Genomic DNA, 104,319 nt, shown 5'->3' on the forward strand with positions numbered 1-104,319 from the left:
GGCCCACCGGGCCCGCGGGGCGCCCCCCCGCGGCCGCCCCCCCGCCCCCCGCTCACGGCACCGGTACCGCCCAAGGGAGCATGATCCAGACGGTTTTGCCGCCGTCGGGGGTGGGGGTCACCGAGAGCCGTCCGCCGGACTCCGCGGCGAGGTGGCGGATGATGACCATGCCGCGCCCGTTGTCCTGCTGGACGGCGGCCGGCAGCCGCTGGGGCCGGCGCGGGTGGCTGTCGGTGACTCCGATCCGCAGGTACTCGGCCCGCTCCAGCAGGACGTCGACCGTGAAGGTCGGCGACAGGCCGAGCGTGTGCAGGACGGCGTTGGTGGCGAGTTCGGAGACGATCAGCCGCACCGCCTCGGCGGCCGGCGCGTCCTCGGGCATCCCCCACTCCGTCAGCAGCGCGCACACGTACCGGCGCGCGGTGGTGACCGAGGCGGGGTTGCTCGGCAGGGTGACGGATGCTTCCTGGAGGTCTGCCATGGCGCTGTCCCTTTCCCGCCGTTCCCCGTGACTCCGTCGTGCGGCCCATCCCGCAGGGAGCCGCGGACGGCTACTTCGCGCCAGAGTGCCACCTATCGTCCCGCTATTGCGGCCGATCCACATCGGTATGCATATATCTGTCGCTCAAAGCGGTGAACTCTGCTACGCGAGAGCCTATTCGGGCGCAGACTGTCGCACTGGTGACGGTCTGAAAATTTCTTTCGGGAGGAGTGGCGCGCGATGCAGCAGATCCCCGCGGTACGACGTCGAAAGCTCGGGGCGGAACTCAGGAGGCAACGCGATCTGGCCGGGATGACGAGCGGTGAAGCGGCCCACAGAGCCGGCTGGCACCAGTCGAAGGTGAGCCGTATCGAGACCGGGCGCAGCAGCGCGCGGCCGGAGGACGTGGCCTGCCTGCTGGACATCTACGGGGTGCGGGACCGCGAACTGCGCGACCTGCTGGCCACTTTGGCCGGTAAGGGCCACCAGCGTGGCTGGTGGCACGACTTCCGGGACGTTCTGCCCGCGGAGTACCGCGACTTCATCAGTCTGGAAACCGGCGCCTGCCGTGCGCGCACCGTGGAGAACAGCGTGGTGCCCGGTCTGCTGCAGACCCCGGCGTACGCCCGCGCACTGACCCGGTCGGTGCTGCCGGAGTTGGACGCGCGGGAGGTCGACGCCCTGGTGGAAGTGCGGATGGCCCGGCAGGCGGTACTGGAGCAGGATCCTCCGCTGGAGCTGCACGCTCTGCTCGACGAGGCGGTGCTGCGGCGCCTCGTCGGCGGCGAGGAGGTCATGGGGGCGCAGTTGCGGCGCCTCGCGGAAGCCGCCGCGCTGCCGCGGATACGGCTGCAGGTTCTGCCCTTCGCGGCGGGTGGCCACATTGGCGTTACCGGATCTTTCGTAATCTTCTCATTTCCGCTCATCGCTGATCTGGACGTAGTTGTTATCGACCATTTGACGAGTAGTCTCTATGTGGATCGACAAGATGATCTCAGGGCCTACAGCGCCGCGTTCGACCGATTGTGCTCCCACGCCCTGACGTACGACGACTCATTGGCGTTCATTTCCGGCATCAGCTCCGGGAACGGCTCCGGGATGGGATCCGGAAACAGCTGAGGCGCGTAAGGAGGCACCATATGTCGGTACTGCCTCGGTACGTTTCTTCCAGTACAGCTCTTTCCGCGACCCGGTGGCAGCGCAGCACCTACAGCACCGCCGCCAACAATTGTGTGGAAACGGCCAGGTTGTCCTGTGGACTGCTGGCCGTGCGCGACTCCAAGAACCCCCGGGGACCGGCGCTGCTGTTCGCGCCGACCACCTGGGACACCTTCGTACGGGCGCTACGCGCGGGTGAGTTCGCCGGACCGATCTGAGTCCCGCGGCGCCGTGCGCACGATCACCTCGACCGCCGCGGCGATCTGCTGATCCGTCAGGTCGCCGCGAGCGGTCAGCCGCAGCCGGGAGATCCCGTCCGGCACCGACGGCGGCCGGAAGCACCCCACCGCCAGGCCCGCGGTCCTGCAGTCCGCCGCCCACTGCAGCGCCTCCCCGGCCGACGGGGCCCGCACCGACACCACGCAGGCGTCGGGACGCGCCGAGCGCAGCCCGGCCGCGGTCAGGGCCTCGTACAGCTGCAGGGCCACCGCACGGGCCCGCTCCGCGCGCTCGGGCTCCGCGCGCAGCAGCCGCAGCGCCCCCAGCGCCGCGCCCGCCGCGGCGGGCGCCAGGCCGGTGTCGAAGATGAAGGTGCGGGCCGCGTTCACCAGGTGCTCGACGACCCGGGCCGGGCCGAGCACCACGCCGCCCTGACTGCCGAGCGACTTCGACAGCGTGGCGGTCACCACCACGTCGGGCGCGCCGGCCAGGCCCGCGGCCCAGGCCGCGCCGCGCCCGCCGTCGCCCAGCACGCCCAGCCCGTGGGCGTCGTCCACCAGCAGGGCCGCGCCGTGCTCGCGGCAGGCGGCGGCCAGCGCGGTGAGCGGCGCCGCGTCGCCGTCGACGGAGAAGACCGAGTCGGAGACGACCACGGCGGCCCCCGCGTGCGCGGCCAGCGCCTTGCGCACCCCTTCGGCGTCGCGGTGCGCCACGATCTCGGTGTCGGCGCGCGACAGCCGGCAGCCGTCGATGAGCGAGGCGTGGTTGGAGCTGTCGGAGACGATGAGCGTGCCGGGCGCGGTCAGCGCGGTGACGGCGGCCAGGTTCGCGGCGTAGCCGGAGGCGAAGACCAGGGCGGCCTCGAACCCGCAGAACGCGGCGAGTTCCGTCTCCAGCCGCGCGTGCAGTTCGGTGGTGCCGGTCACCAGCCGCGAGCCGGTGGAGCCCGCGCCCCACAGCAGGCAGGCGTCGGCCCCGGCCCGGGTCACCCGCGGGTGCCGGGCCAGCCCGAGATAGTCGTTGCCCGCCAGGTCCAGCAGCGCCGACTCGGCCGGCCGCGGTCGCAGGGTGCGGACGAGGCCGCCCTCGCGGCGCCGGGCCGCGTGGGCGTCGATCCAGTCGAACGGGCTGCGGCTCATCGGGGTCCCTGAGGTCGGAGGGGCGGGGCGGGCGGGTGCTGCCGGGGTGGCCGGAGGGGCGGGCGGAGCGGTGCGATCGGGCCTGTCAGCAACGTACTGTCCGGACCGTCCGGACAGGGTGTGGCGATACACACACCTATGGCCACCCCTGTTGTGCGGTCCATCATTGGCTCGCGGCCCCTCCGTGGGCCAGGATCGCCCCTATGGATCTGCTGAACACGCTGGTGGACAAAGGGCTGCGCCGAGAGCTGCCCACCCGGGATGAGGCGCTTGCCGTACTGGCGACCTCCGACGATGACCTGCTCGATGTGGTGACCGCGGCCGGCAAGGTGCGGCGCCAGTGGTTCGGGCGCCGTGTGAAGCTCAATTACCTGGTCAACCTCAAGTCCGGGCTGTGCCCGGAGGACTGCTCGTACTGCTCGCAGCGACTCGGCTCCACGGCCGGGATCCTGAAGTACACCTGGCTCAAGCCGGACGAGGCGGCGGCCGCGGCGACGGCGGGGGTCGCCGGCGGTGCCAAGCGGGTGTGCCTGGTGGCCAGCGGGCGCGGTCCCACCGACCGCGACGTGGACCGGGTCTCCCGGACCATCGAGGCGATCAAGGAGCAGAACGAGGGCGTCGAGGTCTGCGCGTGCCTGGGCCTGCTCTCGGCCGGCCAGGCCGACCGGCTGCGCGAGGCCGGCGCGGACGCCTACAACCACAACCTGAACACCTCCGAGGCGACCTACGGGGGCATCACCACCACGCACACCTACGCGGACCGCGTGGACACCGTGCAGCAGGCCCAGGCGGCCGGGCTGTCGGCGTGCTCCGGGCTGATCGCGGGCATGGGCGAGTCCGACGGCGACCTCGTGGACGTCGTGTTCGCGCTGCGCGAGCTGGACCCCGACTCGGTCCCGGTCAACTTCCTCATCCCGTTCGAGGGCACCCCGCTGGCCGAGGAGTGGAACCTCACCCCGCAGCGCGCCCTGCGCATCCTGGCGATGGTCCGCTTCGTCTGCCCGGACGTGGAGGTCCGCCTCGCCGGCGGCCGCGAGGTGCACCTGCGCTCCCTGCAGCCGCTCGCGCTGCACCTGGTGAACTCGATCTTCCTGGGCGACTACCTGACCAGCGAGGGCCAGGCCGGCCAGGCCGACCTGGACATGATCGCGGACGCGGGCTTCGAGGTGGAGGGAGCGGGCACCGTCACGCTCCCCCAGCACCGCGCGGACGTGGCCGCGGCGGGCGCCGGCTGCGGCTCGCACGCCGAGGCCGGCGGCTGCGGCTCGCACGCGGAGAGCGGCGGCTGCGGTTCACACGCCGACGGGGGCGGCTGCGGTCCCTGCGGCGGCGCCGAGCGGAGCGCGGCCGAGCCCGCGGCGGAGCCCGCCGGCCCGGCGGAGCAGGAGCCGGTCCCGGCCGGTGCCGCCCGCACCGGTCTGGTCGCCGTCCGGCGGCGCGGGGCGGGAACGGACCTGCCGCCCAATGCCTGAGCCCCTCGCCGCGCGGGCGGTTCCCGACGCGCTGACGCCCGACGCGCTGCTGGCCCTGGACCGGCAGCACGTCTGGCATCCGTACGGGCCGATGCCCGGCCGTCAGGAACCGCTGATCGTGGAGTCCGCCGCCGGGGTCCGGCTGCGGCTGGCCGCCCCGGCGGAGGGCAGGACCGAACTGGTCGACGGCATGTCGTCCTGGTGGGCGGCGATCCACGGCTACAACCACCCGGTCCTGAACGAGGCCGCGCGCGGCCAGCTCGACCGCTTCAGCCACGTGATGTTCGGCGGGCTCACCCACGAGCCCGCCGTCCGGCTCGCGGCCCGGCTGGTGGAGATCACCCCGGAGCCGTTGCGCCACGTCTTCCTCACCGACTCCGGCTCGGTGTCGGTCGAGGTGGCGATCAAGATGTGCCTGCAGTACTGGCGTTCGCTGGGCCGGCCGGCCAAGCAGCGGCTGCTGACCTGGCGCGGCGGCTACCACGGGGACACCTGGCAGCCGATGTCGGTGTGCGACCCCGACGGCGGGATGCACGACCTGTGGTCGGGGGCGCTCCCCCGCCAGGTCTTCGCCGACGCGCCGCCGCCCGGGTTCGGCGCCGAGCCCGACCCGCGGTACGCCGCGCACCTGCGCGAGCTGATCGGCCGTCACGCCGACGAGCTCGCGGCGGTGATCGTCGAACCGGTGGTGCAGGGCGCCGGCGGGATGTCCTTCCACTCCCCCGCCTACCTGCGGGTGCTGCGCGAGGCGTGCGACGAGCACGGCGTGCTGCTGGTCTTCGACGAGATCGCCACCGGCTTCGGCCGGACCGGCACCCTCTTCTCCGCGGAGCAGGCCGGGGTCTCCCCGGACGTGATGTGTCTGGGCAAGGCGCTGACCGGCGGCTATCTGACGATGGCGGCGACGCTGTGCACCAGCGCGGTCGCCGACGGCATCTCGCAGGGCGAGGTCCCGGTGCTGGCGCACGGCCCGACGTTCATGGGCAACCCCCTCGCCGCGTCCGTCGCCTGCGCCTCGATCGACCTGCTGCTGTCGCAGGACTGGGCCGGCGAGGTCAAGCGCATCGAGGCCGGGCTGCTCGACGGCCTGGCGCCCGCCGCCGGGTTGCCGGGCGTGCGGGACGTGCGGGTGCTGGGCGCGATCGGCGTCGTCCAGCTCGACCACCAGGTCGACATGGCCGCGGCCACCCGGGCCGCGGTGGGGGCGGGTGTGTGGCTGCGGCCGTTCCGTGATCTGGTGTACACCATGCCGCCCTACGTCACCGGGGACGAGGACGTGGCGCGGATCTGCGCGGCGGTCGTGGCGGCCGTGCGCGCGGGCTGACGAACCGGCGGGCGGCCTCCGGGGGCGGACGGCGCGGAGCGGGTGCGCGCCGTCCGCCCCCCCGGGCCGTCCGGTATCGATACGAGGAGGAAGCGGGCACATGGCGGTACTGGCGGTCACGGGCACGGGCACGGAGATCGGGAAGACGGTGGTGACGGCGGCGGTCGCCGCGGCGGCACTGGCGCAGGGCCTGAGCGTCGCGGTGCTCAAGCCGGCCCAGACGGGCGTGGCGGACGGCGAGCCCGGTGACGCGGCCGAGGTGGCGCGGCTCGCCGGCGGGGTCACCGCGGTCGAACTCGCCCGCTACCCCGAGCCGTTGGCCCCCGCGACCGCGGCCCGGCGGGCGGGCCTGCCCCCGGTGCGCCCGGCGGAGATCGCCGAGGCGGCCGCGAAGCTGTCGGCCGTGCACGACGTGGTGCTGATCGAGGGCGCGGGCGGGCTGCTGGTGCGGTTCGACGAGGAGGGCTCCACGCTGGCCGACGCGGTGAAGCTGCTCGGCGCGGCCGTCCTGGTGGTGGTGCCGGCGGGCCTCGGCACGCTCAACACGGCCACGCTGACGACGGAGGCGCTGGCCGCGCGCGACCTGCGGTGCGCCGGCATGATCATCGGCAGCTGGCCGGCGGAGCCGGACCTGGCGGCCCGCTGCAACCTCGCCGACCTGCCGCAGTCGGCGGGCGTGCCGCTGCTCGGCGCGCTCCCGGCCGGCGCGGGCGCGCTGAGCCCCGAACACTTCCGCGGCGCGGCACCCGGCTGGGTCGCCCCGCAGCTCGGCGGCGTCTGGGACGCCGAGGAGTTCACCCGGACCGTGGGCAGCATCTGACCCCCGCGGCCGGGGCGGGATCCGCGGCCGGGGCCAGGGCCGCGGACGGGGCTAGAGCGTCTCGTCCGCGGGGCCGCCGACGTCCCAGCCGCGCAGCTCCTGCGCTATCCGGCCGACGCCCGCGGAGCCGTCCTTCACCAGCCGGGCCAGGTCGCGGACCTGTTCCGGCGACGTGGTGATCTTGAGCCCGCTGGCGACGAGGTAGGCGTACGCGACCGCCGAGGCGAACATCGCGTTGGACCGCTCCAGGGCGGGGACGTGCACGAGGATCTGCAGCAGTGCGGCGGCGCGGTCGTGCGGGTCCGGGTAGACGGGGGTGCCGAAGATCTCCGCCTGGTGCCGGCTCACCGCCGCGAGCAGCGCGCCCCAGTCGGTGACCTGGGGGTCGCCGGGGGTGTTGTGCTCGGCGACCATGAGCAGCCAGGCCAGGTCGATGCGCAGGCTCAACGGCTGCCTTCGCGCTCCGTGCCGAACTCCTCCGCGAACACCGACTCGTAACTCTTCATGAAGTCGGCGGCGGCTTCGACGAAGGTCCGGCCCCTTTCGCCGGCGTCCTGCTGGACCAGCTCTTCGATGTACCGGTTCACGCTGATGCCCCGGCGCGAAGCCCGGTCCCGGGCCGTCTCGGCGGTGGACTCTTCCACCCGCACGTTCAACTGGGTCTTGGCCATACCTACAAGCTAGCGCCGATCCGCTAGTAGCGGCAAGTGGGCCGACGGGCGGAGCCCGCCGGCCCGCCGGCTACCGCAGCGGCTTGGTCCAGCGCCGCCAGTGCTCCTCGGGGCCGTAGCCGGCCGCCTTCCAGGCGTGGTGCGCCGACTCGTTGCGCTGCAGGACCATCGCGTCCGACCGCCGCCCGCCCAGCGCCGCGAACCGCTCCTCGGTCGCGGCCAGCAGCGCGGCGCCGATCCCCTGCCGCCGGGCAGCGGGGTGCACGGCCAGCCGGTAGACGTGGCACCGCCACCCGTCGAACCCGGCGATCACCGATCCGACGAGCACCCCGTCGCGCTCCGCCAGCAGCAGTGCCTCCGGGTCGCGGGCGATGAGCCGGGCCACGCCCTGCTCGTCGTCACTGATGCTGGCGCCCTCGGCCGCCACCTGCCAGAACCCCAGTACGGCCGGGATGTCCGCGGGGACGGCCGCACGGATGTGGAGATCGCTCACGCCACGCCCAGCCAGCTCTCGGCCCCGAAGGAGCCCTTGATGTCCGAGGCGATGGTCTCGTGGTTCACCAGGAACCCCAGCTCGAAGACGGTGGTCTTCTCCGGCCCCCGGACCCGCATGCGCACCGGGCTGTCGCCCGGGTGGGCGCGCAGGATCCGCTTGAGCTCGTTGATCACCGGCTCGTTGAGCTTGTGCGCCCGCATGAACAGCTGGACGGGAGGCTTGCCGCCGTACTCGGCGGACGAGATGTCCAGCTCCATCAGCTCCTGGCCGGCGATGTTGATCGTGCCGTCCCGGTCGTTGATCCGCCCGGTCACCGCGACGACCGTGTCCGGGATCAGCGCGTGCTGCACGAGCTGGTAGGAGGCGGGGAAGAAGCAGACCTCCATGTTCGCGTCACGGTCGGCGAGGTGCACGATCGCCCACGCGTTGCCCTGCTTGGTCATCCGCCGCTCGACGGTGGTGATCAGCCCCGCGAGCTTCACCACGCCCTGGGTCTGCCCGGAGGCGACCAGGTCGGCGATGGAGGTGTCGCGGTTGCGGGCGAGGATGTGCTCCGCCCCGTCCAGCGGGTGCGCCGAGACGTACAGCCCCAGCATCTCGCGCTCGGTGGACAGCAGCTGCTTGCGCGGCCACTCGTCGTCGCCGATCTTGAAGTCCAGGCCGAAGCCGCCGCCCGCCTCGTCCCCGCTGTCGAGGGCGCCGAAGAGGTCGTCCTGCCCGTACGCCTCGGCCTTCTTGACCGGGATGATCGCGTCGATGGCGTCCTCGTGGACCGCGGACAGGCCCTTGCGGGTGTGTCCGAGCGAGTCGAAGGCGCCGGCCTTGATCAGCGACTCCACGGCCCGCTTGTTGAGCGTGGCGATCTCCGCCTTGTCCAGGAAGTCGCTGAACGCCGTGTACTTGCCCTTGGACTTGCGGGAGGCGACCAGTGACTCGATGACGTTCGTGCCCACGTTGCGCACGGACTTCAGCCCGAACCGGACGTCGTCGCCGACGGCGGTGAAGTCGGCGGTCGACTCGTTCACGTCCGGGGGCAGCACCCGCACGCCCATCTTGCGGGCGTCGGCCAGGTAGATGGCGGCCTTGTCCTTGTCGTCGTCCACCGAGGTGAGCAGCGCCGCCATGTACTCGGCGGGATAGTTCGCCTTGAGGTAGGCGGTCCAGTACGAGACGAGTCCGTAGCCGGCGGTGTGCGACTTGTTGAAGGCGTAGCCGGAGAACGGGAGCATGACGTCCCACAGCGCCTTGATGGACTCCTCGCTGTAGCCGTTGGCCTGCATGCCGCCGTGGAACTTCTCCCACTCGGCCGCCAGCACCTCGGGCTTCTTCTTGCCCATCGCGCGGCGCAGCAGGTCGGCGCCGCCGAGGCTGTAGCCGGCCAGCTCCCGGGCGATGGCCATGATCTGCTCCTGGTACACGAGCAGGTGGAACGTGGTGCCCAGGATCGGTTCGAGCGCCTCGCGCAGCTCGGGGTGGATCGGCTCGATCTCCTGGCGGCCGTTCTTGCGGTGCGCGTAGTTGGTGTGCGCGTTGGCGGCCATCGGGCCCGGCCGGTACAGGGCGAGGACGGCGGCGATGTCCTCGAACCGGGTGGGCTCCATCAGTTTCAGCAGGGCGCGCATGGCGCCGCCGTCGAGCTGGAAGACGCCCAGGGTGTCGCCGCGCGCCAGCAGTTCGTAGGTGGTCTTGTCGTCCAGGGGGATGGTCTCGGACTTGATGTCCACCCCCCGGTTCTCCTTCACGATCTTCAGGGCGTGATGGATGATGCCCAGGTTGCGAAGCCCCAGGAAGTCCATCTTGACCAGCCCCATGTTCTCGCAACTGGGGTAGTCGAAGCCGGTGATGATCACGCCGTCCTTGTCCCGGCGGTGCATCGGGATCAGGTCCAGCAGGGGCGTCTTGGAGAGGATGACCGCCGCCGCGTGCACACCGGTGCCGCGGACCAGGCCCTCGATGCCCTTCGCGGTGTCGATGACGCGCTTGACGTCCGGCTCGTTCTCGTACATCTGCCGGATCTCGCCCGCCTCGCCGTAGCGGGGGTGCGAGGGGTCGAACATGCCGGAGAGCGGGACGCCCTTGCCCATCACGTCGGCGGGCATCGCCTTGGTGATGCGGTCGCCCATCGCGAAGGGGTAGCCCAGGACCCGGGAGGAGTCCTTGACCGCGGCCTTGGCCTTGATGGTGCCGAACGTGTTGACCTGGGCGGTGTACTCCTCCCCGTACTTCTCGGTGACGTAGCGCACCATGCGGTCGCGCTGGCGGTCGTCGAAGTCGAGGTCGACGTCGGGCGGGTTGATGCGCTCGGGGTTGAGGAACCGCTCGAACAGCAGGCCGTGCTCCAGCGGGCACAGCTCGGTGATGCGGGTGGCGTAGGCGACGATGGAGCCGGTCGCGGAGCCACGGCCGGGGCCGACGGGCACGTCGTTGTCCCGGGCGTACTTGCAGATGTCGGCGACGACGAGGAAGTAGCTGGAGAACCCCATCGGACCGATGATCTTCATCTCGGTCTCGAAGCGCTCCATGACCGCGTCCGGGATGGGGTCGCCGTACCGCATCGCCAGCCCGCGCATGCACTCCTTGCGCAGCCACGACTCCTGGTCCTCGCCCTCGGGGACGGAGAACTGCGGCATCTGGTTGACCTCGGCGAAGACCTCGTCGTAGTCCTGGATGCGCTCGGCGATCAGCAGCGTGTTGTCGCACGCCTCGGGGAGCTCGGAGAACAGCTCCCGCATCTCGGCCGCGGTCTTGATGTAGTAGCCGGTCCCGTTGAACCGGAAGCGGCCCGGGTCGTCCTTGTTCTTGCCGACGCCGACGCACAGCAGCGTGTCGTGCGAGTCGGCCTCGCTCTCGTGCACGTAGTGCGAGTCGTTCGTCGCCAGCAGCGGGATGTTCAGCTGCTTGGCGATCTTGAGCAGGTCCTCGCGGACGTTGCGCTCGAGGTCGAGCCCGTGGTCCATCAGCTCCAGGAAGTAGTTCTCCCGTCCGAACATGTCCTGGAAGTCGGAGGCCGCCTGCAGGGCGGCGTCGAACTGGCCGAGCCGGATACGGGTCTGGATCTCGCCCGAGGGGCAGCCCGTGGTCGCGATGATCCCCGCGGCGTGCTGGGAGATCAGTTCGCGGTCCATGCGGGGCTTGCCGTAGAAGCCCTCGAAGCTCGCGAGCGAGGAGAGCCGGAAGAGGTTCCGCAGCCCCTGCGCGTGCTCGGCCCACATCGTCATGTGGGTGAAGCGGCCGCCGCCGCTGACGTCCTTGCTGCCCTCGCCGTCGTCCGAGACGGCCCGCTGCCCGCCGGGGCCCCAGAACTCCGGCTTCCGGTTGCGCCGCGAGGACGGCGCCACGTAGGCCTCGATGCCGATGATCGGCTTGACCGGGCCCTTCTTCGCCACCTGGAAGAACTCGTACGCGCCGAACATGTTGCCGTGGTCCGACATGGCCACGGCCGGCATCCCCTCCTCCTCGATCTTCTTGAAGAGGATGGGCAGCTTCTGCGCGCCGTCGAGGAGCGAGAACTGGGTGTGATTGTGCAGGTGGACAAAGCTGTCGGACACCGGGCAGGCACCTCCGGGGCGGGTCGCGGGAAGCCTCCACCCTATCCCTCGGCACCCCCTCCGGAAGCCTCTCCACAGCCCTTCCGCCATGATCGAAAACGGGGCCGAACAGTGACCTGGGGCGATCACGGAGCGAGTTCGCGCGACACCGCCGGGTGGCCCGCGCGTGGCGCCGCCGGCGACCCGCCGGGCGCGGCGGAGGCCCCGCGCCACGCCGCTCCTTTGCCTTTCCTTTACTATGGGCGAGATCGTTTTCCCCGAACGGACCATCCCCCGAAATCCCCGAAAGGCGTGAGCGTCCCTCCATGGACGAACCTCCCAGTAGCCGGTGCCGTGCGGACCGACCGCCCCTGTCCGATCATGGGACGGAGGTGAACCGATGACCGAAGTGCTCCTGCTGGTGGTCGCCCTGCTGCTCACTCTCGCCTGCGGCGTCTTCGTCGCGGCCGAGTTCTCCCTGACGACGATCGAACGCGGCGAGCTGGAGCGCGCGGAGCGGGACGGCGAGCGCGGCGCGTCCGCGGCACTGCAGGCCGTCCGCACCCTGACGCTCCAGCTGTCCGGCGCGCAGCTGGGGATCACGGTGACCGGCCTGGTGATCGGCATGCTCGCCAAGAGCTCGATCAGCAAGCTGCTCGCCGGCCCGATGCGGGCCGCGGGGCTGCCGGAGTCCGCGGCCTCCTCCGCCGCGCTGGTGCTGGGCACCGCGCTGTCGACCGTGATGCTGATGGTCATCGGCGAGCTCGTCCCGAAGAACTGGGCGATCTCCCGGCCGCTGCCGGTGGCCAAGGCCGTCGCCGCCCCCCAGCGCGCCTTCACCGCCGCGTTCGGCCCGCTGATCCGGCACCTGAACAACACCGCCAACCGGATCCTGCACCGCATGGGCCTGGAGCCCGCGGAGGAGCTGGCCTCCGCGCGCGGTCCGCAGGAGCTGGTGGCGCTGGCCCGGCACTCGGCCAGGGCCGGCACGCTGGAGGCGGACACCGCCGAGCTGTTCGTCCGCACCCTGAACCTGGCGGAGCTGACCGCGGAGAACGTGATGACGCCGCGCGTGCAGGTCACCGCGCTCGACGCGCGCGCCACCGCCGAGGACGTCGCCGAGGCGACCCGCGCCACCGGCCTGTCCCGCTTCCCCGTCTACCGCGGCACCCTCGACTCCGTCATCGGCACCGCGCACATCAAGGACGTGCTGGCCGTCCCCGCCGCGCAGCGCCCGCGCTTCCCGATCGCCTCGCTGCTGCGCGAGCCGCTGCTGGTGCCCGAGTCGCTGACCGTCGACCGGCTGCTGGACCGGCTGGGCGGCAAGCAGTCCATGGCGGTGGTCATCGACGAGTACGGCGGCACGGCCGGCGTGGTCACCCTGGAGGACATCGTCGAGGAGGTCGTCGGCGAGGTCCGCGACGAGCACGACCCGCACGAGCTGTCGGACCTGACCCTCGTCGGTGAGGACGCCGACGGCCGGCGCACCTACGACGCGGACGGCGCGACCCGCACCGACGACCAGCTGGAGGAGATCGGCCTGCACGCCCCCGAGGGCCCCTACGAGACGCTCGCCGGACTCGTCGCCCAGCGCCTGGGCCGGATCCCGGCCGTCGGGGACACCGTCGAACTGGACGGCTGGCGGCTGGAGGTCACCGAGGCGGCCGGCCGCCGGGCCTCGCGCGTGCGGATCACCGCACCGCCCGCCTCCCACCTGCACTCCGCACCGACCGGGGAGAGCGCCCGATGACCGTCCTGCAACTGCTCATCGGCGCCCTGACCCTCGTCGTCAACGCCTTCTTCGTCGGCGCCGAGTTCGCCATGATCTCCGTACGCCGCAGCCAGATCGAAGCGCGCGCCGAGGAGGGCGACCGGCGGGCCGGCGGCGTCATCTGGGGCCTGGAGCACCTGTCGCCGCTGCTGGCCGCGGCACAGCTCGGCATCACCGTCTGCACCCTGGTGCTCGGCATCGTCGCGGAGCCGGCCATCGCGCACCTGCTCGAACCGGTCTTCCACGCCGTCAGCGTCCCCGAGGCGCTCATCCACCCGATCGCCTTCGTGATCGCCCTGGCGGTCGCCACCTACCTGCACATGCTCATCGGCGAGATGGTCCCCAAGAACATCGCGCTGGCGGCACCCGTGCGCAGCGCGCTGGCGCTCGGCCCGCCGCTGGTCGCCTTCACCCGGGCGCTGCGGCCGGTGATCTTCGCCGTCAACGCCTTCGCCAACGCCCTGCTGCGGCTGCTGCGGGTGGAGACCAAGGACGAGGTCGCGGCCGTCTTCTCCGACGCCCAGCTCTCCCGCATGGTGACCGACGCCGGCCAGGCCGGGCTGCTGGACTCCCGCGCCACCGAACGGCTGCAGGACGCCCTGGAGCTGGGCCGCCGGCCCGTCGGCGAGGTGGCGCTGCCCACCGACCGCGTCGTCCGCGCGCCGCTCGGCATCACCCCCGAGGCGCTGGAGCAGCTCTCCGCGCGCTCCGGCTTCTCCCGCTTCCCCGTCGCGGACCCCGACGGCCGGGTGCTGGGGTACCTGCACGTGAAGGACGCCCTGTTCGCCGAGGCGCAGGACCGGCCCTTCCCGCGATCGGCGCTGCGCCCGATCACCACGGTCGGCGCCGGCTCCCCGCTGGACGACGTCCTCACCGCGATGCGCGCCGGCCGGGCGCACCTGGCCTCGGTCGTGGACGAGCAGGGCCGCAGCATCGGCTTCGTCACCATGGCCGACGTCCTCAAGGAACTGGTCGGCCCGGCCGCCACCGGACGGGACGCGGGCGCGGATTCCGCATAAAGAAATGCCCCGGACGCATTGACGTCCGGGGCATTTCTCTGCGTATATTAAGTGTTTCACGTTTCGCGCGGACAACAGCGCGAAGAAATCTTATGTGGACACTGTACCGCGACAGGAGCTGAATTGTCAACCGAGGAATTGCAGGACGAACAGCAATTCATCTCGCGCCTCTACGAGCGCCTCGACGCGCTCCGGGACCAGGCCGAGACCGCGGTGCAAGCGTCCTTCGCCCAGGTGGGCAAAGGATTGCAGGCCCGCCTCGAACGGGATGTGGTGGTCCACGAGCGGACCGACCGGCTCTCCGCGCTCAATTCCGTGGAGTCCGGACTCTGTTTCGGGCGAATCGACTTCGCCGACGGCATACGCCATCACATCGGCCGCATCGGAATCCGTCAGGACGACGAGGACCTGACGCCGCTCCTGGTCGACTGGCGCGCCCCCGTCGCACGTCCTTTCTATCTCGCCACCGGGCATTCCCCGATGGGACTGCGCCGCCGCCGGCACCTCACCACCCTCGGCCGCACCGTCACCGCGCTGCACGACGAGGTCCTGGACCTCACCGACACGGTCCGCACCGGGCACGAGGACCCGCGCGGGGACGCCGTGCTCCTCGCCGCGCTCGGCGCCGCCCGCACCGGCCGGATGGCCGACATCGTGCAGACCATCCAGGCCGAGCAGGACGAGATCATCCGCGCCCCGCACCGGGGCGTGCTCGTCGTCGAGGGCGGCCCCGGCACCGGTAAGACCGCCGTCGCGCTGCACCGCGCGGCCTACCTGCTCTACGCCTACCGCGAGCAGCTCGCCCGCCGCGCGGTGCTGATCGTCGGGCCCAACCCGGCCTTCCTCGGCTACATCGGCGAGGTGCTGCCCTCGCTCGGCGAGACCGGGGTGCTGCTGTCGACCGTGGGCGAGCTCTTCCCCGGCGCCACCGCGACCGGCACGGACAGCCCCGGCGCCGCCGCGGTCAAGGGGCGGGCCGCGATGGCCGACGTCCTGGCCCGCGTGCTGCGCGACCGCCAGACCGTCCCCGACCCGGCCCTGCCCATCCAGCACGAGCGCGAGACGCTGCTGCTGGAGCGGGCCACCGCCGAGGACGCGCGGCACTGCGCCCGCCAGACCCGGCTGCCGCACAACCTGGCCCGCGCGCACTTCGGCCGCTTCGTCCTCGACGCGCTCACCGCGCAGCTCGCCGACCGGCTGGGCACCGACCCGTACGACGGGGAGAACTTCCTCGACGCGGAGGAGATCGAGCAGCTGGGGCGCGAACTCAACGACAACCCCGCGGTGCACGCCGCCATCGACGCGTACTGGCCCTATCTGACCCCGCAGCAGCTGGTCGGCGACTTCCTCGCCGACCCCGTGCAGCTGCCGGAGGCGGAGGCCGCACTGGTCCGCCGCACCGGCGGGGAGTGGACCGTCGGCGACATCCCGCTGCTGGACGAGGCCGCCGAGCTGCTCGGCGAGGACGACCGCGCGGCGCGGGCCGCGGCGGCCCGCGAGCGCGGCGAGCAGGTCGCCTACGCGCAGGGGGTGCTGGAGCTGTCCTACGGCTCGCGGACCTTCGAGTTCGAGGGCGAGGAGTCCGAGGTGCTGACCGCCCACGACCTCATCGACGCCGAGCGCTTCGCCGACCGGCACGAGGAGGCCGACCACCGCAGCGCCGCGGAGCGCGCCGCGGCCGACCGCACCTGGGCCTTCGGCCACATCATCGTGGACGAGGCGCAGGAGCTGTCCGCGATGGCGTGGCGGCTGCTGATGCGCCGCTGCCCCACCCGCTCGCTGACCCTGGTCGGCGACCCCGCCCAGACCGGCGACCCGGCGGGCTGCGACTCGTGGCAGCAGATCCTGGACCCGTACGTCGGCGACCGCTGGAGCCACGTGCGGCTCGGCGTCAACTACCGCACCCCGGCCGAGATCATGGAACTGGCGGCCGGGGTGGCGCGGGCCGCCGATCCGTCCTACGAGGCGCCGCGCTCGGTGCGCTCGACGGGCGTACGGCCCGAGGTGTGCGTCACCGACGACCTCGTCCGGACGGTCTCGGAGGCCGCGGCCCGCGAGACCCCGGACGACGGCCGGCTCGCGGTGATCGCGCCGCGGGCGCTGCACGAGGAACTGGCCGGGAAGCTGCCGGGGGTGACGGCGGGCGAGGAGCCCGACCTGACCCGGTCACCGGTGCTGCTCGACCCCCGGCAGGCCAAGGGGCTCGAGTTCGACTCGGTGATCGTCGTCGAGCCGGCGCTCATCGTCTCCGGCTCGGCACGCGGCGCCAGCGATCTCTACGTCGCCCTGACCCGGGCCACCCGCTCGCTCGCCGTGGTGCACACCGGCCGGCTCCCGGAGGGGTTGCGGGAGTGACCCGGGGGCCGGCGCCGGCCGGCCCCGCGCCCTCGGTCAGCCCAGCGCCTTGAGGAGCTCGGCGGCCAGCGGTGCGGACGAGGCCGGGTTCTGCCCGGTGATCAGGTTGCGGTCCACGACGACGTGCGGCGCCCAGGGCTCGCCCTCCTGGAAGTCCGCGCCGAGTTCCACGAGCCGGTCCTGCAGCAGCCACTTCGCCTTGTCGGCGAAGCCCGCCTGGGCCTCCTCGGCGTTGGTGAACCCGGTCAGCCGGTAGCCGGCGAACGGGGAGGTGCCGTCGGGGCGCGTGGTGGCGAGCAGCGCCGCGGGGGCGTGGCAGACCACGCCGAGCGGCTTGCCGGAGTCGAGGGCCGCGGTCAGCAGCCGGCCGGAGTCGGCGTTGACGGCCAGGTCCTCCATCGGGCCGTGGCCGCCGGGGTAGAAGACCGCCTCGTAGTCGGCCAGCTCGACCTCCTCGAGCTTGAGGGGCTTCTTCAGCTCGCTCATCGCGGACAGGGCGGCGGCGATCGCGTCGGCGGCCTCCTTGCCGCCGTTCACCTCCGGCGCGAGGCTCCCGCGGTCGACCGTGGGGACGACCCCGCCGGGGGTGGCGACCACGACCGTGTGGCCGGCGCCGGTGAGCACGCGGTAGGGGGCCACGGCCTCCTCCGCCCAGAAACCGGTGGGGTGCTGGGTGCCGTCGGCCAGGGTCCAGTGGTCGGCGCCGGTCATCACGAAAAGGATCTCTGCCATGTCACGTCTTTCGGTGGGGGTGTCGGTCCGGCGTCCCGGCGTACGGGGGGCCGCCGTGCGGCGTGCCGTCGTGCGAGGGCGGCGGACCGTCGCGGACCTTTGCGGACCTTGAACGTAAGCCGCCTACCCATCGAAATCCAATAGAATCGCCACCATGACCCATAGGAATCCCGATGGCTCGGAGCCGGCCGTGCCGGGGCCGGGCCCCGCGCCCATGGACCTCACCCTGCTGCGGACGTTCCTGGCCGTGCACCGCGCCGGCTCGTTCACCGCCGGCGCGCGCCTGCTCGGCCTGTCGCAGCCGACGGTGACCGCCCAGGTGCGCACCCTGGAGGACCGGCTGGGCCGTCCGCTCTTCGACCGGCTGCCGCGCGGAGTCGCGCCCACCGCGGTCGCCGACCAGCTGGCGGCCGACGTCGCGGGGCCGCTGGACGCCCTCGCGGCGGTCACCGGCCGGGACCGCGCGGACCTGCGGATACCCGCCGAACCGGTGCACCTGGCCGGCCCCGCCGAGCTGCTGTGCCTGCGGGCGCTGCCCGCCCTGGCCGCGCTGACCGGGGAAGGGGTGCGGCTGCGGGTCACCGCCGGCCTCACGGACGACCTGCTCGACGGGCTGCGCGCCGGCCGCTACGACCTCGTGATCTCGACGGTCCGGCCGCGCGGCCGCAGCGTCGACGCCGTCCCGCTCATGGACGAGGAGTTCGTCCTCGTCGCCGCACCGGCCTGGGCCGCGCGGATCGGCCCCGGCCGGGTCGCCGCCGAGGGGCCCGCCGCGCTGCGCACCGCACCGCTGGTCACCTACGCCGAGGACCTGCCGATCGCGCGCCGCTACTGGCGCCACGTCTTCGGCACCCGGCTGTCCGCCCAGGCCGCGATCACCGTCCCGGACCTGCGGGGCGTGCTGGCCGCGGTCGTCGCCGGCGCCGGGGTGAGCGTCCTGCCGCGCTACCTCTGCGCGGACGAGCTCGCCTCCGGGGCCCTCGTCGCCCTGCTCGACCCCGAGGACCCGCCCATCAACACCGCCTACCTCGCCCAGCGGCCCGGCGCCGCGGAGCTCCCGCACGTCGCCCTGGTCCGCGACCGGCTGCTGCGGGCGGGACGCACCTGGTAGCCGCCCGCCGGGACGGAGCTCAGTCCTTCTGCGGGACGAACGGGGTGCCGGTGCGCGAGGAGACGGCGAGGGTGTGGACCTTGCCGTCGGGACCGATCTCGATGACGGGCACCGCCTTGTTCTCGGCGGACCCGTCGTTGGCGAACGAGATGTACCCGCTCGCCCCCTTCACCGCGTCGACCCCGTGCAGCGTCTGCCAGATCTGGATCATCTGGGAGCCGGTCACCCGGCCGTTGGACTCGGGGAAGGCACCGACCATGCGCGCGCCGTCGACCGCCGCGCCGACCGCGTCGTGCCCCATGATCGCCTGGCCGTCGTCGAGCGCCTCCATGGGGAACGTCGCCCGGAAGTAGCCGCGCCTGCCGAGGATGCCGGCGTCCGTCGTCACCCCGGCCGGATACGCTTCGGGCCGCTTCTGCCAGGCCTCGGGGTGGGCGAGGCCGGTGTACAGCAGCCGGACGGTCCCGCTGCGCAGGGTCTCCTTGATCTCGTCGAAACCGGCGGCCTGCGCGACCTGCGAGGCGTCGTCACCGGACAGCACGATGAGCTTGCGGGCGGAGCACGGCCGGTTCTTGAGCGGCGCCAGGAAGCTGGGCAGGTCCACCCCGCGCCCCGCGAAGTAGATGACGTCGGGGTGGACGGCGCACAGGTTCGCCATCCGGGTCGCGAACGCGGTGGCGACACCCTCCTGGGAGGAGTCGTACTGCTCGACCTGCCCGGTCAGCCGTTCCTTCGGGAAGGCCGACAGGAACGCCTTGCCGAGCGTGCGGCTGTACTGGTCGTCGGGCCGGGCGTCCTGTATCACCGTCACCTTCAGAGCGGCGTACGGCGGCTGCTTGAGGAACGCGGCGGCGGCGACGGCCTCGTCGGTGTTGGTCGGGGCGGTGCGCACCAGCCCGGGGATCGCGGCGAGCGTGTCGGCGGTCAGGACGGATCCGACCGCCGCCAGGTGCAGCCCGCCGGACTCCGTGCTGCCCGTGACCCTCCCTATCATCCGCGCGGTCGCGTCCGTGCTGGTGCCCAGCCCCGCGACGGCCACGATGTGCTGCGGGCCCACACGGTCGCGGATCTCCTCCAGCGTGGCGTCCCGCTGCTCGTCGGTGCTGCCGCAGTTGGCCAGGAGCAGCCGGACGCGGGGCACGTCGCCCGCGCCGAGCGTGTTGTTCTTCTCGTACTGTGCCGCGTACGCGCCCTCGATCTCGTGCCGTACCGAGTCCGGAGTGTTGGTGTCCCCGGGTCCCGGGACCAGGGGCATGAGGTAGACGATGCTCACGAAGGAGCGGCTGTCGTGGTCGACCGCCGCGTTCTGGGTGTGGATCAGGTCGGAGACCGCCGCCAGGTTGTCGGAGAAGTGGAACGAGCCGTCGGTCACGCCGACGCAGCTGCCGTCGGCCCCGACGCGCCGGACGCCGTCGGCGCACGAAGTGTCCTCCGGCCACAGCACCCAGGTGAGCGCGGAGCCGACGAGCGCGAGCACCAGCACGCCCAGCACCACGTTCCACGGCCACCGCATCCACAGATGGCGGCTGGTCACCCAATGGCCCCGGGTCGACATCGCGCGCTCCTTTCGGAAGGGGAACGGACCGGGCCGGCGGCGGCCCGCGGCCCTCAGTCGGTGAAGCGGGCGGCCTCGTCCAGCAGCGTGTCGGTGTCGGCGTCCGCCGCCAGCGCCAGCTGCCGGAACATGGCACTGATCTTGTAGTTGAGTTCGGGCCGGCCCGGCGGCAGCCGGTTGCGGGGGTCGCCGGCCAGCCACAGCGCCGCCGCCAGCTCGGCCAGCGGCCGGCCCGTGACCGGGTCCGCGTACGCGGCCGGCGCGTGCTCGCGGGCCAACTGGCCCGCGTTGTGCGACGGCTGCGCGTCCGTGAGCTGCGTTCGGCGCATCGGGGCCGCGGTGACGTGGTAGAGCTCGCGCAGCCACGGCACCGCGTCCGGGGCGCCGAAGCCGTGCGCGAAGTACGCGACGACCGCGTCGAGTTCGTCGAGCGCGAGTCGGTGGTAGAGCGCGTCCAGCGGGCGCCCGAGGCGCTCGTGCCAGCCGCCGAGGGTGCGGTGCGCCTGCTGCCAGGCGGTCGGGCCGCCGGGCGGCCCCGGCTGTCCGGCGAGCTCCTCCAGCAGCAGCAGGCGCAGCCACGGGTGCAGGACCGGCCGCTGCTCGGCGTCGCCGGCCGCCGCCAGATAACCGGACGGGCCGCGCCCGCCACGGGTGTTGGCGTCCTCCGGGACGGGCGCGAACAGCCACAGCTGGTTGCGCAGTTCGAGCATCACGGTGTCCCGCGCGTGCTCCGACAGGTCGTTGAGCAGCCCGGAGTTGACGGCCGCCGCCGGGGTCCTGGCCGCGGCGACCGGTACGGTCGCCGCCCGCTGGTCGGTGGTCAGCCCCTCCAGCAGGTAGTCGCGCGCGACGGCGCCGAGCGGCGGCCGGCGCCCCGCGACGGCGCCGTCCCCCGGCACCGGGGTGTCCAGCAGGCCGTACAGATCACGGTCGGAGACGCCCGCCGCGAGCAGCCCGCCGATGGCGATGTGGACCTGCTGGACGCTCCAGGGGTGGCCGTAGGTGAGCCGGTGCACCAGCGGGGTGGCGCGGGCCAGCCGCGTGGCGTGCTCGAGGTGGCGTCCGGCCTCGAGCGACACCTCCACCTCGTACAGGTCGCGCAGCCGCACCGGGTACCACCAGTCGGCGGGCGGGGCGTCGGTGCGCGGCCGCCAGTCGGCGTACGAGGCGCGGTCGGCCGGGTGGATGTACGGGTCGCCGGGGCGGCCGTCCGCGGGCCCCGGCACCGCGCGGGTGGTGGCGCTCGTCGCCACGATCAGCAGCGGGTCGTAGCGGCCCGGCTGGGACACCGCGTGCTCGGCGCGCAGCCGGACCAGCAGGTCCAGGAAGCGGGTGCCGTGGCTGTGGTCGATGTTGTCCAGCAGCACCAGGCAGTTGTGGTCCCGCCGCCCGTGCGCGTACGCGGCGCGCAGATCGGCCAGGAACGCCTCGCACAGCCGGCGGTCCACCGCCTCCCGGTGCTCCTCCGCGGTGCTGCGGCTGCGCAGGTTCAGCTCGACCAGCTCGTCCATCGCCGTGGGCGGGCCGAGCGAGCCGTACCAGTGGTACGTCTGGTTGAGGAAGGTGCGGGTCGGCATGTACTCGAAGCCGCGCAGCAGCACGCCGATGATCAGGTCGGTGCCGGGGATCGGCGACAGGCCCAGCGAGTCGACGATCGTGGTGATGCCCTCGCCCGCGTCGACCGCCGCACCGCGGGTGCGGGCCTGGCGCAGCGCCTTGCGCAGCTCCCGGGTGGCCTGCTCGCGGTCGGTCAGCGACAGCTCGGGCTGCACGGCGAGCAGCCCGAGCAGCAGCCGCGGGAAGCGCAGCGGCTTGATCCCGGTGTGCTTGCGCGCCAGCAGGAACGCCAGGTGGACGGCGACCTCGTACGGCCGCTGGGTGTCCGCCGCCGCGAAGTCGATCCGGGCGGCGGGGGCCCCGCGCGTCACGGTCTCGAAGTGGTCGAGCGCGAACGTCTTGCCGCTGCCGGGCCGCCCCAGCAGCGCGATCAGCGGGAGCGCCCTGTCCTGCGCGCGGACCGGCCGTGACCAGCACTCGTGCACCAGGGCGTCGATCTCGCCCAGCCCGGGAGGCGGCGCGTGCACCATGCCCGTCCCCCTCGCGGCGCGTGATCGCGGAGACAGCATCGTGCCACGAAGAGCCCTGCGGGGAGAGGACTTTGGCCGTTCCCGGACACGCCCGGTACCGGACCGGGCACGGCGTGTGCCGCCAACGGCCCGGACACCCGGACACCCGGGTGCGGGCCGGCCTGCGGACCGGCCTGCGGACCGGCCTGCGGACCGGCCTGCGGACCGGCCGAAAAACAAATACGGGAAACTACGGTTGAGGCAGGCATGGAGTGCGTGATCGTGGGCAGACGGGGTGTCGCGGGGACCGCCAACGCGAACGCCAACCACAGGGAGAAGCGACCTCATGGGCGCAGCAGCCAAGGCACAGGCCCTTACGCGCACCGCCGTAGCGCCGGACACGGCACCGGGAACGGTGGCGGAGGCCGGAGCCGAGCTGCCCTGGGTGGAGAACGCGGGCAAGGTCGCCCCCCAGGACGCGCGGGCGCTGTCGAAGATATTCTTCGACCAGCTGCAGTCCCTCGAGGAGGGCACGCCCGACTACCAGTACGCGCGCAACACCCTGATCGAGCTGAACATGGCTCTCGTGAAGTTCGCCGCGCGGCGCTTCCGCAACCGCTCCGAGCCCTTCGAGGACATCGTCCAGGTCGGGACCATCGGGCTGATCAAGGCCATCGACCGGTTCGACCTGTCGCGCGAGGTGGAGTTCCCCACCTTCGCCGTGCCGTACATCGTGGGCGAGATCAAGCGCTTCTTCCGTGACACCAGCTGGGCCGTGCACGTGCCGCGACGGCTGCAGGAGCTGCGGCTGGCGCTGGCGAAGGCGATCGACGACCTCTCCGCGCAGCTGGACCGCTCCCCCACCACCGCCGAGCTGGCCGCCCACCTGGACCTGACGCCCGAAGAGGTCGTCGACGGCCTGATGGCCAGCAACGGCTACACGGCCGGTTCGCTGGACATGCCCGGCTCCGAGGACGACGAGCGGGGCGGCGGCGGCCTCGCCGACCGGATCGGCGACCTGGACCCCGCCATGGCGGGCGTCGAGAACCTGCAGACGCTCAAGCCGCTGCTGGCGCAGCTCAACGAGCGCGACCGCAGCATCCTGCAGATGCGCTTCGGCGAGGAGCTGACCCAGGCCCAGATCGGCGAGGTGCTCGGCGTCTCGCAGATGCACGTCTCGCGGCTGCTCAGCTCCGTGCTGGCCCGGCTGCGCCGGGGGATGCTCGCCGGCACCTGCTGAGCCGGAGGCCCGCCGGGCGGCGCCCCGCCGCCACGGCCGGCCGCATTCACGGCGCCGTCCGCCGGGGGCCGCTCTACAGTGGCCCGATGGGACTCACACACCTCGGCAGGACCCGTGCCGGACGGCGCGTCATATTCCGCGGGTTCCGGTCGGGGCGAGCCGCCGCGGCCCTCGCGATCGCGGTCTCGGGCGTCGCCGGCACGCTGGCCGGCTCCGTGCCCGCCGGCGCCGCCGCCGCTCCCCCGCCCCGCTTCCCGGTGCCCGTCACGGTCGGCTCGGCGCAGCAGGTGATCAGTGTGCAGGCCCGCGGTACGTACGCGACCGTCATCGCCTGGCAGAAGACCGGCAGCATCTGGATCAAGAAGTACGTGACGACCGCCGCGCGGGTGGGCTCGCGCGGCGTCACCAATGGCGCCACCCGCAAGCAGGGCACGTACACGACACCCACCGGCACCTACACCCTCACCCAGGGCTTCGGCGTCGCCGCCAACCCCGGCACCCGGATGCCGTACCACCGGGTCACCGCCGCGGACTGGTGGGTGGAGGACCCGTCCTCCCGCTACTACAACCGCATGCGCACGGCCGCGCAGGGCGGCTTCCCGCTGACGGAGGCCGGCGACCACGGCAGCGAGCACCTGGTCAACTACCCGGTGCAGTACCGCAACGTGCTGGTGATCAACTTCAACATGGCCCCCGCGGTCCCCGGCCGGGGCGCCGGGATCTTCCTGCACGCGCTCGGCCCCAAGGCCGGACCCACCGCGGGCTGCGTCGCCCTCCCGCAGAACGTCCTCACCGATGTGGTGCGGTGGGTGGACCCGGCGCAGCACCCGGTGATCGGGATCGGCTGACCAGCGGCCGCGACGGGCCGACCACTTTTCCTACTCACAGGTATAGGTCGGCCCGCCGGGGGTAAAAGACGCCTCAGTGTTCGGGCCCGCGGGGGCCACCACGGGGGCGGGAGCGACATGATCGGGATCAAGCGCCGGGCGACGGCCATGCCGCCGCCGATCCAGGCCACCGTCCACCACCGCGCGGAGCACTACGACGGCGCCGTCGGCAGTATCGGCGCCGCCCGCCGGCTGGCGGCCGACTTCCTGCACCAGCTCGCCGCCGAGTGGTACGCCCCGGTCAGCGCGGAGCGGATGCAGGACGTCCTGGTGGTGGTCAGCGAGCTGGCCACCAACGCGGAGCGGCACTCGGGCGGCCCCTACCTGGTGGAGCTCGACGGTGACGCCGAATCCGTCCACGTCACCGTCTGGGACAGCGGCAGCACCCTGCCGCGCGTCTACGCCCCCGACCCGCTGCGGATCGGCGGGCACGGCATGGAGATCGTGCTGCGCCTGTGCGACGGCCTGACGATGGAACTCGTCCCGGTGGGCAAGCGCATCCGCGCCCACTTCGACCTCACCCGCCCCACGGTCGCGTAAGCCCCCACCGCGTCACACCCCCGTACGGACACTGCCCGCCGCCGCGCTCGCCGCCGCGGAGTCCTCCGCTGCGGAAGGTCCCCCCGCCGGACCGGGCGCCTGCCAGGCCGCGGCGCACAGGGAGTTCTCCGCCGCTTCGGCGTACAGCGCGGCACCCAGCCAGGCGCGGGCGAAGTGCGTCGTGTCGGCCGGCAGCAGCCGCCCGAACGGGTCGCGGGCGCGTTCGGTCGCCGCCTGCTGCAGTGCGGCCAGCAGGTCGGCGGCGGTGGGCAGGGCGGACCGGCGCAGGTGCTGGGCGTCGGCCACCAGCGATCCCGGGACGGCGAGGAAGCGGCGCCCGGCCGCGACGGCCTGTCCGAGCCGCCGGTGCAGCAGATGGAGCGGGGCCTGCTCCGACGGTCCGCCGCCGGGCGCGGGGCCGCCCGCCGGCACTCCGGTGGCCTCGGCGGGCAGGTCGGCGCGCTGCAGGCGGTCCAGGCCCAGATCCACCCGGCGTCCCGGCTCCGTGGGGTGCTCGATCGCCAGCAGGTGCAGCCGGGGCTGGGGTGCGGGGACGAGCCGGCCGATGATCCGCAGCCGCGCGCTGGGCAGTGCCGCCAGCATCCGGAGGTTGTCCCGGTGGGCCAGCGCCGGGTGGTCGTGGGCGGCGGCCAGGCGCACCACCAGCTCGCCGCAGCCGGCGAGCAGGCAGTCCCCGCCGGTCTCGCGGGCGGCGCCGAGGAGCGTGACGTCCAGGAAGAGCAGATCGGCGCCCGCGGGCGGGGTGTCCGCGCCGGGGGCACGGGCACGCAGGGCGCGCGCGACCTGCTCCGCCGCCGGGACCGCCCACAGCGCCCCGAGGGGCTCCTCCGTCCACGCGGCTCCCGCCGCGCGCACCGCCTTGACCCCGGCGCCCGCGCCGAGCCGGCCCGTCGGCGAGACCGTCGCCCCGGACAGGGCGAGCCCGGCATGGGACAGCTCCCGGTGGGAGAGGGCGGTGTCGCCGAGCCGCACCGTGCGCCCGGCCGCGGCGGTGGCCCGGCCGGGGCCGCCCGGCGCGACGTCCGAGACCGTGTAGAGGCGGCCGTCGGCCGCCGCGGTCCAGGTGACGGCGCCGGCATAGCCGCCCGCGGTGATCAGCGGTTCGGTGAACAGCCCGTACAGCCGCAGCGATCCGTCCGGCACGTAGGCCTGGCGGGCGGTGCCGCGCAGCGCGGCCAGTTCGGAGCCGGCGGCGTCGGGCAGCCGGTGGGCGGTGGCCAGCAGGTCCCGTACGGCCACGGCCAGGTCCGCCAGCCGGTGGGCCGGGTCGGCGGACCGCGCGGCGCGCAGTCCGTTGACGACCGAGACGGCCGCCGCGGCCGGGCGGGGCAGTCCGCCGAGCCGCGCCGCGTGCGCCGCCCGCAGCAACTCGGCCTGCAGCACGGCCCCGGCGCCCTCGATGCCCGCGTCGAGCACGGCGGCTCCGGCGGCCCACAGGGCTCCCGCCGCGGCCCGCTGCTCGGCGGCCGCGGTCTCCTCCGCGGCGCCCGCGACCTCCTCGGCGGCCGGCGCGGGTGCCAGGGCCCCGCCGCCGGCGTCCGGGGGCGCGGGCGCCGGTTCCTCGTCGGCCACGGGGGCGGCGGACGCGACGGCCGCGCGGTGCAGGCAGTCCGGGGCGAGCAGGCAGCCGCAGCGGATCGCGTCCGCCGTGCTCACCACGCCGCCCGGGGCGTGGAGTTCCAGGCTGACCTCGTCGTCGACCGCGATCCGGACGGTGTCGCCGTCGCGGACGGCGGGCCTGGCGGCGATCTTGGTCGCGGCGGCGTCCAGGCGTTTGCGCAGCCGGGGCGAGAGGGCGCCGACGATCCCGGCGGTCACGACGGGTGCGACAGCGGGCAGCTGGTCCTGGCTCATGCGATCTTCTCCCCTACCCAGCGGGCGAGTTCGAGCGGGCTGAGGGCGGCCACCGGCATGCCGGCGGCGACGAGCTGACCGGCGACGCCGGTCGAGTACCGGGGACGTCCGGCGTCGTCCAGGCTCGCGCAGCCGAGCACGTGGCAGCCGGCCCCGACGAGGGAGCGGACCTCGGAGAGCAGTCCGCCCAGCGGATAGCCCTCCTCGAAGTCGCTGATCACGACGACGAGGGTGCGGGACGGCACGGTCACCAGCGTGCGCGCGTGGCGCAGTCCCGCGGCGATGTGGGTGCCGCCGCCGACGCGGACCTCCAGGAGCAGCGACAGGGGGTCGTGCACCTGGTCGGTGAGGTCGATGACCTCGGTGGAGAAGGCCAGGAAGTGGGTGGACAGGGTGGGGACGCCGGCCAGCACGGCGGCGGTGAGGGCCGACCAGATGGTGGACGACTCCATCGAGCCGGAGACGTCGGTGACCAGCACCAGCCGCCAGTCGGCGGCGCGACGGGCGCGGGAGCGGAAGACCGGCCGCTCGGGGATGACCTGGACGCTGCCGTCCGCAGTCCGGCGCGCGGTGGCGAGGTTGGCGTGCAGGGTGCGCGCCAGGTCGAGCCGTCCGCCGGGGCGGCGGCTGGGGCGGGGCAGCGTCATGCCCGTCATGGCGGGCCGCAGGCGGGTCGCCAGTTGGCGGGTGAGCTCCTCGACGAGGCGGCGCACCAGCGGGCGCAGCGCGCCCAGGCGGGCCTCGGGCAGGCCGCCCGCGTGCTGCAGGACCATCTTGAGCAGGTCCACGGAGGGCCGGACGCTGCCCGCGTCGAGCTCGGTCAGGACGTCGCGGCGCCCGGAGGCGGCCGCGGCGGCGAGCACCTCCTCGCGGATGCCGGGGCCGAAGAGCGCGGCCAGTTCCTCGGACCACTCCCGGACCCCGGGGTACGGGGCCTGGCGGCCGCCGCGGTTGCCCCCGGCGCTGCCGGTGAGGTCCCCGCGTGAGCCCTCGCCGCGGCCGCTGCCGTACAGCTCGTCCAGGGCGGTGGCCAACGGCGCCGCCGACGGCGGCAGTTGGTCGGTACGGCGGCCGAGCACGAGCCGCCACCGGTCGGCGGGGGCGAGCACGCGGTCCGCGGCGGCGCGGTCCGCGGGCTCGGTCGGGGTGGTGGATTCGGTGGGGGATGCGGACGGGGCGGTGGATTCGGCCGGGGCTGGTGCGGTGGGGGTGACGGCGGGCAGCAGGCCCAGCCGGGCCAGCGTCTCGCGGGCGGTCAGGTCGGCGCGGGTCCACCGTGCCAGCGCGGCCGGGTCGATGCCGTCCGTGTCGGTGATGTGGCCGGCGTCGTCGCCGAGCCGGGACTCCACCGTCGTCAGCAAGCGGTCGCGGGCGGCCGGGCTGAGGGTGTCGAAGCCGCCGCGCAGCGCGGGCAGCCGGTCCAGGAAGGCGCTGTCGCCCAGTTCCGTGATCCGCTCCAGCAGCGGATCGAGGACGGGGGCCATGGTCTCCAGCAGCGGGCCCGCCGCGGTGAGCAGGCCGGTGAGCCGGCCGGTCAGGGCCGCCCGGGAGGCGGGGTCGGCGGCCGCGTCGACCCAGGACGCGGTGCGGGTGCCGAAGGCGTGCGGGTCCTCGTGCCCGAGCAGCACCCGCACGGCGCCCGCCGCGGCCGACATCAGCGGTGAGCCGTCGGCGGCCAGCCGGGCGAGCGCGTCGGTCAGCCGGATGCCGCCCAGCGCGTCCGCGCGGTGGGCGAGTTCGAGCAGGGCCCGGGCGTCCGCCGGGTCGTCGGAGCCGGTCAGCCCGTCGACCTGGCGGACGGCCGCGGCGGTCAGCAGTTCGTTGACCGCCGCGGCCCGCTCCCCGCGGGCCGCCTCCTCGCGCAGGCCGGCGACGTGCCCGGCCCTGATGCGGTCCAGCAGCGCGAGGGCGGCGAGCAGTTGCGGCAGGGTGCCGGTGGCGGGCACGCCCTGCCCCAGCTCCTCGAGCCGCTCGTCGGCCAGCGCGGGCAGGCCGCACGAGGCCGCCGCGTCCAACCCGTCGATGGTCTGGGCGGCCGTGGGGCCGCCCGCGTCCCGCTCGGCGCGGTGGCGTTCGCGCAGCAGGCCTTCGGCGGCCTGGGCGGGGGTGACGCCCCGGACCCCGGCGGCGGCCAGCATGGCGGCGGTGGCCGGGGTCCAGCGCACCTCCCAGCGGGTGGTGACCGCGTCGCTGCCGCCCGCGCCCGTCACGGCCGTCGCCTCGGCGTAGGGGATGCCGCACACCGTCAGCCGGCGCAGCAGCAGCTCCCGGCGGCGGTCGAGGTCCGAACGCAGCGGGTCCAGCCGCAGGTCGCGCGCGGCGGCGCGGCCCGCGTCGGCGGGACCGGGCAGGCCCAGCCGGTCGACCTCGTCCTCCACGGCCGGGGCCAGGCCGCTGCGCGGCGCGTCCGGCGCGGGCCGGCCGGAGCGGGTGCCGACCAGCACCCGCTCCAGCGCGCGGGCGACGGCGCGCCCCCGCCCCAGGGGCTCGCCCTGGGTCAGGACCGTCTGCACGGCCTCGATGAGCTCCCCGCGGCCGGGCGCGGGCAGGCCGCGCAGGCGGGCGAGGTCGCCCGCCAGCCGGACGATCTCGCGGGCGTCCGCGGGACCCGACGGGTGGTCCTGCGCGCGCAGGGCGGCGCAGATCCTGACGGCGGTCCCCAGCAGTGCCTCGTCGATGGCGGCGGCGCTGCCCGCCGCCCGCAGGACCAGGTCCTGCCACTCGGGGTCGCGGATGCCGGCCGGGTACCCGGACCGCTCGTCCAGCAGCGGGTAGGTGTACGGGATGAGGGAGACCGTCCACGCCGGGCCGGCGTCCGCGGCCACGGCCGGGGGCGGTGGCGGACCGGCCTCCGGGCCCAGCAGCGCCGGGGTGTGGAAGGCGCCGACGACGACCGCAGCCCGGCGGCCGGCGGCCCGCGCGTCGTCGATCCGGGCGCGCATCCACCGCTCCCGGGCCAGGTCCGACGCCGCCACCCCCGCGCCGCGTTCGGCGTCGTGCCGCAGCGCCCAGCCGGTGAGCAGGGCGGCGCGGCGCAGCGCCTCGGGCGTGGAGCCGGGGGCGGCCGCCTCGACCAGGCGGTCCCACAGGTCCTCGCCCGGGCGCCCGGTCAGCCGGGCGTTGAGCGCGTCGCGCAGACCGGGGCCCTCGGCCCCGGAGCCGCCGTTGCCGGACGGCGCGCGGTCCTCGTGCCAGGCCCGGTCGGACAGCGGCAGGTCGCACGCGACGACCGGGACGCCGCGTGCGGCGGCCCAGCGCAGGGCGGCGAGTTCGGGCGAGAAGTCGGCGAACGGGTAGAAGGCGGGCCCGCGCCCGTCCCCGCCGGCGGCGGGGACGGCGGCCAGGGCGACCGGGGCGCGGGTGTCGGCGTGCGACAGCCAGGGCAGCCACTCCTGCATCTCCGCGGGCAGCTCGACGAGCAGCACCTCCGGTGCGGCGGCGTCGAGCAGGGCGGGCATGACGGCGGCCAGCGACGGCGCGTGGTGCCGGACCCCGATGAGGTACGGGACGGTGGGGCCCGTCAGGGCCGCCACCGCCTCGTCCGGGGTCGTCGGCCGCGCGGGCGGGGTCACGGCGTCGGCCGTGGGCGGAACGGTCATGGCGTCAGCTCTCCAGCACCGAGCGCAGGTCCCACAGGGTGCGCCAGGTCGCGGAGCCCTGCTCGGCCCGGCGGCGTACCGCGCCGTCCCAGTACCCCAGCAGCCGGGCGGCGTCCGCCGGGTCGTCCTTGCGGACGACGCCGAGCAGGTGGCCGGGGAGCAGCGAGAGCACGTCGCGGTCGCCGGGGAAGTACGCGGCGGCCAGCGCCAGTGAGCCGGCCACCGACACGGCCTCCGCGGTGCTCATCACCGTCGAGGGCCGTTCGACCTCCCAGCCCTCGGCCGACCGCCCGTCCCGCAGGTCGCGGAAGGCCGTCACGAGGGCTTCGAGGATCGCGTCGTCGACCTGGAAGGGGGCGCCCGCCCGGGTGACGGCCGCGTGGGCCTGGCGGCGCACCAGGGCGGTCTCGGCGTCCAGGTCGCCGATGGGGCCGACCGTCTCGAAGTTGAAGCGCCGCTTGAGGGCGGCGGACATCTCGGAGACGCCCTTGTCGCGGAGGTTGGCGGTCGCGATGAGGGTGAAGCCGGGGGCGGCGTGCGCGAGGGCGTCCTCCCCGCCGGCCAGCTCCGGGACCGCGATGCGCCGTTCCGACAGCAGTGAGACCAGGGCGTCCTGGACCTCCGGCAGGCAGCGGGTGATCTCCTCGACCCGGGCCACCGCGCCGCGCGTCATGGCGGTGAGGACCGGGGACGGCACCAGGGCCTGGCGGGTGGGGCCCTGGGCCAGCAGCAGGGCGTAGTTCCAGCCGTACTTGAGCTGGTCCTCGGTGGTGCCCGCGGTGCCCTGCACCACCAGGCCGCTGGTGCCGCACACGGCGGCCGACAGCAGCTCGGAGAGCATCGACTTGGCGGTGCCGGGCTCGCCGACGAGCAGCAGCCCGCGCTCCCCGGCCAGGGTGACGACGCAGCGCTCCACCAGCGCGCGGTCGCCGACGAACTTCTGCTCGACCGGCAGCCGGCGCGGCACCCCCTCGGGCACGGCGGCGCCGTCGGGCAGGTGCAGGGTCTCGCCGCCGCTGCCCATCACGAAGGTGACGACGGCGCGCGGGGTCAGCCGCCACGAGGGCGGGCGGGGGCCGCTGTCGTAGGCGGCGAGGAAGGCCAGTTCGGTGGCGTGGCGGTCCTCGGGCGGCAGGACCTGGCGGTCGGCCGCGGGGGAGGCGGTCTCGGTACGGAGGTCGGTGGTCATCGGCGGCGGCCCTTCCGGGTGGCACGGGTGGTGAGTTCTTCGAAGGCGGGGGCGTCGCCGTTCTTCACGCGCTCCCAGGCGAGGGCGAACAGGGCGGGGACCGGCAGCCGCGGCAGGGCCCGGACGTAGTCGCCCAGCGGGTAGAGCCCTTCCTTCCAGGTCTCCACCGGCAGGGCGGGCGACTTGAAGTCGTGCCAGCCGCAGGGCAGGAACAGGCTCCGGCCCGCACGGGACCGCTTGGCCTGAAGGACCAGGTCGGTGGCGGCCAGTTCGGCCCGCGCCTTCTTCAGCCGGGCGGGCTTCCACCCGGTCCAGCGGGCGCAGTCCCGGTCCGTCGGGTCGGGCAGGGCCAGCAGTTGCAGGTAGACCGCCGCCGCGTCCTCGCTCAGCGCGTGGGCGGCGGCCACCTCGGTGACCAGCTCCGGCACCGAACGGGTGGGGTCCTGGGCGTACCCGGTGAGGTCGTCGGGGCCCGTGCCGGCGTTGACGGCCTGCTCCAGGTCGCTGCTGAACAGCGAGCGGATCGAGGCGAGGGTGCCGGCCCGCGAGGGGCCGAGCAGCCCTTCGAGCAGTCCGAAGACCGGGTCGTCGGCGCCGGTGAGGCCCGCCGTGCGGACCAGGGTCGTCTCGATGTCGGCGTACCAGGGGCGCAGCACGAGGCTGTCACCGACCCGGGTCAGCCCGTCGGGCCCCGCCCCGCCGCCGGCGGGCAGGCCGTACGCGGTGCGCAGCGCGATGGCGGTCGAGGTGCCCTTCTCCGTCCACTCCACGTCCAGGTCCAGGATGAGTTCGGGGTCGGCCAGGCGCTCGCGCACGGCGGCCAGTCCCGCGGGCAGATGAGCCCGCAGCGGGTGTCCGTACGGCAGGCCGTAGGCCAGTCCGCTGAGTGCGGCGACGGCGTTGGTGAGGTCGCCGCGGCCGGGGACGGCGGAGGGGTCGTCGGGGACGAGGTCGCCGTCCTTGTCGCGCCGCCAGGTGGTGCGGCCCAGCCACGCGGTGCGCGACGGGTTCAGGACGGCCTCCGCGGCGTCCGTGCGGACGCCGGGCAGGACGTCCGCCAGCTCCTCCGGCAGCCGGACCAGCGTCCCCAGGCGCTCGGCCCACACGCGGGCCGCCGCGTCGACGTCCGGTCCCGTCGCCCACAGGTCGGCCGGGTCGGCCGGCAGCAGGGCGTCGAGCAGGGCCAGCCGGTTGTCGCGGCCGAGCGAGTTCAGCCGCTGGTCGGCCCGCTCCGCCTGGCGGGTCTTGAGGCCGAGGGGGGCCAGCGCGGCCGCGTCCGTCTCGCCGGTGGCCGCCGCGAGCAGCATCGCGGCCTGGGCGGGCCCGATGCCGGTGGCGGCGTCGAACGCGACGGCCGCCTCGGGCCGCCACGCGGCGGCGCCCTGCTCACGGGCGAGGCGGATCAGCGGCAGCAGGCGCTCGTGCGGGAACGCCGGGTCGTGCCGCCGCTCCTCGTGCAGGGTGAAGTCGGCGATCTTGTCGAACGTGCCCTCGGGGTCGTGGTCCAGGGCGAGCCAGTGCACCCGGTTGTTGTCCCGGTTGACGCTCTGCCGGCCGAGGATCACCACGGTGCGGCCGGCGCGGCGCAGCACCTGCCCGACCCGTTCGCGCTTCGTGTTCTCCTCGCACAGCACGACGTCGCGCAGGGCGCCCGGCGGGTCCGCCAGCGGGCCGGCGGAGACCGCTTCGAGGAGCGCCAGCAGGGCCTCCCGGTCCACGGCGGAGGTGCTGGGCGAGGCGGCGCGGTACGCCAGGGGGCGCAGCACGTTCAGGAAGGGCAGCCAGATCATCCCGATGCCGGGGACCGTGCGGGGCTCGCCGCTCCAGCCGTCGCCGAGGGCGGGCAGCGGGACCGGCTCGGGCAGCGGCTTGCCGTCGGCGGGCTTGCCCGACAGGACGTGGTTGACCGACAGGATCTGCTGCAGCGCCGTCCACTCCGGGCCCGCGCCCCAGCGCACGTAGCCGCCCGGCGCGGCGATGCCGGCGCCGGCGGACCGCAGCGTCGTGTCGTCGCCGTGCGCCGGCCGGTGCTGGGCGTACATGCCCTCGGTCTGCGGGGTCCTCTCCGGCTTGGGCTGCACCGGGGCGACGAACGCGGCGGTGGCGAGCACGTGGTCGACAGCCACCCGCACCAGGGCGGTCACCCCCGTGAGCAGCCGCGCGTCGGACAGCGCGGGAAGCGCCGCGGCGACGGCCTCGCGGACCACCGCGTCCGCGGACGGCCCGGTGTACGTCTCCTGCGCGGCGACCGCGGCGCGCCGCTGCTGCAGGGCGGTGATCGCCGCGCCGAGCAGGGCCGCGACGGCCGTGTCGGTGACCGCCCGCAGGGCGGCCGAGCCCTGCTCGTCGCGCGGGCGCAGGGCGTGCCAGAACGCCGGCGGCAGGACGTGGGCGGTGCCCGCGGCGTACTCGCCGCCCCGCTCGCCGACGGTGACCGAGCCCAGGACGCCGGCGGTGCCGGACGAGCTGTGCGCCGGGTGGAGCTGAACGGTGTTGCCGACCAGGGCGGCGACCGGGCCCGCTCCCCCGGGCAGCCGCAGGGCGCCCAGCGGTACCGGGTGGCGGCCGGAGCCCGGGGCCACCGGGAGGGTGACGGTGCGCCCGTCAGGCGTGCCGGCGGTGACCCGCAGCTCGTGGTCGCGGCCCTCGGTCCGCACCCAGCGGCCCAGGACGCTGCCGTCGGTGCCGAACGGGGTGCCCTCCAGGCCGGGGAGCAGCGGCAGCACCTCGCAGTCCTGCTGCGCGAGCCGGGCGTCCTCGCGGATCCCGGACTGCAGGAACGCGGGCAGCGAGGCGCGGCCGTGCGTGCCGCCGGCCGGGTCGTACTCGACCCAGACGAGCTCGCGGCCCTGCTTGCCCTGCCGCCAGTACCCGGTGCCGTCGCCGAGCACGGGCCGGGAGGACGGCAGTGCCGTGTCACCGGCGTGCAGCGTCCGGCCGCCGGTGGCGCGGCCGCCGCCGGGCAGCGGCAGCGACGGGGAGCCGGCCGTCTGCGCGCTCCACCAGTACGGCAGTTGCTCGCCGCCGAGCGTGAACACCTCCGAGGGGCGGCTCGACCAGTAGGCGCGCTGCTTGCTGTCCTCGTGCCAGACGACGAGCAGTTCGCCGTCCGTGTAGCGGAAGTGCGGGCGCCGCCACTGGTCGAACTCGACCGGCAGGCGCAGGTCGTGCTCGAGCAGCACCCCTTCGGGGCCGACGACGACGGCCTTGTCGCGGGTCGCGACGATCAGCGCGGGCCATGCCTCGGCGACCATGATCCAGTGGTTGCGGTCCGGGCGGTCGGCCACGTCGAGCCGCTGGTAGACCTCGTCCAGGGCGGGCCAGCCCAGTTCGTCCACGATGCCCGCGCGCAGGGTGGCGGCCAGGATCGGGGCCAGGTCGTGGGCGCCGACCCGGGCGACGGCCGCGGCGTTGACCCGCGCGGCCACCGGGCGGAACGGGACGATGCGGCTGAGCGCAGCGCGCGAGCCGGGCAGGCCGCTCGCGCCGGTGAACTCCTCGGCGCGGTCGCGCAGCCAGTCGTGCAGCACCTCGCCCAGGACCGGGTGGGCGGCGATCGCGTCGAGCGTGGAGTCGCCGGCGCGGTGGTTGTTGAGGCCGCTCAGCGCGTCGTACAGCAGGCCGCGGAAGCGCGGCCGGCCCGCGACGGCCGTCAGATCGCGGCGGCCGGGGACGTCGTCGGAGAGCCAGTTCTCCACCGGGAGGTGGACCGACGCGCCGGGGGCCGGTTCGGTGAGCGGGACGCCCCAGGCCAGGCAGGCGTCGAGCAGGTCCAGGTCGGCGCCCGCGTGCCAGCGCCCCTGGAAGAGGTCGACCGGGCGCCCGTCGGAGCGCAGCCGGGGGGCCATCCGCTCCACCAGGGCGAGCGTCACCGCGCACCGCTGCGAGCTGGACGAGCCGTGCTTGCGGTGCAGGGCCCAGCGGCTGAGCCAGTCCGCCGGATCGACGTCCGCGGTCCCGGTCTCCTCGGTCAGCAGGGTGTCGGCGCCGGTCTCGGCGAGCAGGGCGAGCCAGGACTCGTCGGCGGAGCGGCCGCTCCCGAGGCCGGTCGGCATGATCTCCAGCAGCCGGGCGCGGACGGCCGGTTCGCTGCCGCCGAGCGCGACGAGGGTGGCACGGTAGGCGGTCCAGAACGAGGCGGGGGCGCGCACGATGCTGGGTGAGGCGAGCAGGTCGGCGACGAAGGCGGACTCGGCGGCGGCCCGGTCGAGGCCCGCGGCCTTGATCAGCCCGCGGGCGTCCTGCGGCAGGGCCGCGTACGGCGGCATCCCCGCGGCGCACCGCTCGACGGCCAGCTGCCGGAACTGCGCCCACGCCTCGGCCGGGTCGAGCCGGCGGGAGAGGTCCTGCGCGTGGTCCTTGAGCGCCTTGACGGTCAGCGCGCCGGCGAAGGCGAACTCCAGGAAGACCGCCCGCTGGCGGTCCTCGTCGACCGCGAGGCCGTGCACGCGCTCGGCGGCCCGCGCCTTGCCGAAGAGCGTCGCGGCGTAGGTGGTGTTGTCGTGCTGCAGGAAGACCCGCGCGGCCTGCTCGTAGAACGTCGGCAGGAAGTGCGGTACGGCCCGGCCGAGCCGGGTGGCCAGCGCTTCGAAGCCGTCCTTCGCGGCGCCCGCGCGGGACTTGGCCTGCCGGGCGAGCCGCTCCATGTCCTTGACGAGGGCCAGCGCGTGGTGGCCGTTGGCCGGGTCGTTGACCAGGGCCCAGGCGGGGAAGCCCAGCGTCTCGCGGCGGACCTGCCCCACCTCGGGGGCGTCGGGTTCGCGGACCAGCCCGAGGAAGTCCAGCGCCAGGTCCTCGGCCTCGCCGAGGGTCCCGGCCACCAGGCGCACCACGCGCCGGTCGTCCAGGACCGGGTGCGTGTAGGTGCGGGCGGTGAGTACGTCGGCGTCGTCACGGGTGACGGTGCCGGGGCGCAGGATCGCGCCGGCGTCGAGCAGGGCCGCGGCCCGGGTGGTGTCGTCGGTCTTCATGCCGTCTGCTCCTCGTCCTCGATGTCGCGTCCCGCGTACAGGGCCGCGGCCATCCGCATGCCCTCCGACCAGGCCACCGGCCCGACCTGGCCGGCCGTCAGCGCCCGTCCCCCGCCGTCGGTCCAGGTGAGCGAGCCGGTCTCGGCCTGCTCGTACCCCTCGTAGTCGCCGATCCAGATGCGGGCCTCGACCGTCCTGCCGTCCTCGACCACCGGGCAGACCGCCTGGCCGCCGCGCGCCCGGTAGCCGAGCTGGGTGGCGCGGCCGTGCAGGAACCGCAGTTCCTTGAAGGTGCCGCCCGCGTAGTCGTCCACCGAGGCGGTCTGCCCGTTCAGGCCCGCCGGGCGGTGCCACACCTCGCGGAAGAGCTGCTGCACCTTCTGGTCGACGCCGAGTTCGACCGCGAACTCCCGCAGGTCCGCCAGGTCCTCCAGCAGCACGGGGTGCGGTATGCGGACCAGTTCGGGAGTGATGCGCACGGTGTCGCCGTCCAGGTCCACCAGGCCCAGGCCCCGGACGGGGTCGGCGTCCCGCAGGAATCCGGCGACGTCGCCGTTCTCGCCCGTGACGACGACGTCGCGCAGGGCCGACTGCCAGGCGGTGTCCTGCCAGACCTGGGCGAGGACCGCGGCCGGGACGGGCAGCGAGCGCACCATCCACCGCTCCACGTCGGCGACGCACTGCCGTTCGTGCCGGTCCAGCCACTCCACCAGCTGGCGCAGCCCCACCACCGCCGGATCGTCGGCCAGCTTCGGCGGCACCGTCTTCAACCGGCGCCCCGCCGCGTTGCGGCAGACCACTTTCCCGTCGTCGAGAGCGACTTGGTAGTCGCCGGCCGGAACCCACCCCATGAGCTGTCTCCTTGGTCAGACGGCCTGGTCCGGGGCATGGCGCAGCGCATGGCACAGCAGAGGAACTCCCCCGGTCGCAGCACCGCCGCGATCACGATGGTGCGACTCTAGGGGGCCCCTCGGACAATGCCCCCGGCAGCGTCCGCGACCCTGTGGACAACCGGGCCGTGCGGAGTTCAGACGCCGCCGCCGGCACCCTTCGGGTCGGTGAAGTCCCAGCTGAGCAGCAGGATGGCGAGGTCGTCCAGATGACGTCCCGCGTCCATCTTGCGGGTGACGGTGGTCAGATGGTCCACCAGCGCCTGCCCGGTCGTGCGCGGCGCGCTGTCGATGATCGACAGCAGTCCCTCGGTCCCCAGGCGGTCCCGCCCGGGCCCGGAGTGCCCCTCCACCAGGCCGTCGGTGTGCAGCAACAGCGAGGCGGCGGGCGGCAGTTCGGTGCGCGTGGTGTGCCGGCTGATGCCGCCGGGGCCGATGCCCAGGGCGATGCCCGGCCGGGACGGCAGCGGGCGGGCGCTGCCGTCCCGCAGCAGCAGCGGTTCGTCGTGGCCGGCCAGCGTGACGTCGATCCGGCAGGTGTCCGGGTGCAGCGAGATGGTCGCGACGGTGGCGAACATGGCGGAGTAGGGGCGTTCCGCGACGAGTACCTGCTCCATCAGGGCCAGCAGCCCGGACTCGCGGTGCCCGCCCAGCACGAGCGAGCGCCACGCGATGCGCAGGCACACCCCGATCGCGGCCTCGTCGGGCCCGTGGCCGCTGACGTCGCCGATGACGGCGTGCACGACCCCGTCCGAGGTCTCCACCACGTCGAGGAAGTCGCCGGCCAGCAGGGCGCCCTCGCGGCCCGGCAGGTAGCAGCTGGTGGGGACCACGGCCCGGGTGGTGAGCATCGGGGTGGGCAGCAGGCCCCGCTCCAGCCGGGTGTTCTCCTGCGCCCGCAGATGGTTCTCGCGCAGTTCGGTCGCGGTGCGCTCGGCGTGCTTGCGGTGCACGGCGTAGCGCAGCGCACGATCGAGGAGCTCACCGGTGACGGCACCCTTGACGAGGTAGTCCTGGGCCCCCGCGGCGACGGCTTCCGCGCCCGCGCTGCTCTCGGCCATGCCGGTCAGGACGATGACGGCCGCCGCCGGGCCCGCGGTCAGCACCTGGTGCACGGCGCCGATGCCCGAGGCGTCGGGCAGGTGCAGGTCGAGCAGGATGCAGTCGGGCGTGCGCCCCTTGAGCCGGGCCAGCCCGTCGGCGAGCGTCTGGGCCCACTCCAGGTCGACGCTCAGACCGGTGTCAGCGAGGTACTCCTCGACCAGCATGGCGTCGCCGGCGTCGTCCTCGATGAGCAGGACGGCGTAGCGGCCGGGCGAGCGCTGGGCGGGGACGGCGGGCGGCATCGCCGGCGCGTTCATGACGGGACTTCCTCGGTGTCCGGGGCCGGCTCGGCCTGGGGCAGGGGCGGTCCGGGCAGCGTGAAGGTGATGCGGGCGCCGGGGCTGTGCGCGGGGTCGATGGCGATCGTACCGCCGTGGAATTCCACGATCTTCTTGCACAGCGCCAGGCCGATGCCGTTGCCCGGATAGGCGTCCCGGGTGTGCAGCCGCTGGAAGATCACGAAGACGCGGTCGGCGTACTCGGCCCCGATCCCGATGCCGTTGTCGGCGACCGCGAAGTGCCACAGCCCGTCCTCGAACCGGGCGCTCACCTCGACCCGCGGAGCCCGCTCGGCGGAGCGGAACTTCAGCGCGTTGGATACGAGGTTCTGCAGCAGCATGCCCAGCTGGGTCGCGTCACCGGACACCACGGGCAGCGGATCGTGGGTGATCTTCGCGTCGGCCTCCTCGACGGCGATGCTCAGCGCGTCGGTGGTGCGCGAGAACAGCTCCTCCAGGTCGACCGTCTCGTTGTCGGCGTGCAGCCGCCCCACCCGGGAGAAGGCCAGCAGGTCGTGGATGAGGGTCTGCATCCGGTTGGCGCCGTCGACGGCGAAGTCGATGTACTGCACGGCCCGCTCGTCGAGCTGGTCGGAGTAGCGGCGCTGCAGCAGCTGGCAGAAGCTGGCGACCTTGCGCAGCGGCTCCTGCAGGTCGTGGGAGGCGACGTAGGCGAACTGCTCCAGCTCCGCGTTGGAGCGGCGCAGGTCGGCGGCCTGCTCGTCCAGCCGCTCGCGGGCCGAGTCCGTGAAGGCCAGTTCGTCCGCGAGCCGTCCGCGCATCGCTTCGATGTCCACCGTCAGCCGGCGCAGGTCGGCCGGGCCGCTGGGGGTGATCGGCTGGTCGAAGTTGCCCTTGGCGACGCGCCGGACGCCCTCGGACAGCCGGTCGAGGGGCAGCGTCACCCCGCGCCGCAGCCCCGCGAAGACCAGCGCCGTCAGGGCGAGGATGACCGCGGCGATGAGCGAGAAGATGTAGTTGCGCTGGGTCCGCACGTCGTGCAGTTCGGCGTGCGCCCGGCTCCGGTCCGCCTCCAGGTCCTGCTCCAGGCGGGCGGAGCTCGCGCGGATGGCGTTGAAGTGCTGGCGGCCCTCGTCGGCCCGCTCGGCGGCCAGGGCCACCGGGGCGCCGGCCGGGGCGGAGGCCACCGGCCGGCCGAACCGCGACTGCCAGGTCTCGGCCCGCACGAGCATCTCGTCCAGGTCGGCGGCGGCCTTCGAGTCGTCGGCCAGCAGGGTGCGCAGCAGCGCGACGCTGTCCTTCTGCTGCCGCAGGCCCGAGCGGTAGGGCTCGAGGAAGCCCGGCTCCCCGGTGAGGCCGTAGCCGCGCGCGCCGGTCTCCTGGTTGATCAGGGCGCTCTCCAGCCGTACCGAGGTCACCAGCGCGGGGGTGCTGCCGTCCACCAGCCGGTCCGAGATCGTGGTCGAGCGGGCCAGGACCCACACACCGGCCACCGCGAGCAGGGTCAGGACGGCGAGGGCCGCGCTGACTCCCACGGTCAGCCAGCGGCGCGTCGTCCAGCCCGCCACGCGGCCGCGGAACCGGCCTGCCTCCGCCGCTTCGGAGCGCCGCCCCCCGGGCGGACCCCCGTGGCTGCGCACCTCTGCAAGGCCTGTCACTGCGACTCCTCGATCCCCTCGCCCCGCCGCGGCCGCGACGGGTGCCGTTCTGCCCCCCAGGTACAGACGGGCCATCGTACCCAGTCCGACAACCAAGATTGTCGCCCCGTCGGACCGACCTTAGGGTGGGTCCGGACCACTGGCCCCCCGACCCCGCAGACCTCTCCAGGAGCGCTTTCGTGAACGCCCCCGTCTCTCCCCGCTCCTACAGCATCCTGCTCGTCGAGGACGACGCGGCCGATGCGATGCTCATCGAGGAGGCCCTCTCGGAGAAGGGGCTGACCCGCGAGATCGTCCGTGTCGACGACGGCGTCGCCGCCCTGGAGCACCTGCGGGACCCGGCCACCGAGCGCCCGGACCTCATCGTGCTGGACCTGAACATGCCCCGGATGAACGGCCGCGAGCTGCTGGCCGTCCTCAAGGACGACCCGGCCCTGACCACCATCCCCGTGGTCGTCCTCACCACCTCGTCCACGCCGGACGACATCGCGGACGCCTACCAGCACCACGCCAACGCGTACGTCACCAAGCCGGTCAACCTCGACGAGTTCCTGCAGTCCGTGCGCGGCATCGACGCCTTCTTCCTCGACATCGCCACCCACCTGCCGCGCGACTGACCCCGGGACGGGAGCGCCACCGGCAGCGCACGGCCACGGTCCGACCCGGGCCGGACCGTGGCCGATCACACCCTCATCACATCCTGATCACGCCCTGACCAGGCCATTGGACCTTCCGCCGAAGCTCCGGGCAGGTGCCATGGATATTCGCATGATGAATTGCAAATGCCATGGAATCCGCCCTACGGTGGCGCACATGCAGCCTCCCTGGGCCCGCGCCCGTGCGAAGACTGCCCGCGTGCACTCACCAGGGAGGCCCACCCCCATGTCCTACGTGTCCTGCGCATTCGCCAGGCGCCGCGCCGCCGCCGCGGCCGTCACCGCCGTCCTGTTCGTCCCGCTCGTCGCGGCCTGCGGCAGTGACGACACGAAGGACACCGGAGCCTCGACGGCCCCGGCCACCACCGCCTCGGGTGCTCCCAAGGCGGCTCTGACGGTGCTCGCCGCCTCCTCGCTGACGAACGTGTTCAGGACCGCGGGCGCCGCGTACGAGAAGAGCCACCCGGGCACGACGGTGAAGTTCTCCTTCGCCGGCTCGCAGGAGCTGGCCGCCCAGGTCAAGCAGGGCGCGCCCGCCGACGCGCTGGTCACGGCGGACACCAGGACGATGGACGGCCTGAAGTCCGACACCGGTACCCCGACGATCATCGCCAGGAACCGTCTGGTGATCGCCACCGGCGAGGGCAACCCGCTGAGGATCACCGCGCTCAAGGACCTGGCCGACACCAAGTTCAAGGTCGTGCTGGCCGCGCCCGCCGTGCCCGTCGGCCGCTACAGCAAGCAGGTGCTGGACGCCCAGAAGATCGTCGTCAAGCCGGTCTCGCAGGAGCCGAACGTGCGCGCCGTCCTGAGCAAGGTCGAGCTCGGCGAGGCCGACGCCGGCATCGTCTACGCCACCGACGCCGCGACCGCCACGAGCAAGGTCGACGCCATCGAGATCCCGGACGCGCAGAACGCCGTCGCCTCCTACCCTGCCGCTACCTTGAAGACCACGAAGAACAGCGAGGCCGCCGCCGCGTTCGTGGCCTGGCTGAGCACCCCCGAGGCGCAGCAGATCCTCCGGGCGGCGGGCTTCCAGCAGCCGTAGTCCCCGTACGGAAACGGGAGCCGGCAGCCGTCCCTGCCGGTGGAGGCGGTCCGGATCGGGGAGCGGACAGCCCCCTCCGGACCGCCCCGCCCCGAACCCAGGAACCGCCGATGAGACGCACCCGCCACCGCACCCGCGGTGCGCGCACCCCGCTCGCGCTGGCCCTGCCCGCCCTGCTCGCGATCGCGTTCCTGCTGATGCCGCTGGTCGGCATCCTCTCCCGCACCGCCTGGGGCGACATCGGCACCCACCTGACGGAACCCGACGTCACCACGGCGCTGCGGCTGTCGCTGCTGGTCTCGTTCTGGGCGCTGGGGCTCTCCCTGGTGCTCGGGGTGCCGCTGGCGTGGCTGCTGGCCCGGGTCGACTTCCCCGGCAAGTCGCTGGTGCGCTCCCTGGTGCTGCTGCCGATGGTGCTGCCGCCCACGGTGGGCGGCGTCGCGCTGCTGCTCGGCTTCGGACGGCGCGGGCTGCTCGGGCCGTGGCTGGAGAACACGTTCGGCATCGTGCTGCCGTTCCACACCTCGGGCGCGGTGGTCGCGGCGACCTTCGTGGCGATGCCGTTCCTGGTCATCAGCTTGGAAGGGACCCTGACGGGGCTGCGCCCCGGCTACGAGGAGACCGCCGCCTCGCTGGGAGCGTCCCCGGTGCGGGTCTTCCTCACCGTCACCCTGCCCCTAGTCGCCCCGGGGCTGGTGGCGGGCTCGGCACTGACCTGGGCGCGGGCGCTGGGCGAGTTCGGGGCGACCATCACCTTCGCGGGCAACCTCCCCGGCACCACCCAGACCCTGCCGCTGGAGGTCTACCTGCTCCTGCAGGACTCGCCCGAAGCGGCCACGTCCGTGTCCCTGCTGCTGCTCGCCATCGCGATGGCGGTCCTGATCGCGCTGCGCGGCCGCTGGACCGGCGGCGGAGCGGGCGGCGGAGCCGGCCGGGAGCGCGGCGCCCGGCGGACGGCGGACGACGCCCCGGCGGACCCCGCCCCGCTGCCCGCCCCCGCAGTCACCGACAGCGCCCCCGCACCGGCCGCGGACGACCGCTGGTCGCTGCACACCGACGTCACCGGCTCCACCCGGCTGACCCTGGACGCCGAGCCCGGCACCACCATCGCCGTCGTCGGCCCCAACGGCGCCGGCAAGACGACCCTCCTGCGCGCCCTGCTCGGCCTCACCCCCCGGGCCCACGCCGAACTGCGCCTCGGCGGCACCGACGTGACGGACCTGCCGCCGCACCGGCGCGGCGTGGCCTGGGTCCCGCAGGACGGCGCGCTGTTCCCGCACCTGAGCGCGCTGTCCAACACCGCCTACGGCCTGCGCGCCCAGCGCGTACCGCGCGCCCGGGCGCGCCGCACCGCCCAGCAGTGGCTCGACCGGCTCGGCGTCGGCCACCTCGCCCACCGCAGGCCCGCGCAGCTCTCCGGCGGCCAGGCCCAGCGGGTGGCCCTCGCCCGCGCCCTCGCCGCCCGCCCCCGGCTGCTGCTGCTCGACGAACCGCTGGCCGCCCTCGACCAGACCACCCGCGCGCACGTCCGGCACACGCTGCGCACCCACCTCGACGGCTTCGGCGGGGTCTGCCTGATCGTCACCCACGACCCCGTCGAGGCGGTCGCCCTCGCCGACCGGGTGCTCGTCCTCGAGGACGGGCAGGCGCTGCAGGACGCGTCGCCCGCCGACGTCACCCGCCATCCCCGCTCCCCCTGGGTCGCCCGGATGCTCGGCCGCAACGCGTGGCCCGGCACGGCGACCGCCGGCGGCCTCGCGCTGGCCGGCGGCGGCCGGCTCGTCGTCGCCGACGCCCTCGCCGACGGGGCGCGCGCCCTGGCGATCATCGCGCCGGAGGCGGTCTCCGTGCACCGCGAGAAACCCGCGGGCAGCCCCCGCAACGTCTGGCCCGGCACGATCCGCGAGATCACCTCCGTCGGCAGCCGCCTGCGGCTGCTCGTCACCTCCGAGCAGGCACCCGACCTCGTCGCCGAGATCACCCCGCAGGCCGCCGCCGAACTCGGCCTCACCGACGGCACGCCCGTGTGGACCAGCGTCAAGGCCACCGAGGTCACCCTCGTCACCCTGTGAGCGGCCGGGCGCGCGGCAGCGGCTCGATACACTGCGACGCTGTCCGCGGCGAGGGAAGGGGAACGGCGAACGTGACGCGCCATGTGCTCATCCTGGGCGGCACCACCGAGGCGCGCGCCCTGGCCGCGACCCTGGCCGCCGATCGGGCGCTGCGGGTGACCAGTTCACTGGCGGGACGGGTCGCCGAGCCGCGGCTGCCCGCGGGCGAGGTGCGGATCGGCGGGTTCGGGGGCCCGGACGCGCTGCGGTGCTGGCTGGCCGACCACGCGGTGGACGCGCTGGTCGACGCCACCCATCCGTTCGCCGCCACCATCAGCGCGCACGCCGCGCGGGCGGCGGCCGCCGCCGGCGTCCCGCTGCTCGCGGTGCGGCGGCCCGGCTGGGTGGCGGCCCCGGGCGACCGCTGGCACCCGGCCGACTCCCTGGCCGGGGCCGCCGCGCTGCTCCCGGGCCTCGGCCGGCGGATCTTCCTGACCACGGGCCGGACGGGGCTGGAGGCCTTCGCCGCGACGACCGGCCTGTGGTTCCTGATCCGCTCGGTCGACGCCCCGCGACCGCCCCTGCCCGAGCCGTCGCACGTGCTGCTCGCCAGGGGGCCCTTCACCGTCGAGGGGGAGGCGGAACTGCTGCGCCGGCACCGCGTCGACGTCCTCGTCACCAAGGACAGCGGCGGACCGGCCACGGCGGCCAAGCTCACCGCCGCCCGCGAGGCGGGCGTGCCGGTCGTCGTCGTACGCCGCCCGCCGGTGCCCGGCGGGGTGCCGGTGGTCGCGACCCCCGACGAGGCGGCCGCATGGCTGCGCGCCGCGCCGGCCCGGCTCGACCCTTGACCGGATAAGCCGGATCAGCCGTCGTCGCGGTCGCCGGCGGGGGTGCGGCGCAGCAGATAGGTGTCCATGATCCAGCCCTTGCGGGCGCGGGCCTCGGCGCGCACCTCCTGGATGCGCTCCGCGACGTCGGGCAGCCGCCCCGAGACCAGGATCTCGTCCGGGGTGCCCAGGTACGCGCCCCAGTAGATCGTCACGTCGGCGCCGTCGTCGGGGAGGTGCGCGAAGGCCTGGTGCGCGTCGAGCATGACGACGACGTCGTCGGCGCCCGCGGGGAAGCCCGCGGCCAACTGCCGGCCGGTGGTGATCTGCACGGGCTTCGCGGGCCTGTTCAGCCCGGTGCGGTGCTTGGCGGCCAGCGCCGCGACACTGCTGATGCCGGGGACGACCTCGTAGTCGAACGCGACCGTCCCCCGCCCGAGGACGTCCTCCAGGATGCCCAGCGTGCTGTCGTACAGGGCGGGGTCGCCCCACACCAGGAAGGCGCCGCACTGGTCGTCCGCCAGCTCCGTGGCGATGAACCGCTCGTAGATGTCGGCCCGCCGGTGGCGCCAGTCACCGACCGCCGACGCGTAGACCGGCGACGGCGCCGTGCGGTCCCGGTCGGGGTCGGGAGCGGACACCAGGCGGTGCGGCCGCGTCACGTGCTGCTCGATGATGTCGTGGCGCAACTGCACCAGGTCCGACTTCTCCTCGCCCTTGTCCAGGACGAAGAACACATCGGCCCGGTTGAGCGCCTTGACCGCCTGCAGCGTCAGATGGTCCGGGTCGCCCGCACCGATACCGATGACAAAGATCTTCCTCACGGCGTCGAGTCTGCACCATGCCCCGCGGCCGTGGACGCGGCGGTGTCCCATCTCACCGTCCGGCAGCTGAACACCGCTGACCCCGGCACGCTCTTGGCCTAGGCTGGGCGGTGCAGCTGGTTCGCCCTGTCCGCCAGGCAGGCGCGTCGCAAGAGGGAACCCGGTGGAATTCCGGGACTGCCCCGCAGCGGTGAGTGGGAACGACCGCCGTCATACGCACTGGGACCCGAGACGGGACCTGGGAAGCGACGGCCAGTAGGTGTCTCGTGTCCGTACGAGACGTGCCCGCGAGTCCGAAGACCTGCCACTGCCCGCGCGCCTCGTCGGCGCACGGTGATTCCGGAGACCTCGAGGGCGGGTCGGAGTACACATCAGGCGGGCTCGTGCCGCGTGCGTCGTTCCGGCGCTCGGCGACGGGCGTCCCGTCCGGTCTGTGGTCCCTTCGCGCCGTCGGCTCCCCGGAGTCGTATGGGAGACACTCGCGAAGGAGAGTTCCATGACCGGTTCGACCCGTTCCCCGTCCAGTTCCACGTCCAGTTCCACGACCCGTTCCACGACCGGCTCGCCCGGCACCGCCCGCCCCACCGTGCACGGCTACCCCCGGCAGGGCCGCAACCGCGAGCTGAAGAAGGCGATCGAGGGCTACTGGAAGGGCGCCGTGGGCGCCGACGCCCTGCGGGACGCGGCCGCCGAGCTGCGCCGCACCCACTGGCGGCAGCTCGCCGACGCCGGCATCCAGGAGGTCCCGACCGGCGACTTCTCGTACTACGACCACGTGCTGGACACCAGCGTCATGGTCGGCGCGATCCCCGCGCGGCACCGCGCCGCGGTCGCCGCCGACGCGCTGGACGGCTACTTCGCGATGGCTCGCGGCACGCAGGACGTCGCGCCGCTGGAGATGACGAAGTGGTTCGACACCAACTACCACTACCTGGTGCCCGAGCTGGGCCCGGACACCGTGTTCAGCGCCGACTCCGCCCAGCAGGTCGGCGCGTTGCGGGAGGCGCTCGCGCTCGGCCTCGCCGCGCGCCCGGTGCTCGTCGGCCCGATCACCTACCTGCTGCTCGCCAAGCCCGCCCCGGGCGTCGCGGCGGACTTCGAACCGCTGACGCTCCTCGACCGGCTGCTGCCGGTGTACGCCGAGGTACTGGCCGACCTGCTCGCCGCGGGAGCGGAGTGGGTGCAGCTCGACGAGCCGGCCCTGGTCCAGGACCGCACCCCGGCCGAACTCAACGCCGCCGCGCGCGCCTACCGCGTGCTGGGCGCTCTCACCGACCGGCCCAAGCTGCTGGTCGCGTCGTACTTCGACCGGCTGGGCGAGGCCCTGCCGATCCTGGCCAAGGCGCCCGTCGAGGGCCTCGCGCTGGACTTCACCGGCCCCGCCGCCGCCAACCTCGACGACCTCGCGGCCGTCGGGGGACTGCCCGGCAAGCGCCTGCTGGCGGGCGTCGTCAACGGCCGCAACGTCTGGATCAACGACTACGAGAAGTCGCTGTCCGTCCTGGGCACCCTCCTCGGGCTGGCCGGACACGTCGACGTGGCGTCCTCCTGCTCCCTGCTGCACGTGCCGCTGGACGCCACCGCCGAGCGCGACATCGACCCGCAGATCGCCCGCTGGCTGGCCTTCGCCCGGCAGAAGACCGCCGAGATCGTCACGCTGGCCCGCGGGCTCACCCGGGGCACCGACACCATCGCGGCCGAACTCGCCGCCAACCGCGCCGACCTGGCCTCGCGGGCGGGCTCCGCCCTCACCAACGACCCGGCCGTCCGGGCCCGCGCCGCCGCCGTCACCGACGGCGACGCCCGCCGCTCCCAGCCCTACGCGGAGCGCGCCGCCGCCCAGCGCGCCCTGCTCGCCCTGCCGTTGCTGCCGACGACCACCATCGGCTCGTTCCCGCAGACCACCGAACTGCGCACCGCGCGGGCCGATCTGCGGGCCGGGCGCATCGACACCGCCGCCTACGACGCCCGCATCGAGACCGAGATCCGCGAGGTCCTCTCCTTCCAGGAGAAGGCCGGCATCGACGTCCTGGTGCACGGCGAGCCCGAACGCAACGACATGGTGCAGTACTTCGCCGAGCAGCTGACCGGCTACCTCGCCACCCGGCACGGCTGGGTCCAGTCCTACGGGACCCGCTACGTGCGGCCGCCGATCCTGGCCGGGGACATCTCCCGTCCCGAGCCGATGACCGTCCGCTGGACGCGCTTCGCGCAGTCCCTCACCGACCGCCCGGTCAAGGGCATGCTCACCGGTCCGGTGACCATGCTGGCCTGGTCCTTCGTCCGGGACGACCAGCCGCTGGGCGACACCGCCCGCCAGGTCGCGCTCGCCCTGCGCGACGAGGTGGACGACCTGGAGGCGGCCGGCAGTTCGGTGATCCAGGTGGACGAGCCGGCGCTGCGCGAGACGCTGCCGCTGCGGGCCGACGGCCGCGCCGCGTACCTGGACTGGGCGACGGAGGCCTTCCGCCTCACCGTCTCCGGGGTCCGTCCCGCCACCCAGATCCACACCCACATGTGCTACGCCGAGTTCGGCGACATCTTCCAGGCCATCGACGACCTCGACGCCGACGTCATCAGCCTGGAGGCCGCCCGCTCCCACATGCAGGTCGCGGGCGAGCTGGCCACCGCCGGCTACCCGCGCGAGGTCGGTCCCGGGGTCTACGACATCCACTCCCCCCGCATCCCCGGTGCGGCGGAGGCGGCAGCCCTGCTGCGCAAGGGCCTGGAGGCGATCCCCGCCGAGCGGCTGTGGGTCAACCCGGACTGCGGCCTGAAGACGCGCGGCTGGCCGGAGGCCAGGACCTCGCTGGAGAACCTCGTCGCCGCCGCGCGTGAGGTGCGGAGCACACTGCCGGGCTCGGCTTCCTGACCCGCCCGGGGCCGGGACGGGCACCGCGCAGCCCCGCGCAGGCCCGCCCCGGCCCCGAGCACGGCCCCGGTCACGGCCCCGGTCACGGCCCGGCCGCCGGGCCGGGGGAGACCGCACCCGTTCATCCTTCCGGGCTAAAGGAGCGGTGTTCACCCCGGGCCGCCTCCGGAGGAGCGCTCTGATGGGTGTGCCGCACCGCTCGTGTGCCCGGGCGGCCCGGCTGGACGGTCCGGAAGATCGCCCGTAATGCGAACCTTGTCCGCTGCGGAGATCCTGGAGGTGCTGTCCATCACGCGAGGAGGACCCACATGTCCATGTTGGACAAGATCAAAGGCATGCTCAAGGGCCACGAGGACCAGGCGCGGCAGGGGATCGAGAAGGGCGGCGACTTCATCGACCAGAAGACCCAGGGCAAGTACAGCGGCCAGGTCGACACGGCCCAGCAGAAGCTGAACGAGCAGCTGGGTGGCACTCCTCCGCCCACCGACGAGGCAGGCCGGTAGCCGGCCCGCGCGGCCCGGCCGGCGCGTAGCGCCCACCCCCTGGAGTTCGGCCCGGCGGAACATCGTGATCGCTCCGCCGGGCCTCCGTTCGCCCCACGTCCGGCCCTCGTCGTTACGTCCCTCCGAACCACCGAGGTGCGGTCCCCCGTACGGCGAGCGGCCGCCGGCCCCCGGAAGGTGCCTCCTGTGCGTCACGTTCCCGTACCCGCCCCCCAGCACGTCGGACCGCGCCGGCGGCGCCGGTCGCGCAGCACCCTCTGGGCGGTGGCCGCGGGCCTGCTCGCCGGCGCCGCCGTCGGAGCCGGCGGGAGCCACGGCGCCGTCGCGGCGCCGCGGGCGTACCCGGCCCTGGCCCCGGCGGCGGCCGGCGCGCGGGCCCAGCAGGTGGTGAGCGCCGTCAACGCGCAGCGCGTGAAGCACGGCTGCCGGCGGGTCACGGTGAACGCGAAGCTCACGGCCGCCGCCCAGGGGCACTCCGACGACATGGCCGCGCGCGGCTACTACGAGCACGCGACACCCGACGGCAAGGACCCCGGGGCCCGGCTGACGGCCGCCGGCTACCGGTGGAAGCGGTGGGGCGAGAACATCGGCAAGGGCGCCAAGGACCCCCGAGCGGTCATGGACGCCTGGATGCGCAGCGGAGCCCACCGTTCCAACATCCTGAACTGCACGTTCAAGGAGATAGGCGTGGGCGTGAGCCTGCGCTCGAACGGCCCATGGTGGACGCAGGACTTCGCCGCCCGCTGACCGCGCTCCCGCCCGCGCGACGCCGCCGGTCCGGCCGTTCTCGACGCGCGGCAACGGTGAGGCGTGCATAGCGTGGTCGTGCAGCAGCCCACACGAAGGGACGACGCACCATGAGTGACACCACACCGCGCAACCGGCCCGAGCCCGACCGTTCCGACCCCGGAGGCAAGCAGGGACCGCGCGGCGACGCGGGATCGCGCGGCCGGACCACCATCGCCGACGGCGTGGTGGAGAAGATCGCCGGCATGGCCGCCCGGGACGTCGAGGGCGTGCACGCGATGGGCACCGGCTTCGCCCGGACCTTCGGCGCCGTGCGCGACCGGGTGCCGGGCGGCGGCAAGTCCGTCACCCGCGGCGTGAAGGCGGAGGTCGGTGAGAAGCAGGCCGCCCTCGACCTCGACCTCGTCGTCGAGTACGGCGTGTCCATCGTGGACGTCGCCAACGCGGTGCGCCGCAACGTCGTCGCGGCGGTCGAGCGGATGACCGGGCTCGAGGTCGTCGAGGTCAACATCGCGATCGGTGACGTCAAGCTGCCGGACGAAGAGGACGACGACGAGGACGACCAGCAGCAGCGGGTCCAGTGAGCCGCGAGGCGGCGCGGCAGACGGTGGGCGCACGATGAGCATGGCACTGGTCGGACTGGCCGCGGGCATGGCCCTGGCGTTCGCCGGGTACTTCGGCGGGTTCGGCGCGTTCCTGCTCGTGGCGGCGCTGGGCGCCATCGGCTTCGTGGCGGGCAAGTTCCTGGACGGGGACCTCGACCCGTCCGACTTCCTCCGCGGCCGCGACGACGGCCGGGACCGCTCCCGGCGCTGAGCGCACCGGCCGGCCCGGAACCACCCCGCGGTGGTCCGGACCGGGCCCGGACCGTAAACGCTCTCAAGCGCTGCGGCGGACGTCACGGAACGTGCGCACGCCCGAGCGCCCGGCCCGGTGGCCACCACGCCTTACGACCCCCGCAATGTGCTGGTCACATTGCGGGGGTTGCCTTGTTGACGGTCTCAACCATTCCCGGGGGCGGGGCGCCCGGGATCGCGGCCGGTGACTGCGAGTTCGCGCCAATCGCGTCCGTACTCGCGAGTAATGCTCGCTAGAGGTATAGACCAATGATAAATATGGGGAACGGATCTCACCTGTGCGATCACCATGCGTCACCTCCGATGGGAAGGGATCACCCGCTGTGCCCCGTTCCTCCCGTTCCGCCCCGCCCGCCCTTCCGCTCTACCAGCGGATCGCCGACAAGCTCCAGGCCGAACTCGACAAGGGCCGCATCGCGCCGGGCGACCGGCTGCCCGCCGAGCGCCTGCTCGCCGCCCGCTTCGGCGTCAACCGGCAGACCGTACGCCAGGCCCTGCAACTCCTGCGCGACCGCGGCCTGGTCACCACCGGGCACCGCGGCACCCGGGCGGCGACCGTGCCCGCGGCGCTGCCGCAGCAGGCGATCGACACCGCGGCCGGCACGCCCGCGTCGCTGTCGCACCCCGACGGCGTCCTGCGCACCGCGCCCGCGCCCGTCGACATCTGCTGCCTGCTCGGCCTCACCCCCGGCACCCCCACCCTCGTCCACCAGCGCGTCGAGCAGGCGCCGGGGGACCAGTTGGCCGACGCCACGTCCTACTTCTCACCCATCGCGCTCGCCGAGATACCGCAGCTGGCCGAGCACCGCCGCTCCTCCCCCGAGCCGCACCGCGGCAACCTGCGCGGCCTGTACCAGTGGATGATCGACGCCGATCTGCGCCCCCACCGGCGCGACACCATCGACCTCACCCCGCTCCACAGCCCCCGCCCCGCCGCCGCGGACCAGGCGAAGCTCACGATCCGCCGCACCATCGCCGACCAGCACGGCCGCGTCCTGGAGATCACCGACCTGCAACTGCCGCCCGGCCCGGCGCAACTGGTCTACGACTTCGCCCTGCCCGGCGCCTGACCCCGACGCGCCTGACCGGGGCCCCGCGGATAGGCCGCCGGTGGCGACAGGACTATGGTCGACTTCCCAGAACCGCTACGACGAAGGGGCAGTCGGCGATGGCGCGGGACGAGGCCGTTATCGGCTGCACGGGGGAACTTCTGATCGCCACCCGCGGATCCGCCGGACCCGGCGAGATCCTGGTGCGCGTCCGAGGCGGAACCGAGACCTTCCTCGCCTGGTCCGAAGAGCCCCTGCCGCGCGGAACGACCGTGCTCGTCATCGAGTCCCGCGGAATGCGGCAGGTCGGCGTCATCGAGTGGGCAGATCCCCTGGATGCGTTGGGCGGCGTCAGCGACGCCACCTCTTGAAGGAGTCGACATGTTCGGTTATCGCGTTCCCGCCCCCGATGAGGCGATGCTGATCTCCGGAGGCAGGCGAGGACTGGCCGGTGCGCCGTTCCGCGTGGTGACCGGCCACGGCAAGTTCGTGCTCCCCGTCTTCCGCAAGACCCGCTTCCTGACCCTGGCGATGTGCGAGGCGGAGGTCGCCGAGACCTGCGTGACCCGGCAGGGCATCGCGCTGACGGTCCGGGCGGTGATCGCGTTCAAGGTGGGCAACGACACCGAGAGCATCGTCAACGCCGGACAGCGCTTCCTCTCCGACCAGGACCAGATGTCGGTGCTGACCGGCCGGATCTTCGCCGGCCATCTGCGGTCCATCATCGGCTCGATGACGGTCGAGGAGATCGTCACCGAGCGGCAGAAGCTCGCCACCGAGGTCCTGGAGACCTCCAAGACCGAGATGGCCAAGATCGGCCTGACCGTCGACTCGCTGCAGATCCAGTCGATCGACGACGGCAACACCGGGTACATCGCCGCGATGGCCGCCCCGCACAAGGCCGCCATCCAGCGGCAGGCCCAGATCGCCCAGGCCCAGGCCACCCAGGCCTCGGTCGAGGCGGAGCAGGTCGCCGCCCGCAACCAGGCCGAGTACGCGCGGCAGACCGCCGTGGTCAAGGCCGAGTACTCGGCCCAGGTGGACCGCGCCCAGGCCCAGGCCGCCCAGGCCGGCCCGCTCGCGATGGCCCACGCGCAGCAGGAAGTCCTCATCGCCCAGACCGAACTGGCCCAGCGCCAGGCCGAGTTGCGCCAGCAGCAGCTGCGGGCCGAGATCGTCAAGCCCGCCGAGGCCGAGGCCGAACGCATCAAGGTGCTGGCGATCGCCGACGCCGAGCGGATGAAGATCCAGGCCGAGGCCGCCGCCTCGTACGACCGGGTGGCGCTGGACCGGATGCTCATCGACCAGCTGCCGCTCATCGTCAAGGAGGCCGCGGGCGGCCTCGCGGGAGCCAACGTCAACGTCCTCAACGGCGCCGACGGCCTCAGCGAGATCGCGGCGGGCCTGGTCGGCCAGGGCCTGACCATCCTGGACTCGGTCCGCAAGAACCTCAGCGGCTCCGCCGAGTACCCCCGCCCGGGCCAGGGCGAGGGCCCCCTCGAACTGCGGGGCGCCCTCAAGCCGACGGCGGGCGCCGCGGGCTCTGCGGGCAGTGCCGCGTCGCAGCGCACCGGTAAGAACCCCGGCCAGGACAAGCCGTCCGACGGCCCCATCAGCATCGACTAGCGCGCCCGGATCCCGTGGAGGGGCCGGCGGGCAGGGACGGATCCCCTGCCCGCCGGCCCCTTCCGTGCGTCCGGTCGTCCCCTGCGGCCGTTCCGGCGCCCCGCCGAGGACGGGCGCAGCACGCCGACGGCCCCGCTACGCCACCCGCGCGAACAGGGCGCCCGACGCGGCAGCGGGCCGCCCCGACCGGGAAGGAAGGCCCAGCGGCCCCACCGCCGCCGCGGACGAGTGACCGCACCCGACGCGCCGCACCCGGCACGAAAGGCCCGGCCCATGCTCCGGCCCCCCGGACCCCCGCCCGCCCGCGCACCCCGCCGCCCACGGCACGCCCCGCGGACCCGGACCGCGGTGGTCGTGACCGCCCTGCTCGCCCTGGCGGCGCCCGCGAACAGCGCCGCCGCGGACCCCCGGTCCGCGGACGCGACGCGACTGGCCCCCGGCGTCCGGTACGAGACCTTCTCGGCGCCCGCCTCCCACGGCACCGTCCACGGCCACCTGCTGACGGTCGACCTGGACGACCCCCACGTGCGGGTCGACCTGCTGCGGCCCGCCGCCGACGGCGCCGACACCCGCACGCCGGTGTCCCGGCTGGCCGACGCGCGCGGCGCGGTCGCCGCCGTCAACGGCGACTTCTTCGACATCGTCGAGGAGGAGCACCCGGGCGTACCCGCCACCGGCTCCCCCGTCGGCCCGGCCGTCGCGGACGGACAGCCCCTCAAGGCCGCGGTCCCGGACGGCCAGCGCTTCGGCCCCACCCTGGTCCCGGGAGCCACCGGCGAGGACGTGCTGAGCATCGGCACCGACGGCGCCGCCCGGCTGGACCGCCTGCGCCTGGTGGGCACCGTCGCCGCCACCGCCGGCACCTGGGAGCTGGCGGGCCTCAACCAGTACGCGCTGCCCGTGGGCGGCATCGGCGCCTACACCTCCGACTGGGGCCCCGCCTCCCGCGCCCGCACCGCCTGCGGCACCGACCAGGTGCGCGCCGCCGGATGCGACGCCGACCCGTACGAGGTGACGGTCGACCACGACCGCGTCACCCAGGTCTCCACCACCCCGGGGCAGGGCGCCCTCCCCACCGGAACGGTCGCCCTGATCGGACGCGGCGCGGGCGCCGACGCCCTGCGCCGCCTGCGCCCCGGCGACCCGGTCCGCGTCCGGCACCGCCTGCAAACCGCCGGAAGCGTCCCGCCGGCCTTCGCCATCGGCGGCTACCCCGTGCTGCGCGACGGCATCCCCCTCGACGGTCTCGACGACACCGTCGCCGCCACCCGCACCGCCGCCGGATTCGGCGACCGGGGCCGCCGGCTGTTCCTGCTGTCCCTGGACGGCGCGACCGACAGCGGCAGCGGACTGACCCTCGGCGAACTGGCCCGCCTGCTGCGCACCCTCGGAGCCGACGGCGCCGTCGACCTCGACGGCGGGGGCTCGTCCACCCTGGTCACCCGGCCCCCGGGCGCCGCGCACAGCACCGTCCGCAACCACCCGTCCGGAGCGCCCGAACGCCCGGTGCCGAACGGCATCGGCGTGCTCTCGTCCTGACGCGCTACGCGCCGGGGCGCTCCGGCCCGTGGTGCTCGGGGTTCCCGGGCCCATGGTGCTCGTGATGCTCGGGGTGCTCGGGCCCGTGGTGCGGCGGCGGGGGCGGGATCGAACCCAGACCCGGGACGTCCTCCGGCCACACCAGCAGCACCGGGCAGGGCGCGTGGTCGACGACGAACCGGCCGTCCCGCCCCAGGCTGCGCGGCCCCAACCGCCGCAGGTCCCCGTCCCGCGCGCAGATCAGCAGTTCGGCGCCCTCCGCCGCCCTGACCACCTCGCGCGCCACCCGCCCGTGGACCTGCACCCGGGCCGCGGACCGGCCCAGCCGGTCGGCCGCGGCCTCCAGGAGCTCGGCGCCCGCCTCCGCCGACAGGGCCTCCAGATAGTCACCCGGATCGCGCTCGCGGTGCCCCCGCCCGAGCAGACCGGCGAACGCGCCGTGCGCGGCGGCCTCGGTGTCGTCACCCGTCACGAGCAGCAGGGTGACGTCGGTCCCGTCGGGCACGTGCGACCGGGCGGCGTCCACCGTCGCCCGCCACGCGCCCTCGGTGATCCAGATGATCGCGCTCACGAGTCGTCAGGCCTCCGGTCGTCCAACTCCCGCTCGTCCACGGCCCCACCCACCCTGCCACAACGACCGTCCGCGGCGCGGGAGGGCCGTCCCTTGGCCCGGAGTGACTATGGCGCGGAGTGACTATGGCGCGGAGCCGGGTCGGTGGCGGAGGGTCGGACCATGCCGACGAAGAGGACGCCCTGGCTGCTGCTGGTCCTGCCGATCATCCCGCTGCTGGCCCTGCTGCGCCGCTTCCGCCGCCGGGTCCGACCCGGCGGCGGCCCCGGCGGCGGCCCGCCGCCCGCCGGCGTCCGCGAACCGCGCCGCCCGAGCCCGACGCCGCCCGCCGCGGCGGTCTCCCGCGCGGAACCGGGCGCCTGACACCACCCCGAGGCCGGCCGGGGCCGCGCCCGCGCCCCCGGCCCCGCCCCGCCTCAGAAGGCCCCGTAGTTCACCTGCCAGGTCGGCAGCCCCATCCGCCGCCAGATCGCCACCACACGGTCCCTGTCGTCCAGGCTCACCCGGACGTTGAAGCGGTGGCGGACGTGCGCGTCGAACAGCTCCGCCTTGACCACGTCGTCACGGCGCCCGTCCCCGACCGGCCGCATCCACAGCTCGTCGCAGGGCACGTCATGGGCCGCCAGCCAGGCCTCGGTCTGCGGGCGGAACTCCTCACCACGGCCCGACAGCAGCACGATCCGGTCCCCGTGCGCCGCGCGGAACGCGACCAGCGCGTCACGCACCGAGGAGTTCAGGCCGTCCTGCTCGCAGCGCGTGAAGTCGTACGGGTTGCGGTTCTGGTTCACCGCGAGCGTGCCGTCGATGTCGCACATCACCGCGTCCGGCAGCCGCCCGTCCGGGACGTAGGGCAGCACGACCGGGGTGTCGTTCATCCACTCGTCCGTAAGCCGCCAGCCGCCCCGGGTCGCCTTGGTGTGCTTGTCGGCCAGGATGCGGATGATCTCCTCACCCACCGGTCGGTCGCGGGCCGCGTCACGGCGCAGGCACTCCTCGAGCGGCACGTCGGTGAAGTCGTGCACGACGAAGACCGCGAGCCCCCCGACGGCCGCCTTCAGCCGCTTCGGGATGTGCGGGGTCAGATGGGTGTTGTCGACGACGACGTCGAACCCGGCCGCCACCATCTCCCGCACGGCGGCGTCCTGGATGGCCAGCACGGTCTGCTCGTGCTCGTGCGACCACTGCCGGCCGCCCCCGCTCCCGCCGTCCCCCAGCATCATCCGCAGGTCGTCGAGGTTGACCCGGCGGACGCGGCCCTCGGAGTCGGCACACAGTTTGCGGGCGGCGGTGGTCTTCCCGGAGGCGGGCAGACCGGTCATGACATGCACGGTGGGCATCGGGGTTCAGCCTTCTTCGTCGTTCGCGAAAGGGTCGGAGGGGCCGGGCTTGATCGCCCGCCAGAACTGTAGATCGACGTTCTGCCCGTCGAGCAGCTGGAACATCGTCCCGCGCACCCGGCGGTCGCCGATCCGCTGGGCGGCCCGCGCGAACGCCGCCCGGTCGTCGGCGAACGGCGCGAGCGCCGCGAACTCCTCCCGGGCACTGGCGGCCAGCGCGTCGGCCTGCGCCACCAGGCCGTCCGCGATGCCGCGCACCCAGGCGTCGAACTCGTCCGGGACCTGTTCGAGCAGCGCGTCCAGCGGTCCGGTGCCGGACGCCGCGTAGGCCGCCAGCTCCTCGGGCGAGCAGCCCAGGGTCTGCGTCAGCCGCTTGGGATCGCGGTCGGCGAACCGCTGAATGCCCAGGCTGCGCCAGATGTCCCGCTCGGTGACGCCGGTGATGACCCGGTGCAGCCGCACGTAGTCGGCCGTCTTGGCCTTCGTCCGCACCCCGGACGCGAACCGCAGGACGTACCCCTCGGCATCCGTCCCGGTGACCGTCTGCCCGTCCAGCCGGATGTTGTCCGCCGTCAGCGCGAGCAGCCGGCCCAGCTCGGGCGCCGGCCAGCTGCGCACCACGGACCCCACCGCCCGCCACTCCCCCGCGGCCTCGGTGAGGGCGCGCTCGGTGCCGTCCGGCCCGTAGGCCGCGAGCAGCACGAGGTCACGGCGCTCGCCGTAGTTCACGACGATGCGGTTCTCCGGGTACAGGATCTCGACGAGGTAGGTGCTCCCCGGGTCGAGCGCCCCGGTGTCGGCGGCCCGCAGCCGCCGCGTCGCCCAGGTGGCCTGCTCCGAGGTGAACGACCCCTTGGAGGCGACGTGCCAGCGCGCGTCGTAGTGGAAGACGATGCCGAGGCTGTTGTGCACCAGAACGCCGCGAGCCAAGTAATTGGACGTGCTGGTGGTGATGTCATACCCGATGCGGCCGTGCGGGAAGTTCGCCTTGGTCGCGGCGACGGGCTCAACCCTGAGCACGCGTGCCGTCTTCGGTACGACTACCTCCCTACCAGGGGCCATCTGCGTGTACGGGATGTCGCGCCAGCGCTCGGGGATCTTGTAACGCATGGACGGATGGACATGAGGCGCCACGGCAGCCCACAGCCGATCGATCGACCGATCGCGGCCGGCGTTGACGCGTAGGCACCAGCCCCTGTCCTCATAGACCTTGCAGCGGACCCCGTACATCACTGCCAGGCGATCAGCGAGACGTTGAACGTCCTCCTGTGCGAAGGAGTTGGTGGCCAGGTTCAATCGAGGCTGCTGATTGTGGGAGCCGGTTGAGAGCGATCCGTCATCCATGATCCATTTAGCCACAGCGAAGTCATCGAGCCAGCTCAGATCGGCGGGAACGCGCTTGATCCCGTCCGGGTACCACTCGCGCCGTAGATCTCCGAGAGCGGCATACTCACGGCTTCCTGCCCAAAGCAGGGCACTGCCGTAGCCGGAAGTCGAAGCCACTCGGTTAGTCGCACAATCGCCCAGCGCACTTTGGATGGCCTCAACGTATGCGGAATGCTTGACGGTGTGCGGCTCCTGGTACTTCGCAACGGCTGCCTTAGTGGCAGATGCAACAACACAGCCGTCGCCCAGCATGGACGCCCGAATCAACCGGAGAACCTCGTTGCTGGGCTCCCACGTTTGCGTTACTACCTCGTCGCCGGGCCGTACTTCGCAGGCCAGTCGATAACCCCCGTTGACATGAATTTCGTGGTTCACAGTGACACGCAACCGGTTGGGATGGCCACCCGCGCCCGAGACGCGGGAGACCGGCGCGTCGACCGTGATATCGAGCCAATGGTCCTTGCGACCATTCCGGTGCCAGTCGATGACGACCGCGGGGACGAGGTTGCCCCGCTCGTCCATCCCGACCAAATTGACGGGCAGCCGACGGCGAACAACCTCACCGATGGTGATCGTGCCGCCTCCCCACAGGTTGAGCGCTGTCCTCGTCGGGAAGCAGCCGTCGACTTTGTCATAGACCTCGAACGGCTCGACGGGCAGCGGCGGGGCGTACGGCAGCCCCAGCCCGTGCTCCCCGACATTGAAGAACTTCTCGAACGGCCACGCCACGACCGCCCCGGTCACGTCGTCGGCCACCAGCCCGCGGCAGCGGATGGTGACGTCGCTCCAGGCGCGTTCGTACTGGGCCACCCGCGTGTAGGTGTAGATGGAGAGCGGCAGTTCCGGGTGCTGCCTGCGCGAGACGTGGCCGGACTCGATCGCCGCGCGGAGGTCGGCGGGCTTGACGAGGGTGTCGAGGTCGGTCACGGCTGCTCCTGGTCGGATCTTGGGTGTCTGATGCAGCGTGACCGGCGGCGCTGGATCCCGCGACCCATATACGCACGGGACAGGCACGGGCCGGAGGGCCGGCCGTCCCGCAGGGTATGCCGGTCGGCTCCCTCCGCGGAGCCTGTCCAGCGGTGTGTGACGGGCCCGTCCCGGGCGGGTAGGATCGCCCGCGCCATGCAGATGAATGCCACGTACACCAGTTTTGTCGCGCTCGGCGACTCCTTCACCGAGGGCATGTCGGACGCGCTGCCGGACGGCTCCTACCGCGGCTGGGCCGACCTGGTCGCCGCCCGCCTCGCCGCGCGCACCCCGGGTTTCCGGTACGCCAACCTCGCGGTGCGCGGCAAGCTCATCCGGCAGATCGCGGACGAGCAGGTGGACACCGCCGCCTCGATGCGGGCCGACCTCGTCACGCTGGTCGGCGGCCTCAACGACACCCTGCGGCCCAAGTGCGACGTCGACGCGGTGTGCGCGCTGCTGGAGGAGTCCGTCGAGAAGCTGGCGCCGACCTGCGGCCAGCTGGTCCTGATGCACAGCCCGATCCGCCGGGGGCCGGTCGCTGCCCGCTTCCTGCCGCGCATGGAGCAGCTCTTCGCGTTCCTCGACACGCTCGCGGAGCGGCACGGGGCGATCGTGGTGGACCTGTACGGGTCGGGGGTGCTCGGGGACCCGCAGATGTGGGCGGACGACCGGCTGCACCTGAACGCCGAGGGCCACCGCCGGGTGGCGGAGGCGGTCTGGCAGGCGCTCGGCCACGAGGCGGAGTCCGACTGGCGCGAGCTGCTGGCGCCCGCCGTGCCCCCGGGCTGGGTGACCCGGCGCCGAACCGACATCCGCTTCACCCGGGAACACCTGGTGCCGTGGATCGGCAGGCGCCTGACCGGCCGCTCCTCGGGCGACGGCCTGCCCCCCAAGCGCGGCGAGCTGTCCCCCTTCGAGGACTGACCGCCCGACCCCTCCGGCCGGCCAGTCCTCGTCGGAGGACCGGAAGCGGGTGAAGATCCCCACCCCGTGTGTCGTTATCGGACGGCCTGCCCGCCGCGGCAGCGCCGGCACCTGCACAGCGGCCAGCGGCTGTCGTCCGGGAAGGTGCCCGCGGGTACGACGCGCTGCGGCTGGATGGTCGTACGCTCACCGGTCGGGCTGACGCGGTAGACGCCGATCGTCAGGCCGGGGTGATCGATTGCTCTGGTACGGGTCATGGCTGGTCCCGGGGTCGATGGTTGCCCACACGCGCTCTTCGCTCTCGGTGCGGCCGTGGCCGTAGCCATCGGCATCGGCGAGCGCGGCCAGCACCACGTACCGGCCGGCTGAGCTGATGTCTGCGGGGATGACGACGTCCAGGCGGACGGCGCCGCCGGGAAGCTCGGTGCGCGCAACCTCGTTGCCGCCGGTGGCGGCGGACAAGCGGGCGGCGATGTGCGAAACCCTGGCGCGCACGGGTATCCCCTTCGTGAACGCTTCATCACGATGAGTATTTCTACTTCATTAGCTTGAACCTGATGGAGTAGCTTGTCAATGTCATCAGCAGCCGTAGAGTCCGCCCCCATACGCCGGGGCAGCACGGAGAGCCGTATGCCGCGAGAGGCGCCTTACCTGCACGTCGCTGATGACCTGCGCCGCCGTATCAAGGCAGGCGAATGGGCCGTCGGCGAGAAGCTGCCGTCCCGCGCCCAGCTGGCCGAGCACTACGACACCGGCCGCAACGTCCTGCAGCGCGCCATGGAACGCCTGATCATCGAGGGCGTCCTGGAAGGCCGTGCCGGATCCGGCACCTACGTCCGCCAACCCCGCGAACGCCTGCGCATGGTCCGCTCCCGTCACCGGGAACGCCGCGGAGGTTCGCCCTTCCGCGCCGACATGGAGGAGCAGGGCCGCACCGGGAGTTGGGAGTCACACTCGCAAGCCCGAGTCCCCGCGCCGGAGGGCATCGCACAGCGCTTGGCGATCCAGCCGGGTGACCTCACCGTCCACACCCGGTACGAGTTCCTCGCCGATGGCCTGCCCGTCCAGCTGTCGCACTCGTGGGAGCCCATGGCCGTCACGGACGGAACGCCCATCGTGCTGCCGGAGATGGGGCCGCTCGCCGGGGCCGGCGTCGTGGAACGGATGCGGACCATCGGCGTCGTCATCGAGACCGCCGTCGAGGTACCCCGCCCGGCACGGGCCACGCAGGAGCAGGCGAACCTGCTCGGGATCTCTGTCGGCGACATGCTGCTCGAGATCGAGCGCACGTACTACGACACCGAGGGCCGCCCCGTCGAGACGGCCGACATCACGGTCCCGGACGTGCGCTGGGAAGTCGCCTACGAGATCCCGATCGACCAGCCGTAAGGCGCTTCCGGGCAGCAACGACGTCCACCTCGCCGAGGGACGCACACCGTCCGGGACCGCCAAGGACGCCAGGTAAGCTCTCTGCACGTGACTGCTAAGCCTCGTATCCCGAACGTCCTGGCCGGCCGCTACGCCTCGGCGGAGCTTGCCACCTTGTGGTCCCCCGAGCAGAAGGTGGTGCTGGAGCGCCGCCTGTGGCTCGCTGTCCTGCGGGCGCAGAAGGACCTCGGCATCGAGGTGCCGGAGCAGGCGCTCGTCGATTACGAGCGGGTGCTCGAGCAGGTCGACCTCGCCTCCATCGCCGAGCGCGAGAAGGTCACGCGGCACGACGTGAAGGCCCGCATCGAGGAGTTCAACGCTCTCGCCGGGCACGAGCAGGTCCACAAGGGCATGACGTCGCGCGACCTGACCGAGAACGTCGAGCAGCTGCAGATCCGGCTGTCGCTGGAGCTCGTGCGCGACCGTACGGTGGCGGTGCTGACCCGGCTGGGCAAGCTGTCCGCCGAGTACGCGGAGCTGGTCATGGCCGGGCGGTCGCACAATGTCGCGGCGCAGACCACCACGCTGGGCAAGCGGTTCGCGACGACGGCGGACGAGCTGCTGGTGGCGTTCGAGCGGCTCGAGGACCTGCTGGGCCGCTACCCGCTGCGCGGCATCAAGGGCCCGGTGGGCACCTCGCAGGACATGCTGGACCTGCTGGGCGGCGATGTCGCCAAGCTGGCCGAGCTGGAGGACCGGATCGCCGGTCACCTGGGCTTCTCGCGGGCCTTCACCTCCGTGGGCCAGGTCTACCCGCGCTCGCTGGACTACGACGCGGTGACCGCGCTGGTGCAGCTGGCGGCGGCGCCGTCGTCGCTGGCCAAGACGATCCGGCTGATGGCCGGGCACGAGCTGGTGACCGAGGGCTTCAAGGCGGGCCAGGTCGGCTCGTCGGCGATGCCGCACAAGATGAACACGCGCTCGTGCGAGCGGGTCAACGGTCTCGCGGTCATCCTGCGCGGCTACGCGTCGATGGTCGGCGAGCTGGCGGGCGACCAGTGGAACGAGGGCGACGTGTCCTGCTCGGTGGTGCGCCGGGTCGCGCTGCCGGACGCGTTCTTCGCCTTCGACGGCCTGCTGGAGACGTTCCTGACGGTGCTGGACGAGTTCGGTGCCTTCCCGGCCGTCATCGCCCGCGAGCTGGACCGCTACCTGCCGTTCCTGGCCACCACGAAGGTGCTGATGGGCGCGGTGCGCGCCGGTGTGGGCCGGGAGATCGCGCACGAGGTCATCAAGGAGCACGCGGTGGCCTCCGCGCTGGCGATGCGGGAGAAGGGCGCCGAGCGCAACGAGCTGCTGGACCGGCTCGCCGAGGACGAGCGGATGCCGCTGGACCGGGCGCAGCTGGACGCGCTGATGGCCGACCGGCTGTCGTTCACCGGCGCGGCGGCCGGTCAGGTCGCGGCGGTCGTGGAGCGGATCGCCGAGGTGGCCGAGCGGCACCCGAAGGCGGCCGCGTACGCGCCCGGGGCGATCCTCTGACACCGGAGGAGCTGGAGGCCGCCCGGGACCGCACCGTCGAGGACGTGGTCGCGGGTGGTCTGCGGGTGCTGTTCTGCGGGATCAATCCGGGGCTGCTGTCGGCGGCGACCGGTCACCACTTCGCCCGGCCGGGCAACCGGTTCTGGCCGGTGCTGCACGCCTCGGGCTTCACCCCGCGGCGGCTGCTGCCCGCGGAGCAGCGCGAGCTGCTCACGTACGGGCTGGGCATCACCAATGTCGCGGCGCGGGCCTCGGCGCGGGCGGACGAGCTGAGCGCCGAGGAGATGGTGGAGGGCGGCCGGATCCTGGAGGAGAAGGTGCTGCGGCTGGAGCCGGCGTGGCTGGCGGTGGCCGGGATCACCGCGTACCGGGTGGCGTTCGGGGAGAAGGACGCGCGGATCGGCCCGCAGGAGCGGACCATCGGCCGGACCCGGATCTGGGCGCTGCCGAATCCCAGCGGCCTGAACGCGCACTGGACGGCCGCGGCCATGGCGGAGGAGTTCGGACGGCTGCGGGTGGCCGCCGGGGCCCCGGACGCGACCGCCCGGTAGGGCACTTGGCGGCATCGAGGTGTCCGGCCGGTGGCGGCGCGCGTGGCGCGGGGTGCAACGGCACTCGCCGGGCGGCCGCTGGCCAGGTACGATCCGCCCACATACACGCGCCGGCTGGGAGGACATACGTTGGGGCGGCTCACCGGCGGGGATCCATCCCTGCTGCGACGGATCAATTCCGCGGTGGTCCTCCATGCGCTGCGCGGGTCGCAGACCCCTACCCTGACCGAGCTGGTGCACAGCACCGGCCTGTCCCGGCCGACCGTCGAGGGCGTCATCGAGGGGCTGACGGAGTCCCGCCTGGTGGTGGAGGTTCCCGCCGAGCCCGGTGACGCCCGCAAGCAGGGCCGGCCGGCCCGGCGCTTCCGGTTCCACGCGGAGGCGGGCCATCTGCTGGGCATCGAGATCGGTGCGCACCAGGTGCGGGCGGTGCTGTCCGACCTCAGCGGGCAGCTGCTGGGGTCGCTGGGCCATGACGTGGCGGAGGCGGCGTCCGCGGACGACCGCCTGGAGCGGGTGCGCGGCACGGTCGCCGAGCTGCTGCGCAAGTGCGGGGTGGCGCGCAGCACGCTGTGGGCGGTCGGGGTCGGCAGCCCCGGCATCGTCGAGGCGGACGGCGCGGTGCGGTTGAGCACGGCGCTGCCGGGGTGGACGGGTCTGCCGCTGGGCGAGCGGCTGCAGCGGTCGTTCCGCTGTCCGGTGCTGGTGGAGAACGACGCGAACGTCGCGGCGGTCGCCGAGCACTGGAAGGGCGTCGGCATGGGGACCGACGACATGGTCTTCGTGCTGGCCGGGCTGAGCCCGGGAGCCGGTTCGCTGATCGGCGGCCGGTTGCACCGCGGGTTCGGCGGTGCGGCGGGCGAGATCGGGGCGCTGCACCTGCTGGGGCAGGAGGTGACGCCGGAGCACCTGCTGTCGACGACGGGGACGCCGCTGCACCCGCTGGACGAGTCGGCCGTCGCCCGGGTCTTCGCGCTCGCCAAGGGCGGCGACGTGCAGGCCCAGGAGGCCGTGGAGCGGTATCTGCGGCGGTTGGTGCACGACGTGGCGGCGCTGGTGCTGGCGCTGGATCCGGAGCTGGTGGTGATCGGCGGCTGGGCGGCGGGCCTGGACGGTGTCCTGGAGCCGTTGCGCGACCAGCTGGCCCGGTACTGCCTGCGGCCGCCCGAGGTGACGCTGTCGGCGCTGGGCCAGGAGGCCATCGCCACCGGGGCGCTGCGGCTGGCCCTGGACCACGTCGAGGAGCAGTTGTTCGCCGTCGAGCAGACGTCGCTGCCCCGGCGCTGACCGGCCGCGAGCACGGCGGGGGCGCGGAGCGCGCCCGGGTCCCGGATCACGCCCGGACAGCGGCCCCGGCTCGGACGGCGCGGAGCACCGGTGCCCCTGGGGGCCCGGTGCTCGCGTGGTGGCCGATACGGCGGGTGGTGCTGCGGGTCAGGAGGCCTGGCGGCTTTCCTGCTCCTCGTGGTGGGTGACCTCCACGGCGCCGGAGTCGCCGAAGGTGAGCCGGCAGGTGTCCGCGCGGTAGGTGGAGATCGCGACGGCGGCGACCCGGCCGGCGGCGAAGTAGCGCGTGGTGACGACGAGGACCGGGGCGCCGGGCAGCCGGTCGAGCTGCTTGGCGTCCTCGGCGCGGGCCGAGCCCAGTTCCACGGCGCGGTCCTCGCCCTCGAGGTCCAGGCGCTGCAGCTCGCGCAGCACGGCGGGGGCGTGGCTGGCCGGGGTGAGCAGGCCGGGCAGGGCGGGGACCGAGGCGGCGGGCACGTAGAGCAGTTCGGTGGCGACCGGCTGGCCGTTCATGACGCGCTCGCGCCGGATGGTGTGCACCGGCTGGGCGGCGTCGCCGTCGAGGAGCCGGGCGACGGCGGCCGGGGCGAGGGCCTCGGCGCAGCCGATCGTGCGCCACGCGTCGTTGCCGATGCCGGGCCAGGTGTTCCGGGTCGGGCCGACGGAGACGCCCATACGGGGCGGGGCGACGGTGGTGCCGACGCCGCGGCGGCGCTGCAGCCGGCCTTCCAGCTCGAGCTGCTCCAGGGCCTGGCGCAGGGTGGCCCGGGCGACACCGAAGCGGGCGGCGAGGTCGCGCTCGTTGGGCAGGATCTCGCCCACCGCGAACTCCGAGTCGAGCGCGTCATTGAGCACGGTCTTCAGGTGCCAGTACTTCGGCTCCTGAACCTCCTGCGTCGCCTCGAGCTGCGTGGTCCCCACCCTGTCCTCACAATCGCCGGGCCCTGCGCGGGCCTTGTTCAGCCTTGTTTCGGAACCCCTGTTTATTAAAGGTTCTTGCACTACTAGGGCCGACCATAGGGCGGGCGCTCCCCTTGGTCAAGACCAATCATCACGCGAGGCTCTGACCTGGGATGTCTTGGACGCACGACGTTCACGCGATGTTGTTGCCACGCCACAGGGGAACGGGCGGATCACGCAGGGCCAGCACCGGCAGGGGGGCGGAGGGCGCGGCCGGTGCGGAGAAAAGGCGCCCCGACCGAGACGGGGGCGCCCGGTCGGGGCTGCTGGCCGGGCCGGCGATCAACACCGGCCCGTATGCAGTGAACTCACGGTGCCCCATAGGAGTTCCCCGGCTTCCCCGCTACCCTTCCTGACGTCACGTCTACCAACGGTCAGGAGCACCGCATGCCCCGAACCGCCTCCCTCGCCGAGGTCTCCCCCGCCGGCCTCCCGCCCGTCCTCGTCGCCTACGAGCGGCGCGGCGCGGGAGAGCCGCTGGTCCTCCTGCACGGCATCGGCCACCATCTGCAGGCCTGGGACCCGGTCATCGACCGGCTGGCGGCCGAGCGGGACGTCATCGCGGTGGACCTGCCCGGCTTCGGCCAGTCCCCCGCGCAGCACGCGTCGGTCCCCAGCGACCTGCCGACCGCCGTCGCCGCCCTCGACGCGTTCTTCACCGCGCTCGGGCTCGACCGCCCGCACGTGGCCGGCAACTCCCTGGGCGGGCTCGTGGCCCTGCACCTGGGCCGTGAGCGGCTGGTGCGCAGTGTGACGGCGCTGTCCCCGGCCGGGTTCTGGACCGAGTCCGAACGGCGCTACGCCTTCACGGTGCTGGGGGCGATGCGCCGCGGCGCCCTGCTGCTGCCGCCGGCCACCGTGCAGCGGCTGGCCCGCAGCTCGGCCGGCCGGGCCGCGCTCACCAGCGCGATCTACTCCCGTCCGGGACGGCGCTCGCCGGAGGCGGTGGTGGCCGAGACCCGCGCCCTGCGCGAGGCCGCGGGCTTCGACGCCACGCTGGCGGCCGGCCGGGCCGGCGTCGTCTTCGCCGACGACATCCCCGACCTCCCGGTGACCATCGCCTGGGGCACCCAGGACCGGGTCCTGCTGCGCCGCCAGGGCATCCGCGCCAAGCGCACCATCCCGGGCGCCCGGCTGGTGCGGCTGCCCGGCTGCGGCCACGTGCCGATGAACGACGACCCGGACCTGGTCGCCCGGGTCATCCTCGACGGCTCGCGCTGACCGCCTGACGGGCCCGCTCCGCCCGGCCCGCCGGGCCCGCGCCCCGCTCGCCCGGCGCCCGCCGGGCGAGCAGCCCGGAGCCCACCGCGACCCCCGCCGCCACCAGCAGGCTGCCCGCCAGCCGGCCCGGCCCGAACGAGCCCACCCCGACCAGTGGCGCGGTCAGCGCCGCGGAGACGGGGATCAGCCCGGAGAAGAGCGTGGCGCGCTCGGCGCCGATGCGCTGCATCCCGGCGTACCAGCAGACGAAGCCGATGACGGTGGCCACGACGGCCTGCCAGCCCAGCGCCAGCGTCTCGGCGGTGTCCGGCAGCCGCAGCGCGGCCCGCCCGTCGAGCAGCAGGCCGAGCAGCCCGGCCTCGACGGCGGCGAAGCCGCAGACGCACGTCGACAGCAGCAGCGGCCCGAGCGGGGCGACCAGCGGGACGGCGATCACCGCGAAGGCGACCTCGCCGGCCAGCGCCGCCATCGACCACAGCAGCCCGGCGGTGTCCGAGCCGCCCCAGCCCTGGACGGCGAAGGCGCCGCCCGCGACGAGCAGCGCCCCGGCCAGCACCGCGCGGGCCGGGCGGCGGCCGGACAGCAGCGGGACGAGCACCGCCACCACGATCGGCGCGCAGCCCACCAGCACGCCGGGCACGGCCGGTTGCGCGGTGCGCTCGGCGGCGAGCACCGCGAGGTTGAAGCCGACCATGCCGGTCGCGGCGAGCACCGCCAGTCGCAGCCAGTGCCGTCCGGCGAGCGCGCGCAGCCGCTGGGAGGCGTCCCGCGTGCTGCGGAGCGTGAGCAGGACGAGCAGCCCGAAGGCGATGCCGTAGCGCAGCGCCTGGCCTCCGGCGTGCGGGTAGCCCACGAGGGCGCCGTTGGCGGTGAAGGAGCCGCCGACCAGGACACAGGCGAGGGCGGCCAGGAGCGCGCCACGGCGCTGGAAGGAGTTCATGCCATGACGCTATGAAGGGAACCGGTCCGGTTTAAGGTCCAATCCCATGGCTGCTTCGAGGACCACTTCCGACGACGACCGCGTTCCGGGCGGGACCGCCGCCTGGGAGCTGCTGCTCCCCTCGGCCGCCGCCCCGGCGCGCAGCCGCGGCCGCGCGCTCCAGGCGGCGCTGCGCGACGCGGTGCGCTCGGGCCGGCTGGCGCCGGGCACCCAACTGCCGTCGAGCCGGGAGCTGGCGGCCGACCTGGGGGTGTCGCGCGGGCTGGTGACCGACGCGTACGCGCAGCTGACGGCGGAGGGGTACCTGAGCGGCCGGCAGGGGGCGGGGACGTGGGTGACGAGCGCGTGCGCGGGTCCCCCGGCGCCGGCGCCGGGGCTGTTCGCGGCGGACGACCGCGGCGGCCCGACGGACTTCCGGCCGGGGCTGCCGGACCTCTCGCTCTTCCCGCGCGCCGCCTGGTCGGCCGCCCACCGCCGGGTGCTGACGCGGCTGCCGCACCGGGCGTTCGGCTACCCCGACCCCCGGGGGCTGCCCGAGCTGCGGGCCGCGCTGGCCGACCTGCTGGCCCGCCGCCGCGGGGTCGCGGTGGAGCCCGACCGGATCGTGGTGTGCTCCGGGGTGGCGCAGGCGCACACCCTGATCGGGCTGGTCCTGCGGGACCGCGGCGAGCGCCGGGTGGCGGTGGAGGATCCGGGCAGCCCCGAGCACACGGCGCTGTTCGCGGCGGCCGGTCTGGAGGCCGTGCCGGTCCCGGTGGACCGCGACGGTCTGGACCCGGCGGCCCTGGCCGCCACCGGGGTGCGGGCGACCGTGGTCACCCCGGCCCACCAGTTCCCTTCGGGGGTGGCGTACACCGCCCGGCGGCGCGGCGAACTCACCGACTGGGCGCGGGAGAGCGGCGGGCTGCTGATCGAGGACGACTACGACGGGGACTTCCGCTACGACCGGGCGCCCGTCGGCGCCCTCCAGGGGCTGGCTCCCGACCGGGTCGCCTACACCGGATCCGTCAGCAAGTCGCTGGCCCCCGGGCTGCGGCTGGGCTGGCTGGTCGCGCCGCCCGATCTCGCCGCCGAGGTCGCGACCCGCAAGCGGACGATGGACCTGGGCAACCCCGTCACCGAGCAGGCCGTCCTGGCGGAGTTCGTCACCGGCGGCCACTACGACCGGCAGTTGCGGCGCTGCCAGCGGCTGTACCGCGTCCGCCGCAACACCCTGGTCGAGGCGCTGGAGCGGCGCTTCCCCGGCACGCGGGTCAGCGGGATCGCGGCCGGGCTGCACGTGATCGCGGCCCTGCCCGCCCGCTACGGACCCGAGCCGCGCTTCCTGGCGGCGGCCGCGGCGGCGGGCGTCGCGGTGCGGCCGCTGTCGTCGTACACCGCGCTCGGTGGCACGGCGGACGACGGCCGGGTGCACCTGGTCCTGGGGTACGCGCACCTGTCGCCGGCGGACATCGAACGGTCGGTCCAACTGCTGGCCACAGCCTTTTGATCTCAAATCGGCAACAGCAGGTTTAACTTCTCGACACCCCCTTCTGTCGCAGTCGTCCCGCTTGATAGATATGACGCAGCGCGTTCCTGTCGGTCGATGGGCGCTCCACCCCCTTTCGCCCTTCGTCCTGTTGAGAGGTACGCCCATGCCTCCGCGCCCCCGCGCGGCGGTCCTGCCCCTGGTCGCGGTCTTCGCCGCCGGGTATCTTGCCGCCTATCTGCTGCCCACCCTCGTCGGGCACCTCGGTTCCTCTCCCGGTGGCCTCGGCCTGAGCAGCGCCCGTGCGGGCGCTGTCGGCAGCGCGCTGCTGCTCTCCTCGGCCACCGCGGGGCTGACCCTCGCCTCCCGCGTGCACCGCGTCGGGGCCGTCCGCCTCGCCCGCGCCGGGCTGCTGCTGATGGTGGCGGGCTTCGCGCTCGCCGCCGGCACGTCGCTCGTCCCGCTGGTGGTCGCCGGCTGCGTCGTCGGCGGCTTCGGCTCCGGGACGGCGACGGCGGTGGCCGCCGTCGGGATCGCCGCCCGCCCCGACCCGCACCGCGCCTCGGTGCTGGGGCTGTTGACCACCTCGGCGACCGCCGGCGCGCTGTACCTGGTGCTGCCGCGGCTCGGCGGCGGCCACGCGCTGCCGTTCGCCGCGATCGCCTGCGCCGCCGCGCTGGCGCTGCCCGCGGCCGGGCGGCTGCCCGCCGCGGACCGCGCCGGCACCCCGCGCCCGGACGCCCACCCCGCGGCCCGGCTGCCGCACCGCCGCTCCGGCGCGGTGCTGGCCGGAGCCATGCTGTGCTGGTCGATGGCGCAGAACGCCCTGTGGGGGATGAGCGGACGCATCGGCCTGGACCGGGCCGGGCTCTCCGAGACCGCCCTCGGCCTGGTCTTCGCCGTCGCCCTCGGCGGCGGGCTGGCCGGCGTCGGCGCGGCGGGCGCGCTCGGCTCCCGGCTGGGGCGCGCCGTCCCGATCGGCGCCGGCACCGCGGTCATCGCCACCTGTGTCGCGGTGAGCGCCTCGGCGCACGGCGCCGTGCCGTTCGCGACCGGCGAGGTGCTGTGGAACACCGTCTACCCCGTGGTGCTCTCCTACCTGATCGGCCTGGCCGCCTCCCTCGACGGGCAGGGCCGGTGGGCCGTCCTGGCGGGGTCCGCCTCCAACCTCGGCGTCGCCTGCGGGCCGCTGGCCGGGACGCTGCTCGCCGGCCACGCCGGCTACCCGGCCATGGGCGCCGTGCTGGGGTGCGTGCTGCTGGCCACCGCCGTGCCGCTGACCGCGGTCGCGCTGCACAGCGGCGGGCGCGTCCTGCTGCCCGGCACGATCCGCCGGCGCGGCGGCGCGGCCGCGGCGGCCGTCGCGGGCGCGGCCGGCGCCCCGGCGGGGGCCGTCCCCGAACTGGGCGGCACCGAGCTGGTGGTGACCGACATCGAGGTCGGCCCGGCCCCCACCCCGGAGCTCTCGCTCCTCCCGCCCTCCACCCCGCTGCCGGCCTCGTACCAGGAGCCGGCGGCGGCCCGCCTCACGTCGGTGTAGACCCGCCCGAGCGGCGTGTTCACCGTGCGTTCGACCGGACGGCACCCGGAGCCAGTAGGAACGGGGGCGACCGGGGACGTTCGAGCAGCGGGAGTGGCAGATGTCGCAGGAAACCCAGAACACGCAGCAGGCGCCGGCAGCGGCCGGTGCGGTGGACCGCAGGGCCGTCCTCGGCGGGGGCCTCGCCGCGGCCGGGGCGCTGCTGCTGCCCGCGGTGACGGCGGCGCCCGCGCTGGCGCTGTCGGGCCGGCCGGCCGCGCCGTGGGGGGTGCAGACCGGCGACGTCACCGCCTCGTCGGGCCTGGTGTGGGTGCGCTCCGACCGGCCGGCCCGGATGGTGGTCGAGACGTCGGTCAGCGGTTCCTTCCGCGACGCGCGCCGCTGGCAGGGGCCGCTGCTGGGGCCGGACACCGACTTCACCGGGACCACCTCGCTACGCGGCCTGCCGTCCGGCGAGCAGATCCACTACCGGGTGCTGCTGGCCGACCCGGACGACCACCGCCGCACCGGCGCCCCGGTGGCCGGCAGCTTCCGCACCCCCTCCACGCGGCGCCGCGACGACGTGCGCTTCCTGTGGTCGGGCGACCTCGCCGGGCAGGGCTGGGGCATCAACCCCGACATCGGCGGCTACCGCATCTACGAGGCGATGGGCCGGCTCGACCCGGACTTCTTCCTGTGCAGCGGCGACAACATCTACGCCGACGGCCCGATCGCCCCCACCGCGGCGCTGCCCGACGGCCGGACCTACCGCAACCTCACCACCCCGGAGAAGTCCAAGGTCGCCGAGACCCTCGCGGAGTTCCGCGGCGCCTTCCGCTACAACCTGCTGGACGACAAGCTGCGCGCCTTCAACGCCCGGGTGCCCTCGATCATCCAGTGGGACGACCACGAGGTGCGCAACAACTGGTACCCGGGCGAGCTGCTGGACGACGCGCGGTACGCCGAGAAGAGCGTGGACGTGCTGGCGGCCCGCTCCCGGCGGGCGTTCTCCGAGTACTTCCCGATCTCGACGCTGCGGCCGAACACCGACGGCCGCGTCCAGCGGGTGCAGCACCACGGCCCGCTGCTGGACGTCTTCGTGCTGGACATGCGCACCTACCGCAACGCCAACTCCCCCGACGCCCAGACCCAGGACGAGCAGGGCATCCTCGGCCGGGCGCAGCTGGAGTGGCTCAAGCGGGAGCTGTCGCGCTCCCGCGCGGTGTGGAAGGTGATCGCCGCCGACATGCCGCTGGGCCTGGTGGTGCCGGACACCACGGAGGGCCGGCCGAACTTCGAGGCGGTCGCGCAGGGCGACCCGGGCGCCCCGCTCGGGCGCGAGCTGCAGATCGCCGAGCTGCTGCGGTTCGTCAAGCACCGCCGGATCACCGGGACGGTGTGGCTGACGGCCGACGTGCACCACACCTCCGCGCAGCACTACCAGCCGTCCCGTGCGGCGTTCACGGACTTCGCGCCGTTCTGGGAGTTCGTCTCCGGGCCGCTGAACGCCGGCGCGTTCCCGGCCAGTGCGCTGGACGGCACCTTCGGCCCCGAGCGGGTGTTCGTGAAGGCGCCCGAGCGGGCCAACGTCTCGCCCGCCGAGGGGTACCAGTTCTTCGGGCAGGTCGACATCGACGGGCACTCGGGCGAGCTGACGGTGCGGCTGCGCGAGCAGGACGGCACGGTGCTGTTCACCAAGGTGCTGCAGCCCGGCCGCGTCGGCCAGTAGGGCCTCGTCCGGACCGTGCCGGAGCCCTGCCCCGGCCCTCTCGGGGGCGCGGGCGGGGCCCCGGCCGGCAGGCGGCAAAACCGTTGAAAGGGCAAATCAACCACCAGGAACCACCCTTAACCCACCGGTCATCGAACGTTCGTGATCACGCAACACAGCTTCGACAGGGTGTTCTCATGCCTCAGTTGACTGCGCCGAACCCACGCCCGTCCCACCCCTCCCGCTCCCACCGCCACCACTGGCGGCGCGACCTGGTGGAACTGTCCGCCGTCTTCACGGCGGTGGCCCTGGCCGACCTGGTGGCCAATGTGGTGGTGCACGGCCCGGAGGGGCCCGTCCTGCTGGCCGCCTCGGCGGTCGCCCTGCTGGCCACGGCCGGATTCCACATCTGGTGGGCGCGGCGCCACAGCCATGCTCCCCCCGGACCGGCTCCCGCGGACGGCACGGACGACCCGGGCCCGACGACGCTGTGGCGGCTGCGCACCACGGTGCGGGACACCCCCGGCAGCCTGGGCGCGGTGTGCATGGCACTGGCCGACGCCCAGGTCGACATCCTGACCCTCCAGACGCATCCGCTCGCCGACGGCACGGTCGACGAGTTCCTGCTGCGGGCGCCCGCGGCGCTGCCGGCCGCCGCGCTGGCGCAGGTGGTCGGGGTGGCCGGCGGACGTGACACCTGGACGGAGCGGGCCGACGCCCACGACCTGGTGGACATCCCCACCCGGATGCTGACCCTCGCCACCCGCACCGCCCTGGACGCCGCCGAACTGCCGCTCGCCCTGCGCCGGCTCTTCGGCCGGTGCACCATCCGCTCGGCCCCGGCCGCGAAGGACGGCTCCGCGGCGCCGGAGGACGCGCTGGAGGAGACCGTGATGCGGCTGCGCGACCCGTCGGGCGGCACCATCACCGTGGAGCGGGCCTACCTGCCGTTCACCCCGACCGAGTTCGCCCGGGCGCGCGCCCTGGTGGAGCTCGACGCCCGCCTCGGCGTACGGATCCCGGCGAGCAAGGACGTGCTGACGCTGCCGGAGGGCAACGAGATCACCATCCGCCGGGCGGGGCCCGAGGACCTGCCCGCCGCCCGCGCCCTGCACGACCGCTGCTCCCCGGACACCCTCGCCCAGCGCTACCACGGCCCGGTCCCCGACGCGGACCGCTATCTGCGGCACCTGCTCAGCCCGCGCTTCGGCCGGACGCTGGCCGTCGAGACGGCGTCCGGGCGGCTGGTGGGCCTGGCGCACCTGCTGTGGGACGGCGACGAGAACGAGGTCGCCCTGCTGGTCGAGGACGACTGGCAGCGGCGCGGCATCGGCGCCCAGCTGCTGAGCGCGCTCGTCGGCCACGCCGTCGAGGCGGGCCGCAGCAGCGTCTACGCCGTGACCCGGGCGAACAACACCGGCATGGTGGCGACCATGCGCGGCCTGGGCCTGCCGCTGGACTACCAGGTCGAGGACGGCACGCTGGTGATCACCGCGACGCTGGCGCCGTCGCGCGTGCCGTCCCCGCCGAGGGTCACGAGCCGGAACTGACCGCCCCGGCCAGGGCCGCGGCCCGCAGCGCGCCGTCGAGGTCGTCCCACAGGTCCTCGACGTCCTCCAGGCCGACCGACATCCGCAGCAGCCGGTCGCTGACGCCCGCCGCCCGGCGGTCCCGCTCGTCGACGACGCGGTGGCTGATCGAGGCCGGGTGCTGGATGAGGGTGTCGACGCTGCCGAGGCTGACCGCCGGGGTGATCAGCCGCACCCCGGCGATCACCTCGTGCGGGTCGCCGTGCACCTCGAACGCGACCATGGCGCCGCCGATCCGCGGGTAGTGCACCGCCGCCACCCGCGGGTCGGCCGCCAGCCGCCCGGCGAGCACCTCGGCGCTGCGGGCGGCGGCGCGCATCCGCACCGGCAGCGTCGACAGCCCGCGCAGCAGCAGGTAGCCGGCCAGCGGGTGCAGGACGCCGCCGGTGGCGAAGCGGACCTGGCGCAGCCGCCGGGCGAAGTCCTCGTCGCAGGCCACCACGCCGCCGAGCACGTCGCCGTGGCCGCCGAGGTACTTGGTGGCGCTGTGCAGCACGACGCTCGCGCCGAGTTCGGCCGGGCGCTGCAGCACCGGGGTCGCGAAGGTGTTGTCCGCGAGCAGCGGCACCGTCCCGCAGGCGTGCGCGATCGCGCGCAGGTCCAGCTCGGCCAGGGTGGGGTTGGCGGGGGTCTCGACCAGCACCAGCCCGGTGTCGGGCCGGATCGCGTCGGCGATGCCCGCCGGGTCGACCCAGGTCACCTCGGTGCCCAGCAGCCCGCCGGTCAGCAGGTGGTCGCTGCACCCGTACAGCGGGCGCACCGCGACCACGTGCCGCAGGCCCAGGGAGCCGCGCGCCAGCAGGCAGGCGGTCAGCGCCGCCATCCCGCTGGCGAAGGCGACCGCGTCGTCGGTGCCCTCCAGACGGGCCAGGGCGGTCTCGAAGCGGCTGACGGTCGGGTTGTCCAGGCGCCCGTAGACGGGCGGGCCCTCCAGTCGGGCGCCGGTGGCGGCGAACGCGTCGAGGCGGGCCGCCTCGCCGCGGCTGTCGTACGAGGGGTACGTCGTCGACAGGTCCAGGGGGACGGCGTGCACGCCCAGGGCGGCGAGGTCCTCGCGGCCGGCGTGCACCGCCTCGGTGGCGAGTGAACGCGGCCGGGTCACAGGGTGTTGTTCCATGCCCCGAGCATGAACAATCGACGCCCCGAACCGGCCGATTCCCGTGCTACGTTCGGCCGATGACCGATTCCGTCCCTTTGGATCCGATCGATCTGGAGATTCTCCGGGTCCTGCAGAACGATTCCCGGACCACCAACCGGGACCTCGCGACGGCGGTCGGCGTCGCCCCGTCCACCTGCCTGGACCGTGTGGCGCGGCTGCGCCGCACCGGGGTGATCCTCGGGCACGAACTGCGGCTGGACCCCGCCAAGCTCGGCCGCGGCCTGGAGGCGCTGCTGTCGGTGCAGGTGCGGCCGCACCGCAGGGAGCTGATCGCCCCCTTCGTCACCCGGATCCGCGCCCTGCCCGAGACGCGGGCGCTGTTCCACCTCACCGGCCCCGAGGACTACCTCGTCCACGTCGCCGTGACCGGCACCGCCGACTTGCAGCGGCTGGTGATCGACGAGTTCACCTCGCGCCGCGAGGTCGCCCGGGTGGAGACCCGGCTGATCTTCCAGCAGTGGGACTGCGGCCCGCTGCTGCCGCCCGTACCGGGGGCGTCAGGTACGTAGCCGCGAAGGATGATGACGCGGCGGCCCCGTCCGTACGAGGATGTCCGTATGTCCACGAATACCGACAGCCCGCTGCCCCGCCAGGTGGCCGACGCCTACGTCGACCACCTCATCGAACTCGACCCGATCATGGGTACCTACCTCGGCGTCGCACAGAGCCACTCCTTCCTGCCCGACTTCTCCCCCGCCGGGACGCGTGCCTTCGCCGACCTCGCGCGCACCACGCTGGACCTGCTGACGCAGGCCGAGGCCCGGCCGGGCGCGGACAGCGACGCGGAGCGGCGCTGCGCCCGGCTGCTGCGCGAGCGCCTGACCGCGGAGCTCGCCATGCACGAGGCCGAGGAGGGGCTGCGCGCGGTCAGCAACATCCACTCGCCGCTGCACTCGCTGCGCGAGGTCTTCAGCGTCACCCCCGCCGAGACCACCGAGGACTGGAGCGTCGTCGCCGCCCGGCTGCGCGCCGTCCCGGCCGCCCTGGAGGGATACCGCGCCTCGCTCGCCGAGGGCCTCGACCGCAAGCTGCCGGCCGGCCCGCTCCAGGTGACGACCGTCATCGGCCAGCTGACCGACTGGATCGGCACCGGTGACGGCTACTTCGCCGGCTTCGCCGCGGCCGGCCCCGACGCGCTGCGCGGCGAGCTGGACGCCGCCTCCGCCGGCGCCACCGAAGCCCTGGTCGCGCTGCGCGACTGGCTGCGCGACACGTACGCGCCCGGCGTCGAGGGCGCGCCCGAGACCGTCGGCCGCGAGCGCTACGCCCGCTGGTCGCGGTACTGGAACGGCACCGACCTGGACCTCGACGAGGCCTACGCGTACGGCTGGTCCGAGTACCACCGCATCCACGAGGAGATGAAGACCGAGGCGGCCAAGATCCTGCCGGGCGCGGCCACCCCCTGGGAGGCGCTGGCGCACCTGGAGGAGCACGGCACGCGCATCGAGGGCGTCGAGGAGGTCAGGGCCTGGCTCCAGGCGCTGATGGACGAGGCCATCGAGGCCCTGGACGGCACGCACTTCGAGCTGGCCGACCGCGTCAAGCGCGTCGAGTCGCGGATCGCCCCGCCCGGCGGCGCCGCCGCCCCGTACTACCTGCAGCCGTCGGAGGACTTCTCCCGCCCCGGCACGACGTGGCTGCCGACGATGGGCCAGACCTCCTTCGCCGTCTACGACCTGGTCTCCACCTGGTACCACGAGGGCGTGCCCGGCCACCACCTGCAGCTCGCCCAGTGGACCCACGTCGCCGGCTCCCTGTCCCGCTACCAGGCGACCGTGGGCCTGGTCAGCGCGAACTGCGAGGGCTGGGCGCTGTACGCCGAGCGCCTCATGGACGAGCTGGGGTTCCTCACCGACCCCGAACGGCGGCTCGGCTACCTCGACGCGCAGATGATGCGGTCGAACCGGATCATCGTCGACATCGGCATGCACCTGGGGCTGGAGATCCCCGCGGACTCCCCGTTCCACCCCGGCGAGCGCTGGACGCCGGAGCTGGGCCGCGAGTTCTTCGGCCTGCACAGCGGCCGCCCCGCCGAGTTCGTCGACAGCGAGCTGATCCGCTACCTCGGCATGCCCGGCCAGGCCATCGGCTACAAGCTCGGCGAGCGCGCCTGGCTCACCGGCCGCGAGGCCGCCCGCAAGGCCCACGGCGACGCGTTCGACGCCAAGGCCTGGCACATGGCCGCCCTGTCCCAGGGCTCCCTCGGCCTCGACGACCTGGTCACCGAGTTGTCGGCCCTGTAACCCCGGCGGAACCCGCCCGCGCAAACGTTTCCGTGCGGACGGCGGCCCAGCACCGCAGCCGCCGCCCGCACGGGGACGCCCACACGGGGACAGCCGCCGCCAACTCCCCGCCGACGGGGGCGCGTCGGCCCTCACCGGCGTCCGGATCGGGCCGCGAAAAATCATCTGCGGGCGGCGGGCGGTGCGAGATAGCCTGCACCTCCGCTGCCTTCTTCGACAGGACGGTCCCGCTCCATGACCCTGCGCACCTCCACCGACGCCGGCCGCCAGGTCCTCCAGGACGGGCGGGTGACGTTGCGCGAGCAACTGCCCGCCGACTGCGCGCTGCTGGCGGAGGGCAAGCCCGCCGATCTCGTCTGGATCGACGGGGTGCCCGGCGAGGGCACGGTCGTCGCCGCCGGGATGACGGTCGCGGCGGACACGGCCGGGGTGTTCCAGCCCGGCTGGGGCGTGTTCGCGATCCAGCGGTCCGAGGACGGCGTGGCGGTCGGCGGGATCGGCTTCCACGGTCCGCCCACCGACGGCGTCGCCGAGGTCGGCTACGACCTGTCGGTCTCCGCCCGCGGCGCCGGCTGGGCCACCGACGCGCTGCTGGTGCTGGCGCGGTCCGCGTTCGGCCGGCCCGGCGTCCGCCAACTGCTGGCGACCACCGAGCCGGACAACCTCCCCTCCCAGCGGGTCCTGGAGCGTGCGGGCTTCACCCGCGTCGCGGACCGCGGCGGACTGCGGGCGTTCGAACTGGACGCCCCGGCGGACGCCGGCTAGCCGGGTCCGCGGTCTGCCGACCGGTCGGCGGTCAGCCGAGTCGGGGGATCTCGATCGCGGGGCAGCGGTCCATGACCATCTCCAGCCCGGCCGCCCGCGTCCGCTCGCTCGCGGCCTCGTCGACCACCCCGAGCTGGAACCACACGGCCTTCGCCCCGACCGCCACCGCCTCGTCCGCGACCGCTCCCGCCAGCTCGGAGTTGACGAAGACGTCGACCACGTCAACCGGGAAGGGGATCTCGGCGAGCGAGGCGTACCCGCGCTCGCCGTGCACCGTCTCGGCCTTGGGGTGGACCGGGACGACCCGCTTGCCGAAGCGCTGGAGCACCTCGGCGACCCCGTACGCCGCCCGCGCCTCGTTGTTCGACAGCCCGACCACCGCCCAGGTGTCCCCCAGCCCGGTCAGGATCTTCCGTACCGTCGCCGCATCGCCGTACACGTCGTCCTCCCAGAGGTGTCCGCAGGGGCCCCGGAGGGTGTCCTGCTCGTCGTGCCTGGTCAACGAGTGGGGCCGACCGGCCATTCCCGGCGGGCGGCATAGGGTGGACGGATGGTGGACCGGTATCTGACGGTGGGGCGCGAAGGCGTGCACGAGAGCGAGATCAAGCGCTCGCGCTTCGTCTGCGCGCTCGCGCCCGTCAGCAGCGAGCCGGCCGCGCAGGCGTTCGTCGCGCGGATCCGCAAGGAGCACCCGGGCGCCACCCACAACTGCTTCGCGTACGTCATCGGCGCCGAGGGCCGCGTCCACAAGGCCAGTGACGACGGCGAGCCCGGCGGCACCGCGGGCACCCCCATGCTGCAGGTGCTGCTGCGCCGCGAGGTGCGCGACGTCGTCGCCGTCGTCACCCGCTACTACGGCGGGGTCCAGCTCGGCGCGGGCGGGCTGGTGCGCGCCTACGGCGGCGCGGTGTCCGCCGCGCTCGACGAGCTGGGCACCGTCGAGCGCCGCCGCCTGGCGTTGCTGACGGTCGCGGCCGACCACCAGCGCGCGGGCAAGCTGGAGAACGAGCTGCGGTCGGCCGGGCGGACGGTGCGCGGCGTACGGTACGGCGCCGGCGACGTACGGATCGACGTCGCGCTGCCGGAGTCCGAGGTGGCGGCGTTCCGCTCCTGGGTCGCCGACAGCACGTCCGGGGCCGCCACGGTGGAGGCCGGCGGCACCGAGTTCGTCGACATGTAGACCTCCGGCGAACAGACCTCCGGCGACTCGCTCAGCCCAGTTCGAGGCTGGTGACGCCGAACGTCCCCGCCTGGTCGGTCCGCGGCGTCGGCCCGGTGTACATCCGGGCCGTCTCGAACGACGGCGCCAGGCCGAGCTCCTCCATCAGGCGCACCGCGGGCTTGTTGACGTCGGGCACGTCGATGGAGACCGGGTCGCCGGGCACGGTCGCCGCCAGCGCCCCCACCAGCGCGCTCGCCACCTCCGGCGTGTCCGCGTGGACCGGCCCGATGCGCGACGCGCCGCGGCACTCGCGCAGCACGGCGAACCCCTGGAGCTCCCCGTCGCGCACCGCGGCCAGCGCGGTGCGCTGCGGCGCCGCGATCCAGGTGGCCAGGAAGCCGTCGCGGGGCGCGGGGAAGAACCGGCGGTCGTAGGCGGCGAGCCGGTCGAAGGGCAGGGTGCGGGCGTCGATCAGGGTGACGCCCTCGGGCGTCCCCGCCGCCCCGCCGACCGGGATCCCCTCGTAGCGGATGTTGTTCCACGCGGAGCGGAAGCCGGACTTGCGGTAGTTGTCCTGCTGGGCCACCACCCCGTCGAGCCCGACGTTGCGCCCGGCGAGCCGCTCCATGCCGGCCTGCCAGAGCTGGATGCCGTAGCCCTGGCCGCGCAGCTCCGGCCGGGTGATGTAGAAGCCGAGGAACCCGAAGTCGGTCCCGTACCGGACGACCGACACACAGGCGGCCGGCTCCCCGTCGAGGCGGCCGATCAGGAACCCCTGCGGGTCGGCCGCGAAGAACGCGGCGCCGTCGGTGCGGCCCGGGTTCCACCCCTCCGCGGCGGCCCACTCCGCCATCAGCCCGATGTCGGCGGCACTGGCGACCGTGATCTCGAATGTCGGCACTTCTCACTCCCGGGGCGTCGGCGGCGGGGCGGCCCGTCCGGTACTGATCCGCCCCAGGCGTGATCGTTTCGTAACGGACCGGACGGCGGCAATACCGCGCGCGGTCCGGTCCGGCACGGATGACAAACTGAGGTCCGTGGTGGATGAGGTGCGGCCGGGCGCTAGCGTGGTCGAAGCCGACAGCCGGACCCTTCGCTGCCTCGGTGCCGGTTCTGGGGTGGAGGAGCGTTGAACGTGCAGGTCGGAGCACCGTCGTGAGACTTCTGCACACCTCCGACTGGCATCTGGGGCGCTCGTTCCACCGGGAGAGCCTGCTCGCCGCGCAGTCCGCCTTCCTCGACCACCTCGTCGCCACGGTCCGCGCCGAGGGCGTCGACGCGGTGCTCGTCGCCGGGGACATCTACGACCGGGCGGTGCCGCCGCTGTCCGCCGTCGAGCTCTTCGACGACGCCCTGCACCGGCTCGCCGACCTCGGCGTCCCGACGGTGATGATCTCCGGCAACCACGACTCGGCCCGCCGGCTGGGCGTCGGTGCCGGCCTCATGGGGCGCGCCGGCATCCACCTGCGCACCGACCCGGCCGGCTGCGCGACCCCCGTCGTCCTGCCGGGCCCGGCCGGCGACACCGTGCTGTACGGGCTGCCGTACCTCGAACCGGCTCTGGTCCGCGCGGAGTTCAACGCCGAGCGGGCCGACCACACCGCCGTCCTGGGGGCGGCCATGGACCGGGTGCGCGCCGATCTGGCCACCCGCCCGGCCGGCACCCGCTCGGTGGTGCTGGCCCACGCCTTCGTCACCGGCGGCGCGCCCAGCGACAGCGAGCGCGACATCACCGCCGGCGGGGTGGAGGCCGTGCCCGCCGAGGTCTTCGCGGGCGTGGACTACGTGGCCCTCGGCCACCTGCACGGCTGCCAGACGATCACCGAGCGGGTCCGGTACTCCGGCTCGCCGCTGGCGTACTCCTTCTCCGAGGAGCGGCACCGCAAGACCATGTGGCTGGTCGACCTCGGGCCGGACGGCGCCGTGACCGCCGAGCGCGTCGACTGCCCGGTGCCGCGCCCGATCGCCCGCATCCGCGGCCGGCTCGACGACCTGCTGGCCGATCCGGCGCTGGCGGCCCACGAGGACGCCTGGGTCGAGGCCACCCTCACCGACGCGCTGCGCCCGCCGGAACCGATGGCGGCGCTCGCCAAGCGCTTCCCGCACGTGCTCAGCCTCGCCTTCGACCCCGAGAACACCGGCACCGACCCGGCGGTCTCCTACGCCCAGCGCCTGCGCGGCAGGACCGACCAGCAGATCGCCGAGGACTTCGTGGCCCACGTCCGGGGCTCGGGCCCCGACGGGCGGGAGCGGACGGTACTGCGCGAGGCCCTGGACGCGGTACGCGCGCACCACGCGAGGACGGAAACGTAAGCGATGCGCCTGCACCGGCTCGACCTCACCGCCTTCGGCCCCTTCGCGGGCACCGAGAGCGTCGACTTCGACGACCTCTCCTCGGCCGGGCTGTTCCTGCTGCACGGCGCGACCGGCGCCGGGAAGACCTCCATCCTGGACGGCGTCTGCTTCGCGCTGTACGGCGACGTCCCCGGCAGCCGCCCGGCCAGCCGGCTGCGCAGCGACCACGCCGACCCGCACCTCCGCACCGAGGTCGTCCTCGAACTGCACGTCGGCGGCCGGCACCTGGAGATCACCCGGCGCCCCGAGCAGCAGCGCCCGAAGAAGCGCGGCACGGGGATGACGCCGGAGAAGGCCGTCACGCTGCTGCGGGAGCACACCGGCGGCGAGTGGCGGGCGCTGTCCAAGTCGCACCAGGAGATCGGCGAGGAACTCAAGCAGCTGATCGGGATGAGCCGGGAGCAGTTCTGCCAGGTGGTGCTGCTGCCGCAGGGCGAGTTCGCCAACTTCCTGCGGGCGAGCGCCACCGAGCGCGGGGCCCTGCTGGGCCGGCTCTTCGACACCCGCCGCTTCAAGGCCGTCGAGGAGTGGCTCAAGGAGCGCCGCCGCGGCGCCGAGCAGCGGATCGTCAGCGGTGACCAGGAGCTGGACCACCTCGCCGGGCGCCTCGCGCAGGCGGCGGGCCCGGGCGCCGAGCCGCTGGACGGCTTTCTGCCCGAGGACGCGGCGACGCGCGCACCGGCGGGCCACGGCGACCTGGCCGCACCCGTCCTGCAGTGGGCGGCGGTGCTGCGCTGCACCGCGCGCGAGCGCCACACCATCGCCGTCAGCGCGCTCGAACTGGCGGAACACGCACACCAGCAGGCCCGCGACGCGGCCGACGCCGTCCAGGAGCTGTACGGGCTCCAGCAGCGCCACGCCGCCGCCCGCCGCCGCGCCGACGACATCGCCGGGGCCCGGGCGGAGCGTGCCGAGCAGCGCGCCCGGCTGGAGCGGGCGCACCGCGCCTCCGGTGTCGAATCGGCCCTGGAACTGCGCGAGAAGGCCGCCGCCCAGCACCAGCAGGCGCTCGCCGCCCGCCGCACCGCGCGGGCACAGCTGCCCCCCGAGCTCGCCGAGGCCGCCGCCGAGCAGCTCACCCGGGCGGCCAACCAGCTGCGCGAGGAGCTCGGGTCACTCGCCGAGGCCGGGGAGCTGGAGCAGCGCGCCGCCGAACTGGCTTCCCGGCGCGACCGGCTGGAGGCCGAGGCGCGCGGCGACGACGAGGCCGTGCTGGAGGCCGACGGCTGGCTGGAGGGCTGGGAGGCGGAGCGGCTGCGCCTGCAGCGGCGCGTGGACGACGCCCAGGCCGCCGCGGCCCGCGCCGGAACGCTGGACGCCGAGCGCGACCAGGCCCGCCACCGCCTCGACGCGGCCCGCGAGCGGGACCGCTACGCCCGCGCCGTGACCGTGGCCGAGGACCGGCACCGCGCCGCCCGGGACCGGGCCGCCGACACCCGCGAGGCCTGGCAGGACGCCCGCGAGGCGCGGATCGCGGGCATCGCGGCCGAACTGGCCGCCGCCCTGGTGCCGGGCGAGAGCTGCCGGGTGTGCGGCTCGGCCGAACACCCCGACCCCGCCCGCCCCTCCGCCCGGCAGGTCACCCGCGAGGACGAGAACGCCGCCCATGCCGCCTACCAGAGCGCGTCGGCCGCGCAGAGCGCCGTCCAGGACGAGCTGAGCCGGGCCGCCGCGGGCCGCGACGCGGCGCTGGTGGCGGCCGGCGACACCCCGGTGGACGAGCTGGAAGCCGCGTACACCGCCCTGGAGAGCGCGTACGCGCTCACGGTACGCGCCGCCGCCGACACCCATGCCGCGCGCGAGGCGCTGAGCGAGGCCGAGCGCGAGCGCGACCGTCGCAGCGCGCAGCGCAACGAAGCACTGAACCGGGCCGCGGCGCGCACCTCGCGGCGCGAGGAGCTGGACGAGCAGCACGAGCGGATCTCCGAGCAGTTGCTGCGGGCGCGCGGCGGCTTCGCCACCGTGGCGGCGCGCAGGTCGCAACTGGCCCACCGCGTCGAACTGCTGACCGCGGCCGCGCAGGCCGTCGACCGGGAGCACGACGGGGCCCAGCGGCTGAAGGAGGCCGACGCGGCGCTCGCGGACGCGGCGTTCCGCGCGGGCTTCGACACCCCCGCCGACGCGGCCGGCGCCCTGTACCCGCCCGAGCGGCGGCTGCGGCTGGAGCACCTGGTGGCGCAGTGGCGCGACGAGGAGGCCGCCGTCACCGCCGACCTGGCCGCCCCCGGGCTCGCGGCCGCCGCCGCGCTGCCGCCGGCCGATCCGGCGCGCGCCCGCAGCGCCGTCGACGCCACGACCGCCCGGCTGCGCGAGGCCGCCGCCGTGCACGCCGCCGCGCAGACCCGCTGCGCCGACCTCGACCGGCTCGGGGCGCAGGCCGCCGCGAAGGCCGCGGAACTCGCCCCGGCCCGCGCCGAGTACGCCCGCATCCGGCGGCTGGCGGACCTGTCGGCGGGCACCTCCACCGAGAACCAGCTGAAGATGGAGCTGGAGACCTACGTGCTGGCCGCCCGCCTGGAGCAGGTCGCCGCGGCCGCCAGCGTCCGGCTGCAGCGCATGTCATCGGGCCGCTACACCCTGGTCCACAGCGACGCCAGGACCGGCCGCTCGCGCTCCGGCCTGGGGCTGATGGCCGTCGACGCCTGGACGGGCACCGAGCGCGACACCGCCACCCTGTCGGGCGGCGAGACCTTCTCCGCCTCCCTCGCACTGGCGCTGGGGCTCGCGGACGTGGTCACCGACGAGGCGGGCGGCACCCGGCTGGACACCCTCTTCATCGACGAGGGCTTCGGCAGCCTCGACGAGCAGACCCTGGACGAGGTGCTGGACGTGCTGGACGCGCTGCGGGAACGCGACCGTGCCGTCGGCATCGTCAGCCACGTCGCCGACCTGCGCCACCGCATCCCCGCGCAGCTGCGCGTGATCAAGGGCAAGTCCGGCTCGACCGTCGCCCGGGTCACAACGTGAGCGGGCGCCGGGACAGCGGCGAGGAGTAGACGATGCTGGTGGTGACCGAGCCGAGGCCCGAGATCCGGCCGGCGGTCTCCTCCAGGTGCCGCATCGAACGCGCGGCCACCTTCATCACGAAGCAGTCGTCGCCCGTGACGTGGTGCGCTTCCAGGATCTCCGGCGTCGACGCCAGCAGGTCGTGGAACGGCTTGTAGTTGCCGGTGGGATACCGCAGCCGCACCAGGGCGAGGATCGGCAGGCCGATCCGGTCGTGGTCGATGACCGCCGAGTACCCGGTGATCACCCCGGCCTCCTCCAGCCGCCGCACCCGCTCGGTCACGGCGCTGGGCGACATCGCGACGGCACGGGCCAACTCGGCGTAACTGGCCCGGCCGTCACGCTGCAGGACCTCCAGGATGCGCCAGTCGGTGGCGTCCAGGGATTCGGCGGTGGATTCAACGGTCATGGCCCATCAATAGCAGTGGAACCCCCGGCGGAACAAGCAGAGCGCCGGGAATCCCTCCTTCACGGGGCCGCGCACCCTGCGTAGATTTCCCCCCATGACACAGCTGATCGTTTCCGAGAACCCCGTCCTCCGCGTCCCGCCCGCCGCACCCGCCGCGGCGGCCGCCTACTTCGCCGCCTCCCTCGCCTTCCACGCCGACGTCTCGGACGTCGCGGCCGGCCTGCGGGCGGCGGAACCCGGCTTCGTCGTCGTCGACTCCCGCAGCACCGAGTCCTGGGACCAGGGCCACGTACCGGGAGCGGTCCACCTGCCGACCGCCCAGATCCCGCAGCTCGCCGCCGAGTTCCTGGACCGTGAGGTCCCGGTCGTCGTCTACTGCTGGGGCCCCGGCTGCAACGGCGCCACCCGCGCCGCCCACGCCCTGGCGACCCTCGGCTACCAGGTCAAGGAGATGCTGGGCGGCATGGAGTACTGGATCCGCGAAGGCTTCCCGTACGAAACCCACGAAGGCCCCGCCCAGCAGGACCCGGACCCCCTCACCTCCCCGGTGAACACGGACGACTGCGGCTGCTGACCTCTCGGCGCCGGCTCGGAGACCCGCGTGCGCGGCGTCGCGCCGGGGTGAGGGGCGGCGCCTACGGTGGGTGGGTGAAGAAGGATCGCAGGCCTCCGCCGCCGTTCGGGCTGGATGAGAAGACGTACGGGGAGTTGTGGTTCTACGCGCTGCCGGTGCTCGGCGTCGCGGTGGGGGTGGCGGTGTTCGCGGGGGTGCTCGGGGTGATGCCCGATCACTGGTGGGGGGCCGTGGTGGCCGGGCTGGCCGGGGTCGCGGGCGGGGTGGGTGTGGTGGTGGCCGGGCGGCGGGTGCGGCGGGCGCTGCGCCGGCCGTAGCGGGTCAGGTGCCCAGGCCCTCGAGGACGACCGCGCCCGGGAGGGCGGCGAGGGCCTTGCCCGTCACGATCAGCTTGCCGCGCCGGGCGCCGCTGCCGATCACCAGGTACGGAACCTCGACCACGGCCGCGTCGATGAGCAGCGGCCAGTCGGCGGGCAGGCCGACGGGGGTGATGCCGCCGTACTCCATGCCGGTCGCGCCGGTCGCGGCGTCCATCGCCGCGAACGAGGCCTTGCGCGCCCCGAGATGGCGCCGCACGACGCCGTTGACGTCGACGCGGGTGGTGGAGAGCACGAGGCACGCGGCGAGCGTGACGTCCTGGCCGCGCTTGCCCGCGACGACCACGCAGTTCGCCGAGGCGTCCAGGAGGTCGGCACCGTACGTCTCGACGAAGACGGCGGTGTCGGCCTTCTCGGGGTCCGTGTCCACGTAGAGCATGTCGGCGGTCACCGCGGCGGCCACCGGAGCCGGGAGCAGGTCGAGGCGGTCGGTGGCGGGGTGGGCTTCGTCGAAATTGCCGATGGGTGCGCGCATACCCGAAACGTAACAGGCGCTACCTGGGCGGCGGGACGGCGATCGCGAGCGTCATCTCGGCCGGGACGGGCCCCGCGTTGTGGTAGCCGTGCGGGACGTGGGCGTCGAAGCTCGCGGTGGTCCCGGCGGGGACGCGGTACTCCTGGCCCTCGACGACGAGCGTCAGCTCGCCCGCGTCGACCCGGATCAGTTCGGCGCTGCCGGGCGGGTGGGGGTCGGAGTCGTGGCCCTCGCCGGGCATGAGCCGCCAGGACCACAGTTCGAGCGGGCCGGGCGCCTCGGTGCCGGCCTGGAGCGTGCCGAAACTGCCGCCCGGGGTGCTCCACAGCGGTACGGCACGGTCGGCGGGGACCAGCCGGACCTGGGGGCTGTCGGCGTAGTCCAGCAGGTTGGCGATGCTGATGCCGACGGCGTCGGCGATCCGCACCACGGTGCCGATGCTGGGGTTCGTCCTGGCCTGCTCGATCTGGATGATCATGCCCCGGCTGACGCCCGCGCGGGCGGCGAGGGCGTCCAGGCTGTATCCGCGCTCCTGCCGCAGCCGTTTGACGTTGCGGGCGAGCGACTGGGCGACGATTTCGAGGTCCGGCACGCTTCCATCCAATATTATGAATGACAGAGTTCACTTCATTGCACTACCGTGTGGTGCACCACGACGTTCATCACACTGTACTGCGAAGGAAGTCCCATGACAGCGGTTCTCGCGCTGGCCACCAGCCTGCTCTGGGGGCTCGCCGACTTCGGCGGTGGCCTGCTCACCCGCCGGCTGCCCGCGCTGGTCGTGGTCGTCGCCTCGCAGATCGCCGCCGCCCTCGTGCTCGGCGTCATCGTCGTGGCCACCGGCGCCTGGAGCGAGATCGGCCCGCAGCTCTGGTACGCCGTCGCCGCGGGCGTCGTCGGGCCGATCGCGATGATCTGCTTCTACAAGGCCCTCGCCCAGGGCCCGATGGGCGTGGTCTCGCCGCTGGCCACCATCGGCGTCGTCATCCCGCTCGCCGTCGGGCTGACGCTCGGTGAGCGCCCCGGGCTGCTGCAGTACGGCGGGATCGCCGTGGCCGTCGTCGGCGTCGTCCTGGCCGGCGGGCCGCAGCTGCGCGGCGCGCCCGTGCAGCGCCGGACGGTGCTGCTCACCCTCGTCGCCGCCTTCGGCTTCGGCGCGGTGTTCGCGCTCATCGCCGAGGCGTCCTCGACGATCACCGGGCTGTTCCTCGCGCTCTTCGTCCAGCGGGTGTGCAACTCGCTGGTCGGCGGCGCCGCCCTCGCGGTGGCCGTGCGGCGGGACCCGGACGCCGCCCCGGAGGGCGGCATGGCCGCGGTGTGGTCCGTGATGCCCGCGCTGACCCTGGTCGGCCTCGCGGACGTCGCGGCGAACGGCACGTACTCGCTGGCCGCGCAGAACGGCCCGGTCACCGTCGCCGCGGTGCTCGCCTCGCTCTACCCGGTGGTGACGGCGCTCGCCGCGCGGGGCTTCCTCAAGGAACGGCTGCTCGCGATCCAGGCGGCGGGCGCGGGGCTGGCGATGGCCGGCACGATCCTGCTCGCCGCGGGATAGCGACGGGACGACACCGGACCTACAGCGCGGGATCCGCCGCCCGGTCCGCCTCCACCTCCCCCACCTCCACCTCGGCGAGCGCCATCAGCTGCTCCGGGGTGATCCCCTCGGGTATCGGCACCGGCGGCGGCGTCCGCAGCGGGGGCTGCCAGCCGGCCTCGGGGTCCCAGCGGCGCACGATCCTGGCGGGAGCGCCCGCGACCACCGCGTGGTCGGGCACCTCACCCCGCACCACCGCGCCCGCCGCGACCACCACGTTGCGGCCCAGCCGCGCCCCGGGCAGGATCACCGCTCCCGTGCCCAGCCAGCTGCCGGAACCGATCTCGACCGGCTCCGAGCGCGGCCACTGCTTGCCGACCGGCTCGTGGGGGTCGTCGTAGGAGTGGTTGTCGCTCGTGACGTACACATAGGGCCCGGCGAAGATGTTGTCGCCGAAGACGACGGGCGCCGACGCCACCACATGGCTGCCCCGGCCGAGCACCACGCCGTTGCCGAGCCGCAGGACCGGGTCGGGGCCGAGGTCCAGGTCCGGCATCATGCCCGCGGTGAGGGTCACCTGCTCCCCCACCACGCAGTGCTCCCCGATCTCGATCCACTGCTCGCCGAAGACCGTGCCCAGCGGGAATGCCAGCCGCGAGCCGTCACCGAAACTGCGGAAACGGTACGGGCCGGGGCGCTGCGCGGTCACCGCGCCCGCGTTCTGCACCCACCGCCACCCGCGGTGGACCAGACGCGACGCGGTGCGGCGGCGCCAGGCCGCCGCGGAGGAGAACACGTTCTCGTTCTTCGGCACGGGATCACCGTATACGGTGCCGCGCGGTGGCGAAGTGACGGACGTGACGGCGACGCGGGTCAGGGGAGCCGCGTCGGCGAACGCGACTCCCCTGACCCGAACCCCCGAACCACCCGTAACCCTCAGCGCCCGGCGGAGCCCGTCATCGCCGCGAGCACCGAGCGCCAGTCCTCGCCGGGCCGCTCGTCCAGCGCGGTGGCCAGCCGGCCCGTCACGTAGTGCCAGCGGTGGTCGAGGTCGGGGTGCACCCGCTCGACGGTCCGGATCTCGCCGGCGCTGCCGAGGAGCCGGGTCAGCTCGGCGGCCAGCTCCGGCCAGCCGACGTGCCCGCTCACCGCGTTGGCGACGCCGTGCACCGGGCTGTCCAGGCAGTCGCCGAGCGCACGCGCCAGCGCCGCCGCGTGCACCCAGGGCGCGCCGTACCAGTCGTGCCCGGCGGCGCCCGGACGCGGCAGGTCGATCGGCTCCCCGGCCAGGGCCGCCTGGTAGAGCAGCCCCGTCGCGCCCCAGCGCAGCTGGTCGCGCAGCCGGTCGTGCGGGCCCCACACGAGCGGCGAGCGCACCACGCTCGCACCGCCGCGACCGCCGGTGCCCGCCGCCCGCATCAGCAGCCGCTCGCAGTCGAGCTTCGCCTGCCCGTACGCGCTCAGCGGCCGTTCCGACGCCGCTTCCTCGGCGACTCGCGCACCCGCGGGCCGGCCGTAGGCGTCGACGCTGCTGACGAAGACGAACGGCCCGCGCTTCCAGGCCTCCGCCATCGCGGTCATCGCCGCCACGTCCACCTCGGGTCGGGTGAACGTGCAGGCGGCGTGGATCACCGCGTCCGCCCTCCCGACGGCGTCCCGCAGCCCGTCCAGGTCGGTCAGGTCGCCCTCGACGACCTCCACGCCCTCCCCCGCGACCAGGTGCGCCGACTCGGGCCGGGACAGCGCCAGCACCGGCCGCCCCCGGGCCGCCAGTTCGCGCAGGACGAAGGCGCCGACGCCGCCCGTGCCGCCGGTCACCAGGACCGTGCCCTCCCGCGTGCGCCGCGTACGGGACGCCGGCACCGGCACCCCGGTGACCAGCCGTTCGCGTTCCGCCTCCCGCGCGTCGAGCAGCGCAGCGATCGCCCGCGGGGTGCGGTGCTCCATCACGTCGAGGCCGGTCAGCGGCAGGGCGAGTCCGGTGCGCAGCCGCTCGGCGAGCTGGACGGCGACCAGCGAGTGGCCGCCGAGGACGAAGAAGTCGTCGTCGGGGCCGGGGGTGCGGCCCAGCAGCGCGGCGAACGCCGCCGTCACCGCCTCGGCCCGGACCCCATTCGGCGCAGAGGCCGCGGGGGTCGCGGGGGCGGCGGGAGCCACCGGCCCTGTTGGCGCGCCGGGCAGCCGGGCCGGATCCAGGGCGCCGTCGGCGGTGCGCGGCATCGCGTCCAGCAGCGTCACGGCGGCCGGGACGAGGTCACGGTCCAGGCCCGCCCGCAGATACGAGCGGAGTTCGGCGGGCGAGGGGCCGCCGGTCCCGCGCAGGACGGCGTACGCCAGCAGCGGTCCGCCGGCCGGGGAGGGCACCGCGGCGTCGGCGACCGACGGGTGCGCGCGCAGCAGCCCTTCCGCGGGATGGCCGCCGACAGCACCCGCGGGAGCCGGGGCGACGGGCAGCCGCGACAGCGGCAGCTCCGGGTCCGCGGCGACCGCCGCCAGCAGGTCGGCGAAGCCGTCGGCCAGCCGCTCCCCCGCCGCGTCGTCGAGCGCCGCCCGCCCGTACTGCACCAGACCGGCGGGACGGCCGGTGTCGCGGACGCCGAACGACAGGTCGAACTTGGCCTCCCCCACCGCCACGTCGACCGGCTCCGCCTCCAGGCCGGGCAGCCGCAGCGTGGTGGGCTCGCCCAGGACGTCGGCGGTGACGCGGACCAGCGGGGTGCCGTCGGCGTCCCGGGCCGCGGCGCCCAGCCGCTCCAGGACCAGGTCGAACGGCACGTCACGGCGCTGCTGCGCCTCCAGCAGCGCGTCCCGTACCCGGTCCACCACGACCGCGAACGCCGGGTCGCCGGACAGGTCCACCCGCACGGGCAGGGTGTTGACGCACAGCCCGACGAGGTCGCGCACGGCGGCGCCCTCGCGGTGGGTGCCGGCGCAGCCGATCACCAGGTCGTCCTCGCCGGTGAAGCGGTGCAGGGCGGCGAAGGCGGCGGCGAGGGCCACGGTGAAGAAGGTGGCCCGGCGGCGCAGCCCCAGCTCGCGCAGCGCGGGCAGCACCGCCTCGTCCAGCGGCACGGTGTGCACGGCGGCGGGCCGCGCGGCCAGGTCGGCGGCGCGCGCGGAGCGCGGCAGGCGCGGGGGAAGCGCGCCGGACAGCCGGCGCGCCCAGTGCGCGAGCCCCTCCTCGAGCCGGCCGGCGGCCGCGTGCTCGCGCACCGCGAAGTCCGCGTACTGCGGCGGCCGGGCCGCCTCGTACGGGCTCCCGCCCGCCGCTGCCGCGTACAGCGCGGCCAGCTCGGCGGCCACCGTCCGCAACGAGGCCCCGTCGATGCTGATGTGATGGAACGTCAGCATCACGGTGTGGTCCTGCGGCCCGTGGCGCAGCACCAGGGCGCGCGGCAGGGGGCCGGCGGCCAGGTCGAACGGGCGCCGCGCCTGCTCGGTCAACGCGGTGACGCCGTCGCCGACGGCGTCGAGCACCGGTACGGCGATCGCCTCCGGGGCGGGCAGCGTCTCCTGGTACGGCTCGTCGCCGTGCTGCCCGTAGCGCGTGCGCAGGATGTCGTGGCGGGCGACGAGCGCGGTCAGCGCGGCGCCCAGGGCGGCCACGTCGAGCGGCCCGCGCAGCCGGGTGGCGAACGGCACGCTGTACAGCGCACCGCCCTGGCCGAGCCGGTCCATCAGCCACATGCGGCGCTGGGCGTGGGACAGCGGCACCCGCCCCTGGGCCGGGAGGTCGACGGGCGCCGGACGGGCGCTGTCGCGGGCGCGGGCCCGCGCGCGGCGCAGCAACTCCTCCTGCAGGGCGGCGGAGGCGGGGTCGGTGTCAGTGGCCATCGGTGTCCTCCGACACGTCGGGGTGGAGATCGCTGTGGTTGGCCAGCAGGGCGCGTTCGACGAGCGCGGCGTGCCCGGCCACGGTGGGAGCGGCGAAGAAGTCGGGCAGCGCCAGCGTCACCCCCAGCTCCTCGCGCAGGTCGTCCGTGACGATCAGCGCGAGCAGGGAGTGGCCGCCGTAGGCGATGAAGTCGGCGTCGGCCCGCGCGACCTCGCAGCCCAGGGCGCGGCCCCAGATGTCGGCGACGGCCTGCTGCAGCGGGGTCAGCGGCTCGGTCCGGTCCTCGGTGGCGGTGACACCGCGCAGCTCGGCGAGCGCCCGGCGGTCGACCTTGCCGGACACCGTCAGCGGGAGCCGTTCCACGAACGTCAGCTCGTCCGGGACCAGGTGCGCGGGCAGGTGGGCGGCGAGCCGGGTGCGCAGGGCCTCGGCGCGCGGCACCGGGCCGGGCGCCGCCACGACGAACGCGGCCAGCCGCGCGTCGCCCTCGGCGGGCCGCCGGACGGTGACGGCCGCCTCGTCCACGTCGGGCTGCTCGCGCAGCAGGTGCTCGATCTCGCCCGGCTCGATCCGGAAGCCGCGCACCTTGACCTGGTCGTCGGCGCGGCCGTGGAACTCCAGCACGCCGTCCGGGCGGCGCACGACCAGATCGCCCGTGCGGTAGAGCCGCCCCAGCGAGGCGTGCTCCACGAACCGCTCCGCGGTCAGCTCCGGGCGTCCCGCGTAGCCGTTCGCGAGTCGGCTGCCGCCGATCCACAGCTCGCCGCGCCCGCCGTCCGCGACGGGCACGGCCGCCCCGTCCAGCACGTGGGCGGTGGCGCCCGCGATCGGGCGGCCGATCGGCACCGGGCCGTCGCAGTCCGCGTCGGTGACCCGGTGGGCGGTGGCGAAGGTCGTCGTCTCGGTCGGGCCGTAGCCGTTGACCAGCTCCAGCCACGGGAAGGCGCGCAGCACCGCGCGGGCCTGCTGGGCGGCCATCGCCTCACCGCCGGCGACGACGGTGCGCAGCACCGCGAACAGCCGCGAGCGGCGGGCGGCGAGCTGGTGGAAGAGCGCGGTGGTGAAGAACGCGACGGTCACGCCGTGCCGCTCGACGTGCTGCGCGAGGTCCTCGAACGAGGGCCGCTCGGTGGTGCACACCACGACGGAGGCGCCGTTGGCGAGGGCGACCCACACCTCGAAGGTGGAGGCGTCGAACGTCGTCGGCGAGTGGAACAGCACCCGGTCCCGCGCGGTGACGGTCACGTACCGCGGGTCGGTGACCAGTTCGGCGATGCCGCCGTGGGTGACGGTCACCCCCTTGGGCACGCCGGTGGAGCCGGACGTGAACAGCACGAGCGCGGTCGCGTCCGGACCGGTGTCGGCGGCGGGCACGGACGCGGACACATCGTCCCCGCCGAACCCGGACAGCGGGTCCTCGGGCAGCGCCAGCGTCGCCCCGGTGCCGGACGCGGACGCGAGCAGCTTGCCGTCGCCGACGGTCAGCGTCGTGCCGGAGTCGGCGAGCATCGCCTCGATCCGCGGACGCGGGTGCGCGGGGTCGAGGGGGACGCAGGCCGCGCCCACCCACCACAGGGCGAGCTGCGCGACCACGGTGCGGGCCGAGCGCGGCATCAGCAGCGCCACCCGGTCGCCGGGCCGGACCCCGTGGCCGCGCAGATGCGCGGCCAGGCAGCGGGCGGAGGTCACGAGCTGCCGGTAGGTGAGGGTGGTATCGCCGTCGACCACCGCCAGGGCGTGCGGGGTCCGTTCGGCGTGCTGGGCCACCAGGGCGGGCAGGGCGGTCACGGGGGCTTCCTTCCGGTCGGCGCGGGTGGGAGGGGAGGCGGTCGTCACGCCGGGAGTGGGTACGGGCGCGAGTGAGGTCGTCACCGCAGGGGCAGGCGCGGCTGAGGGCGTCACCGCAGCAGTGGGTGTCGTCATCTCAGACCACCGCCGGTGCGGCGGCCGCGCGGCGACGGTCGAGCACGGCGGCCACCGCCCGCAGGTCCGGCTGGCGCAGCACCTCGGGGGCGCGCAGCCGGGTGCCCGACGCGCGCTCCAGGGCGGCCAGCAGCCGGGCCGCGCTGATCGACGTGCCGCCGAGCGCGGCGAAGTTGTCGTCCAGGACGGCGTCCGGACGGTCGAGCAGGTCGCGGACCACCGCCAGCACGAGCTGTTCGCTGCCGGTCGCGTCGTCGTCGGGCGCGGCGGGGGCCGGGGTCGCGGGAGCGGACGCCTCGATGGCGAGCAGTGCCGCGCGGTCCACCTTCCCGTTGGCGTCGAGCGGGAAGGCCTCGACGACGCGCACCGTCGACGGCACCGCCTGCTCGGGCAGCCAGGCCCGCACCGCCGCCAGCAGCTCGTCCGCGGTCGGGGCGGCGCCGGCGGCCGGCAGGACGAACGCCACCAGCCGGGTGCGGCCGTCGGCCGTGCGGGGCGCGGTCACCACGGCACCGCGCACCCGCGGGTCCTGCTCGAACGCGGCCGCCACCTCGGCCGGTTCGATGCGCACCCCGCTGATCTTCACCTGGTCGTCGAGCCGGCCGAGGAACTCCAGCCGCCCGTCCGCGAGCATCCGCACCCGGTCCCCGGTGCGGTAGAAGCGGTCCGCGCCGAGCGCGTCCGACCCGGGTACGTCCGACCCGGGTACGTCCGGCCCGAGCGCGTGCGACCCGGCAGGCGCGGCGGTGAAACGCCGGGCCGTCAGCTCCGGGTCCAGGTAGCCGATCGCCAGGCAGGCGCCGCCGATGAGCAGCTCCCCCGCCTCACCGCGGGCGGCCACCGTGCCGTCCGCACCGGCGACGACCACCGTGACGCCGGGGATCGGCAGGCCGATCGGCGGTGCGCTCGCGTCGTCCGACACCCGTCCGGTGGGCGGCATGGCGTGGGTGGTGGTGACGACGGTGGCCTCGGCCGGGCCGTAGGCGTTGTGGACGGTGGCGGTCACGTCGGGGCCGGGCCCGCGCCGCAGCCGGTCGCCGCCGACCATCAGATGACGCAGCGTCAAATCCTGTGGCCAGGAGCGGTCGAGCACCGGCTCCGCCATGGGCGTGGCCGAGACGCAGACCGTCACCGCCGCCGCGCGCCACCAGTCGGTGAGCTCGGCCGGGTCCCAGCGGACCGCGTCGGGCGCGGGCACCAGCGCGGCGCCCGAGGTCAGCCCGGCCCACAACTCCATGACGTGCGGGTCGAACGCGACGCCGATCAGCAGGGACTGCCGGTCGCCGGGGGCAAGACCCGTCACGTCGCGGTACCAGTCCAGCAGGGAGGCCAGCGCCGGCTCCGCGACCGCGAGCGCCTTGGGGCGCCCGGTGGAACCCGAGGTCAGCACGGCGTAGAACGCCTCCGGCGGTGCCGGGCGGGCACCGGCGGCGGGCGGGGCGAAAGCGGCGACGACCGTGGCGGCGGCGTTGGCACCCTCACCGGGCAGCGGCAGTTCGACCTGCTCGGCAGCCCGGTGGCCGGCGGGCAGTACGGCGGGATCGCCGATCAGGCAGACCACCGCGACGTCCTCGGTGACCGCGCCGAGGCGCCGCTCCCCGGGGCGGGGGCCCAGCGGCAGGTAGACCGCGCCGAGCCGGGCGAGGGCGACCGCGGTGGCGACCAGGGCGGCCGAACGGTCGAGGCAGACGCCGACGACGTCACCGGAGCGCACCCGGCCGTCCAGGGCGCGCACCAGGGCGTCGGCCGCCTCGTCCACCTGCCGGTAGCTCCACGTGTGGTCGCCGTCCACCACGGCGGGGGCCTGCGGGGAGCGGCGGACCCACTCCTCGTAGCGGGCGAGCACGGCCGGGGCGGCGGTCGCGGGCAGGGCCGCGCCGTACGCGACGCTGGGCAGGGTGCCGGGGCCGTTGGACAGGGTTTTGCTGTCGCTGGTCAGGGTGTTCGTCATCACGACTCCTTCGGCGTGGGCGCGGCGCCGGAAGCGGCGACGGACAGCGGGGTGAGCAGGCCCAGGGCCTGAGCCTGGTCGGCCAGGACCGGATGGCGGAAGAGCAGCCGCAGCGGCGGCCGTTCGCCGAGCCGCGGCTCCAGCCAGGCCGCCAGGTGCGCGGCGAGCACGGAGTGCCCGCCGATCTGGAAGAAGTGCGAGGACGGGGTGAAGCGGCGGTGGCCCAGCACCTCGCTCCAGCCCTCGGCGAGCAGCGCCAACGCCGGATCGGCGGTGAACGCGGCCGGGTCCAGGTCGGCGGCAGGCTCGTCCGCCGGGGCCGCCGGCTCCAGCGCGGCGGCCAGCCGGGCCAGCGCGACCCGGTCGGGCTTGCCGCCGGCCAGCGTCGGCATGCGCTCCAGCCGGGCCCAGCGGCCGGGCACGAGCGCGCCGGGCAGCCGCCCGCTCAGCTCGACGTGCATCCGCTGCTCGTCCCACGGTTCGCTGTCGCCGTCCCGTCCGCCGTCACGCGTGCCGTCCCGTTCGGCACCGCTCTCCAGGAAGCCGACCAGCCGGGGGCCGCCGGCCGCCTCGCGGTCCAGCACGACCGCGCAGGAGCGGCCGCCGAGCACGGCCGAGGCGGCGGCCTCGACCTCCTCCAACTCGATCCGGTAGCCGCGCAGTTTGATCTGGTTGTCACGCCGTCCGAGGAAGTGCAGGAGCCCGTCGCGGTCCCGGTGGCCGAGGTCGCCGGTGAGGTAGACCCGCTCGCCGCCCAGCGCCGGGACCGTCACGAACCGGGCCGCGGTCGCCTCCGGGTTGCCGAGGTACCCCTCGGCCAGCCCGGCTCCGGCGACGGCCAGTTCACCGACCGCCCCGGGCGGCAGCGGACGGTGGGCCGCGTCCAGGACGTGGATCCGCTCGCCGGGCAGCTCGGTGCCCAGGGGGATCTCGACGCCGTCCGCCAGGCTGTCGCGGGTGATCTCGTGCACGGTGGAGCTGATCGACGCCTCGGTCACGCCGTAGACGTTGAGCACGGTGGCGTCGGTGTCGGCCAGGAACGGGCGCAGCGCGTCGGCCGGGATGCGCTCCCCGCCGAGCACCAGCAGCCGCGGCGCCCAGCGGCGGTCGCGCAGCACGTCCCGCAGCTCCGCGCGGGTGGCGAGGAAGTAGCTGGTGGGCAGGTTGGCGACGGTGATCCGGGCGGCGGCCAGCAGTTCGGCCAGCTCGGCGCCGGTGGGCACCTCGCGCTCCGGGACGACCAGGCAGGCGCCGGCGTACAGCGACGGCAGGACCTCTTCGAGGGCCACGTCGAACGACGGCTGGGCGAAGAGCAGTACCCGGTCACCGGCCGCCAGCGCGAACCGCTGGGCCACCCCGGTCAGATGGTTCCGCAGCGCGGCCCGGCCCACCGCCACCGGCTTGGGGATGCCGGTCGAGCCGGAGGTGTGGATGACGTACGCCGCACCGGGCACCACCGCGGCCGGGCGCGCGGCCGGATAGGAGTCGGCGTCGAGCGCGGTCACCGGCAGGCCCTCGGGCAGCGTCACGCCCGCGGCCGCGGAGGTGAGCACGAGCGCCGGCTCCAGCCGGTGCAGCAGCAGCTCCAGCCGGGCCTGCGGATCGGACGGCGACAGCGGGCAGTACACCGCGCCCGTCCGCAGGCACGCCAGCAGCGCCACCACCGAGTCGGCGCCGCGCGGCAGGACGACGGCGACCGGCTGACCGGCCGTCACGCCCGCCGCCAGCATCCGGCGGGCGACCGCGGCGACCTGCTCGTCGAGGTCCCCGTAGGTCAGCCGGCGGGCGCCGACCAGCAGCGCGGGCAGCGCCGGGTCGTGGGCGGCGGCCGGGTCGAGCGGATCGGACCCCTGCGACGCGACCGGTGGGACCGGCGCGCCGGGCCGGGCGGCGGGGGCCGGGAGCGCGAGGTCGGCGAGCACGGTGCCGGGCGCGTCCAGGTAGCCGCGCAGCAGGTCCAGGAAGCGTTCGGTCAGCAGCTTCGCGGTGTCCTCGCCGAACAGGTCGGCGTCGTAGTCCCAGACCAGGGTCATGCCCCGGGCCCCCTGCCGCGGGCTGACCCCGCGCCGGTCGTCCGGGAGCAGTACGACGTCGAGGTCGAAGCGGGTGGTGCCGGTGTTGAACCCCTCGAAGAGCGTGATGTCCAGGCCGGGCACGTCGATCTCGGGCAGCGGGGCGTCGTGGGCGCTGAACATGACGCTGAACAGCGGGTTGTCCGCGCCCGAGGTGTGCAGTCCCAGGGCGCGGGTCAGCTCCTGGACCGGCACCTCCTGGTGCGGCAGGGCGCGGAAGAGGGTGTCGGTCACTTCGTCCATGGTGTCCTCGGCCGGGGCGGCCGGGTCCAGGCGCAGCCGCAGCGGGATCGTGTTGACGAACATGCCCACGGCGTTCTCGAAGCCGCGCGGGCGGTTGCCGACGGCGGTGCCGACGACCATCTGCTCGCGGCCGCTGTGGCGGCGCAGGAGTTCGGCGAAGAGCCCGAGCAGCGTGGAGAACGGGGTCAGCCCGCGCTCCACGGTGTGGGCGCGCAGCCGCTCGGTCAGGTCCGCGCCGATCGACTGGCGCAACTGCCCGCCGTGGTGCCGGCGCCGCGCGCCGGGCCGGGCCAGCCCGGGCAGCGGCAGGTCGAAGGAGGCGTCGCGCAGTTCGGCCGTCCAGTACTCCAGGCTCGACCGCCGCTCCGCCGCCGCCCGGTCGTCGTCCGCGTCGAGCGCGCGCACGTGGTCGACGTAGGAGGTGGCGGCCGGCAGCTCGGCCGGCTCGCCCAGGACGTGGGCGCGGTAGACGGTGAAGACGTCGTTCAGCAGGATCGCGAACGAGTGCCCGTCGTGGATCAGGTGGTGCTCGACGTGGATGAGCCGGTGCTGGTCGTCGGCGAGCCGCGCCAGCGTCCAGCGCAGCAGCGGCGCCTCGTACGTGTCGAGCGGGGTCTCCGCCTCCGTGCGGAGCAGCCGCGCGAACGCGGCCTCCGGGTCCGCCTCCCCGGTCAGGTCGACGGTGCGCAGCCGGGGCTCGCACAGGTCGGCCTCCCGCTGCGCGGGCATCGCGCCCGGGACGGCCACGAGTTCCAGGCGCAGCCCGGGGTGGCGGTCGAGGGCCGCGGCCAGTCCGCGGCGCAGCGCCTCGGTGTCGAGCGTGCCCCACAGGTCGAGGGAGGCGGTGAAGTTGTAGGCGCGGCTGCCCGGCTGCACTTGTTCGTGCAGCCAGACGATCTCCTGCGACGGAGAGAGGGGGAGCATCGGCGATCCCTGGGTTGTCGGGTCGGGTTCCTGGGGTGCGGACGGAGGCACGGTCGTGCTCCGCCCGCGGCTCACCGGCCGGTCCGCGGATCTCGCGGGCCGGCTGCGGTGGTTCGGGAAGTCGAAGGGTGGGGTTGTTGGTGTGCGGGGTCGTCGGGGCGCTTTCGGGGTGCCGCGCCGGTCAGCCGACGGGCGCGACGGCCGGGACGGCGGCGGGTGCCGGGTCCGGGACGCGCACCGCGTCGCGGAAGGCGGCGAAGGCGTCGCGGGCCGCGGCGTCGTCGAGCACCGCGCGGTCCCACACCATCCGGACGTGGAGTTCGGGGCCGTGGGTGACGGAGACCGCGAACGGGGCGCGCACCTGGCGCCCGTCGACGTGGACCTCCCGGCCCTCCACCCCGCCCAGCCGCAGCGCGGGACGGCGCCGGGCGTCGTCCACCGTCAGCAGTCCGTCCAGCCGGCCGGACCACTGCGAGCCGGCCGAACGGGCGGCGTGCACCACCTCGTCGAAGGGGGTGTCGGCCCGGTCCAGGTCGTCCCACCACTGGGTGGCCGTCTCGTCGGGGGCGTGCGGGACGTCGACCGTCGCGGCCGGGAAGACCACGGTGTTGAGGAAGCAGCCGAGGACCGGCGGCGCGCCGGCCGGGCGGCCGCCCCACGGGTAGCCGATCGGCGGCACGTGGCCCGGCCCGTACAGCACCCGGGCGGTGGCCCGGCAGGCGTCGAGCAGCGCGGGGAACGGCACGCCGGAGGCGGCCGCGGGCAGCCGCAGTTCGGCGGCGCCGGTGGGCAGCGCGCCGGGCACGGTCGTACGCGGCCGCGGCTGCGGCGCCCGTTCGTGCGCCACGCGCAGCCGGTCGCCCCAGTACGCGAGCGCGGCGGCGGATCCCGCGCGGCGTTCGGCGTCGAGCTGCAGCTGCACCGCCTCGCGGTAGGCGGCCAGCTCCGCGGCCACCTCGGCGGGTTCGGGGCCCGCGGACCGCGGCGCGTCGCGGTACGCGGCGGTCAGCTCCTCGACGATGCGCGCGAGGGACTGGCCGTCGCACGCGGTGTGGTCCAGGACGACGGCGAGCACCTCCTCGCCGGCGGCCGGCCCGTGGTCGACCAGGTACAGCCGCAGCGGCGAGCCCTGCGCGCTCCAGCCGCCCAGGACCCGGCGCAGCGCGCCGGCCGCGTCCTCACCGGGGGCGCGGACGACCCGTTCCACCGGTACGTCCGGTTCCGCCGGCCGGAGTACCGGGGTGCCGCGCACCACCTCCGGGCGGGCCCGCAGCACGGGATGCAGGGCGGCCAGCCGGTTCGCGGCCCGGCGCAGCCGCGCCGGGTCCACGGTGCCGCCGGGGAAGGCGAAGAACATCGGGACGAGGTCGGGCCGTCCCGCGGGGTCCATGGCCCGCACCAGGACGAAGCGCCGCTGGGCGCCGGTGACGGGCAGGAGGGAGGTACCGCCGTCAGCGGCGGCGATGCGCTGGAAGCGGGCCAGGTACTGGTCCGTGATGGTGCGGGGCACGTGATCCTCTCTGACGTGGCAGGGCAGGGCGGAGCCGAGGGGGTTCGTCGTACGGAGGGTTCCGGGTGCGACCCGCCGGTCAGCGGACGGCGGCGGACGCGGTGTCGGACTCGGTGCCGGGTCCTGTGTCGGACGCGGCGCCGGTACGACCGTTCCCGGCAGCGCCCCCTGCGCCGTCCTCGACGTCCTCCGGAGGAGGCGGCAGGTCTCGCATCCGGCGCAGCGGGGACAGCAGCAGGCGCAGCGGGACGACGAGGAACCCGACCGCGCACACCCACAGGGCGGCGCGCGCCCCGAAGGCGTCGGCGACGGCGCCGCCGACCAGGGCGCCGAGCGGCAGCGTGCCCCACACGAGGAAGCGCAGGGTGGCGTTCATCCGGCCCAGGAGGCGCGGCGGGCACAGGGTCTGCCGGAAGCTCACCTGGGCGACGTTGTAGACGACGGCTCCGAAGGAGACCACGCCGGAGCCGACGGCGAACAGGACGGCGGCGGCGCCGTGCCCCGACAGCGGCCACAGCAGCGCGAACGGGCCGGTCGCCAGGGCGGAGAGCCAGATGACGCGGGCCTGGCCGAGCCGGGCGGCCAGCCGGCCGGCGCAGAGCGCACCGGCCAGTCCGCCGGCGGCGGACGCGGAGAGCATCAGGCCGATGGCGGCGGGCTGCAGGCCGATGACCCGCACCAGGAAGACGGTCTGCGTCGCCATCAGCATCGCGGTGAAGAAGTTGGACAGGCCGGTGCTGGTCGCGATGACGCGCAGCAGCCGGTGGCCGAGCACGAACCGCAGTCCCTCGCCGATCTCCTTGCGCAGGGACGCGCCGGGCACCGGTTCCGGTCGGCTCTCCGGCTTGCCGATGCCCCCGAGGAACAGTGCCGAGACGACGTAGCCGATCGCGTCGGCCCCGATCGCCAGGTGCGCCCCGACGAGCTGCACCAGCCCGCCGCCGAGGCCGGGGCCGGTGACCTGGGCCGAGGAGCGGATGGTCTCCAGCGCCCCGTTTCCCGCCATCAGCCGCTCGCGCGGCAGGAGTTCGGGCAGGTAGCTCTGGTGGGCCACGTCGAAGAAGACGGTCGCCGCGCCGGTGACGAGGGCGACGACGTACAGCTGCGCCATTGTCAGGACGTCGGCGACGGCGGCCAGCGGGATGCTCGCCATCGACACCGCCCGCACCAGGTCGGCGCGGATCATCAGCGACCGCTTGCGCATCCGGTCCACCAGCGCGCCCGCGGGCAGGCCGATCAGCAGGAACGCGGCGGTCTCCGCGGCCGTGAGCAGCCCCACCTGGAACGCGGGCGCCTTGAGTTCGAGGACCGCCACGAGCGGCAGCGCGACCAGGGTGACCTGGGCACCGACCTGGCCGGCCGCGGCACCGGCGAGCAGCAGGCGGAAGTCGCGCATGCGCAGCAGACCGCTCGACGCGGTTCGGGGTAAAGGGGACATGTGCCAGACCCTCACCGCAAACGCCGTCACCCGTCAAAGCGCAAAGAACACTTTCGGTCGAATCTTTTGCACTACCTCCACTAAATCAGCAAATCTTCCGCCAGATTCGGGCAACAGCGGGATGAACTCAGCACGTTGGAGCCTGGCAACAGCAGGATCCGACGGCCCCGGCGCGGCCGGACCCCAGTGATCCCCGCCCATGCGCCGGTGAATCGCACCTCTGACCGAAAATAATCCCCACCCTCCTTCGATGCCGTATGCACGTACTGACCCGCCGCGGCCACCGACCCGTCGTATACGGTGCTGGTCGACGGTGAAGGCGCGGATGCGAGGGCGGGATTCCATGGCGGAGCGGGCACTGATAGCCGATGTGGCGGGGCGCAAGCCCCAGGTGGATCCGGCGGCGTTCACCGCGCCCACCTCGGTCGTCGTCGGCGACGTCACGATGGCGGCGGGCTCCAGCGCCTGGTACCACGCCGTCCTGCGCGGCGACTGCGAGTCGATCAGCATCGGCGCCGACAGCAACATCCAGGACAACTGCTCGGTGCACGCGGACCCCGGGTTCCCCGTCGTGGTCGGCGAGCGGGTCTCGGTGGGCCACAACGCGGTGCTGCACGGCTGCACCGTCGAGGACGACGTGCTGATCGGCATGGGCGCCACCGTCCTGAACGGCGCGCACATCGGAACCGGCTCGCTGGTCGCCGCAGCCGCGCTCGTACCGCAGGGGATGCGCGTGCCGCCGGGTTCGCTGGTGGCCGGGGTCCCGGCCAAGGTGCGGCGCGAGCTGACCGCGGAGGAACGGGAGTCGGTGCTGTTCAACGCCGCGGGCTACGTCGAGCTGTCCCGCGCCCACCGCGCGGCCTTCGAACCGGGCACGCAAGAGCCGGGCGCCGACGAGGCCTGAACCGGATCGGTCAGCCGCCCGGCCCCCGGGTCACTCGCCCGTCGGCGTCGCCAGGGGTTCCGCGCTGCCGCCCACCGGAGCGTCCGGCGTCCGCGCGCTCGGCACGCTCTCCGCCGTCTCCGTGGTCTCGACGCTCCCGGCCGGCTCGTCCGGCGTGTGCGCCTTGGCGCGGCGCTGGACGAAGACGAACGAGCCGATCCCGAACAGCACGGCCGCCGCCAGCCCGAAGTAGCCGAACCGCTTGATCCACGGCTCCGCCACCACGCCGACGTTGTAGATGACGGCGGTGGTGCCGCCCGCCCACACGACGCCGCCGAGGGCGTTGGCGATGAAGAACTTCCAGTAGGGCATCTTCAGGACGCCGGCCAGCGGGCCGGCGAAGATGCGCAGCAGCGCCACGAAGCGGCCGACGAACACCGCCCACATCCCCCAGCGCTCGAACGACCGCTCGGCGGTGGCGATATGGCCGGGGGAGAAGTGCTTGGGGAACTTGCGGCCGAGCTTGTCGAGCAGCGGCTTGCCGCCCTTGCGGCCGATCGAGTAGCCGATGGAGTCACCGATCACCGCGCCCGCGATCGCGCAGGCGCCGACGATCCACGGGTTGATCGTCCCCTGTGAGGACATCAGCGCGGCGGTGACGAGAACGATCTCGCCGGGGAGCGGGATGCCCAGGCTCTCGAGCCCGATGACCAGCCCGACCACCACGTAGACGGCGAGCGGGTCGATCGCCTCGATCCATTCCTGCACGTGCACTGCCGAGTCCTCCCCTGGACACCATGCGGACCGTGTGCCGTGGCACACGTCAGTGCAGCCTAACCGAACGGCTCCGCCCGGCGGTCCGGGCGACGGGCCGCTCCCCCGGGCCCCGTCACCACAGATCGGGGTCGGCCGACAGCCGCTGCTTCGCGCGGTCGGTCAGCGCGGGATCCGGCTGCGGCGCCCGGTCGGCGTGCTTGACGGACCAGGCCGCCACATACGGGCACAGCGGCACGACGGCCCGCCCCTCGGCGGCGGCCAGCTCGTACAGCGCCTCGGCGAGCGCGCCCGCGACGCCCTCGCCCTGGTGCTCCGGCTCGACCACGGTGTGCACCGCCACCAGCGCGCCGCCGGCGCCGCTCCCGTCGTCCTCCAGCACGAAGTAGTCGATCCGGCCGAGCGGTTCGTCCCCGGCCCATGCCCCCAGGCGGCCCGCCGCCCGGTCGTCCCGAATGTCCCTGCCGTTGTCCATGCCGTCCATCATGCGCGACCGGGGGCCGCGTGTGCGGCACCGGCAGGGCGGTCGGCGGGGAACGGCGCGATCCGGGCGGGCCCCGCCGGATGACGCGCCGCGGCGGGGGGGGGGGGGGGGGCCCCCCCCCCCCGGGGGGGGGGGGGGGGGCCCCCCCCCCCCCCCCCGCCCCCCCCCCGAAACGCA

Annotated in this window: 84 protein-coding genes and 1 riboswitch; of the genes, 46 read left to right on the top strand and 38 right to left on the bottom strand. The window is 74.5% G+C overall.

What is annotated here, in order from left to right; translation table 11 throughout:
• Positions 1-52 precede the first annotated feature (52 nt).
• Positions 53-481 carry an ATP-binding protein gene (locus tag ABZ721_RS21885; RefSeq protein WP_358790324.1) on the bottom strand — a complete coding sequence of 143 codons (429 nt, stop codon included), beginning with the start codon at positions 479-481 and terminating at the stop codon, positions 53-55.
• A 240-nt stretch (positions 482-721) separates the two neighbouring features.
• On the opposite strand from ABZ721_RS21885, the gene ABZ721_RS21890 reads away from it, so the two are divergent.
• Both ABZ721_RS21890 and ABZ721_RS21895 read left to right on the top strand, forming a co-directional pair.
• Positions 722-1,600, top strand: coding sequence for a helix-turn-helix transcriptional regulator (locus ABZ721_RS21890; RefSeq protein ID WP_358790325.1), 879 nt, complete (start codon positions 722-724; stop codon positions 1,598-1,600).
• Between the two features lie 20 nt (positions 1,601-1,620).
• Positions 1,621-1,857, top strand: a complete 237-nt coding sequence (locus tag ABZ721_RS21895) for a DUF397 domain-containing protein (protein ID WP_358790326.1) — start codon at positions 1,621-1,623, stop codon at positions 1,855-1,857.
• Here ABZ721_RS21895 and ABZ721_RS21900 read toward each other — a convergent pair.
• Entirely contained in the window at positions 1,825-2,997 is a 1,173-nt protein-coding gene (locus ABZ721_RS21900; protein WP_358790327.1) for an 8-amino-7-oxononanoate synthase, read from the bottom strand. The two genes, ABZ721_RS21895 and ABZ721_RS21900, sit on opposite strands and share 33 nt — an antisense overlap.
• Before the next feature lie 203 nt (positions 2,998-3,200).
• Between ABZ721_RS21900 and bioB the strand changes: the two genes are divergently transcribed.
• The 3 genes from bioB (at position 3,201) to bioD (ending at position 6,613) form a co-directional block, all read left to right on the top strand.
• A complete protein-coding gene (bioB, locus tag ABZ721_RS21905; RefSeq protein WP_358790328.1) occupies positions 3,201-4,469 on the top strand; it encodes a biotin synthase BioB in 1,269 nt (422 codons plus the stop codon).
• A complete protein-coding gene (locus ABZ721_RS21910; RefSeq protein ID WP_358790329.1) occupies positions 4,462-5,793 on the top strand; it encodes an adenosylmethionine--8-amino-7-oxononanoate transaminase in 1,332 nt (443 codons plus the stop codon). Before bioB ends, ABZ721_RS21910 begins: the two co-directional genes overlap by 8 nt.
• 100 nt (positions 5,794-5,893) lie before the next feature.
• The gene (gene bioD, locus ABZ721_RS21915) at positions 5,894-6,613 is read left to right on the top strand and encodes a dethiobiotin synthase (RefSeq protein WP_358790330.1); all 720 of its coding nucleotides are present in this window, start codon (positions 5,894-5,896) and stop codon (positions 6,611-6,613) included.
• Between the two features lie 51 nt (positions 6,614-6,664).
• On the opposite strand, the gene ABZ721_RS21920 is transcribed toward bioD, so the two are convergent.
• The 4 genes from ABZ721_RS21920 to dnaE form a co-directional block, all read right to left on the bottom strand.
• Positions 6,665-7,060, bottom strand: a complete 396-nt coding sequence (locus tag ABZ721_RS21920) for a fic family toxin-antitoxin system, toxin component (protein WP_358790331.1) — start codon at positions 7,058-7,060, stop codon at positions 6,665-6,667.
• Complete coding sequence (locus tag ABZ721_RS21925; RefSeq protein ID WP_138354499.1) at positions 7,057-7,284, bottom strand: antitoxin; 228 nt, start codon at positions 7,282-7,284, stop codon at positions 7,057-7,059. Before ABZ721_RS21925 ends, ABZ721_RS21920 begins: the two co-directional genes overlap by 4 nt.
• Positions 7,285-7,354: 70 nt before the next feature.
• A complete protein-coding gene (locus ABZ721_RS21930; protein ID WP_358790332.1) occupies positions 7,355-7,777 on the bottom strand; it encodes a GNAT family N-acetyltransferase in 423 nt (140 codons plus the stop codon).
• Positions 7,774-11,328 carry a DNA polymerase III subunit alpha gene (gene dnaE / locus ABZ721_RS21935; RefSeq protein ID WP_358790333.1) on the bottom strand — a complete coding sequence of 1,185 codons (3,555 nt, stop codon included), beginning with the start codon at positions 11,326-11,328 and terminating at the stop codon, positions 7,774-7,776. The genes ABZ721_RS21930 and dnaE overlap by 4 nt, the downstream gene beginning before the upstream one ends.
• A gap of 379 nt (positions 11,329-11,707) precedes the next feature.
• Here dnaE and ABZ721_RS21940 point away from each other — a divergent pair, with 379 nt between their 5' ends.
• The 3 genes from ABZ721_RS21940 (at position 11,708) to ABZ721_RS21950 (ending at position 16,452) form a co-directional block, all read left to right on the top strand.
• A complete protein-coding gene (locus ABZ721_RS21940) occupies positions 11,708-13,057 on the top strand; it encodes a hemolysin family protein (protein ID WP_358790334.1) in 1,350 nt (449 codons plus the stop codon).
• A complete protein-coding gene (locus ABZ721_RS21945; protein WP_358790335.1) occupies positions 13,054-14,097 on the top strand; it encodes a hemolysin family protein in 1,044 nt (347 codons plus the stop codon). The genes ABZ721_RS21940 and ABZ721_RS21945 overlap by 4 nt, the downstream gene beginning before the upstream one ends.
• 123 nt (positions 14,098-14,220) lie before the next feature.
• On the top strand, positions 14,221-16,452 hold the full coding sequence (locus tag ABZ721_RS21950) for a hypothetical protein (protein WP_358790336.1): 2,232 nt from the start codon (positions 14,221-14,223) through the stop codon (positions 16,450-16,452).
• Between the two features lie 36 nt (positions 16,453-16,488).
• On the opposite strand, the gene ABZ721_RS21955 is transcribed toward ABZ721_RS21950, so the two are convergent.
• Positions 16,489-17,184 carry a type 1 glutamine amidotransferase domain-containing protein gene (locus ABZ721_RS21955; protein WP_358790337.1) on the bottom strand — a complete coding sequence of 232 codons (696 nt, stop codon included), beginning with the start codon at positions 17,182-17,184 and terminating at the stop codon, positions 16,489-16,491.
• A 154-nt stretch (positions 17,185-17,338) separates the two neighbouring features.
• Between ABZ721_RS21955 and ABZ721_RS21960 the strand changes: the two genes are divergently transcribed.
• On the top strand, positions 17,339-18,295 hold the full coding sequence (locus ABZ721_RS21960) for a LysR family transcriptional regulator (protein ID WP_358790338.1): 957 nt from the start codon (positions 17,339-17,341) through the stop codon (positions 18,293-18,295).
• Positions 18,296-18,314: 19 nt separating this feature from the next.
• Here ABZ721_RS21960 and ABZ721_RS21965 read toward each other — a convergent pair whose 3' ends face one another.
• Positions 18,315-19,850: an ABC transporter substrate-binding protein gene (locus tag ABZ721_RS21965; protein ID WP_358790339.1), complete on the bottom strand. Its 1,536-nt coding sequence runs from the start codon at positions 19,848-19,850 to the stop codon at positions 18,315-18,317.
• Between the two features lie 53 nt (positions 19,851-19,903).
• A complete protein-coding gene (locus ABZ721_RS21970; protein ID WP_358790340.1) occupies positions 19,904-21,937 on the bottom strand; it encodes a hypothetical protein in 2,034 nt (677 codons plus the stop codon).
• 325 nt (positions 21,938-22,262) lie between these two features.
• Between ABZ721_RS21970 and ABZ721_RS21975 the strand changes: the two genes are divergently transcribed.
• The 3 genes from ABZ721_RS21975 (at position 22,263) to ABZ721_RS21985 (ending at position 24,583) form a co-directional block, all read left to right on the top strand.
• A complete protein-coding gene (locus ABZ721_RS21975) occupies positions 22,263-23,156 on the top strand; it encodes an RNA polymerase sigma factor SigF (RefSeq protein ID WP_358790341.1) in 894 nt (297 codons plus the stop codon).
• 86 nt (positions 23,157-23,242) lie between these two features.
• A complete protein-coding gene (locus tag ABZ721_RS21980) occupies positions 23,243-24,004 on the top strand; it encodes a L,D-transpeptidase family protein (RefSeq protein ID WP_358790342.1) in 762 nt (253 codons plus the stop codon).
• A 117-nt stretch (positions 24,005-24,121) separates the two neighbouring features.
• Positions 24,122-24,583 carry an ATP-binding protein gene (locus ABZ721_RS21985; protein ID WP_358790343.1) on the top strand — a complete coding sequence of 154 codons (462 nt, stop codon included), beginning with the start codon at positions 24,122-24,124 and terminating at the stop codon, positions 24,581-24,583.
• A 12-nt stretch (positions 24,584-24,595) separates the two neighbouring features.
• On the opposite strand, the gene ABZ721_RS21990 is transcribed toward ABZ721_RS21985, so the two are convergent.
• The 7 genes from ABZ721_RS21990 to ABZ721_RS22020 form a co-directional block, all read right to left on the bottom strand.
• The gene (locus ABZ721_RS21990; RefSeq protein WP_358790344.1) at positions 24,596-26,458 is read right to left on the bottom strand and encodes a hypothetical protein; all 1,863 of its coding nucleotides are present in this window, start codon (positions 26,456-26,458) and stop codon (positions 24,596-24,598) included.
• Complete coding sequence (locus ABZ721_RS21995) at positions 26,455-30,057, bottom strand: DUF5682 family protein (protein WP_358790345.1); 3,603 nt, start codon at positions 30,055-30,057, stop codon at positions 26,455-26,457. Before ABZ721_RS21995 ends, ABZ721_RS21990 begins: the two co-directional genes overlap by 4 nt.
• Positions 30,058-30,061: 4 nt before the next feature.
• Positions 30,062-31,246, bottom strand: coding sequence for an AAA family ATPase (locus tag ABZ721_RS22000; protein ID WP_358790346.1), 1,185 nt, complete (start codon positions 31,244-31,246; stop codon positions 30,062-30,064).
• Positions 31,243-36,216: a hypothetical protein gene (locus tag ABZ721_RS22005; RefSeq protein ID WP_358790347.1), complete on the bottom strand. Its 4,974-nt coding sequence runs from the start codon at positions 36,214-36,216 to the stop codon at positions 31,243-31,245. The genes ABZ721_RS22000 and ABZ721_RS22005 overlap by 4 nt, the downstream gene beginning before the upstream one ends.
• Positions 36,213-37,067 (bottom strand): DUF4132 domain-containing protein, encoded by an 855-nt coding sequence (locus tag ABZ721_RS22010; protein WP_358790348.1) that lies wholly within the window; start codon positions 37,065-37,067, stop codon positions 36,213-36,215. The genes ABZ721_RS22005 and ABZ721_RS22010 overlap by 4 nt, the downstream gene beginning before the upstream one ends.
• Positions 37,068-37,243: 176 nt before the next feature.
• Positions 37,244-38,467, bottom strand: coding sequence for a fused response regulator/phosphatase (locus tag ABZ721_RS22015; protein WP_358790349.1), 1,224 nt, complete (start codon positions 38,465-38,467; stop codon positions 37,244-37,246).
• Positions 38,464-40,017 carry a CHASE3 domain-containing protein gene (locus ABZ721_RS22020; protein ID WP_358790407.1) on the bottom strand — a complete coding sequence of 518 codons (1,554 nt, stop codon included), beginning with the start codon at positions 40,015-40,017 and terminating at the stop codon, positions 38,464-38,466. Before ABZ721_RS22020 ends, ABZ721_RS22015 begins: the two co-directional genes overlap by 4 nt.
• A gap of 269 nt (positions 40,018-40,286) precedes the next feature.
• On the opposite strand from ABZ721_RS22020, the gene ABZ721_RS22025 reads away from it, so the two are divergent.
• From ABZ721_RS22025 to ABZ721_RS22040, 4 genes are all read left to right on the top strand, one after another.
• On the top strand, positions 40,287-40,724 hold the full coding sequence (locus ABZ721_RS22025) for a response regulator (RefSeq protein ID WP_358790350.1): 438 nt from the start codon (positions 40,287-40,289) through the stop codon (positions 40,722-40,724).
• Between the two features lie 265 nt (positions 40,725-40,989).
• Complete coding sequence (gene modA / locus ABZ721_RS22030; protein ID WP_358790351.1) at positions 40,990-41,811, top strand: molybdate ABC transporter substrate-binding protein; 822 nt, start codon at positions 40,990-40,992, stop codon at positions 41,809-41,811.
• Positions 41,812-41,921: 110 nt separating this feature from the next.
• A complete protein-coding gene (locus ABZ721_RS22035; RefSeq protein WP_358790352.1) occupies positions 41,922-43,883 on the top strand; it encodes an ABC transporter permease in 1,962 nt (653 codons plus the stop codon).
• A 71-nt stretch (positions 43,884-43,954) separates the two neighbouring features.
• Positions 43,955-44,713: a cobalt-precorrin-6A reductase gene (locus ABZ721_RS22040; RefSeq protein WP_358790353.1), complete on the top strand. Its 759-nt coding sequence runs from the start codon at positions 43,955-43,957 to the stop codon at positions 44,711-44,713.
• Positions 44,714-44,727: 14 nt separating this feature from the next.
• Here ABZ721_RS22040 and cobF read toward each other — a convergent pair whose 3' ends face one another.
• Entirely contained in the window at positions 44,728-45,516 is a 789-nt protein-coding gene (gene cobF / locus ABZ721_RS22045; RefSeq protein ID WP_358790354.1) for a precorrin-6A synthase (deacetylating), read from the bottom strand.
• A gap of 117 nt (positions 45,517-45,633) precedes the next feature.
• A riboswitch (cobalamin riboswitch) is annotated at positions 45,634-45,823 on the top strand.
• A gap of 189 nt (positions 45,824-46,012) precedes the next feature.
• On the opposite strand from cobF, the gene metE reads away from it, so the two are divergent.
• The 9 genes from metE to ABZ721_RS22090 all read left to right on the top strand — a co-directional run bounded on the left by metE (position 46,013) and on the right by ABZ721_RS22090 (position 54,709).
• A complete protein-coding gene (gene metE, locus ABZ721_RS22050) occupies positions 46,013-48,388 on the top strand; it encodes a 5-methyltetrahydropteroyltriglutamate--homocysteine S-methyltransferase (RefSeq protein ID WP_358790355.1) in 2,376 nt (791 codons plus the stop codon).
• A gap of 308 nt (positions 48,389-48,696) precedes the next feature.
• The gene (locus tag ABZ721_RS22055; protein WP_358790356.1) at positions 48,697-48,891 is read left to right on the top strand and encodes an antitoxin; all 195 of its coding nucleotides are present in this window, start codon (positions 48,697-48,699) and stop codon (positions 48,889-48,891) included.
• A gap of 186 nt (positions 48,892-49,077) precedes the next feature.
• Positions 49,078-49,638, top strand: coding sequence for a CAP domain-containing protein (locus ABZ721_RS22060; protein WP_358790357.1), 561 nt, complete (start codon positions 49,078-49,080; stop codon positions 49,636-49,638).
• Between the two features lie 110 nt (positions 49,639-49,748).
• On the top strand, positions 49,749-50,222 hold the full coding sequence (locus tag ABZ721_RS22065) for an Asp23/Gls24 family envelope stress response protein (RefSeq protein ID WP_358790358.1): 474 nt from the start codon (positions 49,749-49,751) through the stop codon (positions 50,220-50,222).
• Between the two features lie 34 nt (positions 50,223-50,256).
• Entirely contained in the window at positions 50,257-50,454 is a 198-nt protein-coding gene (locus tag ABZ721_RS22070; RefSeq protein WP_358790359.1) for a hypothetical protein, read from the top strand.
• 364 nt (positions 50,455-50,818) lie between these two features.
• Positions 50,819-51,565 carry a GntR family transcriptional regulator gene (locus tag ABZ721_RS22075; protein WP_358790360.1) on the top strand — a complete coding sequence of 249 codons (747 nt, stop codon included), beginning with the start codon at positions 50,819-50,821 and terminating at the stop codon, positions 51,563-51,565.
• A 98-nt stretch (positions 51,566-51,663) separates the two neighbouring features.
• Positions 51,664-51,915 (top strand): hypothetical protein, encoded by a 252-nt coding sequence (locus ABZ721_RS22080; protein ID WP_358790361.1) that lies wholly within the window; start codon positions 51,664-51,666, stop codon positions 51,913-51,915.
• Between the two features lie 10 nt (positions 51,916-51,925).
• On the top strand, positions 51,926-53,170 hold the full coding sequence (locus tag ABZ721_RS22085; protein ID WP_358790362.1) for an SPFH domain-containing protein: 1,245 nt from the start codon (positions 51,926-51,928) through the stop codon (positions 53,168-53,170).
• Positions 53,171-53,524: 354 nt separating this feature from the next.
• A complete protein-coding gene (locus tag ABZ721_RS22090) occupies positions 53,525-54,709 on the top strand; it encodes a phosphodiester glycosidase family protein (protein WP_358790363.1) in 1,185 nt (394 codons plus the stop codon).
• 4 nt (positions 54,710-54,713) lie between these two features.
• Here the strand turns inward: ABZ721_RS22090 and ABZ721_RS22095 are convergent, their stop codons facing one another.
• Positions 54,714-55,280, bottom strand: a complete 567-nt coding sequence (locus tag ABZ721_RS22095; RefSeq protein WP_358790364.1) for a universal stress protein — start codon at positions 55,278-55,280, stop codon at positions 54,714-54,716.
• Between the two features lie 162 nt (positions 55,281-55,442).
• On the opposite strand from ABZ721_RS22095, the gene ABZ721_RS22100 reads away from it, so the two are divergent.
• On the top strand, positions 55,443-55,643 hold the full coding sequence (locus ABZ721_RS22100) for a hypothetical protein (RefSeq protein WP_358790365.1): 201 nt from the start codon (positions 55,443-55,445) through the stop codon (positions 55,641-55,643).
• 53 nt (positions 55,644-55,696) lie between these two features.
• On the opposite strand, the gene ABZ721_RS22105 is transcribed toward ABZ721_RS22100, so the two are convergent.
• Positions 55,697-56,617 (bottom strand): AAA family ATPase, encoded by a 921-nt coding sequence (locus ABZ721_RS22105; RefSeq protein WP_358790366.1) that lies wholly within the window; start codon positions 56,615-56,617, stop codon positions 55,697-55,699.
• A gap of 6 nt (positions 56,618-56,623) precedes the next feature.
• Positions 56,624-58,930: a hypothetical protein gene (locus ABZ721_RS22110; RefSeq protein ID WP_358790367.1), complete on the bottom strand. Its 2,307-nt coding sequence runs from the start codon at positions 58,928-58,930 to the stop codon at positions 56,624-56,626.
• A gap of 195 nt (positions 58,931-59,125) precedes the next feature.
• On the opposite strand from ABZ721_RS22110, the gene ABZ721_RS22115 reads away from it, so the two are divergent.
• The gene (locus ABZ721_RS22115) at positions 59,126-59,896 is read left to right on the top strand and encodes an SGNH/GDSL hydrolase family protein (protein ID WP_358790368.1); all 771 of its coding nucleotides are present in this window, start codon (positions 59,126-59,128) and stop codon (positions 59,894-59,896) included.
• Between the two features lie 186 nt (positions 59,897-60,082).
• Here ABZ721_RS22115 and ABZ721_RS22120 read toward each other — a convergent pair whose 3' ends face one another.
• Positions 60,083-60,391 carry a hypothetical protein gene (locus ABZ721_RS22120; protein WP_358790369.1) on the bottom strand — a complete coding sequence of 103 codons (309 nt, stop codon included), beginning with the start codon at positions 60,389-60,391 and terminating at the stop codon, positions 60,083-60,085.
• Between the two features lie 135 nt (positions 60,392-60,526).
• Between ABZ721_RS22120 and ABZ721_RS22125 the strand changes: the two genes are divergently transcribed.
• The 4 genes from ABZ721_RS22125 to ABZ721_RS22140 all read left to right on the top strand — a co-directional run bounded on the left by ABZ721_RS22125 (position 60,527) and on the right by ABZ721_RS22140 (position 64,644).
• Positions 60,527-61,285, top strand: a complete 759-nt coding sequence (locus tag ABZ721_RS22125) for a GntR family transcriptional regulator (RefSeq protein ID WP_358790370.1) — start codon at positions 60,527-60,529, stop codon at positions 61,283-61,285.
• Positions 61,286-61,372: 87 nt separating this feature from the next.
• Positions 61,373-62,806 (top strand): adenylosuccinate lyase, encoded by a 1,434-nt coding sequence (gene purB / locus ABZ721_RS22130; protein ID WP_358790371.1) that lies wholly within the window; start codon positions 61,373-61,375, stop codon positions 62,804-62,806.
• Positions 62,803-63,357 (top strand): G/U mismatch-specific DNA glycosylase, encoded by a 555-nt coding sequence (gene mug, locus ABZ721_RS22135; RefSeq protein WP_358790408.1) that lies wholly within the window; start codon positions 62,803-62,805, stop codon positions 63,355-63,357. The genes purB and mug overlap by 4 nt, the downstream gene beginning before the upstream one ends.
• A gap of 129 nt (positions 63,358-63,486) precedes the next feature.
• Positions 63,487-64,644, top strand: a complete 1,158-nt coding sequence (locus tag ABZ721_RS22140) for an ROK family protein (RefSeq protein ID WP_358790372.1) — start codon at positions 63,487-63,489, stop codon at positions 64,642-64,644.
• 147 nt (positions 64,645-64,791) lie between these two features.
• Here ABZ721_RS22140 and ABZ721_RS22145 read toward each other — a convergent pair whose 3' ends face one another.
• On the bottom strand, positions 64,792-65,565 hold the full coding sequence (locus ABZ721_RS22145; protein WP_358790373.1) for a GntR family transcriptional regulator: 774 nt from the start codon (positions 65,563-65,565) through the stop codon (positions 64,792-64,794).
• 426 nt (positions 65,566-65,991) lie between these two features.
• On the opposite strand from ABZ721_RS22145, the gene ABZ721_RS22150 reads away from it, so the two are divergent.
• Positions 65,992-66,825 carry an alpha/beta fold hydrolase gene (locus tag ABZ721_RS22150; RefSeq protein ID WP_358790374.1) on the top strand — a complete coding sequence of 278 codons (834 nt, stop codon included), beginning with the start codon at positions 65,992-65,994 and terminating at the stop codon, positions 66,823-66,825.
• On the opposite strand, the gene ABZ721_RS22155 is transcribed toward ABZ721_RS22150, so the two are convergent.
• On the bottom strand, positions 66,803-67,765 hold the full coding sequence (locus ABZ721_RS22155) for a DMT family transporter (protein ID WP_358790375.1): 963 nt from the start codon (positions 67,763-67,765) through the stop codon (positions 66,803-66,805). The genes ABZ721_RS22150 and ABZ721_RS22155 overlap by 23 nt on opposite strands.
• 46 nt (positions 67,766-67,811) lie before the next feature.
• Between ABZ721_RS22155 and ABZ721_RS22160 the strand changes: the two genes are divergently transcribed.
• From ABZ721_RS22160 to ABZ721_RS22175, 4 genes are all read left to right on the top strand, one after another.
• A complete protein-coding gene (locus ABZ721_RS22160) occupies positions 67,812-69,254 on the top strand; it encodes a PLP-dependent aminotransferase family protein (RefSeq protein ID WP_358790376.1) in 1,443 nt (480 codons plus the stop codon).
• A 145-nt stretch (positions 69,255-69,399) separates the two neighbouring features.
• Entirely contained in the window at positions 69,400-70,773 is a 1,374-nt protein-coding gene (locus tag ABZ721_RS22165; protein ID WP_358790377.1) for an MFS transporter, read from the top strand.
• A 100-nt stretch (positions 70,774-70,873) separates the two neighbouring features.
• Positions 70,874-72,481 carry an alkaline phosphatase D family protein gene (locus tag ABZ721_RS22170; protein ID WP_358790378.1) on the top strand — a complete coding sequence of 536 codons (1,608 nt, stop codon included), beginning with the start codon at positions 70,874-70,876 and terminating at the stop codon, positions 72,479-72,481.
• 176 nt (positions 72,482-72,657) lie between these two features.
• Positions 72,658-74,010: a GNAT family N-acetyltransferase gene (locus tag ABZ721_RS22175; RefSeq protein WP_358790379.1), complete on the top strand. Its 1,353-nt coding sequence runs from the start codon at positions 72,658-72,660 to the stop codon at positions 74,008-74,010.
• Here ABZ721_RS22175 and ABZ721_RS22180 read toward each other — a convergent pair.
• Positions 73,994-75,166, bottom strand: a complete 1,173-nt coding sequence (locus ABZ721_RS22180; protein WP_358790380.1) for a PLP-dependent transferase — start codon at positions 75,164-75,166, stop codon at positions 73,994-73,996. The two genes, ABZ721_RS22175 and ABZ721_RS22180, sit on opposite strands and share 17 nt — an antisense overlap.
• Before the next feature lie 59 nt (positions 75,167-75,225).
• Between ABZ721_RS22180 and ABZ721_RS22185 the strand changes: the two genes are divergently transcribed.
• From ABZ721_RS22185 to ABZ721_RS22195, 3 genes are all read left to right on the top strand, one after another.
• Positions 75,226-75,717, top strand: a complete 492-nt coding sequence (locus ABZ721_RS22185; RefSeq protein WP_358790381.1) for an Lrp/AsnC family transcriptional regulator — start codon at positions 75,226-75,228, stop codon at positions 75,715-75,717.
• Positions 75,718-75,765: 48 nt separating this feature from the next.
• The gene (locus tag ABZ721_RS22190) at positions 75,766-77,451 is read left to right on the top strand and encodes a DUF885 domain-containing protein (RefSeq protein WP_358790382.1); all 1,686 of its coding nucleotides are present in this window, start codon (positions 75,766-75,768) and stop codon (positions 77,449-77,451) included.
• A gap of 234 nt (positions 77,452-77,685) precedes the next feature.
• Positions 77,686-78,216 (top strand): GNAT family protein, encoded by a 531-nt coding sequence (locus ABZ721_RS22195; RefSeq protein ID WP_358790383.1) that lies wholly within the window; start codon positions 77,686-77,688, stop codon positions 78,214-78,216.
• A 31-nt stretch (positions 78,217-78,247) separates the two neighbouring features.
• On the opposite strand, the gene ABZ721_RS22200 is transcribed toward ABZ721_RS22195, so the two are convergent.
• A complete protein-coding gene (locus ABZ721_RS22200; RefSeq protein WP_358790384.1) occupies positions 78,248-78,655 on the bottom strand; it encodes a CoA-binding protein in 408 nt (135 codons plus the stop codon).
• A gap of 111 nt (positions 78,656-78,766) precedes the next feature.
• Here ABZ721_RS22200 and ABZ721_RS22205 point away from each other — a divergent pair, with 111 nt between their 5' ends.
• A complete protein-coding gene (locus ABZ721_RS22205) occupies positions 78,767-79,396 on the top strand; it encodes a YigZ family protein (RefSeq protein WP_358790385.1) in 630 nt (209 codons plus the stop codon).
• A gap of 31 nt (positions 79,397-79,427) precedes the next feature.
• Here ABZ721_RS22205 and ABZ721_RS22210 read toward each other — a convergent pair whose 3' ends face one another.
• Entirely contained in the window at positions 79,428-80,279 is an 852-nt protein-coding gene (locus tag ABZ721_RS22210; protein ID WP_358790386.1) for a GNAT family N-acetyltransferase, read from the bottom strand.
• Positions 80,280-80,533: 254 nt separating this feature from the next.
• Here ABZ721_RS22210 and ABZ721_RS22215 point away from each other — a divergent pair, with 254 nt between their 5' ends.
• Positions 80,534-81,691, top strand: coding sequence for an exonuclease SbcCD subunit D (locus ABZ721_RS22215; RefSeq protein WP_358790387.1), 1,158 nt, complete (start codon positions 80,534-80,536; stop codon positions 81,689-81,691).
• A gap of 3 nt (positions 81,692-81,694) precedes the next feature.
• Positions 81,695-84,700, top strand: coding sequence for an SMC family ATPase (locus ABZ721_RS22220; protein WP_358790388.1), 3,006 nt, complete (start codon positions 81,695-81,697; stop codon positions 84,698-84,700).
• Here ABZ721_RS22220 and ABZ721_RS22225 read toward each other — a convergent pair.
• On the bottom strand, positions 84,690-85,148 hold the full coding sequence (locus ABZ721_RS22225; protein WP_358790389.1) for an Lrp/AsnC family transcriptional regulator: 459 nt from the start codon (positions 85,146-85,148) through the stop codon (positions 84,690-84,692). The genes ABZ721_RS22220 and ABZ721_RS22225 overlap by 11 nt on opposite strands.
• A 94-nt stretch (positions 85,149-85,242) precedes the next feature.
• Here ABZ721_RS22225 and ABZ721_RS22230 point away from each other — a divergent pair, with 94 nt between their 5' ends.
• Together ABZ721_RS22230 and ABZ721_RS22235 are read left to right on the top strand one after the other, a co-directional pair.
• Positions 85,243-85,722, top strand: coding sequence for a rhodanese-like domain-containing protein (locus tag ABZ721_RS22230; RefSeq protein WP_358790390.1), 480 nt, complete (start codon positions 85,243-85,245; stop codon positions 85,720-85,722).
• 74 nt (positions 85,723-85,796) lie between these two features.
• Positions 85,797-86,039: a hypothetical protein gene (locus tag ABZ721_RS22235; RefSeq protein ID WP_358790391.1), complete on the top strand. Its 243-nt coding sequence runs from the start codon at positions 85,797-85,799 to the stop codon at positions 86,037-86,039.
• 4 nt (positions 86,040-86,043) lie between these two features.
• Here ABZ721_RS22235 and ABZ721_RS22240 read toward each other — a convergent pair whose 3' ends face one another.
• Together ABZ721_RS22240 and ABZ721_RS22245 are read right to left on the bottom strand one after the other, a co-directional pair.
• Positions 86,044-86,574, bottom strand: a complete 531-nt coding sequence (locus ABZ721_RS22240; RefSeq protein ID WP_358790392.1) for a YbaK/EbsC family protein — start codon at positions 86,572-86,574, stop codon at positions 86,044-86,046.
• Positions 86,575-86,593: 19 nt separating this feature from the next.
• On the bottom strand, positions 86,594-87,166 hold the full coding sequence (locus tag ABZ721_RS22245) for an XRE family transcriptional regulator (protein WP_358790393.1): 573 nt from the start codon (positions 87,164-87,166) through the stop codon (positions 86,594-86,596).
• A 96-nt stretch (positions 87,167-87,262) separates the two neighbouring features.
• Here ABZ721_RS22245 and ABZ721_RS22250 point away from each other — a divergent pair, with 96 nt between their 5' ends.
• Positions 87,263-88,126, top strand: a complete 864-nt coding sequence (locus tag ABZ721_RS22250) for an EamA family transporter (RefSeq protein ID WP_358790394.1) — start codon at positions 87,263-87,265, stop codon at positions 88,124-88,126.
• A gap of 19 nt (positions 88,127-88,145) precedes the next feature.
• On the opposite strand, the gene ABZ721_RS22255 is transcribed toward ABZ721_RS22250, so the two are convergent.
• The 7 genes from ABZ721_RS22255 to ABZ721_RS22285 form a co-directional block, all read right to left on the bottom strand.
• The gene (locus ABZ721_RS22255; RefSeq protein WP_358790395.1) at positions 88,146-88,919 is read right to left on the bottom strand and encodes an acyltransferase; all 774 of its coding nucleotides are present in this window, start codon (positions 88,917-88,919) and stop codon (positions 88,146-88,148) included.
• 122 nt (positions 88,920-89,041) lie between these two features.
• A complete protein-coding gene (locus ABZ721_RS22260; RefSeq protein ID WP_358790396.1) occupies positions 89,042-91,939 on the bottom strand; it encodes a condensation domain-containing protein in 2,898 nt (965 codons plus the stop codon).
• Positions 91,929-93,728 (bottom strand): non-ribosomal peptide synthetase, encoded by a 1,800-nt coding sequence (locus ABZ721_RS22265; RefSeq protein WP_358790397.1) that lies wholly within the window; start codon positions 93,726-93,728, stop codon positions 91,929-91,931. Before ABZ721_RS22265 ends, ABZ721_RS22260 begins: the two co-directional genes overlap by 11 nt.
• A 136-nt stretch (positions 93,729-93,864) precedes the next feature.
• On the bottom strand, positions 93,865-95,814 hold the full coding sequence (locus ABZ721_RS22270; RefSeq protein WP_358790398.1) for a non-ribosomal peptide synthetase: 1,950 nt from the start codon (positions 95,812-95,814) through the stop codon (positions 93,865-93,867).
• Positions 95,814-99,053 (bottom strand): amino acid adenylation domain-containing protein, encoded by a 3,240-nt coding sequence (locus ABZ721_RS22275; protein WP_358790399.1) that lies wholly within the window; start codon positions 99,051-99,053, stop codon positions 95,814-95,816. Before ABZ721_RS22275 ends, ABZ721_RS22270 begins: the two co-directional genes overlap by 1 nt.
• A gap of 181 nt (positions 99,054-99,234) precedes the next feature.
• On the bottom strand, positions 99,235-100,563 hold the full coding sequence (locus ABZ721_RS22280) for a non-ribosomal peptide synthetase (protein ID WP_358790400.1): 1,329 nt from the start codon (positions 100,561-100,563) through the stop codon (positions 99,235-99,237).
• Positions 100,564-100,642: 79 nt separating this feature from the next.
• Complete coding sequence (locus tag ABZ721_RS22285) at positions 100,643-102,001, bottom strand: MFS transporter (protein ID WP_358790401.1); 1,359 nt, start codon at positions 101,999-102,001, stop codon at positions 100,643-100,645.
• A 343-nt stretch (positions 102,002-102,344) separates the two neighbouring features.
• Between ABZ721_RS22285 and ABZ721_RS22290 the strand changes: the two genes are divergently transcribed.
• Entirely contained in the window at positions 102,345-102,905 is a 561-nt protein-coding gene (locus ABZ721_RS22290) for a gamma carbonic anhydrase family protein (RefSeq protein WP_358790402.1), read from the top strand.
• Positions 102,906-102,935: 30 nt separating this feature from the next.
• Here ABZ721_RS22290 and ABZ721_RS22295 read toward each other — a convergent pair whose 3' ends face one another.
• The gene (locus ABZ721_RS22295; protein WP_358790403.1) at positions 102,936-103,658 is read right to left on the bottom strand and encodes a DedA family protein; all 723 of its coding nucleotides are present in this window, start codon (positions 103,656-103,658) and stop codon (positions 102,936-102,938) included.
• Positions 103,659-103,773: 115 nt separating this feature from the next.
• Positions 103,774-104,133: a GNAT family N-acetyltransferase gene (locus ABZ721_RS22300; RefSeq protein ID WP_358790404.1), complete on the bottom strand. Its 360-nt coding sequence runs from the start codon at positions 104,131-104,133 to the stop codon at positions 103,774-103,776.
• Positions 104,134-104,319: the final 186 nt, after the last annotated feature.

The organism is Streptomyces sp. NPDC006733 (assembly GCF_040636125.1).
GTDB lineage: Bacteria > Actinomycetota > Actinomycetes > Streptomycetales > Streptomycetaceae > Actinacidiphila.

Bases quoted from the DNA above. Each gene is read 5' to 3' on its own strand.
- ABZ721_RS21885 (WP_358790324.1), bottom strand. From the start codon at position 481: ATGGCAGACCTCCAGGAAGCATCCGTCACCCTGCCGAGCAACCCCGCC.
- ABZ721_RS21890 (WP_358790325.1), top strand. From the start codon at position 722: ATGCAGCAGATCCCCGCGGTACGACGTCGAAAGCTCGGGGCGGAACTC.
- ABZ721_RS21895 (WP_358790326.1), top strand. From the start codon at position 1,621: ATGTCGGTACTGCCTCGGTACGTTTCTTCCAGTACAGCTCTTTCCGCG.
- ABZ721_RS21900 (WP_358790327.1), bottom strand. From the start codon at position 2,997: ATGAGCCGCAGCCCGTTCGACTGGATCGACGCCCACGCGGCCCGGCGC.
- bioB (WP_358790328.1), top strand. From the start codon at position 3,201: ATGGATCTGCTGAACACGCTGGTGGACAAAGGGCTGCGCCGAGAGCTG.
- ABZ721_RS21910 (WP_358790329.1), top strand. From the start codon at position 4,462: ATGCCTGAGCCCCTCGCCGCGCGGGCGGTTCCCGACGCGCTGACGCCC.
- bioD (WP_358790330.1), top strand. From the start codon at position 5,894: ATGGCGGTACTGGCGGTCACGGGCACGGGCACGGAGATCGGGAAGACG.
- ABZ721_RS21925 (WP_138354499.1), bottom strand. From the start codon at position 7,284: ATGGCCAAGACCCAGTTGAACGTGCGGGTGGAAGAGTCCACCGCCGAG.
- ABZ721_RS21940 (WP_358790334.1), top strand. From the start codon at position 11,708: ATGACCGAAGTGCTCCTGCTGGTGGTCGCCCTGCTGCTCACTCTCGCC.
- ABZ721_RS21945 (WP_358790335.1), top strand. From the start codon at position 13,054: ATGACCGTCCTGCAACTGCTCATCGGCGCCCTGACCCTCGTCGTCAAC.
- ABZ721_RS21955 (WP_358790337.1), bottom strand. From the start codon at position 17,184: ATGGCAGAGATCCTTTTCGTGATGACCGGCGCCGACCACTGGACCCTG.
- ABZ721_RS21960 (WP_358790338.1), top strand. From the start codon at position 17,339: ATGACCCATAGGAATCCCGATGGCTCGGAGCCGGCCGTGCCGGGGCCG.
- ABZ721_RS21965 (WP_358790339.1), bottom strand. From the start codon at position 19,850: ATGTCGACCCGGGGCCATTGGGTGACCAGCCGCCATCTGTGGATGCGG.
- ABZ721_RS21970 (WP_358790340.1), bottom strand. From the start codon at position 21,937: ATGGTGCACGCGCCGCCTCCCGGGCTGGGCGAGATCGACGCCCTGGTG.
- ABZ721_RS21975 (WP_358790341.1), top strand. From the start codon at position 22,263: ATGGGCGCAGCAGCCAAGGCACAGGCCCTTACGCGCACCGCCGTAGCG.
- ABZ721_RS21980 (WP_358790342.1), top strand. From the start codon at position 23,243: ATGGGACTCACACACCTCGGCAGGACCCGTGCCGGACGGCGCGTCATA.
- ABZ721_RS21985 (WP_358790343.1), top strand. From the start codon at position 24,122: ATGATCGGGATCAAGCGCCGGGCGACGGCCATGCCGCCGCCGATCCAG.
- ABZ721_RS21990 (WP_358790344.1), bottom strand. From the start codon at position 26,458: ATGAGCCAGGACCAGCTGCCCGCTGTCGCACCCGTCGTGACCGCCGGG.
- ABZ721_RS21995 (WP_358790345.1), bottom strand. From the start codon at position 30,057: ATGACCGTTCCGCCCACGGCCGACGCCGTGACCCCGCCCGCGCGGCCG.
- ABZ721_RS22000 (WP_358790346.1), bottom strand. From the start codon at position 31,246: ATGACCACCGACCTCCGTACCGAGACCGCCTCCCCCGCGGCCGACCGC.
- ABZ721_RS22005 (WP_358790347.1), bottom strand. From the start codon at position 36,216: ATGAAGACCGACGACACCACCCGGGCCGCGGCCCTGCTCGACGCCGGC.
- ABZ721_RS22010 (WP_358790348.1), bottom strand. From the start codon at position 37,067: ATGGGGTGGGTTCCGGCCGGCGACTACCAAGTCGCTCTCGACGACGGG.
- ABZ721_RS22015 (WP_358790349.1), bottom strand. From the start codon at position 38,467: ATGAACGCGCCGGCGATGCCGCCCGCCGTCCCCGCCCAGCGCTCGCCC.
- modA (WP_358790351.1), top strand. From the start codon at position 40,990: ATGTCCTACGTGTCCTGCGCATTCGCCAGGCGCCGCGCCGCCGCCGCG.
- ABZ721_RS22035 (WP_358790352.1), top strand. From the start codon at position 41,922: ATGAGACGCACCCGCCACCGCACCCGCGGTGCGCGCACCCCGCTCGCG.
- metE (WP_358790355.1), top strand. From the start codon at position 46,013: ATGACCGGTTCGACCCGTTCCCCGTCCAGTTCCACGTCCAGTTCCACG.
- ABZ721_RS22055 (WP_358790356.1), top strand. From the start codon at position 48,697: ATGTCCATGTTGGACAAGATCAAAGGCATGCTCAAGGGCCACGAGGAC.
- ABZ721_RS22065 (WP_358790358.1), top strand. From the start codon at position 49,749: ATGAGTGACACCACACCGCGCAACCGGCCCGAGCCCGACCGTTCCGAC.
- ABZ721_RS22070 (WP_358790359.1), top strand. From the start codon at position 50,257: ATGAGCATGGCACTGGTCGGACTGGCCGCGGGCATGGCCCTGGCGTTC.
- ABZ721_RS22080 (WP_358790361.1), top strand. From the start codon at position 51,664: ATGGCGCGGGACGAGGCCGTTATCGGCTGCACGGGGGAACTTCTGATC.
- ABZ721_RS22085 (WP_358790362.1), top strand. From the start codon at position 51,926: ATGTTCGGTTATCGCGTTCCCGCCCCCGATGAGGCGATGCTGATCTCC.
- ABZ721_RS22100 (WP_358790365.1), top strand. From the start codon at position 55,443: ATGCCGACGAAGAGGACGCCCTGGCTGCTGCTGGTCCTGCCGATCATC.
- ABZ721_RS22105 (WP_358790366.1), bottom strand. From the start codon at position 56,617: ATGCCCACCGTGCATGTCATGACCGGTCTGCCCGCCTCCGGGAAGACC.
- ABZ721_RS22115 (WP_358790368.1), top strand. From the start codon at position 59,126: ATGCAGATGAATGCCACGTACACCAGTTTTGTCGCGCTCGGCGACTCC.
- ABZ721_RS22125 (WP_358790370.1), top strand. From the start codon at position 60,527: ATGCCGCGAGAGGCGCCTTACCTGCACGTCGCTGATGACCTGCGCCGC.
- ABZ721_RS22150 (WP_358790374.1), top strand. From the start codon at position 65,992: ATGCCCCGAACCGCCTCCCTCGCCGAGGTCTCCCCCGCCGGCCTCCCG.
- ABZ721_RS22155 (WP_358790375.1), bottom strand. From the start codon at position 67,765: ATGAACTCCTTCCAGCGCCGTGGCGCGCTCCTGGCCGCCCTCGCCTGT.
- ABZ721_RS22160 (WP_358790376.1), top strand. From the start codon at position 67,812: ATGGCTGCTTCGAGGACCACTTCCGACGACGACCGCGTTCCGGGCGGG.
- ABZ721_RS22165 (WP_358790377.1), top strand. From the start codon at position 69,400: ATGCCTCCGCGCCCCCGCGCGGCGGTCCTGCCCCTGGTCGCGGTCTTC.
- ABZ721_RS22170 (WP_358790378.1), top strand. From the start codon at position 70,874: ATGTCGCAGGAAACCCAGAACACGCAGCAGGCGCCGGCAGCGGCCGGT.
- ABZ721_RS22175 (WP_358790379.1), top strand. From the start codon at position 72,658: ATGCCTCAGTTGACTGCGCCGAACCCACGCCCGTCCCACCCCTCCCGC.
- ABZ721_RS22180 (WP_358790380.1), bottom strand. From the start codon at position 75,166: ATGGAACAACACCCTGTGACCCGGCCGCGTTCACTCGCCACCGAGGCG.
- ABZ721_RS22185 (WP_358790381.1), top strand. From the start codon at position 75,226: ATGACCGATTCCGTCCCTTTGGATCCGATCGATCTGGAGATTCTCCGG.
- ABZ721_RS22190 (WP_358790382.1), top strand. From the start codon at position 75,766: ATGTCCACGAATACCGACAGCCCGCTGCCCCGCCAGGTGGCCGACGCC.
- ABZ721_RS22195 (WP_358790383.1), top strand. From the start codon at position 77,686: ATGACCCTGCGCACCTCCACCGACGCCGGCCGCCAGGTCCTCCAGGAC.
- ABZ721_RS22205 (WP_358790385.1), top strand. From the start codon at position 78,767: ATGGTGGACCGGTATCTGACGGTGGGGCGCGAAGGCGTGCACGAGAGC.
- ABZ721_RS22220 (WP_358790388.1), top strand. From the start codon at position 81,695: ATGCGCCTGCACCGGCTCGACCTCACCGCCTTCGGCCCCTTCGCGGGC.
- ABZ721_RS22225 (WP_358790389.1), bottom strand. From the start codon at position 85,148: ATGACCGTTGAATCCACCGCCGAATCCCTGGACGCCACCGACTGGCGC.
- ABZ721_RS22230 (WP_358790390.1), top strand. From the start codon at position 85,243: ATGACACAGCTGATCGTTTCCGAGAACCCCGTCCTCCGCGTCCCGCCC.
- ABZ721_RS22240 (WP_358790392.1), bottom strand. From the start codon at position 86,574: ATGCGCGCACCCATCGGCAATTTCGACGAAGCCCACCCCGCCACCGAC.
- ABZ721_RS22250 (WP_358790394.1), top strand. From the start codon at position 87,263: ATGACAGCGGTTCTCGCGCTGGCCACCAGCCTGCTCTGGGGGCTCGCC.
- ABZ721_RS22260 (WP_358790396.1), bottom strand. From the start codon at position 91,939: ATGGCCACTGACACCGACCCCGCCTCCGCCGCCCTGCAGGAGGAGTTG.
- ABZ721_RS22270 (WP_358790398.1), bottom strand. From the start codon at position 95,814: ATGACGAACACCCTGACCAGCGACAGCAAAACCCTGTCCAACGGCCCC.
- ABZ721_RS22275 (WP_358790399.1), bottom strand. From the start codon at position 99,053: ATGCTCCCCCTCTCTCCGTCGCAGGAGATCGTCTGGCTGCACGAACAA.
- ABZ721_RS22285 (WP_358790401.1), bottom strand. From the start codon at position 102,001: ATGTCCCCTTTACCCCGAACCGCGTCGAGCGGTCTGCTGCGCATGCGC.
- ABZ721_RS22290 (WP_358790402.1), top strand. From the start codon at position 102,345: ATGGCGGAGCGGGCACTGATAGCCGATGTGGCGGGGCGCAAGCCCCAG.
- ABZ721_RS22300 (WP_358790404.1), bottom strand. From the start codon at position 104,133: ATGGACAACGGCAGGGACATTCGGGACGACCGGGCGGCGGGCCGCCTG.